Below are 112,558 nucleotides of genomic sequence, written 5' to 3' on the forward strand. Positions count from 1 at the left end.
CACCCGAGGCTTCCACACTCTTCTTTAGGCTGCGGTTGCAGCGTCCTGCTTCAGCGAGGCCATGTCGATGACGAAGCGATATTTCACGTCGCTCTTGAGCATCCGCTCATAGGCCTCGTTGATCTGCTGGATCGGAATCATCTCGATCTCGGCCGTGATCCCGTGCTCGGCGCAGAAATTGAGCATCTCCTGCGTTTCCGCAATTCCGCCGATCAGCGAGCCGGCAATCTGGCGGCGCTTCATGATGAGGTTGAAAACCGTCGTTGCAGGATGAGGCTCGGCCGGAGCACCGACAAGAATCATGGCGCCGTCACGGGCAAGCAGAACGAGATAGGCATCGAGATCATGCGGGGCCGCGACGGTATCGAGAATGAAGTCGAAGCTGTTCCGATGCGCCGCCATGGCGTCGGGATCCCGTGAGACTACGACTTCATGGGCTCCCAGCGCCAGTGCATCCTCCCGCTTCTTGGGGGAGGTGGTGAACAGGATGACATGAGCGCCCATGGCCCGTGCGAGCTTGACCGCCATATGGCCGAGGCCGCCCAGGCCCACGACGCCGACCTTCTGGCCGGCTTTCACCCTCCAGCGGCACAGGGGCGAGTAGGTCGTGATCCCGGCGCAGAGGAGGGGAGCGGCAGCGGCCGGATCGAGACCGTCGGGGATGCGCAGCACGTAGCCTTCATCGACCACGACGATGTCGGAATACCCGCCATAGGTGTTGGCGCCCGTGCCCTGCTCGGGACCATTGTAGGTTCCGGTGAAGCCGTTCTCGCAATATTGTTCGAGGCCCTCGCGGCAGCTCGTGCAGTGGCGGCATGAATCGACCATGCAGCCGACGCCGACGAGGTCGCCCGTCTTGAACTTCTCACGCCTACGCCGACGGCAGTGGCGCGGCCGACGATCTCATGGCCCGGGAGGCATGGATAGTTCGTGCCGCCCCACTCGGCGTGCACCGTGTGCAGATCGGAGTGACAGACGCCGCAGTAGAGAATTTCAATTTGAACGTCGCGTTCGCCTGGATCCCGGCGGTCGAACTGGAACGGCGCAAGAGGGGTCGTCGCATCCTGGGCGGCATAGCCGAAAGCTTTGATCACGGGGATCTCCATTGTCCAGAGCGGGAGTGGGCGGGGTGCAGGATTCTGCAGCCTGCCTTGTGGCTCGTCTTAGGGCGACAGGAGCCATCGAACAGGCGTCAACGCAGCCGCAGGACCTTCGTTCGCCGCTGCAGCCTAGTACTCCCACTCTGCGCCAATGCCGACCCCCGTGTTCCCGCCCGCGCCGACTTCGCCCTGCACGCGGATGCGCCGGGTCACGTCGATATCGACGGAGACGCCGCTCTCTTCCGCTCTCGTGCCCGCCTTGACCCCGGCGCTGATGCGGTCGTTGATGGCCCTGGTGATGCCGACCGTCGGCCCGCCTTCCGCTCCCAGCGAGATATCGAGCCCCTCGACGCCGAGGGAGCGGCGAAGGTTCTCGAAAACGCCATTGCCGCCGCGGCCGGAGAACTGTGCGGCAACCTGGGCGAGCCGCAGCGCCTGTGTCGCTGACAACCCGCCCGAGGCCTTCGCGAAGAGAATTCGTGACAGCACCTCGTCCTGCGGCAGGTCGGGATCGGAGGAGAAGGTGAATTGCGGCTCCCGAGCCGATCCCGTTACACCGATCCTGGCCGTCACGTCTCCGGCGCGGGTCTCGGCCAGGAAGTCGAGTTCGGGAGTCAGATCTCCGGTGAAGGTCAGCCGCCCGCGGGTAAAGTTCAGGCGGGTGCCGGCGACATCCAGGCGTCCGCGCCGCAGTTCGAAGGCGCCGATGGCCACGGGATCCTGCAAGGTGCCGGTCAGGCGCAGGTCGCCTCCCAGCTCCGCATCGATTCCGCGCCCGCGCACGTAGATCCGGTTGGGTGCGGAGACGACCAGGTCGAGCGTGGCGTTGAAGGGCGGCTCGCGGTCTGCATTCGCCCTCCTTCTCGCTTCCATGGCGAGGCGCTTGGCGGCCGTTGGCGTCGGCCGGACATGCTTTGTGCCCGGGATCGGGCGCAGGGTGACCGGCAGTCGCTCCGGAATGCTGATATCCATCGAAAGGATCCGGACCTGCCCCGTGATCGTCGGGTTTCGCGCCAGGGGACCGGACAGGCTGAGAGCGAGATCCGCCGTCGTCGTGACGGTTTCGTTGGCGACGAGCTCTGCCCTCTGTCCCGTGATGCGGGTGTCGCCGGGAAAGCCGGCCGCCGGATCGATTCTCACCCGGCCGCTGGCCGACAGGGTACCGCCGCTGCGGGTCGCGGCCGTCAGCCGTTCGATGGTCAGGTCGGTCCCGTTCGCAACGATGCGCCCCTGGATGTTCTCCAGGCGAATGCCCTGCAGCACGTCCCGGTAACTGCCGCCGGACAGGGCAATCGATCCGTTCATGCGCGGCTCGGCAATGGTCCCGCCGACCCGCAGGTCGACGGCCGCCGTGCCGGAGACCTGCCGGCCGGCGGCCGAGAGGAAGGTGTTGGCAATGCTTAGATCGAGACGTCCCTGCGCGTTCAGGTCGAGATTGCCGCTCGCATCCAGCGGAGCCCGTCCGGTCACGCGCAAGGTGCCGGCCCGACCCGCGCTGAGCATCGCCTCAACCGTGGTTGCGCCGTCGCCGGTGAGGCGCCCCTGCGCCGTGATATCGACGGGCGGTATGCCGGTGTCCCGCGTCTGCGGAGCGACGAGATTCGCGATACGGACCTGCCATTCGCCGGTCGGGTTGCTGGCGGTCCCGCCGAGCTCCGCGCTGCCGTTCAGGGTTCCCGCCAGGCCCGTGCCGGGCACGATGATGTCCGCAGCCGAGAGAGGGACATCCTGCGCGGAAATGCGGAGGTCGAGCGCCTCCCCGACGCGACCGTCGATCCGGATCCTGCCCCGGTCGACGGCGACGGTCAGCTGGTCGAATGCGATGCCGTCGCCGAAGGTCAGGGTCGCCGGCTGCGAGAGGGCGATCCGGCGGTTGCCGCGGCGGGCGGTGAAGGATGCCAGTTCGAACCGCAGAGGCGTCTCGGGAACGAGGCGCCCGCTCGCATCCAGCGTGAAGCCGCGGGCGCGTGCCGAAAGAGTGATTGCGCTGGCGGAAGGCGAGCCCTCGGCGTTCAGCCTGATCTCGGAGAAGGTCTCGCCCGCAATCGTTGCCCTATCGATGGCGACAGTCGCATTGATGACGGGCCGGGTATAGACATTCTCGATGGAGACCTGCGCGTTCAGGCGCTGGAGGGATGCGTCGGCAATCCTGATCTGCGCTCCTTCCGCTTCGATCCGGACATCCTGCCGCCCGTCTGTGGCGCTGAGGACGATGTCGGTGGTGAGATCCCCGGAGAGACGGGTAAGCACCAGGGGCGAGAGGTCGTCGAGGTTGCGCGCATTGAGGCTCACGCGACCGGTCGCGAGATTGTCGGGGCCGAGCGTAACGTTGCCCTGGAGGGACACCGAACCGATGGTCACGTCGAGCGGGTCGAGGAGCCATCCGCCTTCCGAGCGCTGCTCGAGGTGGATCGTGCCCTCGGCAGGCTTGCCGTCGACCTCGCCGGAGAGGGTCGTGCGGATGTTGGGTTGTCCCATCAGGTCGCTGATCGTGGCGTCGAGCGCCAGGCGCGGAATCGGCCGGCCGAGCGCTGTCGCATCCCGAATGACGGCGCGGGCATTTGCATTGAGGCGGTCAAGGGTTCCGGTGAGCTGCGCCTCGATTTCGCCCGATCCCGTCAAACGCTCATCCGCCTGCCGGAGGTTGGGAATGTCGACTTCCGCATTCACGTCGACCTGCTCGGCCGTGGCGTCGCCGTTGATCCGGGCGGTGGCGTGGGCGCCGGCAAGGCGCAGGTCCTGGAAGCCGAAACCGCCATTCGGCAGGAGCCTTGCAACGCCTGAGAGGGTCAGCCGTCCGCCAATGAGATTATCGAGCGCCTCGATCCCGGTGGCGAAGCGGGTGGCCGTGCCGTCCAGCGTCGCGATCGTGGGACCTGTCGAGAGGAGGCCCTGGAGACCGGCATTCAGGTCCAGGGATCCGCGCAACTGCAGGGCGGCGACATCGCCGAAGCGAGAAAGGTTCGGGGCCTGTACAGTCAGTCTGCCGGTCGCATCCGGCGATCCGAGCCGACCGGAATAGGTGGCGTCAATGGTCGGCATCGACAGTCTCGCCGTCTCGATATCGGCGGTGCCTTCCGGTGTCGCGCTGCCGCGGAGCGTCAGGGTAAGGCGGTCACCGACCGCTTGGGCGAGAGCGGGATCCGCCAGGGAGACGGCGCTCGCCTGCGCATCGACCACGAGCGCAATGCGTGTTGCCGGATCGGAGAGCAACCCGTTCGGGTCCGCCGAGAAGGTCGCCTCCAGTTGCTCGAAGCGCCCGGCTGGCAGGTTCACGTCTGCAGCCTGCAGATCTCCGGAAATCCGCGGGCCCATCAGCGGGCCCGTGACCCTCCCGTCGAAGACAAGCCTGCCGATTTCGGCTCCGCCCGCCACCGTCCTGCCGTCTGTCGTGGGAACGGCGCGAGCGGAGACGGTGAGGTCCACGTTCTGCTCGGGCGACAGGCTGCCCAACGCTTCGAGGCGCGCGGTCTGCGAGGCCAGCGTCAGCTGGGAAATATTCACGGCCCCATCCTCCCCGACGGTGGTCTGGGCATCGAGCTGGGTCGTTCCGGCGAAAACCGGTGCGATGATGTCAGGCAGGAGCCCTTCGATGCGGGCATCGAGGTCGAGGCCGAGACGGCGGACATTGCCCTCGCGCTGCAGGCTGGCCTGTCCTGTCGCGCCGATATTGTCGCCCGCATCAAAAGCAAGCTGCGCGTCAAAATCGTCCAGCGTTCCGCTGCCGGACAGCTCAAGTTCGACGGGCGGTAGTCCGGGAATATTCGCGGCGCGCGCCAGGATGCCGCCTGCAGGCTCGTCGACGGTGAGCATCAGGCTGAGATTCTCGGATGCGTAGTTCAGCCTCGCGCTGAGCGTTCCGGGCGCATCGAGGCGGCGGGCGTCGAAGTTGAGAACAAGCCCCTCGGAGGGATTGCCCAGAGAGGCTGCGCCTGAGGCCGTCAGCTCCGCCGGAACGCCGAGGATGGGCTCCCCGAGAAGGAGCCTTTCCAGATTGAAGTCTTCGACCTGCACCTTCACCGGCAACTCGGGCAGGACCGGGTCTTCCGCGCCGGGCACGGGCTCCTCCGCAGGCACAGGCTGGCGGAGGATCTCGAGATTGCCGATCTCGAGCCGGTCGATTTCCAGTCGCCGCGAGAGCAGCGCTGTCCGCCGCCAGACGATGCGCGCCCGGTCGAGTCGCAGCCAGACGCCATTCCTGTCCGCAATCGTGACATCCCGGATCGTGGCATCGGACGACAGGGCACCCTCCACGGTGCCGATGGAGACGCGGGTCGTCGGAGTCGAGAGCACACGGGAGATGAGGGAGGCGAGAATCCCCTTGTCCTCCTCGGCGCTGTGCGTTCCCGGCGTGAAGGCGAACAGCAGCGCCCCCGCGAGGACAAGGGCGACCGGGATCAGGAGGAAACGGATTCTCATCAGAAGGCCTGTCCGATGCTCACATAGAGCGAGATGGGTCTGTCGCCCGGGCGCGGGTTGAGCGGCGTGGCGAGGTCAAGGCGGATCGGGCCGATGGCGGTGTAGTAGCGCAGGCCCAGTCCGGTCGAGACGCGAACCGTCTTGTCGAAATCGGGATAGCTCGACTCGAAGGCCCCGCCTGCATCGATGAAGGGCACGATGCCGATGGTGTCCGTGATCTTGATGCGGGCTTCCAGAGAAGCTTCCAGAAGGCTGCGCCCGCCGACCACCTGGCCGAAGGGGCCGAGCGGGGCGAGGCTCCGATAGCGGAAGCCGCGGACCGAACCGCCGCCGCCGGCGAAGAAGCGGAAGTTGGAAGGGATCTCGTCGAGATCGGCGCCGATGATCGAGCCGAGGCCCACCCGGCCTGCTAGGATGTAGCGTGTATCCTCGTCCAGGGCGTAATAGGCTGAAGCATCGGCCCGGGCCACTACCATGCCCACCGTCGAGCCTAGGAAAGTCGGGTAGGGTGAGACCGAGGCGTTGATGCGCATGCCCTCTGTCGGATCGAGCGGCCGGTCGGTCGAATCGTAGGTGAGCGAGGCGGGCGTGCCGACCACGAGATAATCGATCTGCCCGAGCACATCGCTGGTCTGGCCCTTCTGGACCTGGACTCCCCCCTGCACGGAGAAGGAATGGCTGAAACGGTGCCGGAGGAAGGCCGTACCGTCGATGAGGCGGCTCGTGTAGCCGCCATAGCGGTCGCCGCCTGTCCTGTTCCTTTCGACGAGACCGTCGAGGAGAAGATCGTTGCGGCTGCCTCCGAGCGCCGGCTTCAGGAAACTCGTCCTGAACCGCCCACCGAGATCGGAGCGCTCGAAATCGTCGATCCCTTCGATGCGGGTGCCGTCATTGCGCGGCGCGAGGAAGACGTCCGCTTCCAGGCGCAGCCGCTCGGCCCCGCCGAAGAGGTTGCGGTGTTCCCAATAGCCGCGGACGGCGGGTCCGTCGGTGGTGGAGTATCGGGCCGAGAACCCGACGACCCGCGGCAGGCGCTCCGTTACCTCGATGAAGATCGGCAATCGGCCCTGCGCGTCGAGCGTCTCGGCCTCCCGGATGCGGACGGAACTCAGCGCCTGCAGGGTCGCAACGGATTTGCGGGTCTCGGCGAGGGCCTCCGGCGAATAGGGATCGCCCGGCTCGAGATAGATGAAGGAGCGCACCACGGCGGGATCGACGTTCTCGGTCCCTGTCACCGTGATCGGGCCGGTGGGGGCCACAGGGCCGGGATCGAGCGAATAGGACACATCCATGACCCGGATCGGATGATAGACGACCGGGTCGATGGAGACGGTCCTCGCCAGAGGACGCGACTGAGCGCGGAAGTAATCGATCATCCGCGCCTGTGCCGCCCGCAATTCTGCTGCCTGCGCCGGATCGCCGGGCTCGAGCTTCACCACCCGCGGCGGCAGTTCCTGGAGCGAGAAGGGCCTGCGGGTGCGGGCATCCTCGACCTGAATGGAGCGCAGCCGGAACAGCGTGCCGGGGTTGACCCGCACCTGGATCGGCACGAGCGCCCTTGCGCGATAGGCTTCCGCCGCGCGGATTGCGGCGGCCGGATCTCCGTCGACCGGCAGAACCGCGCCGCCGATGACGAAATCGAGAACTGCGTTATAATAGCCCAAGCCCCACAGGGCATCGACGAGGGGCGCGAAATCGGATTGGGCCCGGCGCACGAGGGACTCGGCGTCGGCAGGCGCATCGCTGCGCAATCTGTACAGGCTCGATGCATTCTCCAGCGCGTCCTCGATATCGTCGTCCTCGCCGACAATCGCGAAATCAAGCTGATAAGGCAGCGCCGCGGGAGACGGCGGCGGCGGATTATCCCTGGAGCCGAACAGGCCGAAGAAGTCGAAGGATTGCGCATGACCGCTCCCCATCGCTGCCGGCGAAGCGAGCAGACAGGCGGAGAGAAGGACAAGGTTGCGCCATGGCCATGACTTCATTCGGTACTCCAGGCGGTGCAGACGAAGGCATCAATGCGGAAAATTTGTGATTGTGGCGACCGCCGTCGGCGTCAAGGGTTAATTCTACATCAAGGGTTAATTCTACATAGGGCGCTGTGTGGAGACGGCCCAATGACAGCATGAAGGGTGGCGTGCAATGCCGCAACGGACTTTTCGGATGATTTGGCACAACGCGGCGCGGAGTGCCAGCTCCGCATCACATCCGCGCCGCCCGCAGACATCTCCAGATATGAACCAGCCGGCCTGAAGCAGCGCACAAGAATTCAACGTTCCGTGACCAACATTAACTTGCGGTCGGGGCATTAATCCGCGAGGCTGATGGTGGAACGGTGGACTGGCTTCAGGCCGCACAGGCCTTGCAGAAGAAAAATGAGCCTCCCGCCGACCGGGTTCTCTCCACAGAAAGAGGGACATTCAGCAACGAGTCATTTGCCGCATCACAGTATCGCAAGGATGGGGGCAACCTTAGCGGTGCAGAATCGTTATCTCTGACAAGGGATCTGAATTCGGTGGCGCCATGCTTCATTCCGACGACCTGTTCTCGAGTTATCTGAAGTCCTATGAGACCCGTCGCGAGACGGAGATGTCCCTGGCGGAATACCTGGAAGGGTGCCGCGACAATCCCATGATGTTTGCGAGCGCTCCGGAGCGCATCCTGGCGGCGATCGGCGAGCCTGAGCTCGTGGATACGTCCAAGGACGCGCGCCTCGGACGCATCTTCATGAACCGCACGATCCGCGTCTATCCTGCCTTCTCCGAGTTCTACGGCATGGAAGAGACGATCGAGATGATCGTGAGCTTCTTCCGCCACGCCGCTCAGGGCCTGGAGGAACGCAAGCAGATTCTGTACCTCCTCGGCCCGGTCGGCGGCGGCAAATCCTCGCTCGCCGAGCGGCTGAAAGCCCTGATGGAGGTTCATCCCGTCTATGTGCTCAAGGCCGGCGACGAGATCAGCCCGGTCTTCGAGAGCCCCCTCGGCCTCTTCGATCCGGAGCAGATGGGGCCGATGCTGGAGGAGCGCTACGGCATTCCCCGGCGGCGATTAACCAACCTGCTGAGCCCCTGGGCGATCAAGCGGCTCGATGAGTTTCGCGGCGACATTTCCAAGTTCCGGGTCATCAAGATCAACCCGTCGCGCCTGCGCCAGATCGCAATCGCGAAGACGGAGCCCGGCGACGAGAACAACCAGGATATTTCATCCCTCGTCGGCAAGGTCGATATCCGCAAGCTGGAGACGCTCTCCCAGGCCGATCCGGATGCCTACAGCTATTCGGGCGGGCTCAACCGGGCGAACCAGGGCATTCTCGAATTCGTCGAGATGTTCAAGGCGCCGATCAAGATGCTGCATCCGCTGCTGACGGCAACGCAGGAGGGGAATTATGTCGGGACCGAGAATATCGGCTCCATTCCCTTCTCCGGCATCATTCTGGCGCACTCGAACGAGGCCGAGTGGCAGAGCTTCCGCTCGAACAAGAACAACGAGGCCTTCATCGACCGCATCTACGTGATCAAGGTGCCCTACTGCCTGCGGGCGACGGAGGAGCAGAGGATCTACGATAAGCTGATCCGCAGCTCCGAACTCGCCGGCGCACCCTGTGCGCCCGCTACGCTGGAAATGCTGGCCCGGTTCTCGGTTCTCTCGCGCCTTCGCGCCCACGAAAATTCGAATTTCTATTCGAAGATGCGTGTCTATGACGGCGAGAGCCTGCGCGAAGTCGACCCCCGCGCCAGGAGCATGCAGGAATACAAGGATGCGGCAGGCGTCGACGAGGGCATGGACGGGATCTCCACCCGCTTCGCCTTCAAGGTCCTAGCCGCCACCTTCAACCACGACACCATCGAGGTCGCGGCCGATCCGGTTCACCTCATGTACGTCCTCGAGCAGTCCCTGCGCCGCGAGCAGCTGCCCGTGGACGTGGAGAGGCGCTACATCGAGTTCATCAAGGCCGAGCTTGCACCGCGCTATGCCGACTTCATCGGTCATGAGATCCAGAAGGCCTATCTCGAATCCTACCACGATTACGGCCAGAATCTCTTCGACCGTTACGTCGCCTATGCGGATGCCTGGATCGAGGACCAGGACTTCAAGGATCCCGATACAGGCCAGCTTCTCAACCGGGAGCTCTTGAACCAGGAATTGACCAAGATCGAGAAGCCGGCGGGCATCGCGAACCCGAAGGACTTCCGCAACGAGGTGGTCAAATTCTCGCTCCGGGCACGGGCCGGCAACAATGGCCGCAATCCTTCCTGGACGAGCTACGAGAAAATCCGCGAAGTCATCGAGCGCCGGATGTTCTCCCAGGTGGAGGAACTCCTTCCGGTCATCAGCTTTGGTTCCAAGAAGGACAGCGACACCGAGAAGAAGCATGGCGAGTTCGTGGAGCGTATGATGGAACGGGGCTACACCGAGCGCCAGGTCCGGCGCCTGGTGGAGTGGTACATGCGCGTCAAACAGGCGGGCTGACAGAACACGGAGGCAGGGTAGGCGTTCAGATGCACATTATCGACAGACGCCTCAACCCAGGGGGCAAGAGCCTGGCCAATCGCCAGCGCTTCCTTCGCCGTGCCAAGGCGCAGATCCAGCGGGCCGTGCGTCACAGTGCGGGGGACCGGGGCATCAGCGATGTCGAAAGGGGAGGGGAAGTCTCCATCCCGATCGACGGCGTGCGCGAGCCCAGCTTCCGTCGCTCGGGCGAGGGAGGGATGCAGGATCACATCCTCCCGGGCAACAAGCGCTTCGTCGAGGGCGACGCTATCGAGAGACCGCCCGGCGGCGGCGGCGGACAGCCCTCCGCCGGCAATGACGGAGAGGGGGAGGACGATTTCCGTTTCGTCCTGACCCGAGAGGAATTCCTCGACCTCTTCCTCGACGATCTCGAACTGCCCGATCTTGCCAAGCGCCGGCTCGCCACCACGGAGGCCGCAGGCCTGAGGCGGGCCGGCTACTCCGTGGCAGGATCGCCGGTCAATCTCGCCCTGCTGCGTTCCATGCGGAACGCTATGTCCCGGCGCATCGCCCTGCGGCGGCCCCGGCCCGCGGAATTGCTACGCCTCCAGGAAGAGATCGCTCTCCTGGAAAAGGAGGACGAGACCTCGGAGCGCCTGACGGAGCTGCGGCTCGAACTGGAAAGGCTGCAGCAGCGGACCAAGCGCCTGCCCTATATCGATCCCATCGATTTGCGCTACCGCCGCTTCGAGCCTGTCACCCGGCCGGTCGCCCAGGCGGTGATGTTCTGCCTCATGGATGTCTCGGGCTCCATGACGGAGCACATGAAGGATCTGGCCAAGCGTTTCTTCATGCTGCTCTACATCTTCCTGACCCGGCGCTACAAGCATGTGGAGGTCGTCTTCATCCGCCACACCCATGAGGCAAAGGAGGTGGATGAGGAGACCTTCTTCCACAGCCCGGAGACTGGCGGCACGGTCGTCTCGTCGGCCTTGCGGGAGATGCAGAAGATCGTGGCCGAACGCTATCCGCCGGAAAGCTGGAACATCTACGCGGCCCAAGCTTCCGACGGTGACAACTCGCCGAACGACGGGAGCACGAGCGCCGCCCTGCTGAGGGAGAATATCCTGCCGGTCTGCCAGTACTATGCCTATCTCGAGGTCGGGAGCGACAACGACCGGCTGCAGACGGGTTTCCTCAATCACAAGACGGCCCTGTGGCAGACCTATGAGTCGCTGCATGATGAGGGCGCGAACATCGCCATGCGCAAGGTCAATCATCGCCGCGAAATCTACCCGGTCTTCCGCGAACTCTTCCGCAAGCGCGAAGCCGAAGCAGGGGCGCGCCCATGACCCTCGTCGAGAATGATACCCTTCTCTTCCGCGGAGCCGACTGGGATTTCAGCACGATCCAGCGCATCCACGATGCGGTCGAGGAGATCGCCAGGAAGGAACTCGGCCTGGACGTCTATCCCAACCAGATCGAGGTGATCACCGCCGAGCAGATGCTCGACGCCTATGCCTCGATCGGCATGCCGCTCTTCTACAAGCACTGGTCCTTCGGCAAGCGCTTCGCCACCCATGAGGCCGGCTACCGCCAGGGCTTGATGGGGCTCGCCTACGAGATCGTCATCAACTCGAACCCGTGCATCTCCTACATCATGGAGGAGAACACGGCCACGATGCAGACCCTCGTGATCGCGCACGCCGCCTTCGGCCACAATCACTTCTTCAAGAACAATTATCTCTTCAAGGAATGGACGGACGCGGACGGCATCCTGGACTATCTCGAATTCGCGAAGGGCTATATTGCCCGTTGTGAGGAGCGCTATGGGCACACCGCAGTCGAGCGTGTGCTCGACGCCGCCCATGCGCTGATGTCTCACGGCGTCCATCGCTATCCGCGCAAGAAGCGGCCGGACCTGCGCTCCGAGGAGCGGCGCGAGGAGGAGCGCCACCGCCATCAGGAGCAGACCTATAACGATCTGTGGCGCACTGTGCCCGGAAAGGAAGCCGGTGTGAAGACCGAGGCGAGCGACGACCTGCGCCGGGCGCTCCTGGAATTGCCGCAGGAGAATATCCTCTATTTTCTCGAAAAATCCGCCCCGCGGCTCCAGCCTTGGCAGCGGGAGATCCTGCGCATCGTCCGCCAGATCGCGCAGTATTTCTATCCGCAGCGGCAGACCAAAGTGATGAACGAGGGCTGCGCCACCTATTGCCATTACCGGATCATGAGCCGTCTGCACGAAACCGGGCAGATCAGCGACGGATCCTTCCTCGAATTCCTGCAGTCCCATACCAACGTAACCCGGCAGCCCGAATTCGACGATCAGCACTACGGCGGCATCAATCCTTATGCACTTGGCTTCGGCATGATGCAGGACATCGAGCGCATCTGCACGCAGCCGACCACCGAGGATCGCGAGTGGTTCCCGGATATCGCAGGCACGGGCAATGCCATGGCGGTGCTGCGCGAGGTATGGACCAATTATCGGGACGAGAGCTTCATCTCGCAGTTCCTCAGTCCCACTCTCATGCGGCAGTGGCGCATGTTCCACATCGTGGACGATCCGGACCAGCCCGAGCTCTGGGTCGAGGCCATCCACGACGAGCGCGGCTACCGCAGGCTTCGCCGCTCGCTCTCGCGTCAGTACGATGTGGGCTGGACCGATCCGAACATTCAGGTGATCGACGTGGACCTCGCAGGTGACAGGCGCCTCGTCCTGCACCATCACGTTCTCAACCGCACCCTGCTGCACAAGGACGATGCAAGGCGTGTCCTGCAGATGGTCGCTAATCTCTGGGGCTACGACGTCGTTCTGAAGGAGGTCGATCAGGCGACCGGAGCGATCTTCCAGGAGCATGTTGCTCATGCTCACGAAACTCTCTTCTGACGAGCCGCTTTGACGCAAAAAAGCCTGCGACTCATCAGATCATGGTTCATCCAGAGTTCGGTCCTGCAAAGGCTGGCTCCCAATCTGGAGGTTACCTATGGAACACAAGCCTGTAGAGAAGCTTCGTAGCGTCGCAGAAGTGCATGAGTTCAAGCAAGGTTTCCTGTCCCGCCGCGAGCGCCTCGAGCGCTGGGCCGAATTGTTGGAACGCCAGCCTAAAAGGCGTCTGAGGTCGCTCGGCGAGATCGAGTTCGTGCCGGAGGACAAGCAGCCGGAATTGCGGTCTGACGATTCCCCGCTCACGGTTGCTTTCGAGGATCCGGTCCTGAGGGCCGCAGGCCTTAAGAGCGATAAGCTCGGGGATGCCATGGAGTTCTTCGATCTCTCCGACCGGGCCGTGCATCGTCTCCTCTGCTCCTGCATGAATGGCTGGAGCATGGAGGCAGGCTCCACGGCGCGAAAGGTCCGCCGCCTGGCTAACCCCGACCACACCCGCCTGCTACTCCTCACGTCTGCCGGCCTGCTCACTGCGGCGCCTGCGGCGCTCTACCTGCTAGGCTAGTAGCTTCATCGACACGGGCCCTCCTTCCTGAAGCGGAGGGAGGGCTCGCCTCGCGTGCGTCTGTCGGCATCCCTCCGCCGGGTGCGCCGTACATCTGTGTCCCCGAGCCATACGGCCAAGCCTTGAACTCACCTGTCCCGTCTCTAATTGCACCGGCACCATGGTGGAGTGAGACCTGTGGACGATTTGAGTAAAAACGATTTCGCCTCTGCCGAAGCGACGCGCCGGGAGGCCGACGCGAAGAGCGAGCCTCGGGCCGCTGCAAGGACGATGCGGGCGGCGGTGGTCACAGGACCAGGGCAGATCGCGGTGAGTGAGGTGGCTCTGCCGGAGCCCGAGCCCGGACAGGTGCGGATCCGGCTCGAAGGCTGCGGGGTCTGTGCTTCTAATCTGACGCCCTGGGCCGGCCCTGAATGGATGCAGTACCCGACAGAGCCCGGCGGTCTCGGTCACGAGGGCTGGGGCATCATCGACGCGCTTGGCGCGAATGTCGAAGGGCTCGCCATTGGCGAGCGGGTCGCGGCGCTCTCCTACAAGTCCTATGCGGAATACGATGTCGCCGACGCCGACAAGGTCGTACGCCTGCCGGACGCATTGGCGGGGCACCCCTTTCCCGGCGAGCCGCTGGGCTGCGCCATGAACATCTTCCGACGCAGCGAGATCGAGGCTGGACAGGCCGTCGCCATCGTCGGCATCGGCTTTCTCGGTGCAATCCTGACACGGCTCGCATCCGATGCGGGCGCACGGGTGATCGCCATCTCGCGGCGGCCTTTCTCGCTCGACCTCGCAAGGCGCATGGGCGCTGCCGAGACCATCCCCATGGACGATCACTATGCCATCATCGAGCGCGTGAAGGAGCTGACCGACGGTTCATTCTGCGATCGGGTGATCGAAGCGGTCGGCAAGCAATGGCCTCTGGACCTCTCCGCAGAGCTCACCCGGGAGCGGGGCAAGCTGATCGTCGCCGGTTATCACCAGGACGGGCCGCGACAGGTCAATATGTGGCTCTGGAACTGGCGCGGACTGGACGTCATCAATGCGCATGAGCGCGACTCGAAGATTTATGTCGACGGCATCCGCGAGGCTATCGATGCCGTCGCATCCGGCCGTCTCGATCCCGGCCCTCTCTATTCGCATGTATACCCGCTCGACCGGCTCGACGAGGCGCTCGACGCCACCCGCGACAAGCCGGACGGCTTCGTGAAGGCACTGGTGACATTCTCATGACCCAACAGGCTCTGCTTCAGCCGACGCCGGAGACGTCGCTTGCCCGCCTGCGCCTGGGCTTTCTCGGTGTCGGATGGATCGGCCGCCATCGCATGCAGGCCATCCTCGGCACCGGCGCCATCGATGTCGCGGCCATCGCCGATGCTTCGCCTGAAATGGCTGCGGAGGCAAAGCAACTCGCGCCGGATGCGGAACTCGTCTCCACCCTCGACGACATTCTCGGTCTCGGCGTCGATGGCGTAGTGATCGCAACGCCCAGCGCCATGCATGCGGAGCAATCGATCCAGGCGCTGGAACGCGGCGCCGCCGTGTTCTGCCAGAAGCCGCTGGGGCGGACGACAGCGGAAGTGCAGGCGGTGGTGGATGCAGCGCGCGCCGCGGACCGTCTGCTTGGGGTCGATCTCTCCTACCGCTTCACGGAAGGCATGCGCCGGATCCGTGAGATCATTGCTTCCGGCGAGCTCGGGAGCATCTACGCGGTCGATCTTGTCTTCCATAATGCCTATGGGCCGGACAAGCCGTGGTTCTACGATCCTGCGCTCTCGGGCGGCGGCTGCGTCATGGATCTCGGTGTCCATCTCGTGGACTTGGCTCTCTGGACCCTTGGCCACCCGGGCATCGCGAAGGTCTCCGGCACGCTCTTCGCAGGCGGCGAACCGCTGAAGGACAGCGCCGCTCAGGTCGAGGATTACGCCGTCGCGACCGTGGGCCTGGAGACGGGAGCTGTCGTGCAGCTCGCCTGCTCCTGGCGGCTGCAGGCCGGATGCGATGCAATGATCTCCGCGGCCTTCTACGGCACTCAAGGCGGTGCGGCCCTGCGCAATGTGAACGGGTCTTTCTATGACTTCACTGCCGACCGCTACCGCGGCACTGCGCGGGAGACCCTCGCTTCGCCGCCCGACGAATGGGGTGGACGCGCGGCTGCGGACTGGGCGATGCGGCTTGCCGCAGGAGAGCGCTTCGATCCCGCAGCCGAGCGGCTGGTGGATGTGGCCCGAGTTTTGGACCGGATCTACGGCCGCTGAAGGGGTGAAAGGCATGAGAAAGGCGGCGGGGCTACAATGGCTCCGCCGCCTTTCTCATGAACTGCGGGCCGCTCAGGCGAGGGCTTCGAGCAGCTTTCCCTGCTGGGTGGTCGCGCCGAGGCTGGCATAGCGGCGGATCATGCTGGCGCAGAACTCCGCGAACTCCTCCTTGACCTGAGGAGCGCTGGTGTGATGCGGCGCGATCCCGCGATGTTCCGGCGTGAAGCAGAAGGTCACCGTCACGTCGAAATCGGCCAGCGCCTCCATCTGCCGGTCGAACCAGTCGAGGGCGTTCGGACGGAAGCTGTCGGCCCAGGAGAGGCCCGTTCGCAAGTGCTTGACGCCGAGACGCTTCATCCAGGCGACCGCCTCGTCCAGGCGGTGATCCTCGAAGTGGAACCACTGGCACAGGCCCATCTGCGAGGCATGCTTCGCATATTCCTCAAGCGCAGGCTTCGGCGAGCCATCCTCGCGCAGCAGACCCATGTAGAAATGGCGGTAATAGGATGATCCTTCCGCCTCCCGGTGACGGGTCGTGGCGCCCCAGGCGCGGGGTAGGTCGTAGAGCGAATACCAGTGGATGCGCGGCACTTCGCCGATCAGAAGTTCAGCCGTGCGGTTCAGGCCCCAGACCTGGACTTCCTCCGCCCCGAAGGTCGAGATGCCGACCTCCGTCACCCAGATCGGCTTGTCCGTGACCGCGCGGATCTCGTTGATCTTCGCGGGCCATTCGTGGATCTGCCACAGGTTCCAGTCGAGGGGAAAGCCATGGACCGCCACCACGTCCACATGATCGAGCACGCCTTGTCCGGCGAGGTTCTGGATATAGCCGGGGTCGATGGGCGAGATGCCGCCGAGCACGCGGGTGAGGCTGGGATTCTCGGCCTTGATCGCCTGGCCTGCGGCAATCGCCATCTCGGAAAAGAGCCTCCATTCCGGATCGATCTCCGGATCCCAGTGGGACTTGTTGTTGGGCTCGTTCCAGATCATTGCGGCTTCAATCATGCAGTTCTCCCTTGAGCCGGATAGACGGCCTCCGCTCCAGGCGGAGCCTCGATACGACGGCAGATGTAAACCTCGGTTTCGGGGTGCTGGAGGATCTCGAACCCGGCGCTGCGGAGCATGGCCTCCACGCAGGCGGAGTTCGGCGCCCACCAGTTCGTCGGATCGTCGGCGTAGCGATGCTCGATGAAGTGCATCTTCGGATAGCGCGGATCGTCAAAGTGCTCCGTCTCCCAGAAGGTATAATCCTTCTCGACCGGCATCGTCTCGGTCGCGCCGCGCTGCATGGACTGGAAGATGAGGAGATCCTTCGCGACGTGCTCATGGATGAGGTCGAGCGCGAGGAGGGGGTGACGCAGGTGATAGAGAACCCCCATGAAGATGACCACGTCGAACCGTTCGCCCAGCGCACCGAGGTCGTAGACCGACAGCTTGCGGAACTCGATGTCATGGCCTGTCGTCTGCGCCGCGAAACGGGCTTGGGCGAGATAGGTGTCGTCGAAATCGACGCCGAGCACGCGGCTCGCGCCGCGCTTCTTCATCTCGATGGAATAGAACCCGGCATTGCAGCCGATATCCAGCACCGTCTTGCCCGTCAGGTCCTGCGGGATCGCATCCGCGAACCGCTGCCACTTGACTGCAGGATAGTTACCGAGGAAGTGGTCGGGAGCCGTCCAGACGCCATTGAGCTCGATATTGTGAAACCACGTGCCGAGCGCTTCGGCTCGCTTTCGGATCTCCTCCGCGGATGTGGGGTCCATGGCATTCATGGCGAAAGCTACTCCCTGCTCAGATCGTGAAGACCGCGCGGCATCCGGCCGGCCGGCCAGCCCAGGGCGACGCGGGCGCCCGTGAGGTTTTCATGCTGGGCGGCCTCGCTCAGAAGCCCGATGGCGGAGCGATAGCCGTGCAAGGTTCCGACATCGACATACGACTCGCCAGCCTTGACGCCAACGGCTTCGCCGCCCTGTTCCAGATAGGCGTTCACGAGAGTGCCGAAGTACTCGTCCTCGCCGTTTCGGGCCTGCCAGAGCCGGTGCAAATCTTCGAGCACGCGACCCGGCATCTTGAAGGCGCCCCAGATCCAGTTGGACGATGCATCCTGCCGCTTCACCTGGATCTCGCGCACATGCATCGTTTCGTCGAGCACCACCGCATCGAAATATTGCGGGTACTCGACCGGGAAGAGGAGGAAGGAGAGAACACCTTCGGGCAGTTCCGCCAAGGCTTTCTCCGGGAACCATACGGTGTCGGGGAGCCCGACGATCACGCTCTCATCCGGCGGGATCAGGGGGGCGGCCCTGAAGATCGCATCGCACAACCCGCTCGCCTGCGGCTGAACCACATAGGCAATAGAGGCATCGCCATAGCTTGCGCCGTAATACTCCATGATGTCGGACTTGCCGGGGGAGATCACGAAGCAGATCTTGTCGGCTCCGCCATGGATCATCCGCTCGACGAGGTACTCGCTGACCGCGCAAGGTCGCTCGACGCCGTTGTCGAGGCGGCTGCCGACCGGCAGAAGCTCCTTCGAGAAGGCAAGAGGCTGGATGCGGCTTCCGATTCCGGCCGCGGGCACGATACCCCACATGGTCAGGCCTCCATCATGGCTGCGGAACTGCCGTCCGGAGATGCAGGGGAGCTAGCGCTCTCGAGCAGCATCTCAAGCTCCTTCGCCCTGCACGCGGATGTGTGCTCTGCGAGCGTTCTCTCCCGGCTCGCTTTCGCGATGCGCTGCAGTTCGGCCCTGGTGAGATCGAGAGCATCCACCGCCTCCTCCGTCGTCCGGGCAATGAGGATCTCCTCTCCAGGCTCGAAGAAGCTGTCCAATCCCTCCCAGTCGTCGGATAGAAGGGGCACGCCGCAAGCCGAGGCCTCGAAGAGCCGCCCCGACGGGCACCAGCCCATTTCAGCCATGGCCTGCCGGGTAATGTTGAGCGTGAGGCGCGACGACGAGAAGAATGCCGGATGCTCGGAAGGGGGCAGGTGCTTGACGAAGTAGATGTTGGGCTGCCAGGGAAAATCCTGCGGATACTGAGCTCCGCCGATCAGGAAGCGGAGGGAAGGCCGCAAGGTCGCAGGCTCGATGAAGAGACGCTCCAGCGCCGCCTGCCGGTCCTCCGCATAGGTTCCGAGGTAGGACAGGTCGGAGGCATAGTGCTCCTGGGCCTGAACCGGACGATGCACATCCGGATCCACATGCCCGTAGAGCGGCGCGACCCGCTGCGCGCCGAGATCCGTCTGCAGACGGTCCAATGCACCGCCGCCGGTGTAGCTCAGGACGAGGTCGAAGTCCTTGAGGCCCCGTGGCCCGATATAGGGCACGGCCTCTTTGGCCTGGAGGCGGGAGAGGGTGACGGGAGTGTCCAGATCGTAGAAAATCCGCAGCCCGCGCGCTTCATCGAGCAGCAGCTCCGTCGCTGCAAGTCCATCCGGGCAATAGGATGTCACCATGGCGGCATTCGCATCGGCGATTTCAGCTTTTGCTCTGGACTGCACGGAGGTCCACTCGTCATAGAGCACGAGATCTCCTCCAGGAAGCTCGAAGAGATCGCGGTTCATGGCGTAGTAGGGCACATCCTTCTCGAAGAAGACCACCCTATGCCCCTGCCGGGCGAGGGCACGGCACAATCCCCGCCAGAGCGTTGCATGGCCGTTGCCCCAGGACGACGAGATGGTGAGGCCGAACACGACGATCTTCATGCGGCGACCACCTCGTTCATGCGGAGAACCTTGGAGCCCCACTCGCCGACGGCAAGGGTGCTGATGGAGGCAGGCTCGACCTCGATGCGCGAACAAGCGTCGATGGGGAGTCCCAAATGATAGAGCAGGGCAGCCTTGATTACGTCCCCATGGCTGACGAGGACGATCCTCCTTCCCGGATGGAGGGCGCGAAGTTCCTCTATCGCTCCGACGATTCGTATCTGCGCCTCCAGCATCGTCTCGCCTCCGGGAGGCCGGCTGACGCTGCGCGCGTTGTTCCACGATCTCCAGCGGGGGTCGTCTGCAAGGGCTTCGAAGTTTTTGCCGGTCCAGGAGCCGAATTCGATCTCCATGATGGCTTCGCAGGCTTCAGGGGTTAGCCCGACGCGCTCGGCAATTGGCTCAGCCGTCTCGCGGGCGCGCTCGAGCGGGCTGGTTCGGATGCAGGCGACGTCCTCGCGGGCAAGCCTCTCGGCCAGGCGCTGCGCCTGAGACCGCCCGAGGGCGCCCAGCGTCACTCCTGGCATCCTGCCGCACAATACCGTCCCCACCCGGTCATGGGCCGCATGACGCACGAGAAGGAACGTGGTTGTCATGCGCGTGCCTCCCCGGTCTTATTCATCGTCGCCGTTGACGAAACGGATGGTCCTCTCGCGAGCCTCGTTGTCGGTGAACTGCTGCGGCGGCGACTTCATGAAATAGCTGGACGGGCCTGTAAGCGCGCCGCCGATCTTGCGGTCCATGGCCAGCTTCGCGCATCGGACGGCATCGATGACGATACCGGCGGAGTTGGGCGAGTCCCACACTTCCAGCTTCAGCTCCACATTGAGCGGAACGCCGCCGAAGGCTGTGCCTTCCATGCGGATATAGGCCCATTTGCGGTCTGTGAGCCACGGCACATGATCGCTCGGGCCCACATGGATGTCGCTGGCGGGGAGGGGGATGTCGAGCTGGCTCGATACGGCCTGAGTCTTGGAGATCTTCTTCGATTCCAAGCGCTCCCGCTCCAGCATGTTCTGAAAATCGGTATTGCCGCCGAAATTGAGCTGATAGGTGCGGTCGAGCCGCACGCCGCGCTCGCGGAAGAGGTTCGCGAGCATGCGGTGGACGATGGTGGCGCCGACCTGGCTCTTGATGTCGTCGCCGACGATGGGCAGCCCCCGCTCCTCGAAGCGCTTGCGCCATTCGGGGTTGGAGGCGATGAACACGGGGATGCAGTTCACGAAGGCGCAGCCTGCCTGGAGCGCCCGCTCCGCATACCATTCGGTCGCCTTCTGAGAGCCCACGGGCAGGTAGGAGACGAGAACGTCCGTCCGCGACTGCTTCAGGATTTCGGTGACCTCTGCCTCGTCTACCTGGGATTCCTCGATCTCGTCCCGCAGATACTTGCCGAGGCCGTCAAGGGTCTTGCCGCGATGGACGATGATGCCGCTCTCAGGCACGGAGGCGAAACGCTGCGTGTTGTTGGGGCTGGCGAAAATGGCCTCGGAGACGTCCCGGCCGACCTTCGAAGCGTTCACATCGAAAGCGGAAGAAATCTCGACGTCGCCGATGTGGTAGCCGCCGAGTTCGACATTCATCAGCCCGGGAATGGGCTCATTGCCTTTCGCGTCCTTATAATAGGAGAGACCCTGTACGAAGGACGAGGCGCAATTGCCGACGCCCACGATTCCGACGCGGACCTTTCTCGAACTCATAACGGATCTCCTTGTGCGGCCGCATGGAGCCTCGCCACTCAAGGGCTAATCCGGAAGGCGAACTAGCACCTTCCGGCCCGGCAACAATTCTCCAAGCTTGGCCGTCAACGTCCGAATGGCTCCGGTTGTTCCGCTCCTGACCCCTCCCTTTGAGACTCTTGTCTTCCGGGACCGGCGCCCAACCTACCCGAGATGCAGGAACAAAGAAGAAGCTGCCGCGTTGGCATGGCGTAAGGCCAAGCTTGGAGGGGCAGCCTTCATGGTGCCCGCCATCTCACTTGGTCTGTCCTGGCACTTTCCTCGGCATTGAGCCGCAAAACTGATCCGGAGGCAACACGTGGCGGATACGATCCTCATCACCGGCGGCGCGGGCTTCATTGGCCGCTATGTTGCGCGCGCCTGTCTGGAACGCGGGCATCGTGTTCGCGTGCTCGACAGCCTGATCGAGCAGGTTCATGGGGAGAAGACGCAGGCCGATGGACTGGATCCCGAAGTCGAGGTCGTCGTTGGTGACGTGCGCGACGAGACCGCGATCCTGCGGGCCCTGAAAGGGGTCACCAAGGTTGTCCACCTTGCGGCCGAGGTCGGCGTCGGCCAGAGCATGTATGCCGTCGACCGTTATATCTCCGTAAACGATTACGGCACGGCTGTCCTCTTCCAGCAGCTCATCGACAACCCGGTGAAACGCGTCGTCGTGGCTTCCTCCATGAGCATCTACGGAGAGGGCCTTTATCGTGATGCGGAGGGGCGGATCATGGAGGACGTGATTCGCACGCCGCGCACGAAGGAGAGCGACCCTTGGGATCCGCTGGATTCGAAGGGCCGTCCGCTTGTTCCCGTGCCAACGCCCGAATGGAAAAAGCCTGCGTTGGCGTCCGTCTATGCCCTGTCGAAGTATGTCCAGGAACGGCTCACCCTGACCCTCTGTCCGGCTTACGGCATGGAGGGCGTGGCGCTCCGGCTTTGGAACGCGTACGGGCCGGGGCAGGCCCTGTCCAATCCCTATACCGGCGTTCTCGCCATCTTCGCCTCGCGGCTCCACAACGGCCAGCCGCCGATGATCTTCGAGGATGGTCAGCAGCGGCGCGACTTCGTGCATGTGGAGGACGTGGCGCAGGCTTTCGTTCTGGCGCTGGAGCATGAGAAAGCGGCGGGCGGCATCTACAATGTCGGCAGCGGCCAGGACCGAACGGTTTCCGAAGTGGCGGAGCTCCTGGCCCAGGCCATGAACAAATCCATTGCGCCGGAGATCGCCGGCAAGGCGCGCATCGGCGACATTCGCCACTGCATCGCCGACATCACCAGGATCCAGCAGGAATTGGGCTACAAGGCGAAGAAGGACTTCTCGGAAGGTCTTGCGGAGCTCGCCGAGTGGGTCGCCCAGCAGGAGGCGAAGGACCTCGTGCAGGAAGCCCGCAAGGAACTCGAAGCAAGAGGCCTTGTGGCATGACAGAGTCGCGTCCCCAGAGTAGCGCACCCGCCGTTCTCCGCCGCAAGCCCATCCTCATCACCGGTGGAGCCGGCTTCATCGGCTCCAATCTCGCCGACCGTTTTGCGAGCGAGGGCCACGATGTTTTGGTCTACGACGCGCTGGCGCGCCCGGGCGTCGACCGGAATCTCGAGTGGCTGAAAAAGCGGCATCCGGGCAAGGTCTCGGCGGTCATCGGCGATATCCGCGACGAGACGGCGGTTGCGGATGCAGCCGGCGAGGCGCAGGCCGTTTTCCACATGGCCGCGCAGGTTGCGGTCACGACGAGTCTCGCCGATCCGCGCGAAGATTTCGAGATCAACATTCGCGGCACCCTGAATCTCCTCGATGCGCTGCGCCGGCGTAGCGAGCCTATACCCTTGATCTTCGCCTCCACGAACAAGGTCTATGGCGACCTCGCGGATGTGGAGCTCGATAAAACGAACGATGCCTATGTCCCGCGGGACCCGGCGATCCGCGATAAAGGCATTGGAGAGGCACGCCCGCTCGACTTCCACACGCCCTATGGCTGCTCGAAGGGCGCTGCCGACCAGTACGTCCTCGATTATGCCCGCTCGTTTGACATCCCGACCTGCGTGATGCGGATGAGCTGCATCTATGGCCAGCGGCAGATGGGAACAGAAGACCAGGGCTGGGTCGCTCATTTCCTGATCCGTGCGCTCGAAGGCGAGCCGATCACGATCTACGGAGACGGCTGTCAGGTTCGCGATATTCTCGATATTTCCGATGCTGTTTCAGCCTATGCCTCTGCCTGGAAGCATATCGGCTCCGCGAAGGGGCGCGCCTTCAATCTCGGTGGCGGGCCTTCGAACGCGATTAGCCTGAAGCAGCTCATCGTTCACATCGAAGATGTGATCGGACGCCCAGTGGAGGCGATCTATTCCGACTGGCGTGCCGGAGATCAGCGCTATTACGTCTCCGATACCCGGCTCGCGGCCGGTGAACTCGGGCTCAAGCCCCCCATACCTTGGCGCAAAGGCATCGCGAATCTTGCGCGCTGGCTGCAGGAGGAGCGAGTGTCCCTGCCAGCGATGCCTGACATCCGTCTGCAGGCCGTAGGGGCGCTGTCATGAGCGCCGCGGACCTATGCATCGAAGTCTCGGAGGCCGCATGTCGGCATCCGTAACCGGAAATCGAAAACTCCGCGTGCTCATGACTGCCGATGCAGTGGGCGGCGTTTGGCAGTATGCGCTTGATCTGGCGGAGGGACTGCGCCTCCAGGGCGTGGAGACGATCCTCGCCGTGCTCGGGCCCACTCCGTCCGAGGACCAGCGGGAGACCGCACAGAAGGCCGGTATCGAGCTGCTTTTGACCAGCCTGCCGCTAGACTGGACGGCCGATGCTCCGCATGAGGTCGAGGAAGCCGGTCGCGTCATTGCGCGCATCGCTCGTGATCCCGCACCGGACATTGTTCATCTCAATAATCCGGCCCTTGCGGCAAGCGCCGCATTCGAGGTTCCCGTCGTTGCCGTCTGCCACTCCTGTGTCGCTACTTGGTGGCAGGCAGTTCGCGGCGGTCCTCTGCCGGATGAATTCGTCTGGCGCACGGATCTCCTGCGGCGGGGGTATGAGAGGGCCGACAGGCTGCTTGCTCCGACCGCCGCCTTCGCGCGCCTGACCGCTCAAAGCTATGATTTGAAGGAGATACCGGTCGTCGTTCGGAATGGCCGTCGTATTTCGCAGATCGAGCGACGGGCTTCGAGCCAACCGTTCGCCTTCACCGCCGGCCGCCTGTGGGACGAGGGCAAGAACCTGGCCTGTCTCGACCGCGCAGCCTCGCGCATCGCAATTCCTGTGCTCGCCGCCGGGCCTCTCCAGGGCCCCAATCGTGTGTCCGCTGCGGCCCATCATGTCAGGGCGCTCGGCCGTTTGAGCGATGCGGAGGTTGCCCGGTATCTTGCCGAAGGGCCGGTTTTCGTCTCGACCGCCCGCTATGAGCCCTTCGGTCTCGCCGTCCTCGAAGCGGCCCAGGCCGGCTGCGCTCTCATCTTGTCCGACATTCCCACTTTGCGGGAGCTGTGGGAGGACGCCGCCGTCTTCGTGCAGCCTGATGATGACCAGGCACTGGCTGGTGAGATCCAGCGCCTTGCGCAGGAGTCCGAGGCGCGGCGCGCTCTGGGAGAGGCCGCGGCCTTGCGGGCCCGCACATACAGCGTGGAGGCCATGAGCGCCGGGGTGCTCTCCGCCTATCGCGCTCTGCTTCCATCGAGAACGGACAGATCCCCGTTGGAGGGGGCGGCTGCATGAAGTTCGTCTATTTCACCCATTCCCTTGCCTCCTGCTGGAACCACGGCAACGCCCATTTCCTTCGCGGCGTGCTGCGCGACCTCATCCGTCGCGGCCATGAGGTTGTCGCCTATGAGCCGGCGGGCTCCTGGAGCCTGGGGAACCTTCTGGGCGATCACGGCAAGGCAGGGCTCAAAGCCTATCAAAGCCTCTATCCGGAGCTCAGCTCCCGTTTCTTCGATCCGCAGATCAATCTCGACGAAGCCCTGGGCGACTCCGATGTGGTCATCGTGCACGAATGGAACGAACCATGGCTCGTTGCCGCCATCGGCAAGATGCGCAGGAGGGGCGCGAATTTCACGCTCCTCTTCCACGACACCCATCACCGTGCGGTCAGCGATCCCAATGCCATCCGCCAGTTCGACCTCGACGGCTATGACGGCGTTCTTGCCTTCGGCGAGACCCTGGCCGAGGTCTATCGCCGCTGGGGCTGGAGCAGCCGTGTCCATGTCTGGCACGAGGCTGCCGATACGAGGCTCTTCCATCCGCCTGCCGAGGAGATAGAGCGTAAAGGACTCGTCTGGATCGGCAACTGGGGCGACGGCGAGCGCAATGCGGAACTCGAAAGCTTCCTCTTCCGCCCTGCACGGACGGTCGGACTGCCGCTGGAAATCTATGGCGTCCGGTATCCGGATCATGCGCTCGACATGCTCTCCCGCTATGGGGTGACCTATCGTGGCTGGCTCCCTAACGCCCGCGCGCCGGAAGTCTTTGCGCGGCATCTTGCAACCGTGCACGTGCCGCGCCGGTTCTATGTGGACATGCTGCCAGGCATCCCGACGATCCGCGTCTTCGAGGCCTTGGCTTGCGGCATTCCCCTCGTCTCGGCACCCTGGCACGACTCGGAGGGCTTGTTCAGCCCCGGAACCGACTATCTGGTCGCCAAGGACGAGAGTGAGATGGAGCGTCATCTCACGGCTATCCGCCAGGATCCGGATCTGCGACGTTCACTCGTCGAGAGCGGCCTTGCCGCCATCCGCAGCCGCCATTCCTGCGCCCACCGGGTCGATCAGCTCCTCGCCATTCTCGATACGTATCGCGCTGACGCGCCACTGGAGATATCTGCATGAAGATCGCGTTCTACGGTTCCAGTCTTCTGTCGTCCTACTGGAACGGCGCCGCCACCTATTACCGGGGCATGCTCAGCGATCTCGCGCGCCGCGGCTATGACATCACCTTCTATGAGCCCGATGCCTTCGACCGCCAGCAGCATCGGGACATCGAGCCGCCGGAATGGGCGGAAGTGAAGGTCTACCCGGCGACGGAGGCCGCCATGCGCAGCGTGGTCGCCGAGGCTGCGAAGGCCGACGTGGTGGTGAAAGCCTCGGGTGTCGGCGTCTTCGACAAGGAATTGCTGGAAGGCGTGGTCGCCTCTTCCCGTCCCGACGCGATCCGCATCTTCTGGGATGTGGATGCGCCTGCGACCCTCGCCGAACTGCGCGAGAGCCCGGATCATCCCCTTCACCGCACGATGCCGGCCCTCGATCTCGTGCTGACCTATGGCGGCGGCCCGCCGGTCATCGAGGCCTATGAGAGATTCGGCGCACGCCGCTGCATCCCAATCTACAATGCCCTCGATCCTTCGACCCATCACCCGGTGCCGGCTGACGAGCGCTTCAGGGCGGACCTGTCCTTCCTGGGCAACCGTCTGCCGGATCGCGAAGCCCGCGTGGAGCAGTTCTTCCTGGAGCCTGCCGCACGCCTGCCAGACCGGAGCTTCCTCATCGGCGGAAACGGCTGGGAGACCAAGGGCATGCCGTCGAACGTGCGCCATATCGGCCACGTCTATACGCGCGATCACAACGCCTTCAATACCAGCCCGCTCGCCGTACTCAACATTGCCCGCGATTCCATGGCCACCACCGGATTCTCGCCGGCGACGCGTGTGTTCGAGGCTGCGGGTGCAGGCGCATGCCTCATCACCGACGCCTGGATCGGCCTCGAACTCTTCCTCAGGGAAGGCGAGGAGGTTCTGGTCGCGCGTGACGGCAAGGACGTCGCGGACCATGTGGAGGCGTTGACGCCCGAGCGCGCCAAAGCCATCGGCGATGCAGCGCGGGCGCGGATCATGGCCGAGCACACCTACGAAAGGCGCGGCGCGGAAGTCGATGCGATCCTGCGGAAGGAAGCGTCCCTGAAGCGCGAAAGGAGCGTCGCGTGAGTTCCATGCGCGTCGTCGTCCTCGGTCTCAGCCTGTCCTCATCCTGGGGCAATGGCCATGCAACCACCTTCCGGGCTCTGCTGAAGGCGTTTGCTGCGCGCGGGCATGAGATCGTCTTCCTTGAGCGTGACGTGCCCTGGTACGCCGCTCATCGGGACATGACCGACCCGGAGTTCTGCCGCCTCGAATTCTATTCGAGTGTGGAGGATCTGAAACGGTACCGGGACACGATTGCCTGCGCGGATGCCGTGATCCTAGGGTCCTATGTGCCTGACGGCGTCGCCGTGGGCCGCTGGGTTCAGCGCAACGCCAGGGGTGTAGTCGCATTCTACGACATCGACACACCGGTGACGCTCGCAAAGCTCGAGAGAGGCGACTACGAGTATCTCTCCCCCGGCCTCATTCCCGATTACGATATCTACTTCTCATTTACCGGCGGCCCCACCCTTGAGCTTCTGATGGAGCGCTACGGCTCGCCCTCGGCACGGGCCCTCTATTGCTCCGTCGATCCAGAGGCCTATCCCGTGCTCGATGGTGAGAAGCGGTGGGACCTCAGCTATCTCGGCACCTACTCTCCCGATCGGCAGCCGGTATTGGAGCGACTCCTGATCGAGTCTGCAAGGCGCGCGCCGCATCTCCGCTTCGTCGTGGCGGGCCCTCAATATCCAGCCGGCATCGAGTGGCCTGCCAATGTGGAGCGCATCGATCACGTGCCGCCGAGCGCTCACCCGACCTTCTATGCGGAGAGTCGCTTTACGCTCAACGTGACGCGCGCCGACATGGTTCAGGCCGGCTTCAGCCCCAGCGTACGTCTCTTCGAGGCCGGAGCCTGCGGAACGCCGATCATCTCTGACATCTGGAGCGGGATCGAGACCATCCTGACCCCTGACTGCGAGATCATTCTCGCCCAGGATGCTGACGATGTGCTCGCGGTGATCGATCAGTGGCCGGAGGATCGCCGCAAGGCTCTGGGACAGGCGGGCAGAAAGCGAATTCTGGGCGAGCACACTGCCGCTCACCGCGCAATGACCCTGGAGCGCGATCTCACTGAGGCCCAGGGCCGGCAGCGCAGGGACCGTGCGCATGCCATGGCGAGTGCATGAGACTATGAATAGATTCTAAGCCGACGTTGAACCAATGCCAAGCTTAGACGTTGGACGAGAGAAAGTTGTAACCAGTAGCCGCTGTCGGTGATCCGCTAAGGAGATCGTCTTCATGAAGAATGGCAAGAGCAAGCATGTCCTTGTTGCAGGCGGCGCCGGATTTCTCGGGTCCCATTTGTGTGATGCTCTTCTCAGCGAAGGCGCTCACGTCATCGCCGTCGACAATCTCCTGACAGGGCGCAGGCAGAACCTCCGTCATCTGGAACGAGAGCCTCGGTTCGATCTGATCGACGCCGACATCATCAAGCCTCTGCCGGCGCGCTTGCGCTCGAAGCGTCTGAAGATCGACGAGGTCTACAATCTCGCCTGCGCGGCTTCTCCGCCGCATTATCAGGCCGATCCCGAGCATACGATGCTCACCAGCGTCGTCGGAACGCACAACCTGCTCACCCTCACCGAGGCGACGGGTGCACGCTTCTTCCTGGCTTCGACCAGTGAAATCTATGGCGATCCGGAAGTTCATCCACAAACCGAGAGCTACTGGGGCAATGTTAATCCGACCGGTCCGCGCGCCTGCTACGATGAAGGCAAGAGAGCGGCGGAAACGCTGACTTTCGACTTCGAGCGCTCGGGGCGCGCCGACGTGCGCATCGCGCGCATATTCAACACCTACGGGCCGCGCATGCGCGCGGACGATGGCCGCGTCGTCTCCAATGTGATCTGCCAGGCCTTGGCAGGAGACGACATCACCATCTACGGCGACGGCAGCCAGACCCGCTCCTTCTGCTACGTGTCGGATCTGATCGACGGCTTCCAGCGTCTCATGGCCTACGAGGGTCCCTTCCCAGGAGCCGTCAACCTTGGCAATCCGGTGGAGCTCACCGTGGGAGACCTCGCCAGCCGGGTTCTCGCCATGACAGGGTCCTCTTCCCGTGTCGTCCGGCGTCCTCTGCCGGTCGACGATCCCCGCCGGAGGCGTCCCGACATCACCCGGGCCAAGCAGCTGCTTGGCTGGAATCCGCGCACGCCGCTCGATGCCGGCCTCAAGGCCACGATCGCTTGGTTCTCGGACGAGCGGGCCAACGACACCAAGGCGGCTCGGGCTTTGACCCTCGAGAACGTCCTGTCTGCAGGACCAGTCTGATCTGCAGATCACGGTCCGGGACGGTATCCGTTCCGCCTTGAGCAGCAGACGCTGAACGAGCCTGCAAACGGCCTTCCGGATCCGTTCGGAGGGCTTGCTGTTGTCTCCGGCGAACAGACCGGAGGCTCCTTGATGCCGAACCCGCCGAACAATCCGACTTCGCAGGTTGAGAGCGACGAGCGCTGGAGCGTCCTGGAGGATCTGGACGATTGGCTGCGCACGCCGATGCTGCTGCTCAGCTTCCTCTGGCTCCTGCTGGTGGTCGTCGAGCTGGCCTGGGGATCGTCCCAGGCGCTCGAGACCTTCGGCTTTGCCATCTGGATTGCTTTCCTCGTCGAATTCGCCGTGCGCTTTGCGCTCGCGCCCGAGAAGTTTCACTTCCTGCGGCAGAACTGGCTAACAGTCATCGCCCTGGCTGTTCCGGCCTTCAGGCTCTTTCGGGCGTTTCGCGTTCTGCGGGTGGCCCGCGCGGCCAGAGGCTTGCGCCTTGTGCGGATCGTCGGAACCGCAAACCGGGGCATGAATGCCCTTCGCGCAAGCCTCCGACGGCGCGGGCTCGGCTATGTTATCGGTCTCACCTGCCTCGTCGCATTTCTCGGAGCCGGCGGCATGCTGGCCTTCGAGCCTGCGTCACAGGTCGAAGGCGGCTTTGAGAGCTATCTGGATGCCCTGTGGTGGACCGGAATGGTGCTGGCCACCATGGGATCCGAATTCTGGCCCAGGACAGTGGAGGGGCGTATCCTCTGCTTTCTCCTCGCACTCTACGGCTTTGCGGTCTTCGGCTACATTACGGCGAGCTTTGCCTCCTTCTTCGTCGGCCGCGATGCGGCCTCAGAGCAGGGCGAGGTGGTCGGCACTGGCGACATTGCCGCCTTGCGTCGGGAGATTGCCGCCTTGCGCCAGGAGATCCGGGGCGAGCAACAGGTGCGCTCCGAAGAGGCAAGGCAGAGCGACAGCTGAACAATACCTGTCGCCGAATGAAGTCCTGAGCCGCAGCCTTCCGGCAATGAACTGGAAAGGCGTCTTTCCGTTACCCCAGGACCGGCTGGAGCGGGAAGAATGCAGGGATACGGGATCAGAGGATGAATAACGCTGTCGAGCCGACCCTGCGCAGGATCGAAGGCTACATCGAAGGCTTCTTCTGGATCCTGCCCAATCTGGGCATAGCTCTCATCGTGTTCCTGCTGTTCCTCATCGGGGCCTGGGCTGCGAAGCGGACCGTCGCCAGTGTTTTTCGTCGGCGGGGCCGCGACGATCTAGGGCACCTGCTCGGGGGGTTCGCCAAGTGGCTCATGGTCGTCTTCGGTCTGCTTGTGGTCGCCACCATCGTGTTCCCGTCCGTGCAGCCTGCCGACATACTAGCCACTCTCGGAATCGGCTCGGTCGCGATCGGCTTTGCCTTCAAGGACATCCTGCAGAACTGGCTTTCGGGTCTCCTGATCCTTTACCGGCAGCCGTTCCGCGTGAGCGATCAGATCAAGTCGGGCGAGTTCGAGGGCACCGTCGAGCGGATCGATGCCCGCGCGACCCTGATGCGGACCTATGACGGCCAGCTGGTGGTGATACCGAATTCGGATATTTACACCCGGGCAGTCGTGGTCAGGACGGCCTTTCCGAAACGCCGTTCCGAGTACGATGTCGGAATCGGGTACGGGGACGACCTTGAACGCGCCTGCAAGGTCATTCTCGGTGCGCTTCAGGATCTGCCCGGCATTGAACCGGACCCGGCGCCGGAGGCGATTCCCTGGGCTCTTGAGGGCTCCACGGTCAACATCAAGGTGCGATGGTGGACGCAGCCTCGCCGGATCGACATCGTGGAGGCGCAGGGCCGGGTGATCAGCGCGATCAAGAAGGCGCTGACCGAAAACGGTATCGACATGCCGTTCCCCACTCATGTCGTGCTGTTCCACGACCAGACTGAAGAGACCGATGGCGACCGCAAGCGGCAGCGCGAGGGCTGGCCCGTTGGCGAGGACCCGCCAAAGGCCCGCCACCTGAACGAGGTGAGGATCGAGCGAACCGGGGTTTCCGGGAAAGAAACATCGAGAGGAGAGACGGCTGTTCAGGGCAAGGGCCCATTCTGGCGTCGTTCCGCAGGCATGGAGTCGGAATAGATGGATATGTTCTTCAGTTCATGGGCCGATCTCGGTCGGGTGCTGGTGGTCGGGGCGCTCGCCTATATCTGCCTTGTCATCATTCTGCGGGTCTCCGGCAAGCGCACGCTCACGAAGTTCAATGCGTTCGACTTCGTGGTGACGGTCGCCCTCGGCTCGACTCTGGCAACCATCATCCTGAACAAGTCCGTCTCGCTGGCCGAGGGAGTTCTCGGACTTGCGCTTCTCGTTCTGCTGCAGCTCGTCATCACCTGGGCGTCGGTCCGCTCCGACAGGTTCCAAAGTCTCGTCAAGGCTCAGCCCGCATTGCTCGTCTACAAGGGCAGGATCCTGGAGGGAGCCATGCGCGCGGAGCGAGTCACGCGCGAGGAGATCCTTGCCGTCTTGCGCGAGAGCGGAGTCAATGATGTTGCCGAGGTCGAGGCGGTCGTCCTGGAGACGGATGGAACGCTCAGCGTTATAAAGAAGCTTCCGAATGACGGTGCCAAGACGACACTTGCCAATGTGCCAGGCATGGATAAGGCGTCAGCTTACCGCTCGTAATTGCTGCCGAACAACGCCGTCAGGTCTTTGCAACGCCGACAGTATCAGCCATGCGGGCGCCACGCTGGCCCAAAGGCTCGACGTGACCTTCTGTCGTATCCTTCGATGTCTGGTGCTCCAGCTCGGCATTGATCTCCGCTCCCAGCAGCACGACGATGCTGGAGATCCAGATCCACGTCATGAAGCCGATTACTGCACCGAGGGAGCCGTAGGTCTCGTTATAGCTCCCGAAATTCGATACGTACCAGGAGAAGAGCATGGAAACGGCAAGCCATAGCACGGCGACGACTAAACCCCCTGGCGTGATCCACTTCCACTCGGGCTTATCGCGGCTGGGGCCGAAGCGGTAGATGAGTGCAAGGCCGAGCACGATAACCAGGAGCAGGGCCGGCCACCTTGCAATCCGCAGGATCCACTCGGTCTGGCTGCCCAGACCGAGGAAGTTCAGGATGACCGGCATAACAACAATCCCGCCGACCGCGATCAGGATGAAGGCAATCGCGCCGAGCGTGAAGGTGAGGGACTGGAGATTGAGCTTTACGAAGCTGCGTTTCTCCTCCTCGTCATAGACGATATTAAGGGCATCGAAGATGGCCTTCATGCCTGCATTGGCGCTCCAGAGCGAGATGAGGAGGCCGAAGATGAACCCGAAGCTCAGTGCGCCGCCTCCCTGAGAGGCGATGCGGGATACCTGTTCCTGGATGATCTGAACGCCGCCGCCGGGCAGGACGCCCGACATGGCGTCCACGTGATTTTGGATCGTCGCCGGGTCTGCGAAGAGGCCGTAGATAGACACGAGAGCAGCGACTGCGGGGAAGATGGCGAGCAGTGCGTAGTAGGTGACGCCGGCTGCGACCGACATGATCCGGTCGTTGCCGAACTCCTCGTAAACCCGCCATAAAATGTCTTTCCAACCGCGCGCCGGCACCTCAGTCGGCGTATCGGCGTGACGACCACGCCCCTTCTCGCCCATGGCCTCCGGTGGAGCATGCTGCTTCTCGGAGAAGCCCCTGTCGACCTTGCGGTGAGAATCGGTCCGAGGCTGGGCTGCATCCCCGCGGGAGCCCTGAGTCGGCCGGGCAGCGCGATGCTCGCCCCCCGTTATGAGTCTGATGAGGGTCCAGCCCAGGACAACCGCCCACATCGTCGCCATCGCGGAGGAGGATTGACTCTCGCCGGATTGCCGGACGGCCGGATTGTCTGCCATGGTTCGACTGGACCTCTTACACTTTGCCCCGGCCTGACTAGCCGGAATTCAATCGTAAACCTCGCAGGGAACAGGGCGGTTCCATGGGGCTCCAGCCGGAAGGCCAAGCTCGGGAGCGCCAATCCTGGCGCCTTGGCGTTCCATCAACACAAACGGGGCTGTGCTGTCTTCTAAGCTTCACAATATGTCTGGATAAGGCGCTTCCAGGGAAGAAGCGGACGAGCCGGACCGGCTTGTTGTCACCGATAGGTGAAACCGCGTTGCCTGTTCTGGTCCTGCCGTCGATCTTCCTCTCTTTAGAATAGCAATCCATTCGAACTTTCGTGTGCAGGATTCGCCAATGAAGCTCGTGACCTGGAACATCCAATGGGGCCTTGGCTGCGACGGCCGTGTCGACCTCGCGCGGATTGTGGAGACGGCGCAGTCCCTCTCCGATGCGGACGTGTTCTGCTTCCAGGAGATCTCCCGGGGATTTCCGGACCAGGATGGCGGCGAGGATCAACCGGCGATCCTGGCGGACCTTCTGCCCGGATACATGCCGATCTTCCGGCCTGCCACGGAGATGACCGATGCGGAGGGTAACCTTCAGATCTTCGGCAACATGATCCTGTCGCGCCTGCCGGTGCTGCAGATCACCAGCCACATGCTGCCCTGGCCCGCCACCGAATGCCGCAGCATGCAGCGCCAGGCTCTGGAGGCAGTGGTCAGGACCTCATTCGGACCCGTACGGGTGGTCACGACCCATCTCGAGTTTCACTCCGTCGAGCAGCGGTCCGCACAAATCGAACGGCTGCGCAGGATTCACGAGGAGAGCACGAGGCGGTCCAAACTCTCCTTCACCGAGGACTCGGCTGGCCCCTACCGGACGAGATCGAGGCCTCTCGGGACAATCCTGTGCGGAGATTTCAACCTGGAGCCGCACGACGACCTGTATGCAGAGATCATCAAGCCGATCGCTCCGGGTATCCCCGGCTTTGCCGATGCGTGGACGGCATACCATGGCAACATCCCGCACGCCCCGACGGCAGGCATTGCAGATGCCGAGCGATGGCCACAGGGTCCGCATTGCCGAGACTACATCTTCGTCACCGACAATCTTGCTGGCCGCATCGCGGGCGTGCAGGTCGATGTCGAAACAACGGCATCCGATCACCAGCCGATCGCCCTCGAGCTGAGCGACGGCCTCTGAGCGCAGGGAGAAAAATCTGCAGCAAGGATGCTAGTCCTGATCGCATCGAAGAGGCATGCGATCAAAAAGAAAGCGCCTCGAAAGGCGCTTAAGGGCGGCCCGTAGGGGCAAAATGGACCGTAGCAAAAAGGTAACAGCTTCGTGGAAATTTCCAAGTCCCTTCGCGTTGCGCCGTATTGTCATCCGGATCGGGATTGATTGCACCGGACCAAATCAGATAGCGCTAGGCTTCCCGTGGGGGCACTACGGGCCAAGGGCTACGATCATGGACCGCAACAAGAGTCCGGGCGTGGCCCTTTATCATTTGGCTATGCCGTCGTGATACATCCTATCCCTGTCCATCATGGGGATGTTGGTGGCGCAGCGTTGCTCATGTAGTCCGGCTCATCCGGTCTAACCAGATAGAGAGTCACTGTCCCCGATCTCACAAGCACGTCGGCGGAAACTCGTGACGGAAGAAAGTTCTCGAGAGCGACGTGCGAGATCGCGTAGGTCTCCGGGCCAAGGTGCGAAAGCTGCAAACGACTGCTCAGGTCTTCAAGGTCCCGCGCCATGACCAGATCCGGGAGCGCAAAACTCTCGGTTCTTATCTTGACCGCAAGATTGGTGAAGACCTGCGGTGAGTTGATATCCTTTCCGGACAGTTCAGCCAGATAAAGATGAAAATAGTGGACGTTCAGATGAGCCGTCGCGGGTGAGGTCGGCTCAAGGTGAAGCAGGTGCTTCAGGTAGGATTGAGTGCGGACGATCGCTCCTTCCTGTTCTTTGTCCAGCGGGGGCACGAAGATCACGGATGCGCCTGAAGGAATTGCTGCTGCAATCGTGCGGTAGGATGCCTGGATTTCGGCAAGGGGCGACCAAACCTGAACCAGGACGACGGTCTTGATCCCAATGACCAGGGACAAGCATCGGATCAACGGTACCGGGGAGCATGTGGCACCAGGCTTTGCATCACGGATCAAGACAAGCACGAAACCCGCGATGGCAGGAACAAGCCGCCGGTCGACGAGATGCACGCTCTGGAGCTGATCCGGCAGAACGAGGTAGAGGAGACAGCATGCCAGAAGTCCGGCGCGGGCCGGGCGGCTGGCGATCAGTCCTCTCTGCCGGACCAGCCAGATAAGGCAGCAGAGAACAACGATCGAGAGCAAGTACTCGGGCAAGACAGGCGTTGTCTTGGCCGTGGAGAAGAGCCCGGTGAACTTCCTCCAGAAGTTCCACTCTGTAGCCCCGGCCTGCCCGGGATCCATGATGCCGACGAGGGCAATGACCACGACCGCGGATGGGAGATGCTGCCGGATAAGCCGCGCCAGAACCGTAATGCGTTCACTGCCACTGGCACTCCGCAGGGATTCCAGGGCCATCCCGGCGCAGAACGCGATGTAGAGCAGGACCGGGAAGATACTAGACAGGCAGAGGACAGTAAGCAGAAGGGCCTGCGTCGTAGGAAAAAGGCGCGACGGATGACTCTCCTGTCTCATGAGCGACGCCATGCCGAAATGCATCAGAGCGAGCCCGAAGAGATAATTGATGAGCCCCCAGTAGAGCGGCTCCGAATACAAGATCAGAAGAATGAAGATATAGATGGGGGCATCTGTCTTCTGTCCCAACGACCGGCGCCAGTACACAGTCGAAGCAAAATAGAGAACCACTGTGCCGCACAGGAATGTCAGCAGCGCAGCGCTTGGCGAAATGATTGTCGTCAGAAGCCCGGTGGCGACATCCATCGCCATGTTTGGGTAAAGCGCCTCTCTGAGCTGAAAGAATTGGGGCTCCCAGCCCTGATGAAATATTCTACTCACAAGCGAGATTCGGAAGAGATGATTGGGGATGTCGACAAAAAAGACGCCGCTCGTCGCGATGATCGGAACGAGAGCCGTCAGTAGGGTCACTGCGCCTATGAGCCTCGTCTTGCCGAACAGTTCGGCCAGTCGCTTCTGCCCGGCCAAGGTTGTGGCGGAAGATGACATTCCGTCTAGTTCCTTCGATCCAATTGGATAGGAGTTCGAGTACGCCCGTCGGTTGTAACCTTAAATGAATACGTGCAGTCGGGATCGTGCTTTCAGGAGGTAGTCCCCTCCACCTCTTGGATTAGCAGGAGAGATGAACCGGCACGGTCGGCCACCTCCATGGGACGTTTCGGGCCGATGCTTGATTCCATAGCTCTGGACAGACCACCGCTCGCATCCATTTGGAGGTAATACGGGATGCGCCTTGTCGTGTCGGCCAGGTGCTGAGAAGCTGAGAAAGCCTTCTCGTATCCGGATTTCGATTTCCCAACCTGATCGAATGAATGGTGCGCAAGATGCTGCGAAACCAAGTCAAAGTTGAACGGGGTAGGGAGCGATATTCATGATGAGGCGTTCGGGCACACGGATCTAGCCGTGCCGAAGGAGAGTAGCGAGGCATCGGAGCTGCTTCTGCTGCACGTAATCGCCTTCTCACGAGAATTGAACATCCAATCGAAAAAGATGCTGAATGGTTCGGAACCTCCAAAGAATTTCTGCTGCTGATTTCAAACGCTCCGGCTGCGCAGCTGTCCTGGCGAGTATCCTCCTTTCAGTAACGGCTGCTACGGGCTGAGCGATGACGTTGCGCAGGCAGGCCGCTGGGTTAACCGTCATGCATGCTGCCGATGTGCTGCAGCCGCTTCTGATCCTTCCCTATGCAGGGCAAATCCTGGGCCCGATTGCATTCGGCCAATACGCCTACGCGCTCGCCATCACCCAGATCGGAAGCATGATTGTGGATTACGGCTTCCATTTCACGGCGCGACGTGCTGCGGCGGCCGCCCGCCACGATCCCATTGCCATTCGCAAGATCATGGCGGAGGTCACGGCGGCGAAACTCATCCTGTTCCTCGGGGTTTCGCTTGTCGGGCTGGCTGCAACCAGTATCAGCCTCGCGATAAGCCTGCCGATATTCTACTGTCTGCTATTGGCGACGCTCGGTGGGGTCGTCTCTCCTGTCTGGCTATTGGTTGCTTTGGAGCGGCCTTGGCGAGCGGCTTGGGCCGTCGTCTTCGCGAGGATCCTTGCGCTCGTTGCCTTTCTCCTGCTCGTCCGCTCCCCGTCCCAGGCCTATGTCGGAGCCGCGATCCAGGTCTCGATTCCACTGGTCACAGCGCTCATCTGCCTTCCCGCCATCCTTGCAATTGGAGTGGACGGCTTCAGGGCATTGAGGCTCCGAGCCATCATCCTGCAGCTCCAAAAGGGATGGCATAGTTTCGCTTCGCTCGCCGCAATGACGGCCACCGTTCTCCTGCCCATCCCTCTTGTCCAGCATTTTGGCGGCTTCGCCGCAGCAGGTCACTATTCCGCCGCGGAAAAGCTTGTAGGCGTTGCACGCCCGGCCTTCCGGATCATGGCGGATCTCTTCATGCCCCGCGTGGCCTATCTGGCGGCTCATGACCCCGACAAGGGCATCGCACTGATCGGACGATCTCTCTGGACGCTTGTCGCAGGCCTGTTCCTCAGCCTCTTCCTGTACGTGGTCGGGCCTTACATCGTGATTCTACTCTTCGGGCCCGAATTTGCCGGTGCAATCAGAATTCTTCAGATTCTGTGCGTCGTTCCGTTCATCGTCAACATCAAGATCTGTATGGCGGATCTCTACATGTTCAATTACGGCTTCGAGAGGGCCTGGACGGCGCTGATCGTCGCCGGACTGCCGGCATTCCTTACTATCTCCTATCTGCTTTCACGCTGGATGGACGCGCAGGATGCCGTTGCTACAGGATTTGTCACAAGCGAGATCCTGATCGCAGCGGTCTCCGCCGGGTTCTTCATCGTCGCAGTCACGAAGAGGCGCCGGAGTGCATCCCTTGCGAAGACAGCCGACGCCTGAAGGAGCAAGCCGCTCATGCCATGTTCCGGCTTCACGACCCACCGGATACGTATCTCATTCGCAAGTAGACCATGCCAGCAGGGGGACTGATAAAGATGTATGCTCTGACCAATGAGAGCCTTCCTGAGCAGATCTTGTTTAATACGGAGCGACCCGTCGTTCTCGTCAGCGCCGCAGATGGCCGGTTTGTCATGCCTATGACAGTGGCCCTTCACTCGGCTCTGTGCAATCTCGATCCTGGTGACCCGGTCATCGTCTATATCCTCGCCGATGGCATTTGCGACCAGGACCGTGCGCATAGCCTTGCCGTCCTCCAGCGGGCCCACCCGCGGGTTGCAGTCAGGTGGCTGGCGCCCGACATCCCCGATGCCCGAACCTTCCCGGAGAAACTCTGGCATAGTCGGGCAACATATCTCCGACTGCTGGTTCCGAGCGTTTTACCGGATCGGATCGGGCGCGCTCTCTACCTCGATGCCGATACCGTCGTCTGCCGGGATCTTGCACCCCTATGGTCCGTCGATATGAGAGGGCATTCGGTCATGGCCGTCGAGGGTTGGGGACACGCGACGCTGGGCGTCGCCATTCCCCAATTGATGCACCTCGTGGGGGCTCCTGCGGACAAGCCGTACTTCAATTCCGGAGTGATGCTGATGGATCTGCACCGCTGGCGGGAACAGCGGATCGTCGAGCGGACGCTCGATTTCCTTCAGGCGCACAAGGACCTGATCGTCTGGGCCGATCAGGACCCTCTGAACGCAGTTCTGGCTGGCGAATGGGGGCAGCTCGATCTAAGCTACAATGTCCAGATCGCGACCCTGCACCATCCGAAAGGCGTGAACGAGCGGGACCGCGAGAGGTATCTTCAAGCGGCAAGCGATCCCGCCATTCTGCACTACACCTGGAAGCGCAAGCCTTGGCACTGGCGCTACAGCGGCCCGAAGAACGACGCCTTTCTCCGGGCGGCGATCAAGAGCGGATGGTTCGCTCCGCTGGAAGGGCAGACATGGCAGGCAAGCCGTGCCCTGAGCCACTTGGCCTATCGCAGAGCGGTATCCGTGAAGCAGTTGGCCCGTGCCTGACGGGAGCGGAAGCGACAAGAGGGACCGCGCCGGAGGATCCATCGTCAGTCTCTCATGCGCGAGTATCCTTCAAGAAAGGCCGCTGTTCATCCTGAATGCCCAAATGTGAGGGAACCACAGCTCGTGTGACGTCTTGCCAAAGGACAGTCACCTGATGGAGCAGCCAATGTCCGGCACATCGAAGCCCGAGATCCCTTCCCGCGAGGAGCCCGATACCAAATTCCCATTACCGGAACTTCCCGATCTCGATCCCGTCCCGGAGGATGGAAGCCCGGCTGATCATAAAGGTCCATCGCCGGACGACTTCCCCTACGTTCCGCCACCAGGGACACAATAGAGAACTAAGACGATGAGCTGATCTTCTGGGCTATTGCGTTCCAAGCTGTGCCAAGAACAGGTTGCGACGCCACTTTGCACAGCATGGCTAACCGGGTGCGGGGCCCGCTCGGGCTCTGCTCCCGACGGCGGAGCCTCCGGGCTTCATTCCCGCTAGAAATTGACCCGGTCGCCGCCCTTCAGGGACAGCATCTCGCGCGCATCGTCAGGAGTGGCAATTTCCAAGCCCAATCCCTCAATGATCTGGCGCGCCATTCTCACCTGCTGCGCATTGGATTCCGCAAGCCTGCTCGGCCCGATCCAGAGCGAATCTTCCAATCCGACACGGACGTTGCCGCCCATGGCCGCCGCCTGGGCTGCGACAGTGAGCTGGTTTTTGCCTGCGCCGAGCACCGACCATTGATAGTCGCTTCCGAACAGCCGGTCGGCCGTGCGCTTCATGTGCGCAACATCCTCCGGATGTGGACCGATGCCGCCGAGCAGGCCGAAAACGCTCTGGACGAAGAGGGGGGGCTTGATAAGGCCGCGCTCGACGAAATGGGCGAGGGTGTAGAGATGGCCTATGTCGTAGCACTCGATTTCGAAGCGTGTGCCGTTCTCAGCACAGGTCGTCAGGATGTACTCGATATCGGCGAAGGTATTGCGGAAGATCCTGTCGCGCGAGCCCTCAAGATAGGGCTGCTCCCAATCATGCTTGAACTCCTTGAACCGATTGAGCATCGGATAGAGTCCGAAGTTCATCGAGCCCATGTTGAGGGAGGCTACCTCCGGCTTGTAGTGAGCCGCAGGCCGAACACGCTCCTCCACGAGCATGGTCGGCGCGCCACCCGTAGTGATGTTGATGACGCAGTTGCTGCGCTGCTTCACGACCTGCAGGAAGGGAGCGAAAGCCTCTGGCGACTGATCCGGCCTGCCGTTGCTCGGATCGCGCGCGTGGAGGTGCACGATTGCGGCGCCCGCTTCCGCCGCGCCGATTGCAGCTTGTGCGATCTCGTCCGGCGTGATGGGCAGATGAGGGGACATGGAGGGCGTATGAATCGCACCCGTGACGGCGCATGTAATGATGACTTTGCGTGCCATATGTTTTTCCTTTTTGAGGGGATCACATGTTTAGTTGCGATCGCTTGTGAGCCTTCAAAGCGGCCAGACGCTTGTCCCGCCATGCGGTACGCCTCGCGAGCGCATCGGGTCCTGGCGCTTTACCCCAGGCTTCGAGGATGCGCGCCACGTTCTCGCTGCCCCAGACCTGGGGTTTGGCGGGATCCTCGGAGAGGCGACGGTAGAAGCCCGTATAGCGCTTGCAGTAATCGGCGATGCCGCCCGGCGCGTTGAGTTCGATGGTCTCGAAAGGACCGAGGAAGGACCAGCGCAGGCCGAGCCCGTCCTTCAAGGTCTTATCGAGGTCCTGCGGACTCACCACGCCTTCGCCGACAAGCCTGAACGCCTCCGCCAGCAATGCACCCTGCAAGCGATTGAGAACGAAACCTTCAACCTCGTGATTAACGATGATAGGGACCTGCTCCACGCTCTGATAAATCTCGCGGGCGCGGGTGATCGCCTCTTGAGACGTCCAGGGAGCGCCACAGAGCTCGACGATGGGGACGAGGTGAGGAGGGTTGACCGGATGCGCCACGAGGCAGCGGCCCCGACCTGCCAGTCCTTCGGTGAACTGGGATGCGACGATGGCGGAGGTCGATGACGCCAGGAGGGCGTCCGCCGGCGCAATCCGGTCGAGCTCGGCGAAAATAGCCTGCTTGATCTCAACGTTTTCGGGGCCGTTCTCCTGCACAAGGGCCACGCCCTGAACAGCATCCTCGAGCGATGGCACTGCAACGATGCGCCCTGCCGCATCTGTGGGATCGGTGACAAGGTTATGCGTGGCGAGTTCATCGAGACCTTCGCGGATCAGGCGGGGCATGTTCTCAAGCGCCTCGGCATGAGGATCCGTGATGCGCACATCCCAACCGGCCCGCGCAAAGACCATCGCCCAAGATCGGCCGATCAGCCCCGCGCCAACGATAGCTACACTTGGCATTCCAGTCTCTCCATTGGCAGTTAAAGCCACAGAACCTTGCGCCGGAGATCGAGATCATCCCGCAGAGCGTTCGACGGGCCGGTATGGATGACCCGCCCCCGCTCAAGCGCCACCGTTCGGTCGGACAGGGCGAGGGCAAGGTCGAGGTGGTGATCGACGATGATGATGGAGACTTCGCGCCGGAGCTTGTCGAAGCTTTCGAAGAGCTGCTCGACGATGGCAGGGGCAAGGCCTTCGAACGGCTCATCGAGGAGGAGCACCCTCACGTCGCCCGAGAGCGCCCGTGCTACGGCTACCATCTGCTGCTCGCCGCCAGAAAGGAAATCCGCCGGCGTGTCGAGCCTCTCGCGGATTCGGGGAAAGTACTCGAAAATCCGGTCCAGGTCCCACCGGACCCCGTGGCCGGTCTCGCGCTTGAGCCGCCCGAGCTCCAGGTTCTGGGCCACGGTCATACCGGCAAACAGCCCGCGTCCCTGCGGCACGTAGCCGATGCCAAGCCGGGCAATGGTTGCGGCCGGCTGGCCGGCAATTTCCCGTCCGTCGAGGCTGATTGAACCCGAAGAGGGCGGGGCGATGCCGATAAGCGTCTTGAGCAGGGTGGACTTGCCCGCGCCGTTTCGGCCGAGAAGCGCGATGATCTCATGGCGGTGGACGTTGAGGGAGACATCCGCCAGGACGTGGCTCTTGCCATAGAACGTATTGACCTTCTCGACCGTTAGCACAGTTCCGGCCTCGGCCGCGCTCTCCCGGCTTTTCGCAGCCACATTGGCCGTGCCCGAGCCAATGTAGATCTCCTGTACCTGCTGGCTAGTGCGGGCCTCCTCGACGGTGCCGTCGACCAGCACCTGGCCGGCATTCATCACGGTCACGGCATCGGCGATCTGGAACACGCGGTCGATATCGTGCTCGACGAGCAGCATCGGCACGTCCGAGGAAATGCGCTTGATGATATCGCCGATGCGCTGGCGCTCGGCTGCCGCCAAGCCCGCGAGCGGCTCATCGAGCAGCAGGACCCTGGGCTTCGTGGCAAGGGCCAGCCCCATGTCGAGAAGGCGCTGGCCGCCATACGAGAGCGCACCGGCCTCGGCCTTCTCGATTCCGGCGATGCCAAGATAGCGGATGAGCGCCGATGTCTCGGATTCGATCCCTTTGATCGAGCGCGCGGGGGGCCACGGGTTGAAGCGCTGCGGATGGCGTGCCTGCACGGCGAGGCGCACATTCTCCTCGACGCTCAGAGTCGGGAACAGGTTTGTGATCTGGAACGAGCGCCCGATGCCAGCCCGTGTGATCGCTTCTGGAGACAGGCCGGCGATGGAGCGGCCCCAGAGCAGCACGTCGCCTTCATCAGGCGTGTAGAAGCCGGATATCACATTGAAGGCCGTCGTCTTGCCGGCGCCGTTGGGGCCGATCAGGGCATGCAGACTGCGGTCGCGCACCGCGATGTTCACGCCCTCGATGGCCTTGAGCGCGCCGAAGCCTTTGGAAATGGCTCGCGCCTCCAGCACGATGCCGTCGACGTGATCGGCGGGCTTGAGGAACGAGGGGAGGGGCTCGTCCGTGAGCGTGCGCCCGGCCATGGCGGCTTCTTCCGCTATTTGGCGGCGGAATGGTGCCGTAACCCGCTGCGCGATGCCGACCAGTCCTGTCGGCGAGAGGATGATGAACCCCACGAAGAGGATGCCGAAATAGAGCAGCCAGTGCGGGGTCCAAATCGACAAGAACTCCCGGAACAGAATGTAGAAAAGAGCGCCGAGGGCGGGCCCGAGAAAGCTGCGCATGCCCCCGATCACGACCATGGCGATCAGCTCGCCCGAGAACGCCACCGACAGCGGCTCAGCCGAGGCGAACCGGTGATTGAAGACCGACAGCATGCCGGCAAGCCCGACGACGGTGGCGGAGACCACAAACCCGAGAAGCTTATAGCGGTTCGTCGGATAGCCGAGAAAGCGGGCGCGCTGCTCGTTCTCGCGGATCGCCACCAGGACGCTTCCGGCCGGCGAGCCGTGAAAGCGCAGCAGAAAGAAGCACACGGCGAATGCAGTTGCGGCAACGAACCAGTAGTAGGTCCAATCGTCCCTCAGATCGAAGCCGAACAGGTTTGCGCGCACCACGCCACCCAGGCCGCTCTCGCCTCCGGTCAATGCCGTCCAGCGATAGGCAATCGCAAAGATCATTGCAGCCAACGCCAGGGTCAGCAGCGAAAAGTAGACGCCCCGCCGCCGCAGGATGAGCGCTCCCACGGGTGCAGACACCGCTACGATGAAGGCGATGGTAAAGAGGGCTGGAAGAAGCACGCTGTCCGGGAACCAGTGGATCTGGCTCAGTGCCGCCGCATAGGCACCGAGCCCGAACCAGACGCCGTGGCCGAAGGATACCAATCCCGTGTAGCCGACCAGAACGTTGAGGCCGAGGCAGGCGACGGCGAACACCACCACGTCGATTGCAGAGCGGAGCGGCATCCCGATGGGGTCGAGGACAACGGGCAGCAGAACGAGAGCAACAGCTGCGATGAGGAGAGGCCAGTAATCCTTGCGCATCGACCTACTCGAATTTCTGGATGCGTTCGCCCAGCAACCCGCGGGGCCGCAGGAGCAGCACGAGAGCCATCAGCAGGTACATCGAGGCTTCTCCTGCTGGGGGAAAGAAGTAGATGGTGAGACCTCGGACAACGCCGACGAGGGCTGCCGCCGCAATCACGCCCCAGAAGGATCCCAGCCCGCCGATCACGACGACGACGAAGGCTGCCGTGAGGATCTCCGCACCCATGGCCGGATGCACGCCCGAGATCGGCGCCAGCAGGACGCCGGCAAGGCCCGCCAGTCCGATGCCGATGGCGGCAATGGCTGTCATGTAGGGCTGAAGCGAGATGCCCAGGGCACCCACCATGTCCGGGTTCTGCACTCCCGCCCGGACCACCCGCCCGAACGCCGTGCGGTAGACCAGGAACCAGGTTGCGGTCACGGCCGCGAGGGCCACGCCGAAGATGATGAGCCGGTAGCGGGGATAGATGAAGTCGCCGACGAAAACCTGCCCTCGGAGGGCCGGAGGGATCGAGAAGGGCAGGGGAGCGGCCCCGAAGATCATCCGCAGGCTCTGCTCAATGATCATGGCGAGGCCAAATGTAAGCAAAAGGCTGAGGATGGGGTCGGAGCGATAAAAGCGCCGGAAGAACAGGCGCTCGACGGTCACGCCCAGCAGCGCCACGAGGATCGGCGAGGCCACGAAGGCTCCCGCGAATCCGATCCTGGGAGCCAGTGTCACGGCGAGATAGGCGCCGACGGCGTAGAAGGCGCCGTGGGCGAGATTCACGATCCCGCCCAGGGAGAAGATCAAGGAGAGCCCCAGGGCGATCAGGAGGTAATAGGCACCCACCAGAAGGCCGTTCAGCACCTGCTCGAGGATGAAGACGAACGCCAAGCGAAAACCCCTTTTCCCACCCCAAAAGCCCCCTGCCGCGAGGGGGCTCAAGCGAAAACGGAATACCGTGCTCGCCAGGCTGGGCGGTTTGCAGCCACCCAGCCTGACCAAGCGTGAATCGTCTCAGGCCTGGATCTTGCAGGTGCCGTCCTTTGGCGGGGCCAGGACCTCGAGGTCGTCGTTCGCGCCGGGGACCGCGCCCAACGGCTCATAGATATCCCACTGGTTCGCCATCTTTTCGGGCTCCTTAGCCCGCACGGCGTACATCTCCTGAACCATCTGGTTGTCGTAGGGCCGGAAGTAGCCTTCCCGGTTTTTCAGGATGTCGAACTTCGCGCCCTTTCGCAGATGCTCGGCCAGCTTCTGCGGGTCGGGGGATTTCAGCTCGTCGAACGACTGAGCGACGATCTTCAGGGAGTTGTAGTCGCCCCAGCTCTGGTTCTCTGGCGGCTTGCCGTACTTCTTGGTGAAGGCCTCGACGTATTTCCGCGACGAGGGAGTATCGACCATGTGGTGCCAGATCAGCGGCCAGATGCCGGAGAAGTTGCCCTGACCGGCACCCCAGGCGACGGCCGTATCGAATCCGAAGCCGGTGATCGGAAACTGAAGGCCGTATTCCGCATATTGCTTGATGAAGTTCGTGATCTGGTTGCCGGCGAGGTTGGAGGCGACGACATCGGGCTGGGCCTGGCGGATCTTGAGCAGGTATGGGCTAAAGTCGGTGGCGTCCGTGGGGACGAGCTCCTCGCCGATGAACTCTCCGCCGTTATCGGACACGAACTTCTTGGCCACCTTAAACAGGTCATGGCCGAAGGCGTAGTCGGCGGTTAGGGAGTACCACTTCTTCCCCTGGATCATGTTCTCGTCCTTCAGGTAGGTGCCGACGGACCTGACCATCATCGAGTTCGCGGCCTCGATGTGGAACATGAACGGGTTGCAGCTTTCGCCGCGCAGCGCATCGGAATTGGCGCCTGTATTGATGAACACCGTCTTGGTTCGGTTGGCGACCTGGCCGATGGCAAGCGCCGAGGCGGACGAGATCTCGCCGATGATCATGGCGACTTTGTCGCGCTCGATCAGGCGCTCGGCCTTGGCCGATGCCGTCTGCGGGTTGACCGAATCCTCCATCACGAGCTCGACCTTGCGGCCTAGCACGCCGCCGGCGGCGTTGATCTCCTCGGCGGCAAGCTGCACGCCCATCTGGGCGAATTCTCCGAGCGGTCCCAGGAACCCCGTGATCGGCGTGAGGTGTCCGATCCGGATTACGTCGGATTGTGCCTTGACGATCGCCGGCATCCCGAGGCCTGCGAGCGCGGTGGCGCCGGCCGCTCCCTTAAGGAGCGTACGACGGGTCAAGTCATCTGAATGTGCCATGGCCGTTTCCTTCCTCCTGATTTTCGGTGCCGCGGTTCTTGCCGCGATCTGTGATCACAGTTAGGCTGTCTGAAAATGAGCAACTTGTCGAGCCCCCGAAACACCGAGGCCCCTTCAGCGATCGCCCAAATCGGCCGGCTGGAGCGCATCACCCTGGGCGAGCGGGTCCATGCAGAATTGCGTGAGCTTCTGATGAGCGGTGAGCTCGCTCCCGGACAGAAGATGTCCCTGCGCAGCGTGGCCGAGACACTTGGCGTGTCGATCATGCCTGTCCGGGAGGCGGTCGCGCGGCTCATCTCTGACCAATCTCTTGAGGTGCTGCCGAACCGCGCTGTTCGCGTTCCGCTGATGACCCGTTCGCGGTTCCGGGAACTGACCACCGTCAGGCTCGCAATCGAGGGCTTCGCCGTGGAGGAGGCGGCGAGCAATCACGCAAAATCCGACCTGGCGGCGATGGGACGCTTCGAGCAGCAGTTCCTGGCCGAGGCACGCAGCCCCGATCCGCATGCGGATCGGGCCGTGCGCGCGAACAAGGAGCTACACTTCGCCGTCTATCGCGCCTCCGGCCTGCCGTCGCTGGTGGGGATCATCGAAGGCCTCTGGCTGAAGATCGGCCCGGTTCTGAACTTCGACCTCAAGGCTTCTCCCGAGCGAATGCGGACGGGCGGCGCGACGGAGCATCACGGCCGTCTCGTGGCTGCAGTCAGGGCCGGAGACCGGACAGCTGCGCGCCAGGCGCTCGTCGACGACATCCAGGGCGCAGCTGACTTCATCGAGAGCACCGGACGTTTGCTGGATTAGGCGGACGACGAGGCCTTCAGAGAACGCTCCGCCAGGAGCGGGCGAAAAAATGGGAACAGGCCTCGCATGCACAGGGGCCGGCTGGAGGGACGGAGACGAGAATGGATCTCAATATCGAGGGACTGCGGGTGCTGATAACCGCGGGCGCAGCCGGAATCGGGCTTGAAATCGCTCGTACTTTCCAGCGGGAGGGCGCACGCGTGCATATCTGTGACGTCGATCTCTCCGCCCTTGATGCGGCGACCTCAACCGATCCCGAGCTGACGTCGTCCTACGGCGATGTTGCGGATCGGGGCGATGTCGCCCGGGTGTTCGAGGAAGCTCTGACCATCCTTGGCGGGCTTGATGCTCTCATCAACAACGCCGGTATCGCAGGGCCGACCGCACGGGTGGAGGAGATCAACCCCGAGGATTGGGATCGGACGCTTGAGGTGTGCATTACAGGCCAGTTCAACTGCACGCGCTTGGCCGTCCCCCACCTGAGAAAGAGCGAGAATGCCTCGATCGTGAATCTCTCGTCCGCGGCGGGCCGCTTCGGCTTTCCCCTGCGTACCCCCTATGCAGCGGCCAAATGGGCCGTGATCGGCTTCACGAAATCCCTCTCGAGGGAGCTCGGTGAGGACGGAATCCGGGTGAATGCGGTCCTGCCCGGGGTGGTCGCAGGCGACCGGCAGCGCCGCGTGCTCGAAGCGAAGGCTCAACAGCTTGGCGTATCCTTCGACGAGATGCAGCGCCGGGCGCTCGCGAACACCTCCTTGAGGGAATACGTGACGGCCCAGCAACTCGCCGATCAGATCGTCTTCCTGTGCTCGCCCCTGGGGCGCACGATCTCGGGTCAGGCTATCGCAGTCGACGGCGATCTGCAGGTTCTTTTCTGACGGGCATCTTTAGGCCTGTCCGCATCAGTGACTGGTTTATGGTTGAGGCTACGATAAATCCTCGCGTCTTCCTTCTTGACCAAGTCTTGCCTTTCTGGGCAGAGCGCGCGTTCGATCCTCGGCTCGGCGGCTATGTCACTGAGCTGACGTCGGAGGGGCACCCCGTTCCTGAGGACAGGCGCTCCTGCCTGGTCCAGGCCCGCATGCTCTACACCTTCAGCCATGCGTATTACCTTGCGCGCGAGGACTGGGCCCTCGACGCTGCCCGGCAGGCATTGGATTTCATGATGACGAGGCTGAAGCGCCCCGACGGGGCCTTCGCGGCGTCTGTCAGTCTGGATGGGCACTGGGCAAGGGCCGATCTCGTCGACTTCTATGATCAGGCTTTCGTGCTCTTCGGCCTCGCCTGGTGGGGCCGCGCAAGCGGTGATCCGGAGGCTCTGACTGTGGCGAGAGAAACCCTTGCCACGCTCGACCGCACCTTGAAGGACCCGGTCCACGGCGGGTGGAGGGAGGCCAACAGGGAGCAGGGCCCCCGTCGGCAAAACCCGCACATGCATCTTCTTGAAGCAATGCTCGCCTGGTTCGAAACGACAGGAGACGAGGCCTGGATCGACCCGGCGCGGGAGATCATACGGCTGTTTCACGAACGATTCTTCGACAAGCCGACGGGCACATTGCGGGAGTTCCTCGAGGCCGATCTGTCGCCGGCTTCCGGGCAGGCCGGACTGATCCGTGAGCCGGGACATCATTTCGAGTGGGTCTGGCTACTTATACACTACAACCGGCTAACCGGCGACAAGGAGGTGCTCGCGCCGGCCGAGCGGCTATACGAGACCGCCCGCCGGTACGGGGTCGATCATGCAGGCCTTGTGGTCGAAGCCATGGACCCTCACGGCGTAGTGCTCGAGCCCGCACGGCTCCTATGGCCTCAGACCGAGGCGGTGAAGGCTGCCCTGGCACGGGCGGAGTTTCTTGAGGCCGACCTCGCCGAGGCGAACACCTTCCTCACCGCAATGCTGGCCACGCATTTTCCGGCGTCCGGGCCGCTCTGGATCAATCATGTCTCGGCTCAAGGGGAGCCTCTTTCGCGGCACGTGCCGACGCGTCTCTTGTATCATCTGACGCTTTGCATTGCCGAACACGCGCGGCTTTGCACGCCGGCGGAGCAGGATGTTGTCATGACGATCTGACAAGAGGACGGAGCAGGGAAACGGGCTGCCCAAGCTTCAGAGGCAGGGTACGACAGACAGGACAGGGAGGAAGAGCATGGCGAATATCGGCTTCATCGGCATAGGTCTCATGGGGCATGGCATGGCCAAGAACCTCATGGAGAAGGGCCACAGGCTCACGATTCTGGCCAACCGCAGCCGCGAACGCGTGGATGACCTCATTGCTCGCGGAGCCACAGAGGCGAAGAGCCCGCGCGAGGTGGCGGCCGCTTCCGATCTCGTGCTCACCTGCGTTCCCACGTCGGAGGATGTGGAAGGCCTCGTCTATGGCGACAGCGGCATGCTCGCCGGTGCGCGGGACGGGTTCATTCACATCGATACTTCTACGGCCAACCCTGTCTCGACGCTCAGAATCGCCGCGGACTACCACGCTGCGGGCCTGCGCTTCGTCGATGCGCCGCTGGCGCGTACGCCGAAGGAAGCGCAAGAAGGGCGGCTCAACGTTATGGTCGGCGCCAGCCAGGAACTGTTCGATGAGATCCTGCCCATTCTCAAGTGCTTCGCCGAGAACGTGTTTCGGGTCGGGGAGCTGAGTGCGGGGCACAAGATCAAGCTCATCAACAACTTCATGGCGATGAGCCATGCGAGCGTTGTCGCAGAGGCGGTGGCGACCGCCCGCGCGGCCGGCGTAGAACCGAAGGCCCTGTACGACCTGGTGTCCGCAGGCGGGGCGAACAGCGCGATGTTCCAGATGATCATGCCCTACGTGCTTGAGGGCGATGCGAGCCGGCTGCAATTTGCCATCACCAATGCCCGAAAGGACCTCAGCTACTTCATCGCCATGGCGAATGCTGCCAAGACGGTGGGGCTCGTGGGTCCTGCCGTTCTGCAGACCCTGACTCTGGCCAATGCGCTGGGACACGGCAGTAAGCTGGTGCCTCATCTCACAGACGTTCTCTCGCAGCTGAATGGCCGCCCGCAGGGCTGAGTGCAGCTCGCCTAAAATGGAGGTGCGCACGAGAAGCAACGGCAACTGAGCTGGGGGGCTCAGAATCCTTCATAAACCTTCGGGCGAGCGCCGCCCGAGGGAAGTGATGAATTGTTGCGTAAAATTATGATTGATACTGTGATGTAAATACGAAGTACTCAAGGCAGATAACTCTGCGAAATATCAAAGTTCACGCCGCGGCAGTATTGAAAAATATTCCATTGCCTTGCAGGATATCGCCATGAGCCCCGCCAGAGGGCCATGAGGGAGGAAATGAATATGAGAAGGATACTTACCGCGGGATTTCTCGGCGCAGGATTGGCTCTCAGCATTTCGGGCGCGTACGGGCAGCAGGCCATCGAGCTCCATGGCGCATCCCAGTTCAACGACGATCATGCCTTTACGAAGTCGCTGGCCAAGTTCGGAGAGCTTCTCAAGGCTTGTTACGGAAAACCGCTCAACATCGTGCTCCACAAGAACAGCGAACTGGGATTGGAGAAGCAGTATTTCGAATACATGTCGCAGGGGCGGGCGGTGGATTTCGCCGTTGTGTCTCCCGCACACATGTCGACCTTCTCGAAGGCGGCTCCTTTCATCGACGCACCATTCCTCTTCCGCGACCTGGATCACTGGAACGCGGTGCTGGACCAGGATCTCCTGAAACCTATTGCGGACGAGATCGGCAAACGCGCCGACGTGATGCTGGTAGGATATGCCGGGGGGGGCATCCGCAATATCTTTGCGACGAAGCCGCTTGGGAACATGGAGGATCTGAAGAACCTGAAAGTCCGCGTCCAGGGCGCACCGATCTGGAGTCGCACGTTCCAGGCCGCGGGCATGGCGCCGACCGTCATCGCCTATAACGAGATCTATAACGGCATTCAGAATGGCGTCATCGAAGCAGGCGAGAACGAAGCCGCCGGTGTCGAGCAGATGCGCTTCTTCGAAGTCGCGCCGCAACTCGCGATGACGCAGCATGCGATCACGATCCGTCCCATCGTGTTCTCAGGTAAGACCTTCCGCAATATGCCCGCCGAACTGCAGGCCTGCGTGGCGAAGGCGGGCAAGGAAGCTGGCGCACACGGACGTCAGATCGAGTCGAGCGAAGACACCGCAAAACTCGAAGCGCTGGAAAGCGCGGGCAAGCTGAAACGTGTGCCGTTCGCTGACCGCGAAGCCATGAAAGCCGCAGTCGATCCGGTGCTTGCTGCCTATGCCAAGGAGATCGGTGCGGAGGAGATCCTGGCCAAGATCAACGCCATCAAGTGAGGCTGCAGATCTCATTGGGCTGCTGGTCGGACTCGTCCAGCAGCCCCCACGTATCGAGGGAGATTGAGTCCGAGAGGCAGCCATGACTGACGCGACTTATGATGATCAGCCCGGGGGCGGATGGCGCAAAGTGTCCGCACTCTATCATAGGTTTCTTTGCATTATTCTCGCCGTCTCAATCCTGATCCTGATCTTCCCGGTCACTTTGCAGGTTTTCGCGCGTTTTCTACCCTTCCTGCCACACTGGATCTGGACTGAGGAAATGGCTCGCCTGCTCTTCGTCTGGACGATCATGATCGGCGCCACCGTCGGTGTGCGCGAGAGCAAACACTTCGAGGTCGACATGTGGCCATTGCTGTCGGCGAAACCCAATGCGGTGCTGCGCCTGATCGCCCGAACAGGAATCGGCATCATCGCCTTCGTGTTTCTCTGGATGGGTGTCGAGTTCACCGAATTCGCCTGGTACAGAATATCCGAACTGGCCGAACTGCCGCTCTGGATCATCCATATCGCGTGGCCGATCGCCGGGTTCAGCTGGCTCCTGTTCCTGGGGGAGCAGGCCTATGATGATCTCCGCATCCTCTCGGGGAAATCTGCATGACCGGCTCCATCCTTTCCTCGGGGCAGGCCGCCACGATCCTGTTCGGTCTCTTCTTCCTCTGCCTGTTCCTGCGCGTGCCGGTCGCATTCTCCCTTGCACTCGCCTGCTTGCCGATCCTTCTGATCGAGCCACGCCTGTCGGCGATGACGCTCCTCCAGGAGACCTTCAACGCCTATAATTCGTTCATTCTGCTCGCAGTCCCGTTCTTCCTCCTGACCGCGAATCTCATGAACGGGGGCGGCATCACGAAACAGTTGCTGCGCCTCTCACGGGCGATGGTCGGACACTTCCCCGGCGGGCTTGCCCAGATCAATGTGGTCCTGTCCTTCTTCTTTGCTGGCATCTCCGGATCCTCCACTGCGGATGCGGCCAGTCAGTCGAAGATCTTCATCGACGCCCAGCGCCAGGAGGGATACGACGACAGCTTCTCCGTTGCGATCACAGCCGTCTCCTCGGTGCTGGCTGTCATCATTCCACCGTCGATTCTGATGATCATCTGGGGCGGTGTTCTCACCACCTCCATCGGCGCGCTCTTCCTTGCAGGCGTTGTTCCTGGCGCGCTGATCGCCTTCGCGCAGATGGCGACCGTGCACGCCTATGCGAAGATCCGCGGCTACCCGACCTACCCGCGCGCCACCTGGCTGGAGTTTGGGCGCGGCCTGGTGGTCTCGATCCCTGCACTGATGACGCCGCTCATCATCATCGGCGGCAAGGTCTTCGGCTGGTTCACGGCCACGGAAGCCGCGTGCATCGCTGTCCTTTATGCGACATTCCTGAGCGTTCTCTATTACCGGCAGATGACCTTTCGTGGTTTCTACGAAGCCCTTCTCGATACGGGGCGCTTCGCCTCGATTGCACTCTTTTGCGTTGGAACGGCCAGCGCCTTCGGCTGGCTTCTCGCCTACTACAAGATCCCGCAGGCGATCCTCGCGAATGTCGCGGCCTGGGACCTGGGCCAGATCGGGATGGGTCTCCTGGTTGCAGCGACCTTTCTTATCGTCGGATGCTTCCTCGATGCGATCCCGGCCATCATCATCGTGGGAACGATCCTGCAGCCGCTTACCCAGTCGGTCGGCATGGATCCGGTGCAGTTTGCTATGATCGGCATCGTCTCGCTTGCTTTCGGCCTCATCACGCCACCCTATGGGCTCTGTCTGCTCATCGCCTGCTCGATCGCTGAGAAGCGTCTCTACGATGTCCTGAAGGATGTCCTCATCATGCTGGTGCCGATGCTCCTGGTGCTCATTCTGATCATCCTGTGGCCGGACCTTGTTCTCTTCCTTCCAAGCCTCATCTCGCCAGAGTTCCTGCAATGACATCACCAGAGACTTATCCCACCATTCCAGACCTCGCCGGAAAGGCCATCCTCATCACCGGTGCGAGTACCGGCATCGGAGCCGCAGCGGCCATCGCATTCGGGCGTAGCAAGGCGCACGTGGCGATCCACTACAACGCCAGTGAGGCCCCGGCGCGGCAGGTCGTCGAAGAGGTGCAGGCCGCTGGCGGGGAGGCGTTTCTGATCCAGGCCGATGTGACCGAGCCCGAGGCGGCGGCACGGGTTGTGGCGAGTACCGTCGATCGCTTCGGCCGGCTGGATGTTCTCGTCAACAATGCCGGCGGCCTGGTCAAGCGGACCCCGATCCAGGATTATACGGACGAGTATGTCGATGCGGTGCTCGCGCTGAACGTCGAGCAGGTCGTGCGCTTCGTGCGAGAGGGCGCCTCCCATATGCGGGCGCAGCGCAGCGGCTCCATCATCAATGTCTCGTCGATTGCGGCCCGTCATGGCGGCGGACCGGGCTCGGTCATCTATGCGGCGGCCAAAGGGTTCATCTCGGTGGCGACGCGGGGCTGGGCCAAGGAACTCGTCAAGGACGGTATTCGCGTCAATGCGGTTTCTCCCGGCGTCATCATGACCCCCTTCCACGAGCGCTATTCGACCCCGGAGCAGTTGACTGCCATGCAGGCCACGATTCCCATGGATCGCCTCGGCTCTGCGGAGGATTGCGTCGGCGCCTTTCTTTATCTCGCCTCGAACCGTCTCAGCGGATACGTCACCGGCCAAATCATGGAGGTGAATGGCGGACAGTACATGCCGTAGATGCGCCCGCGAAGCCGGGTGGAGGAGACGGAACTGACAGATGATCGAATTTCTCTATCGCACGGTTCTCATCGGAGTTGGCGCAACCGCTTTACTCGACCTCTGGGCGCTCCTCCTGCAGCGGTTTTTTAGGATTCCAGCGCCGAATTGGAAGCTGGTGGGACGCTGGTTCTGTCACATCACCGAAGGCAGGGTATTTCACGACGACATCACGCTCGCGCGCCCCTTTCCTCATGAACATGCCGTCGGCTGGCTCGGCCATTACGCGGTTGGCATTGTCTATGCGGGTCTGCTCCTGATCTTCGCTCGCCCAGACTGGCCTGCCGCGCCGAGCCTCGTGCCGGCATTAGCCGTGGGCCTCATGACCGTGGGAGCCGGCTGGTTTCTGCTGCAGCCCGGCATGGGGGCCGGCATCGCAGCATCCAAGCGCCCCAACGCCCAACAGGTCAGGGTCCTCAATATCGCAGGTCATGTGGTCTTCGGACTTGGGCTCTACGGGAGCGCCCTGCTCATCCGCTAGGGCGGCAAGTTCAGGATCGGGTCAACAATGGGCAGCAGGAGGTGGAAAACAAGGCAGACTGGTCGATAATCTTTTTGTGACGCAACGTAGATCAAGGACCGGCTCCACCAGAACAAGGAGCAGGCATATTGGGAGGAAAGAATGCTACGCCGTAATTTCCTGAAGACATTCGCTGTTGCTGCCGTTTCGCTCGCTGCCGCTGCCGGGTCGGCATGGGCAGCCTATCCTGAGCGGCCGATCACCATCATTGTGCCCTGGGCCGCTGGCGGCGGGACGGATGCGACGGCCCGTATCATCGGGTCGCTGCTCGAGAAGGAGCTCGGCCAACCGGTCAACGTCGTCAACCGGACCGGCGGCAGCGGCGTCGTCGGCCACGAGGCGATCGCGGCAGCCGCCCCGGACGGCTACACCTTGGGGCTGGCAACGGTCGAAATCGGAATGCTGCATTGGCAGGGGCTCACCGAGCGTAGCTACAATGATTACACCCCGATTGCGCTGATGAACCTCGATCCCGCCGGCGTGCAGGTTCGGGCTGATGCGCCCTACAAGTCCGTGAAGGATCTGGTCGAGGACATCAAGAAGAACCCGGGCAAGTTCAAAGCCTCGGGCACGGGGCAGGGCGGCATCTGGCATCTCGGTATTGCTGGCATGCTCGACAGTCTCAACATCGATCCGAGCACCGTCCGCTGGATTCCGAGCCAGGGCGCTGCGCCGGGGCTGCAGGATCTCGTTGCGGGCGGCGTCGAGATCGTCCCCAGCTCCCTACCGGAGGCGCGCTCGCTCATCGATGCCGGACGCGTCAAGAGCCTTGCCGTCATGAATCCCGAGCGTAACCCGGCTTTCCCGAATGTTCCGACGCTGGAGGAGGAGACCGGCAGCAAATGGGCCATCGGCGCCTGGCGCGGAATCGTCGGACCGAAGGGCATGCCTGAGGACGTCACGAAACGGCTCACCGAGGCGCTGGACAAGATCTACAAGAGCAAAGAGTACAACGAATTCATGGGCCAGCGGGGCTTTGGCGTAAAATTCGCGGCCGGCGACGACTTCCTGCAATTCTGGAAGAAGAGCGACGAGGATCTCGGAGCCGTGATGAAAAAGGTCGGGCTTGCCAAGTAGGGGCTGTCCCGATGCGCGTCAATGATGCGGTGATCGGCATCCTGCTCCTCGCCTTCGCGATTGCGACATTCGCTTATGCGAGGACGCTTCCGGCCATTCCGGGACAGGAATACGGCGCAGCCGTCTTCCCCATGCTCATCGCCGTCGGCCTTGGCGGGTGCGGCGTCCTGCTGGTCGCTTCGGGGCTGCGGCACTGGCAGGGCGCGGTGATCTGGAGCGACTGGGCGCGCACGCATCATGCCTGGACGAAGCTGGCCGTCGTTTTCGGTCTGGTCATGGCCTACATCCTGACCGCAGCGACGATCGGCTTCGTCCCGGTTTCCATCCTTATCCTCCTCGTCTTTCTGAGGACGATGGGAGTGCGCTGGTGGGTCGCCGCAGCGGCTGCGATCGCCACAACGATGCTGATCCAGCAGACCTTCGTCGGCCTGCTGCGGGTTCCCCTGCCACTCGGGCTCCTTGGGCCCTGACCCGGTGATGTCATGAGTGCGATCACGACCGCTTTCGGCCTCGTGTTCCAGCCGTCTGTGCTGGTGACCATCCTGCTCGCGGCCATATTCGGGCTCGTCGTCGGTGCTATCCCCGGCCTGACCGCGACGATGGCGATTGCGCTGCTCGTTCCGGTGACCTTCTTCATGGATCCCGTCCCGGCGGTGGGGGCCATGGTGACCTGTTCCGCCATGGCAATTTTTGCCGGAGACATTCCGGGCACGTTGCTGCGCATTCCGGGGACCCCCGCCTCGGCGGCCTATACAGACGAGGCCTACACGATGACCCGCAACGGGGAAGGAGAGATCGCGCTCGGCGCAAACCTGCTCTTCTCGGTTATCGGCGGATTGTTCGGGACAATCGTGCTGATCCTGTCCGCTCCGGTTCTCGCCGAGGTCGCCCTGCAGTTCAGCTCGTTCGAGTACTTCTGGCTGGCCCTGCTCGGTCTCACCTGCGCAGTGTTCATCGGAACGGCGTCGCCGGTCAAAGGCTTCGTCAGCCTGTTCATCGGCCTCTTCGCCTCGACCATCGGCCTGAACAATCCCGCCGGCGTGCCCCGTTTCACCTTCGGAAACGCCGAGCTCACCGGAGGTGTGAACTTCATCGCCGCAATGATCGGACTGTTCGCCGTGTCCGAGATCTTCCGGTTCGTGATCTCGCGCAGAGTGCAAGCCACGCCGCAGGCCGTGGTGGGAAACCTCTTCCGCGGCTGGGGCCGGATGATCGTGCGGTACTGGCGCCAGCAAGTGCGCGGAAACGTGCTGGGCACGATCATCGGCGCCCTGCCCGGCGCGGGCGCTGATATCGCAGCCTGGGTGAGCTATGCCGTCAGCAAGAAGCTGTCCCGCACACCCGAGAAGTTCGGGAAAGGACACGTGGAAGGCATCGTCGAGAGTACGTCGGCGAACAACGCAGCCCTGGCTGGCGCGTGGGTGCCGGCTCTTGTCTTCGGCATTCCGGGCGACAGCATCACCGCCGTCGTCATCGGCGTACTCTACCTGAAGAACATGAACCCGGGGCCGACCATCTTTCTGGAGAATCCGCAATACATCTATGCGGTGTTCATCATCTTCATTCTCGCCAATCTGGTGATGCTGCCCCTGGGCTGGGCCGCCATCAAAGGGGCCCGGACCATCCTGCGCATTCCACGCGAGATTCTGATGCCGTGCATCCTCATGTTCTGCATCGTGGGCGCCTTCGCCATCAACAACTCCACCTTCGGCGTGGCCGTGATGCTGGTTTTTGGCGTACTCGGCTTTCTGATGGAGGAGAACGACATTCCGGTTGCTCCCTGCATTCTCGGCATTGTGCTCGGCCCCATGGTTGAGGAGAACTTCGTAACCTCCATGATCAAGTCGGATGGGAGCTTTCTGGCGTTCTTTGAGCGCCCGATCGCAGGCGCACTCGGGGTGGTGACGCTGCTCGTCTGGTCCGTACCGGTGCTGGTGGGAGCGCTGCGCTCCCGGCAGACCGCTATCCCCCGGGAGGGCTGACCTCTCCGACGGATGGGGACAATAGGCTCCATTTCAGCGAATGAACTGATCGATATAGTCGGCGCCGAGGCCGTTCTGCGCGTAATGCGCCCGACACTTCTCGATGCGTGTGAAGACATCGTCGAATCCGATCGCACTGCCATCCGGATCGACATAGATCATGGCCCCGTTCACTTGGAACAGGGTGATCATCTCCTCGACATGCGGATCGACAACCAGCGTATGCGTCTCGCCGGGAGCCTCATAGGCATAGGAGCCCTCGGTCGCAACCCAGTCATGCTCCAGATACCGCCATTCTCCCCGCAGCACGAATGCATGCACCGGTTGGGGATGGCGATGGCGCGATAGCACGCCGGATTTTCGCACGCGCAGAAGGTTCATCCAATATCCGCGCGAGGCCGCAAGAAGCAGAGGGCGGAACCATACATTCTCCTCCACCGGAACCCAGATCCGCTCATCCGTCGGAATGGCGTTCGGAATCACGAGCTCAGGCGGCGAGTCCTTCGGCTGTGGATGCTTGTAGGGCACCCACTTGTCGTTCACGGGCGTAACAGGGGAGGTGGATTCTGGACCGGGCATGCGCTCTGCTCCTGTGCGCTCTGTTGCATCTACATCGTCAAGTACCCGCCATCGATGGCGAGGATGGCACCCGTCACGAATCGGGCCGCGGGCGAGGCCAGGAAAACGACGCCGCCGGCCACTTCTTCCGGCGTGCCCCAGCGCGCCATGGGTGTCCGGGAGAGAATGGGGCGGCTGCGTTCGAGGTCATCCTGCAGGGCCTTCGTGAGCGGCGTTGCGATCCAGCCCGGTGCAACGGCATTGACGCGGATGCCATCTGACGCCCATGCGGCGGCGAGGCTCTTGGTCAGCTGGCCAATGCCGCCCTTCGAGGCGCTATAGGCCGGAATTCGGGGGCCCCCGAAGAAGGTGAGCATGGATGCAATATTGATGACGGAGCCCTCGGTCTCACGCAACATCGCTTGGGCGGCGGAGCAGACCCTCATGGCTCCGGTCAAATTGACGTCGATGACGTCGGCGAAGACCTCCGGGTCGTGCTCCATGTCGCGGCGGATCACGCCCGCGGCGTTGACGAGAATGTCCAGGCGGTCGAGCTGCGTGAGCGAGTGGTTGATCGCCGAGCCGTCACGCACGTCGAGAGCCGCAAACGAGATTCCTGCATTGCTTTCGTTATCCGCTGCCCGCATCCGCTCGGCCTCGCTCGCTCCCGTCGCCGTGACGTTCGCTCCCAGGTCTCGGAAAGCCCTGGCGCAGGCAAGTCCGATTCCACTCGTGCCGCCCGTGATCAGAACGGATTGGCGGTCGAACAAGGAAGAGGCGAAAGCATCTGTGACTCGCATGCCGCTACTATACCCTGGATGTTGATCGGAGGCCTGGCGGGATTCGAAACATGGACGTGTACGGGTGAGGCCAAGTCCACTCTACCACGGGATCTCGATCCCTGCCGAGGGCGTCAGGTGGCTCACGGAGAGAATTGCCGGATTGAGAGGGTGTTACGCCGAGCCACACAGGTGCAGCCCGGCGCCACTCTCTGGCCGTCCAGGGATAAAATTCGATCAAGCCTACATGACGATCTGGGCTCGAGCCAAAGTGGATTGATCAGAATTGCCGTTCTGCGCGATGCTGGACTTGAAGCACAGAGTGGATGCGACAGAGATCGTACCCGCAGGACGCCCCAAACAGAACGGCACGGAGGAGCTGGAATGTCTTTGATCTCCTATCTGACGACCATCCGATTCGCGGCTGGCGCTCTATCGGACGTCGGCGACGATATGCGGGAGCTCGGCATCAGGGCTCCGCTCATCGTTGCGGATGCAGGCATCGTGCGAGCCGGACTGGTCGACTGCCTGACGGAGGTTCTCCCCGCAGGTCAGCGTGTTCCGGTCTTCACCGATACGCCCACGAACCCCACTCAGAGCGCCGTGGCGGCAGCGCTGGATTTCTACCGGTCCCATGCCTGCGACGGCCTGATCGCCATTGGGGGAGGCTCCCCGATCGATCTGGCGAAGGGCGTGGCTCTCCTGTCCACCCACGAGGGACCGTTGGAGCAGTATGCGGCGATCCTCGGTGGGATTCTCAGGATCACCGCGGCCGTGGCGCCGCTCATTGCCATTCCAACGACCGCCGGGACCGGCAGTGAGGTCGGCCGGGCGGCCCTGATCACCTTGGAGGATGGCCGCAAGCTCGGGTTCATCTCCCCTCATCTCATTCCCAAGCGCGCCGTCTGCGATCCGGATCTCACGCTCGGGCTGCCCCCGGCACTGACGGCCGCAACGGGTATGGACGCGATCACCCACTGCATCGAGACCTTCCTCAGCCCACGCTTCAATCCGCCGGCAGAGGCCATCGCGCTCGATGGTCTGGTTCGCGCCATCAGTCACATCGAGCGGGCGGTGGCCCAGGGATCCGATCGCGCGGCCCGGCACGAGATGATGATGGCTGCGCTCGAGGGAGGCCTGACCTTTCAGAAAGGCCTCGGCGCCGTTCACGCGCTCTCGCATCCTCTCGGAGGTCTGAAGGAGGTGTCGCTGCACCACGGCACCCTCAACGCGGTGCTGTTGCCTTACGTTCTCGAGTTCAACCGCACTCATGCCGAGGCAAAGTACGCCACGATCCGCCAACGACTGGGATTGAACGACGGCGATGATCTGGCGGATTATTTCCGCAGACTCAATGCGGGGCTCGGCATGCCGGCGACGCTGTCCGACATGAAGGTGCCGCGAGACAGCTTCGCCGCAATCGCAAGAAGCGCGACCGAAGATCACTCCTCCGCGACCAATCCCCGTCCTGCCAGCGAGGCGGACTACCGGGCGATCCTCGAGGCCGCCTATGCCGGTATCCCGCTCCAGTCGGGCGCCTGATGCATCCACTGCATCTCATATTCGCCCGATGCGGGCCGCGCCCTCGACGGTAACCATGTTCAGTGGAATGGCGATCCAGACCCCGTGATACGGCTCAATGCCCTCGCCGCGCAGGAACGGGAGCAGGAGGCGGTCTGGCGCGGCGGCAGGTCGGAGTGCGCGCGGGCCGCTCCTTCCTCCAAGGTCACTTGCAGGTAGTGGCCTCGCGAATCCGGACCTGTCCCAGGGTCACCCGGATCGGGGCACGGGACAAGCCCGGGTCGAGGGCCTTGGGGATTCGGATCTGGAAGACGAGGCCCGCCGGGGCGCGCGTGAGGTGGTCCGGCATGTGTACAATCCCGTGTACATGCGGGCCGGCGGCATTGAAAAAGCTTGGATTTTCTGCGGGTCAGACAATGGCGGAGGGAGCGGGATTCGAACCCGCGATACGGTTTCCCGTATACACACTTTCCAGGCGTGCGCCTTCAACCACTCGGCCACCCCTCCGCAGCGGCCGTCTTCGGGCCGTGCAACCCTGTTTCTTCGTCTGGTGCGAAGCAGACAAGGGTTCTCCGCCTCTCGCGGCGGAGGGGGTCCGTGTATCGCCAAAAGGGGCAGAAAAGCAAGAACGAACTTTTGAGAATTTCGCAATTCACGGCCTTTGCCGTTGCGTCAAATCGCTCTAGATGTCCCAGCTCTGTTTTGGATAGGGGTGTCCCTTGAGGTTTCTGGCGCGGATTGTGGGTCTCTTGCTCGTGGCGGCGGGGTTCATCGGCCTGGTGATCGATGGCACGCGCTCCATCGTTAACAATGCGGTGGCGTTCTCCTCCGTGGGCGGTGTCCTCGATACCCTTGTCCCGGGAGGCGTGCCGGGCCTGGAGGCGCGCGCCGCCCAGCAGGTCTATTCCTGGCTCTGGAACCCGGCTTCCGCCTATCTGCTCCAGCTCCCCGCCTCCCTGACCGGACTTCTCGTCGGGCTGCTCCTGCTCTGGGTGGGGCAGAAATCCATGGAGCCCATCGGCTATCTGGCAGACCGCTGAGGCCTTCGGAGACGGCAGGAAGGCCGGCGCCCTCCTTTCGACGCGAGAAACGAGCCCTCACGGCCCCGTGAGGTCGCGGCCCCTCCCGCCAAGGGCGGCGCACGCCTACATTGAGGGGGATCACGCGAGGGTCCCCATGTTCACTTTCCGCAAGAAGACCGAAATGCCGACCGCGGACCAGGCTCTCCCCGGACGGCCGAACCCGCTTCCGACCGCCGAGACCCATTTCATCAACGGACGTCCGCTCCAGGGGCCCTATCCCGAGGGTCTGGAGAAGGCCGTGTTCGGGCTCGGCTGCTTCTGGGGGGCGGAGCGCAAGTTCTGGCAGCTCGGCGATGGGGTCTGGATCACGGCGGCGGGCTATGCGGCCGGCATCACGCCCAATCCCACCTATGAGGAGGTCTGCTCCGGCCTGACGGGGCACAACGAGGTCGTGCTCGTGGTCTACGATCCGAAGAAGATTTCGTACGAAGGCCTGCTCAGGACCTTCTGGGAGAACCACGATCCCACCCAGGGCATGCGCCAGGGCAACGATGTCGGCACGCAGTACCGCTCCGGGATCTATGTCTTCAACGAGGAGCAGCGCAGGGCCGCCGAGGCATCGAAGAAGGCCTATGGCGAGGCTCTTGCGGGCCGCGGCTACGGACCCGTTACCACCGAGGTACTCGATGCGGGCCCGTTCTATTTCGCCGAGGACTACCACCAGCAGTACCTGGCCAAGAATCCGAACGGCTATTGCGGCTTGGGAGGCACGGGCGTGTCCTGCCCCATCGGGACCGGCGTCGCTGCTTAAATCAAGGTCCGAGCGGGTTGCTCTCGAGAGCAACCCGCTCGTCTTTCCTCCAGCTGCCCTGTCGGACCGCAAAACCGGATCCGCTTTCCGTGAGCTCCCTCAAGGAGCCATGAGCACCCGGCTGCACTCGTTCGGCAACTGGGCCATCGTCAGCGGTGGGCGTGGCTTGCCCGGCTTCGGGTGGAGCATCTGCGGCGTAAACCACTGCGCCAGTTCAGCGCCGCATCCGTCCCCGCCCGGGGGTGGGGCCTGATCCGCACAACCGGCATCGCCCGCCGGGCAGGCAAGGCGGATATGGAAGTGATAGTTGTGGCCGAACATCGGGCGCACCTTGGTCAGCCATCCCCGGTCCTCCCCCGCTTCCCGGCACAGCGCCTTCTTGATTGCCGGGTTCACGAAGATGCGCGCCACGTCCTTCTCCTTCGCCGCAGCGCGGATAAGGGCTGTGTGCTGGGGCGTCCAGATCTTAGGGTCCACATCGCGCCAGTCGCTGCGCACCACGTTCGTGGCCGACATCTCCTCGCGCTCCGCCCGGGACAGGCGCCGGTCCGGCATCGGCGTCAGCCACACATCCGCATCGAGCCCGATCTGGTGGGAGGCATGGCCCGTGAGCATGGGACCGCCGCGCGGCTGCGAGATGTCGCCCACGAGAAGCCCGGGCCAGCCGTTGATCTCGGGCACGCGCGCGGAGAGCCGCTGGAGCAGGGCGATCAGGCGCGGATGCCCCCAGTTGCGGTTGCGGGACAGGCGCATCACCTGCCAGGTCTCTCCGTCCACCGGGATCGCCTCCGCGCCGGCGACGCAGCCGCGGGCATAGCTGCCGATGGCGCGCGCCTGGAGAGAAGCAGGTTTGTCGCGCCGCCCGAACAATTCCTTGGCGGCGAGCTTCGGGTCGTTCGGATTGGCGAGAGGCGGCAGCGGCTTCGGTTTCAGCGTGCCCTTGTCCTGGGCGAGGGCGGAGCTGCCGGCGAGGAGGGCAAGAACCATGGTGAGAGAGCGAATCGCATTCATGGAAGAAGGCTAGCGCGAGGGCGACGGCCCTGAAACCGGCTTTCGAAGGGCCATCTTGTCGCTTGCCGGAAAAGAGCGGGGCCGGACAGACCGGCCCCGCCTGCCGTCAGTGCCGCGGCTGAGGCCGTCCCTCGTAGCCGCTCCGCTGACTTACATGGCCCGGTCCGAAGCTGCGCTTGTCATGACCGTTGCCGGTGCGGCGCGTGACGGGCTGCGGCTGATAGGGCGGGATCGGCCGCCGGTACGAACGATCCTGACGGCGATGCTGGTTCCGTCCGCGCGGGGCGATCATGAGCGCGGCGAAGGCAGCGCCGAGGCCGGCGATGAGGGCCGCCGTGAAGAAGGGATGGATCTGCGCCTCGAGGAGGAAGCTCGTCTTGCGCGGCTCGCCCTGAAGGGACGAATACATGTCGCCGTCCCGACGGGAGCGGTAGAGATTGTCCCGCATTTCCGGCCGCTCGCGCTCGCTGGTGGTCTGCGCGGAATAGCCCGTCCACTCCATGGCCTTGTCGACCATGCGCGGGGCGACCTTGCCCATGGCGCCGATGACCCAGCCGCCGAAGCCGATGGTCAGTTCCCGCCGCTTGTGCCCGGCTGCGAAGACGATGGCCTTGGCGACGAGATGGGGATCATAGGTCGGTGGCGGAACCGCCGGCTCCTTGTCGAGATAGTTGCGGGCGTGCTCCACATAGGGCGTATCGATGGAGGAGGGCTTGATCAGCGTCACCGAGACCGGTGCGCCCTGATTCTCCAGCTCCATCCGCAGGCCGTCCGTGAAGGCCTTCACGGCATGCTTGGAAGCCGAGTACGGGGCCTGCAGCATCATGGTCCGTTCGGAGAGGACGCTGCCCACATTGATGATCGTCCCGCCGCGGTGGCGCAGGTGATCGGCCGCGATCAGCGAGCCGTTGACGACGCCCCAGTAGTTCACGTCGAAGAGCTGCCGCTGGTCCTCGATCGGGACCTTGTCCAGGGCTCCGTACATGGCGACGGCGGCATCGTTCACCCAGGTATCGAAGCCGCCGAAGGTCTCGATTGCCGTCCGCGCGATCCGCTCTAGGTCCTCGCGCTTGCTCACGTCGGCCGGGACGGCGATGGCGCGGGTGCCGTTGCGGCTCAGGTCGTCGGCGACCTTGCGCAGGTCCTCCTCGCTGCGCGAGGCCAGCACGAGGCCCTTGACCCCACGCTCGGCGAAAAGGTGCGCAGTCGCAAGGCCGATGCCGCTGGATGCGCCGGTGATGACGACGACCTGCTCTTCGACCGGCTTCTGGCGAACGGGCATGGGACTCTCCTTCATAGTCTCGGGGACATCGTGAAACGTGGATCAACGTGAGGGATTCGGCAGGGTTCCTAAGGCTGCGCTTGGCGCAAGGAAGGATGCGGCCCAGAGTTCCTTGGAAAGACTGGAAAGCCGGGTCCAGGAACCGGGTTTTTGAGCCGAGCGTTGCCTTGACGTCGGCACCGATGAATTGGAGCGAGCTAATGCAGACCACGGCACAGAGCGGCGAAGTCCGCGAGACCCAGAACCTGATCGCCAGCGACAAGGTGGAGGGAACCCCCGTCCGCCGTTCGGACGGCGAGAAGATCGGCACGATCGAGCGCGTGATGATCGAAAAGAGATCCGGCAGGGTCGCCTATGCGGTCATGAGCTTCGGCGGCTTCATGGGACTCGGCGAAGAGTACTACACGCTTCCCTGGGGCGTCCTGAAGTACAATACGGAGCTCGATGCCTACGAGCTGAACCTGACGGAGGATCAGTTGCGCGGAGCTCCGCGGCGCACCGCGGAGGGACACGATGCCTCCTATGACCGCGAGTGGGAGGAGCATGTCCACCGCTACTACAACGCCACTCCCTATTGGGGCGAGAGCGACCCCATGAGCACGGGCCGCTAAAGGCGCTGCTGACCCATCAAACAAAAATCGCCCGGCGGAAGCCGGGCGATTTTTTTGCCCATGCACCGGATAGGGAAGACCCTATCCCGGCGCATGGGGCAGGTCTTTATCAGCGCTTCTTCGAGGGGCTCTTGCGAGCGCTCGAGGAGGAACGCTTGGCCACCGTGCCCGACTTCTTAGTCGAGGACGTGCGGCTCGACGCAGCGGCGGCGCGCTTGGCGGGCTTCGCCGCGCTGCGGGCCTTCGAGGCCGTGCTGCGGGACGAAGACTTCACTGCGCTGCGGCTGGCGCTGCGCGCCGCCGTCTTCTTGGCGGCGGGACGAGCTGAAGCCTTCTTTGCTGCAGGACGAGCCGAGGTCTTCTTCGCAGCGGTCTTCCTGGCAGGAGCCTTCTTGGCCGCCGTCTTCTTGGCCGAGGACTTCACTGCAGACTTGGCCGCCGTCTTCCTGGCGGGAGCCTTCTTCGCAGCGGTCTTCTTCGCCGAGGACTTCACTGCAGACTTGGCTGCCGTCTTCTTGGCAGGAGCCTTCTTCGCGGCCGTCTTGGTGCCGGCCTTCTTGGCAGGGGCCTTCGAAGATTTCGTCGCCGACTTGGCGGCCGACTTGGCGGCTACCTTCTTCGTCGCGGTCTTCTTAGCTCCGGACCTAGCAGAGGACTTGGTGCCCTTTGCTGCGCTGGAGGAGCTGCGGCGAGCGCTGCTCTTCTTAGCGGTCTTCTTCTTGGTGCTGGTCGCACCGGTGTCACCCGTGAACAACATGGTCAGCGGGTTGGACTTGTCGTCTGTCGGCATTGCCGCCTCCTTCAAGGGCCTTCGCGTGCAACCGTCACGCTTCGAAGGCAACGTCGTTATACCAAGCGGGTTCCGATTAACGGAAAGTGTAGAAAGTAGAATTCGCACTTTTTCTGTGGATACTTCCCGCCGATCACCTGCCTGCACTTGCCGTATCAGGGGGCGAAAGCAGGCGAGGAATGAAGCGCGCCGACTCTAAGCTTGCGACTCCTCAGTATCACTTGAGGGGGCCAAAGCATCTTCAAAGATGAACCGGAAAGTGCAATGTTTTCAAAATGTTACAGCATCATCAAAGTACACGAGAGTAGATGATGATCTCTGCTGAAGCGTTGGCGCGACGTCGACGGATGTGGTCTTGCGGGATCGTTTCGAGGCGGTCTTCGAGGCCATTGAAATCAGCCTTCGGGTGCCCACAAAAAAGTTGCCCGGGATGCGAAAATTTTTCGCTGCGCCGACTCGAATGCGGGTCTTCGGGCAGGATTGATTCAAGAATCACTGCACGCGAGAGCATGAGGTTGCGGTACTGACGCGAGGCCACGTGTGCCTCGCATCGCAATGCCGAGGTGGGTTGCGGCCTGTGTCATGACGCGCATCGCGTCGAAGGAGTCTTCACGCCGCCGAGGAGGCGGGGTAATCGGAAGAGACCTACTCACGTCGTCCGGTTCGCCTTGCCCCATCGCAGCATCCTCGCCGTCGTTCTCTGGATGAGCGGCGCTCTCGTTTCCTTCTCCGCGACGGCCGTCGCGGTGCGGGCGCTCGCGCCGACCTTCTCGGTCTTCGAGATGCTGGCCGTGCGCAACGCGGCGGGCATCGCGATCCTCCTCGCCTTCGCACTCTTCAAGCCGGAGCTTAGACCGGGATTGAAGCCGCGGCGCTTCAAGCTGCATCTGCTGCGCAACGTCCTGCACTTTGCAGGCACGGACGGATGGGCCTTCGGCCTCACGCTCCTGCCGCTCGCGACTGTCTTCGCGCTTGAATTCACCACGCCGGTCTGGGTGGCGCTGCTGGCGATTCCGCTTCTGAACGAGCGCATGAACAGGGGGCGGCTCGTCGCCGTCGTGCTGGGGTTCGCCGGCGTTCTGGTCATCCTCCGTCCAGGCCTCGAAACCCTGCAGCCGGCCAGTCTCCTCATGCTGGGAGTGGCCTTCACCTTTGCCGTCGTGGCCATCCTGACGAAGCGCCTGACCCGGACCGAGAGCACCTTCTCGATCCTCTTCTTCATGAACCTGCTCCAGCTTCCCATGAACCTCCTGTTCGTGGAGGGAGCCTTCTGGCTCAAGGCCGGTCCGTCTCATGTGCTGCCCCTCATCGGCATCAGCCTCGGCGGCCTGCTCGCGCATTACTGCCTCACCAATGCCTATCGTTGCGGGGATGCGATCATGGTCGTGCCGCTCGACTTCCTGCGCATTCCCCTGATCGCCTTCGTGGGCTGGCAGCTTTATGGCGAGCCGCTCGACCTCTATGTTTTCTTGGGTAGCCTCTGCATCATCATCGGCATTCTCTACAGCCTGCATCGCGAGGCGAAAACGGCATGACATGGTCACCGCAACAGGACGCCGCCCTCAAAGCCGTCGCGGACTGGCTCCGCCGCGGCGACCGCCCGGTCTTCCGTCTCTTCGGCTATGCGGGCACCGGCAAGACGACGCTCGCCAAGCATATTGCGGAAGGCGTGGACGGGGATGTGGCCTTCGGCGCCTATACGGGCAAGGCCGCTCTGGTGCTGCGCACGAAGGGCTGCACGGATGCCTCGACCATTCACTCGATGATCTATCGCTCGCGGGAGTCGGATGAGAACGGCCCGCAATTCGTGCTTAACCGTCAGAGCCCCGCCGCAAAGGCGGACCTTATCGTCATCGACGAGTGCTCCATGGTGGACGAGGAGCTGGGGCGCGATCTCCTCTCTTTCGGTCAGCCCGTGCTCGTCCTCGGGGATCCCGCGCAGTTGCCTCCCGTGAAGGGCGGAGGCTTCTTCACGGAAGGCGAGCCCGACGTGATGCTCACCGAGGTGCACCGGCAGGCCAGGGACAATCCCATCGTCCACATATCGATGAAGGTGCGGGAGGGCGGACGCCTGGAGCCGGGGATCTATGGCGAGAGCCGCGTCATCCGTCGCCGCGAGATCGACGCCGCCATGGTCATGAAGGCCGATCAGGTGCTGGTGGGCCTCAACAAGACCCGCCGTCTCTACAATGCGCGCCTGCGCGAGTTGAACGGCTATCGCGATCCGATGCCGGCTGCGGGCGAGAAGCTCGTGTGCCTGCGCAACGACAAGACCAAGGGGCTTCTCAATGGAGGCACCTGGACCATCCATGCCCTGCGCGGAATCCGCAACGACTTCCTCCGCATGGACGTCATTGCCGACGACGATGCCCGCCGCCGGTCCGTGGAGGTCGCGGTGCACAAGGCCTTCTTCGAGGGAACGGAGGAGGAGGTGCCTTTCGCGCTCCGCAAGGAGTCGGACGAGTTCACCTACGGCTATGCGCTCACCGTGCACAAGTCCCAGGGCTCCCAGTGGGACGACCTCGTGCTCTTCGATGAATCCTATGCCTTCCGCGAGCACCGCAGCCGCTGGCTCTACACGGGCCTGACCCGCGCGGCGGAAACGGTGACTGTCGTCGTCTGAGGAGCGCTCTGTCCCGAAGGGCGGCGGGGCGTTTCGGAACCCAGGACTGTCCCTTTCGGAACCCAGGACTGCCCTGAGAACCTGTGCCTGCAGCGAAGCTTGCTTTTGAAAGGCGGAACGATGCTGGAATGGGCTCTGGTCTTCCTCGTCATCTCCCTCGTCGCCGGTGCGCTGGGCTTTACCGGGATCGCATCGGGCGCCAAGACGATCGCCAAGATCCTGTTCGGCATCTTCCTGGTGCTTTTCATCATCCTCATCCTGCTGGCCTGGGGCGCGGGTGAACTGATCTTCTGAGGACTCGCCTCACCCATGGGATGCCGGGGCGGCGGAAACCTGCAGCCTCGGTCCGCTCCGCGGGCGATTCATGCGCTGAGCGCATGAAGTCCCTGCTTTCGCAGCCCTGTCTCCTTTCGCTCAGCCCGCTATGACGAGCGACACGAACATGTGCGTTTCCGGCGCTGTTTTGAAACTTCCTGTCTCCTGCGCGCCCCGCACCATTCAATTGCGAAAGGACCATCGATGAAGCGTCGCGTATTTCTCACGGCGGCCACGGCTGGCATGGCTGCCGGAGCCGTCGCCAAACCGGCTATCGCCCAATCCGCGCCGGAGATCCGCTGGCGCATGACCTCCGCCTTTCCGAAATCCCTCGACACGCTCTTCGGCGGCGGCGAGCTGCTGGCCAAGCATGTGGCGGAGGCGACCGACGGGAAGTTCATCATCCAGCCCTTCGCGCCGGGCGAGATCGTGGGTGCGCCGCAGGCGGCCGACGCGATCGGCAGCGGCACCGTGGAGATGGGCCACACCTGCTCCTATTACTATGTCGGCAAGGACCCGACCTTCGCCATCGGCACCAATCTGCCTTTCGGCCTCAACTCCCGGCAGACCAATGCCTGGCTCTATCACGGCAACGGCAACGACCTGCTGAACGCGTTCTACGCCAAGCACAACCTCTTCGCCCTGCCTGCCGGCAACACAGGCGCGCAGATGGGCGGCTGGTTCCGCAAGGAGATCAAGACCGTGCAGGACCTGCAGGGTCTCAAGATGCGCATCGCGGGGCTTGCCGGCCAAATCATGTCGAAGCTCGGCGTGGTGCCGCAGCAGATCGCCGGCGGCGATCTCTATCCGTCGCTCGAGCGCGGCACCATCGACGCCGCGGAATGGGTGGCCCCCTATGACGACCAGAAGCTTGGTCTCAACAAGGTGGCCCCGTACTACTATTATCCGGGCTTCTGGGAGGGCGGTCCCGCCATCCACTTCTTCATCAACCTGCAGAAGTGGAACGAGCTGCCGAAGGCCTATCAGGCGGCCATTCAGGCGGCTGCAGGCTATGCCAACGTCGACACGCAGGCGAAGTACGATGCCCGCAATCCGGCGGCTCTGAGGAGCCTGCTCGGCGCCGGCGCGCAGCTGCGGCCCTTCTCTCCGGAGATCATGGACGCGGCCTACAAGGCGGCGAACGAGATCTACGACGATCTCTCGGCGAAGAACCCGGACTTCAAGAAGATCTACGACAGCTACAAGGCTTTCCGGAACGAGGAATATCTCTGGTTCCAGGTGGCCGAATACGCCTACGATTCCTTCATGATCCGCGCCCGCGCCCGCGGGTGACGCGCCAAGAGGGTTTGTCGTGGAGGGCGGGCGTCGTGCGCCCGCCCTTCGCACTATTGGGATTGCCGGCTGAACTCGGCCATCGAGACGTCGCGCCCGGCCAGCTTCGCGGCGTAGTAGCCGATGGTGCGCGAATAGACCTGCGACCTGTTCCATTCCCGCAGAACTTCGAAATTCGGCGAGCCCGGAGACCAGTCCGCGCCCGGCACCCAGCCGTGGCCTCTCAGATAATTGGCCGTTGAGGCCAGCACGTCCGCCGGAGAGCGCAGGATATTGGCGCGCCCGTCCCCATCGTAGTCGATGGCATACCGGAAGTAGGACGACGGCATGAACTGGGTCTGTCCCATCTCGCCCGCCCAGGCCCCGCGCATTTCGGAGGGCGACAGGTCTCCGCGATCCACGATGCGCAGCGCATCGAACAGGTGCGCCTTGAAGAATTCCGAGCGGCGGCAATCGTAGGCCAGGGTTGCAACCGAACGGATGACCGGCAGGTTGCCCTTGACCGCGCCGAAGTCGGTCTCGAGTCCCCAGATGGCGACGAGGACGGGGCCCGGCACGCCGAAGTCGCGCTCGATGCGGGCAAGGGTCGCCGCATGACGCTTGAGCATGTTCGCACCGCCCTTGAGTCGCGAGGCGGAGACCCTTTGACCGGCGAATTTCTCGAAGCTCTGCTTGAAGACGCCCTGACCGCGATCCTTGCGGATCACGCTCTGATCGAATGTGACGCCGGACAATCCTCGCCTGACCGCCTCCGGCGAGATGCCCTGCGCAACGGCTTCACGCTCGATGTCGCCGAGCCATTTCTCGAAGCCGGCCGGATCGCGGCAGGTTGCCGCCGAAGCCTGGCTCGCCGCGAGGAGGGCCAGGGCGACGAGAGACGCGCGCGTGGAGATAGGCATCGTTGCTCTCCTGAATGGGTCAAGTGTGAAGGCGAGTTAGGGCCACGCTCCGGCAACTCAAGGCCGCGTCATGCTTTCACCTAGGCAACCAGCAAAGCGCGAGAGCGTTGCCATGAGGACGGCGCTCCGCGCCCGGAGGAGGATGTGACCATGGCGGTCGCGAGATCCATGAAGGCGCAGGCGTCTCAGGTTCTGATCCTGGCGGCGCTTGCGTCGTTTCCGTCCACGCAGGCCGCGACCGCGCTTCCGACGCAGGGCGTGCCGGGTGAGCCGTTCCGGTCGCGCTTCGATCCCATCGCCCGCGAGACCCGGCTGACGGGGCGCATTGCGCTGGATCTCTGCTTCTCGCTGACCCTGCCACGGGAATGGCACCTTGAGCGGAGGGCGGAAAAAGCCAGGCTCACATCCGCAGCCGCAGACGTTGCCGCCGACCTTGAGGTCGGCCTGCGCTCCGCCCACGAAATCCAGCACATGCCGGAGCCGGATCTCGCCCGCCGCGATGCCGCGTTCCTGCAGCAAGGCTACGAGCATCTCCTGGGGCGCCCTGCGCAATCGGTTTCTCTCTCCGCGTCGGATGCGGGCGCGATGCGCTGGTCTGCCACTTGGGTCGACGCCAACCTGCCTGCGGATTCGCATGCCCTGACCGTCGAAACTTTCATCGTGCCCCTGTCGCGGGAGTGGCTGCTCGAACTCTCCCTCACCGATGTGGAGATGCCGGAGGTCCGCGACGCCCTGATGCGCAGGGTCCTCGCGGATCTGAAGGTGGAGCGCGGCGTGGCCTGCGATGCCGGCGCTCCGCTCGCCGGGCGGCATCTCTCGAGCCGGTGACGCAAGGAACAAGCGGCCCTGCTTCCGGTTCAGGGAAAGGCACTCCCAGGACTGATGAAAGGCAAGCTCATGGAACTCGACGGCAAGGTGGCGCTCGTGACGGGCGCAGGATCCGGCATCGGCAAGGCGACCGCCCTGCTCTTCGCAAAGCAGGGCGCGCGCGTGGGCGTGCTGAGCCGTACTGAGGACGAGATCCGCAAGACCGCCGAGGAGATCGAGCGCTCGGGCGGCAAGGCAATTCCCCTCGTGGCCGATGTGTCGCGTGAGGATCAGATGAAGAAGGCGGTCGAGGATCTGGTGCAGGCCTATGGCCGGCTCGATATCGTCTTCGCCAATGCGGGCATCAACGGCGTCTGGGCTCCCATCGACGAGCTGAAGCCGGAGGAGTGGGATCGGACGGTCAACATCAACCTGCGCGGCACGTATCTGACGATCCACTATGCCGTGCCGCACCTGAAGAAGGCGGGCGGCGGCTCCATCATCATCACCGCCTCCATCAACGGCTCGCGCACCTTCACGAGCGCGGGCGCGACGGCCTATTCCGCTACGAAGGCCGCTCAGGTGGCCATGGCGCAGATGCTGGCCGTCGAACTCGCCAAGCATCAGATCCGGGTGAATGTGGTCTGTCCGGGGCGGATCGGAACGCAGATCATGGAGAACACCTCCCAGCGCAACACGGAAGAGGCTGAGTTCCCCGCCGAGTTTCCGAGCGGCGAGATCCCGCTCACCGGCCATGAGGCGGGGGAGAGCGAGGATGTGGCGGAGCTCGTTCTCTTCCTCGCCTCGAAACGCGCCAAGCATATCACGGGCTCGCCCGTCTGGGTCGACGGCGGCCAGTCGCTCATCGTCTGAACGGTCTGTCAGCGCGCCTCCGCATGGGCGGGGGCGAGCTGCGTTCCCACGGGGACGACGGGCTCAGGAGTGAAGTGCTCCTTCTCGATATCCTGCGGCGTCGGACGCTGCAGGCTGCGATAGGCACCCCAGAGCGCCATGAGGATCTGGGCGACGATGACGGTGTAAGGCAGCCCGATCCGTCCAAAGGTGCTCATGGCGATGCCGGCGATCACCGGCCCCGCCGCAGCGCCGACCCCCTGCAGGATGAGCAGGCCGCCTGCGGCGGACACGAATTCGCCGGGTCGCGCCATGTCGTTCACATGCGCGATGACGACGCTGTAGGTGGGAATGACGCTGCCGCCGAAGATGGCCACGCAGATGAAGAGCAGCCAGACGGACACCGTATCCGGAACGAAATTGACGAGCGCCAGCAGGATGACGGCCGCCGTGGCCGATGCGCCGATGACCACGTATCGACGGTCCAGACGGTCCGAGAGCCAGCCGAGGGGCCATGTCATGGCAAAGCCGCCGAGGGTGCCGCAGGCCATGAGGATCGCGATCCCGGTCGTGCTCAGCCCCCGCTGCTGCGCCCAGACGGGGCCGAGGGCGAAGAACGAACTCGTGGTGATGCCGCACAGAACCGCAGCGACGACCCCGAAGGCAGACTGCGCATAAAGACGCCGCAGGCTGATCCTCACCTCGCCGACCGCATGGGCCGGCGCGCTCGCTCGCGACAGGGCGGTCGGGACGAGGGCGAGCGAGATGAGGATCGCAACGAAGCAGAACAGCTTGAAGCCTTCGGGATCGCCTGTCGGCAGAAGCAATTGCCCGCCGATCCCGGCGATAAGGCCGGTCATGCCATAGAGGCTGAGAACCTGTCCGCGGGTCTGCGGCGTTACGGAGGCGTTGAGCCAGCTCTCGACCACGATGAAAAGACCGGCGAAGCAGAAGCCGGTCAGCGCTCGGGCTGCGATCCAGGCGGCCGGGTCGACGATGATGATGTGAAAGAGCGCGACGGACGCGGCGACGGCGGCCAGTGCGGAAAAGGTGCGGGTGTGTCCCACCTGCTGGATGATGCGTCCGACCCAGAGGGAGCCGAGCACGATCCCGATCCAGAAGGCGGCGCCCACCGCCCCGATCTCGGTCGGCGTAAAGTATTCGAGGCTGCCCCGCACGCTGAGAAGCGTGCCTTGAAGGGTGTTGCCGATCTGCATGAGGGCGTAGCCGAGAAGCAGCGCAAAGAGAGTGGGCAGCGTGGCTCGCAGGGATGTAGGCATAGGCTTTCCTGAGGCGAGGTTTATCGTTCGGGCGGTTTCGTTCTTGTTGTGCCTGCACCAGGACAGGCGTCGTGCGGACCCGCGGCTCGATCATGGAGGGCGAGCCGTTCCGGGGTTGAACTCTGGGATTGGATTCAGGTTCCGGTCTCAGGACCTCGGTTCGGCGGCCGGTTAAATGCAAGACACCGCTTCCATCTCCTCGCCGCTCCAGCTTGCCGATTCAGGAGGCTTGCCTTTCGCCTAATTATTCCATAAATCTGGAAATATGGAATCAGAAGAGATCATCCTGGCCCTTGCGGCCCTGGCTCAGTCGACCCGTCTCGAGGTCTTCCGCCTGCTCGTCGGGCGAGAGCCGGAGGGCATGCCGGCCGGAGAGATCGCGCGCGAACTGGCGGTTCCCGCCAATACGATGTCGGCGCATCTGTCGGTGCTCGCCCGGGCAGGGCTAATCCGCTCGGAGCGCCGGAGCCGGTCGATCATCTATCGCGCGGACCTGGACCGATTCCGGGCCGTGGCGACCTTCCTCCTCAAGGATTGCTGCGGCGGCAGGCCGGAGGTCTGCGCGCCGCTCATCGCCGACCTCACCCCCTGCTGTTCACCGAAGGAGCCGGCCCGTGGCTGAGCGTGTCTACAACGTCCTGTTTCTCTGTACGGGCAACACGGCCCGTTCCATCCTGGCCGAGGGCATCCTGCGCAACGATGGGGCAGGGCGCTTCCGCGCCTTCTCGGCGGGAAGCCAGCCGAAAGGAACGGTCAATCCCTTCGCCCTGAAGGTGCTCGAATCCTTCGGCTATCCCACCGACGGCTTCCGCTCCAAGAGCTGGGACGAGTTCGCCGGCCCGGACGGGCCGAAAATGGACTTCATCTTCACCGTCTGCGACAGCGCTGCGGGTGAAGCCTGTCCGGTCTGGCCGGGACATCCCGCGACCGCCCATTGGGGCATCGAGGATCCCGCCGCTGTCGAGGGGCCGGATGTCGCGAAGGAGCGAGCCTTCGTGCAGGCCGCCAAGTACCTGAAGAACCGGATTTCCGCCTTCCTGGCGCTGCCGGTGGTGAGCCTCGACGAGGTCGCTCTCACCCACCGCCTGAGGGAGATCGGCCGGCTGGAGGGCGCGACCTCCGATGCCGCGCTTTCCGTCGAACGCCGCTCCGCCTGAGGGATCGCTCATGGACGTCATCATCTACCACAACCCGGATTGCGGCACGTCGCGCAATACGCTCGGGCTGATCCGGAATGCCGGCATCGAGCCGCACGTCGTCGAGTACCTGAAGACGCCGCCGACGCGGCTCCTGCTGCGCCAGCTCATCGAGCGCATGGGCATGAGCGTGCGTGACGTGATCCGCGAGAAGGGCACGCCCTATCATGAGCTCGGGCTCGACAACCCGGATCTGACCGACGACGAGCTTCTCGACGCCATGATGGCGCATCCGATCCTCATCAACCGTCCCATCGTCGTGAGCCCCAAGGGTGTGCGCCTGTGCCGTCCGTCCGAAGCGGTTCTCGATCTTCTGCCGCCGCAACGCGGCGAGTTCCACAAGGAGGACGGCGAGATCGTCGTCGATTCCTCCGGACGCCGCGCGGCCACTGCCTGAAGGATCTCCCCATGTCTGTCTTCGAGCGCTACCTGACCCTTTGGGTTGCCCTTTGCATCGTCGCAGGCATCGCCCTCGGCCATGCCTCCCCTGGTCTGTTCCAGGCCATCGGCGCCCTGGAAGTCGCCAAGGTCAACCTGCCGGTCGCGGCCCTGATCTGGCTGATGATCATCCCGATGCTGATCAAGATCGACTTCGCCTCGCTGGGGCGGGTGCGCGAGCACTGGCGCGGCATCGGCGTCACGCTGTTCATCAACTGGGCGGTCAAGCCGTTCTCGATGGCGGCGCTCGGCTGGCTCTTCATCGGATATCTCTTCCGGCCCTACCTGCCTGCCGACCAGATCAATTCGTATATCGCCGGCCTGATCATCCTGGCGGCGGCGCCCTGCACGGCCATGGTGTTCGTGTGGAGCCATCTGACCAAGGGCGAGCCCCACTTCACGCTCTCGCAGGTTGCTCTCAACGACGTGATCATGGTGGTGGCCTTCGCGCCCATCGTCGGCCTGCTGCTCGGTCTCTCGGCCATCACGGTGCCCTGGGACACGCTCCTGCTTTCGGTCGTCCTCTACATCGTCATTCCGGTAATCCTGGCGCAGTTCCTGCGGGGGCGCCTGCTGGCGCAGGGCGGGCAGGCTGCCCTCACGGGCCTGCTGCGCGTCTTGCAGCCGCTGTCGCTCGTGTCCCTGCTGGCCACGTTGGTGCTGCTGTTCGGCTTTCAGGGAGAGCAGATCCTGGACCAGCCGCTGGTCATCGGCCTCCTGGCCGTGCCGATCCTGATCCAGGTCTATTTCAACTCCGGCCTTGCCTATCTGCTCAACCGGATCGCGGGTGAGAAGCACTGCGTGGCAGGCCCCTCGGCCCTCATCGGCGCGAGCAACTTCTTCGAGCTCGCCGTCGCCGCAGCCATCAGCCTGTTCGGCTTCAATTCGGGTGCGGCCTTGGCGACCGTGGTCGGCGTGCTGATCGAGGTGCCGGTGATGCTGTCGGTGGTCTGGATCGTGAACCGCAGCCAGGGCTGGTACGAGCGCGGCAGGGTCGGCCGCGCCGAGGAAGTGGCGGTGAGGAAGGCCTGACGGCCTTCCTTACGTATCCATCTTCAGCGCGGCGATGAAGGCTTCCTGCGGGATGTCGACCTTGCCGTACTGGCGCATCCGCTTCTTGCCTTCCTTCTGCTTGTCGAGCAGCTTGCGCTTTCGCGAGGCGTCGCCGCCGTAGCACTTGGCGGTCACGTCCTTGCGCAGCGCGCGGATGGTTTCGCGGGCGATGATCTTGCCGCCGATGGCCGCCTGGACCGGGATCTGGAACATGTGCGGCGGGATCAGCTCCTTCAGCTTCTCGCACATGGCGCGACCGCGGCCTTCCGCGCGGGTGCGGTGCACCAGCATGGAGAGCGCATCCACCGGCTCGCCGTTCACCAGCACCGACATTTTCACGAGGTCGCCCTCGCGGTAGTCGGAAATGTGATAGTCGAAGGAGGCGTAGCCCTTCGAGACCGACTTCAGACGGTCGTAGAAATCGAACACCACTTCATTGAGCGGCAGGTCGTAGACCACCATGGCGCGCTTGCCGACATAGTTGAGGTCGATCTGCACGCCGCGGCGATCTTGGCAGAGCTTGAGAACGGCGCCGAGATACTCGTCGGGCGCGAGGATGGTGGCGCGGATCCACGGCTCCTCGATGGCGTCGATCTTCATCACGTCCGGCATGTCGGCCGGGTTGTGAAGCTCCTTCATCGTGCCGTCGGTCATGCGCAGATGATAGACCACGGAGGGAGCCGTGGAGATGAGGTCGAGGTTGAACTCGCGCTCCAGGCGCTCCTGGATGATCTCGAGATGCAGCAGGCCGAGGAAGCCGCAGCGGAAGCCGAAGCCGAGCGCTGCGGACGTCTCCATCTCGTAGGAGAAGCTGGCGTCGTTCAGGCGCAGCTTGCCCATGGCGGCGCGCAGGTTCTCGAAGTCGGCCGCATCCACGGGAAAGAGGCCGCAGAACACCACCGGCTGCACGGGCTTGAAGCCCGGAAGCGCCGCGGCGGTCGGCTTGCGTTCATCCGTGATGGTGTCGCCGACGCGGGTATCGGCCACTTCCTTGATCGAGGCGGTGAAGAAGCCGACCTCGCCCGGGCCAAGCTGGGCCATCTCGGTCATCTTCGGATTGAACACGCCGACGCGGTCGAGGCCATAAGAGGCGCCGGTGCCCATCATCTTGATGGTCTGGCCCTTCTTCATGGTGCCGTCGACGATCCGGACGAGCACAACCACACCGAGATAGGCGTCATACCAGGAATCGACCAGGAGAGCCTTCAGCGGTGCATCCGGATCGCCCTTCGGGGGCGGCAGCTTCTGGACGATGGCCTCAAGAACGCCTTCGATGTTGAGGCCCGTCTTGGCCGAGATCGGCACGGCCTCCGAGGCGTCGATGCCGATCACCTCCTCAATCTGCTCCTTGATCCGGTCCGGATCGGCGGCGGGAAGGTCGATCTTGTTGAGGACGGAGACGATCTCGTGGTTGGCGTCGATGGCCTGGTAGACGTTGGCGAGCGTCTGGGCCTCCACGCCCTGGGAGGCGTCGACCACCAGGAGCGAACCCTCGCAGGCGGCGAGCGAACGCGAGACCTCGTAGGCGAAGTCCACGTGGCCGGGGGTGTCCATGAGGTTCAGGATGTAGGTCTTGCCGTCCTGGGCCTTGTATTCCAGGCGCACGGTCTGCGCCTTGATGGTGATGCCCCGCTCGCGCTCGATATCCATGCTGTCGAGCACCTGCTCCGTCATCTCGCGCGCCGAGAGGGCGCCCGTGGTCTGGATCAGGCGGTCGGCGAGTGTCGACTTGCCGTGGTCGATATGGGCCACGATGGAGAAGTTGCGGATATTGTCGAAGGTGCGTGCGGTCATCAAAAAAACTCGGGCGGGCGTGAAACCCTGTTGGCCGGGCAATAGCAGCCCGGCCCCTTTATGCCAAGAGAAGGCGGTGTCGCTGCCCGGCCCAGGGGGTCAGTGGCCGACGGCCAGCTTCGCCCCCTCCTTGTTGTGGGTGCCGAGCCGCTCCACCAGGGTGGCGCTGGCCTCGTTGAGGCCGACGATCTCCACCGGGATATCGTGATGGCGGAACTTCAGCACAACCCGGTCCAGGGCGTTGATGCCGGTGATGTCCCAGAAATGGGAATCCCGGACGTCGACGACCACCTTCTTCAGGTCTTCCTCGCGGAAGTCGAAGGCGCTGTGGAAAGCCTCCGCGGTGGCGAAGAAGATCTCGCCGCTGACCCGGTAGGTCCGGACCTCGCCCTCCCTCACGGAGTCGACGCTGAAGAACTTGGCCACCTTCCGGGCGAAGAAGATGCCGCTGAGCACCACGCCCGTCAGCACGCCCTTCGCCAGGTCGTGGGTGAAGACCACGACCAGGACCGTGGTGATCATGACGAAGCTGGAGCTCTTCGGGTGCAGGCGCATGGCCAGGATCGAACCCCATTGGAAGGTGTTGATCGAGACCATGATCATCACGGCCACCAGCGCCGCCATGGGGATCTGGCGCACCCAGTCGTCCAGCACCAGGATCAGGAAGAGCAGGAACACGCCGGACCAGAGCGTCGAGAGCCGTCCCCGTCCGCCGGAGGAGACGTTGATGACCGACTGGCCGATCATGGCGCAGCCCGCCATGCCGCCGAACAGGCCGGCCACGATGTTGGCGAGGCCCTGGCCGCCGCATTCCCGGTTCTTGGAGCTGTCCGTGTCCGTCATCTCGTCGACGATGGCCGCCGTCATGAGGGATTCGAGCAGGCCCACCATCGTCAGGGTGAGCGAGTAGGGCAGGATGATCTGAAGCATCTCCAGGGTCAGCGGCACGTCGGGCAGGACGAAGGCCGGCAGCTCGCTGGGCAACTGGCCCATATCGCCGACGGTGCGCAGGTCGAAGCCGAAATAGATCGCGACGGCGGTGAGCAGGACGATGGTGACGAGCGCCGAGGGCACGGCTTTGGTCACCAGCGGCAGGAGGTAGATGATCGCAAGCCCTACCGCGACCATGCCGTACATGAGCGGCCCCTGACCCACGAATTCCGGCAGCTGCGCCATGAAGATGAGGATCGCGAGTGCGTTGACGAAGCCCGTCACCACGGAGCGGGAGACGAAGCGCATGAGGTCGCCGAGGCGGAGCAGGCCCGCCACAATCTGCAGCACGCCCGTCAGAAGCGTGGCGGCAAGCAGGTACTGGAGCCCGTGCTCCTTCACGAGCGTGACCATGACGAGCGCCATGGCGCCTGTGGCAGCCGAGATCATGGCCGGGCGGCCGCCCGCGATGGCGGTCACGACCGCGATGCAGAAGGAGGCGTAGAGGCCGACCTTCGGGTCGACGCCGGCGATGATGGAGAAGGCGATGGCTTCAGGGATGAGGGCGAGCGCCACCACCGTGCCGGCGAGGAGATCGCCGCGCACATTGGGAAACCACTCGGCCTTGAGGCGAGAGAGATAGGTCATGTCGATAAGTCTCGTCAGCCCCGTCCAGCAGGGCAGTTCAATAGGGCCCTGAAGTGGGTGAGCCTGCGCGCAGCAGGCGACCGTACGGGCAGGTCGGATGCGATCGGGAGGAGATTCTGGGCGCGAGACCGCGCTACGGCGGAGTCATCCGCGAGGGCTGCTGGGGAGCTTTTACAGAAATCATGCGCCCCTCATAGCAGGGTTCTGCTGCAATGCAACAGAATGATGTGCGCGTCCGGGAATCGGATGCCCCGAGCACTGCCTGCCCCGGCGATACTACTCTTAGGGATATTCACCCTCTCCGCCGTTTCCTGACCCAGGGCATAGGATCTTTGGCGCAGGGCCGCGCTTTCACCACATTCTTGGGCATCGTGTCCGGAGCGGGTCGACCCTCGGCCGTCACATTCCCAAAAATGCACGAGGAGCCATCGATGTCTCGGACACGCACGCCAACGATATCCGAACCCAACCGCCTGCCTCTCCTGATCCTGGCCGTCGCCACCATCGGAGGCTGGGGCCTGTTCGCCTATGCGATGCTCACCGCCTCCGATGCGGAAGCTCAGCTGCGCGGCAAGATCGCCTCCCTCGAGGAATATCGGGTACAGTACCTGTCGGAGCGGCGGAAGACGGAGGAAACGGAGGCCGAGCTGACCAAGCTGCGCAGCGAACTCGCGAGTGCGAAGCAGGATCTTGGCCGGGTGACGGAGGACAACGGGAGACTTCTCGAAGAGCTTGCCGGCACCCAGGCCGAGCTCGGCGAGGCCCGGCGGATTCAGGTGGTGCAGGCCGGGCTGGAGCGGATGCCGCTGATCAATGTGACGCCGCGGCCCACGAAGGTGGACGTGAAGGCGGCGCAGGAGGCGCTGACCGAACTCGGCTATGGGCCGCTCAAGGCCGATGGCGTTCTCGGGAAGCAGACGCGGGAGGCGATCGAGAAGTACCAGCGCGCCACCGGCCTCACGGCGACGGGCGAGCTCTACGCCGAGACGCTGCAGACGCTTCTGCGCGCGGGCGAGGCGGTGGCCTCGCAGTAATCGCGGCAAGACGCGCCGGATCCTACCGGGGAACGGCCGAGACGGCTTCCATGCCCGGGTGCGTTTCGCCTTGGGGAGAGCGGCTTGCTCTCCACGCGCTGGGCGAGGCGCCCGTCACGCGGCGGAATTCACGGTTGAAGTTCGACTTGGTCTGAAATCCCGCCTTGAACATGATCGCCGTGACAGGCTCCTCGGTCTCCGCCAGCAGGCGGCAGGCCTCGGCGATCCGGTGATCGTTGATGTACTGCGACACGTTCTTGCCCGTGACCCGGTTGATGGCCGTGGAGATCCGGCGGCCCGGGATCAGGGTCTTGCGGGCGAGGCGCTCCAGGTTGAGGTCGAGATCCTCGAACAGGCGCTTCGCATTCATGACGGCGTCGAGCTTCGCGACGATGGCCACGTCTTCGTCGTCCGGGGTCGCCGATGGGGTGTCCAGCGGCGGTGAGACCGGCTCAGGAGCCGGCTGACTGCGCCCTGCGACGGCCGCGGCGCTGCCGAGGATCAGCAAGGCGAGCAGGTTGGCGATCCCGACCACCAGGGCGGCGTAAGAGTCCTTCCCCAATGCGATGCTGAGCGTGACTGCGACCTCGAGGATCGCGGACAGGATGAGGGCCGCGGCCGTTGCCCAGAGCGCTCCATAGGTCGAGACGACGCCTTCGAAAGAGACGCGGCTCAGCGCATCCGGCCCCCTCCAGGCCAGCCGCGCGAGCGCCGCTCCATAGCCGAGAAAGATGGCAATCAGCGCAAGGTCGATCCAGTCCGGCCAAAGGAGGATCAGGGCAAGCACGATCGCCGCCGGAGTTCCGTGAGCCCATGCCGGAAGGCGTCTGGAATTCTCCTGGGGTGCGAGTTCGCGAAAGCATAGCCAGGCGATCGCCGCAAGGATCGCGGCCAGAATGGATTGCAGGGGCAGGATGAGGGTGAGGCCGTAGCTCCAGCGAAGCCCGACGAGGACCGATTGAAGGGCATAGATCCCGAGCAGCACCATGAACAGACTGCCTCCGGTTCCCTCATTGCGGCGCTCGATCATCTGGACCAGCAGGATCAGCAGGAGCAGGGCGACGACGAAGGGCAGGGGCAGGGACAGCATGGGGCGTTGGCAACCTTTCGCTGCTTTCTATGGCCTAAAACGCGATCTCGGACGACCTCGATCATGATCGAGGTCGCGGCAAACGCCAAACCGGACAGGTTGATGTGATCCGCCACGGGGCGGTCACTTTGAAGGTCAAGCCATGAAACCCGTCACATCCTTTCTCGCTGTCGCCGTTCTCTTCACCTCGCACGCCGCCCTCGCGGCGGATGCGGTCGGCATTCGCAAGCTCTTGGCTCCCGCGCCGGAGCGCGGGTCCGATCTGAGCGTTCTCGTGTGGTATCCAGCGGCGGAGGGCGGAGAGCCCACGCTCATTGGCGACAATCTCCTGTTCAAGGGAACCGCAGCGAGGGCCGATGCGCCGTTCGCGGAAGGGCACTTTCCGCTCGTCATGATCTCGCACGGTTCGGGCGGCAACGCCGCCAATCTGGGCTGGCTCGCATCGCATCTGGCGGCGGAAGGCTACGTGGTCGCGGCCCCCAACCATCCCGGCAGCACCAGCGGCGATGCTGCCCAGGCCGCGACCATCAAGATCTGGAACCGCCCGGCCGACATCTCGGCAGTGCTGGCGGCCCTTGCGGCCGATCCGGCGCTGAGCTCCCGGATCGACCAGGACAGGATCGGCGTCGTCGGCTTCTCGCTCGGCGGCCACACCGCCCTTGCGCTTGCCGGCGCACGGATCGATGCGGACACCTACGCCCGATATTGCGAGAGCGGTGCGGCCGGGCCGGAATGCGCCTGGTTCGTCCGCGGCGGCGTGAACCTGCGGGCGCTGGACGCGGCCCGGTTCAACCGTTCCAATCGCGATCCCCGGATCAAGGCTGCGGTTGTGGTCGATCCTGCCTTTGCGCAGGCCTACGACCGGAAGAGCCTGTCCGCGATGTGGGTCCCCACGCACATCATCAATCTCGGACGGCCGGGATGGATCATCCCGGCTGTGGAAGGATCCAAGCTCGCCCGGGCCATACCCGGAGCCGGCTTCGAGGTCGTACCCGACGCAACCCATTTCAGCTTTCTCGGCGAGTGCAAGCCTGGGGCGGATGCGATCCTAAAGGATGAAGGGGACGAGGATCCCTTGTGCGACGACGGGGGGACCCGGCCGCGTTCAAAGCTGCATGCGCAGATGGCGGAGATGATTGCCGCCGTCTTCCGAAAGCATTTCTAGCCCCCGCGCTCCAGGATGCGCGAGATTACCCTGGCGGTGTAATCGACCATCGGCACGATGCGGGCATAGTTGAGCCGCGTCGGGCCGATGACGCCGAGAACGCCGACGATCTTCTGGCCGCCGTCCCGGAAGGGGGCCGCGATCATCGATGAGCCGGAGAGCGAGAAGAGCTTGTTCTCCGAGCCGATGAAGATGCGCACGCCTTCGCCGCCTTCGGCGCGGCTCAACAGGTCGATCACGTCGGTCTGGGTCTCGAGATCGGCGAAGAGCAGGCGGATGCGCTCCAGGTCCTCCGCCGCCTTCAGATCGTCCAGCAGGTTCGCCTGGCCGCGCACGATGAGCTGGCGCGCGCCGGCAGGTCCCACGGTGGTGGCAAGCCCCGCTTCCACGAGTTTCGCCGTGAGCGTGTCGAGCTCGCGCTCCATGTCGCCCCGGCGGACCTCGATCTCGCTCCTGATGTCGCCGAGCGTCTTGCCCTGGATGCGGGCGTTCAGAAAGTTCCCGGCCTCCACCAGCGCGCCTGCCGGAAGCCCGGGAGGCAGATCGAGGAGGCGGTTTTCCACCGACCCGTCCTCGGAGACCAGCACCACGAGGGCGCGGGCGGGATCGAGCCGCACGAATTCGATATGCTTCAGGCGCGCATTCGACTTGGAGGTCACCACGACGCCCGCGCCGCGCGATACACCCGAGAGCAGCGCCGAGGCCTCGGCCAGGGCGGTTTCCATGGTATGGCCCGAGGCCGCCGCCTTCATCTGCGCCTCGATGCGCGCCCGTTCCTCGGCCGTCACGTCGCCGATCTCCATCATGGCGTCGACGAAGAAGCGAAGGCCTATTTCCGTCGGCAGGCGGCCGGCGCTGGTATGCGGCGCAAAAATCAGCCCCGCGGCCTCAAGGTCAGCCATGACGTTGCGGATCGATGCGGGGGAGAGCGTCATCGGCAGGATGCGCGAGAGATTGCGCGAGCCCACCGGCTCGCCCGTCACGAGATAGCTCTCGACGATCTGCCGGAAAATCTCCCGCGAGCGGTCGTTCAGCTCCGCAATGGCGCGGGGCTCGGACAGATTGGAAAAGGGACCGGTCACATGCATGCGGCGGTTTCGCGTCCTCACAATTCAACCACGCGGGTGGGCATTATGTGCGGATGTCGGACCCGTTAGGCAAGGCTTTAGCTTGCCTTGGGTGCGTCGCAGCTTCTAAGAGGGACGTCATATTATCCAAGGAGATTCTGAACATGCGCCCGTCCAACCGCGCCCTCGATGAGCTTCGCCCCGTCACCCTGGAGCGTGGCGTCGCGCGCTACGCGGAGGGCTCCTGCCTCGTGTCCTTCGGCAATACCAAGGTCCTTTGCACTGCCTCCCTGGAGGAGAAGGGGCCGCCGTGGCTGCGCGGCACCGGCAAAGGCTGGGTGACGGCGGAATATTCCATGCTGCCGCGCGCCACGCACGAGCGCACCAAGCGCGAGGTCAATTCCGGCAAGCCCTCCGGCCGCACGCAGGAGATCCAGCGGCTCATCGGCCGGTCGCTCCGCGCCGTCGTGAATCTTCCGGCCATCGGCGAGCGCCAGATCGTGGTCGATTGCGACGTGATCCAGGCCGATGGCGGCACCCGCACCGCCTCCATCACCGGCGCCTGGGTGGCGCTGCACGAATGCTTCGCCTGGATGCAGAGCCGCTCGATCATTTCGATCAATCCCCTGCGCGAGCCCGTCGCCGCGATTTCCTGCGGCATCTATCAGGGCAAGCCCGTGCTCGACCTCGATTATGCGGAGGATTCCGCCGCCGAGACGGATGCGAACTTCGTCATCACCGGCTCCGGCGGCATCGTCGAGGTCCAGGGCACGGCGGAGGGCAAGCCTTTCTCCGAGGACGAGTTCCTGATTCTCCTGCGCCTCGCCAAGGCAGGCGTGGCGCAACTGGTGGACCTGCAGAAGAAGGTCGTGGCATGAGCGCGCACCGCCCCCTGACCGGCAGGATCGTCATCGCCACCCACAATGCGGGCAAGCTGCGCGAGATGCAGGAATTGCTCGCGCCTTTCGGGATCGAGGCCGTGTCTGCAGGGGAGCTCGGGTTGCCTGTGCCGGACGAGACCGGGCACATGTTCGCGGAGAACGCCGCCATCAAGGCCCAGGCGGCGGCCAAGGCCACGGGCCTGCCGGCGCTCTCGGACGATTCGGGGCTCTGCGTCGACGCGCTCGACGGCGCACCAGGGCTGTTCACCGCGGACTGGGCCGGCCCGAAGAAGGATTTCCATGCCGCCATGGAGCGGGTGGAGCGCGAGCTGCAGAAGCGGGAGGCCACGGATCGCCGGGCCCACTTTGTTTCGGCGCTCGTCATCGCCTGGCCGGACGGGCACGAGGAGCTGTTCGAGGGCCGCGTCTTCGGTCGGGTGGTCTGGCCGCCGCGCGGCGAGAAGGGCTTCGGCTACGACCCGATGTTCCAGCCGGACGGCTACGCCGAGACGTTCGGCGAGCTGACCTCCGAACAAAAGCACGGCATCGACTGGTCGAAGGCCGACGGCAAGGCCTCGTCCCACCGGGCGCGGGCCTTCGTGAAGCTGGCCGCCGGCTGCCTGCGCCGGACCTGAAGGCGCGAAGCGCCCCGGAGGGCGCTTCGCTTACGGCTCGGTGATTTAGGCGTTCGTCGGGCCGTTGCCGCGGCGCTTGGCCATGAAGGCATCGAACTCCTCGCGGTCCTTGGCCCGCTTCAGCTCCTCGACGAAGTCACGGAAGGCGCGGGCCTCCTCGTCGAGCTTGCGGCGCTCTTCCTCGAGGCGCTCCAGCTCGCTGCGACGGTAATCGTCGAAGGCCGCATTGCCCGAGCTGGCGAAGCCGAAGCCGCCGGCTGGGCCGCGGGATGCAAAGAGGTCATCCTTGGCGCGGCCGAGGGTGTCGCGGAAGAAGGTCTTGGCCTCGTCGTATTTCGGATATCCACACATTTTCCACACCAGATAGGCCAGCGCGAGCGGCCAGACGAAGATGAAGCCCAGGATGATGCCGGCGATCTCCAGACCGCGTCCGGGCTTGCGCCCGCAGCGGCGGTGAGCGCCCTGATTCCAGGGGCCCGCATTCCAGGCGGCGGAGGCAGTATCAGACATCGTAGGGGTCCTATGTTAATGCTAACAACATTAACATGCGGATCGATTTCGGCGCTTTCAAGGGAATGACCGTCGAAATCGCGCCGGTACTTACGATTTGCCCTTCAGGGCTCCGTGGACGAGGGCCAGCACGCCAGCGCGCAGGAGCTCGTACTTGTCCGGCAGGCCGGGTCCCTTCGGCAGCTGACCGGCCGCGTCGAGGGTGGTGATGCCATGGGACAAGGCCCAGACCTCGATGGCGATGAAGCGCGTATCGACCCCCTGGAAGCCGTCGGGGAAGGTTTTCGACAGGGCCTCGACGAGAAGCTCGAAGGCGTTGCCGGAGCTCGCCTGGTTCTCCGGAGCCTTCGGGCCCTTGGCCCAGGGCGGCCCGCAGGATTCGGTATCGCTGGGGCGGGCCGAGAACATGGCGGCGTAGAAACCCGGCTCCTGCTCGGCAAAGGCGAGATAGGCCTCGCCCATGCGGGTGAAGCGTTCGAGCGGCGTCCCTTCGCCCTGCAGGGCCCGGCCGAGCCGCTCCGCGAGCTGGCTGAAGCCTCGGAAGGCCACCTCGGCGACCAGGGCCTCACGACCCCGGAAATGGCGGTAGAGGGCCGCCGGCGTCACGCCCACGAGCTTGGCCGCATCGGCAAGGGTGAATCCGCCGAGCCCTCGCTCGGCGATGAAGCGCTGCGCCGCCTGGATCAGCGCCTCCTTCAGATTCCCATGATGATAGCCCTGCCTGTCGGACGGGCCGCCCCAATGCCGCATGACGGTTCCTGAACTCCACTGAGCCTTCACCCTAGGCTGCCCGGGCTGGGGAGGCTAGGTCGAGGCGACCGAATGGTGAACAACCGGGTCAAAAAGAGGTTCAGAAAAGTTTTCGAGAGACAGGCAGGCGCAGGTCGCAGCGACAAAGCCACCCGTGACGCCGGGCCCTGGAACTGCCATATACCGCGCATGATCGATCATCCCACGCGCGATGTGGGCTTTGGCGTCTACGTCCATTGGCCCTTCTGCGCCTCAAAGTGCCCGTACTGCGATTTCAACAGCCATGTCCGCCATCAGCCGGTGGACCAGGAGCGGTTTCTGGCGGCCTTCCGCCGGGAGATCGCCCACACGGCCGCGCGCATCCCGGGGCGGACGGTCACGAGCATCTTCTTCGGCGGCGGCACGCCCTCGCTCATGAAGCCTCAGACCGTGGGCGCGATCCTCGACGCCATCGGCGGCGCGTGGAGCATCGACCCCAAGGCGGAGGTGACGCTGGAGGCGAACCCGACGAGCGTGGAGGCCGAGCGCTTCCGCGGCTATCGCCAAGCCGGCATCAACCGGGTCTCGCTCGGCGTCCAGGCGCTCAGCGATCCCGATTTGAAGCGTCTCGGTCGCATGCACTCCGTCGAGGAAGCCCTGTCGGCGGTGAAGATCGCGGCCTCCATCTTCGAGCGCACTTCCTTCGACCTCATCTATGCCCGGCCCGACCAGACGCCCCGAATGTGGGGTGCGGAGCTGGAGCAGGCGATCAGCCATGCCGTGGAGCACCTCTCGCTCTACCAGCTCACCATCGAGCCCGGCACCTGGTTCGAGCGCCTCTACAACGCCGGCAAGCTCACGACGCCCGACGAGGAAACCGGCCGCGCGCTCTACGACATCACGCAGGAGGTGTGCGAGAAGCATGGCCTTCCGGCCTATGAAATCTCGAACCACGCCAGGCCCGGCGCGGAATCCCGGCACAACCTGCTTTACTGGCGCTACGGCGAATATGCCGGCATCGGTCCCGGCGCGCATGGACGCCTCGTCACCGGCAATGCGCGGCTTGCGACATCGACGGAGAAACATCCCGAGACGTGGCTTGAGCATGTGGAGCGCGAAGGCCACGGCGTCCTCGAGGAGGAGGTGCTCACCTCCGAGGCCGAGGGCGACGAGTTCCTGCTCATGGGCCTGCGCCTGAAGGAAGGCGTGGACGCCCGCCGTTACGAAGCCTTTACGGGCAAGGCGCTCAACGAAAGACGCCTGCGCAATCTGGTAGAGGAGGGGCTCGTCCGGACGGACGGCTCACGCCTCGCCGTGACCCCGAAGGGTTTTCCGGTGCTCAATGCGGTGATCGCGGAGCTGGCGGCCTAAAACACGCCACTGTCATTCCGGGGCGGCGCAGCCGAGCCCGGAATCCATGGCCACCGGGTCGCACCGATCGATGCGACAGCGGTCGCTTCTTTGCTTTACTATCGTGGCCATGGATCCCCGCCTTCGCGGAGATGACAAGGGAGGGCTTCAGCGCCCCACCTTGCTCTCGATCACGTCCCACACATTCACCGCGAGATCGGGCCCGCCGAGGCGCTTGATGGCGCGGATGCCGGTGGGGGCGGTGACATTGATCTCGGTGAGATTGCCGTCGATCACGTCGATGCCGACGAGAATGAGGCCCATGCGCTTGAGATCAGGGCCGATGGTCTCGCAGATCTCGCGCTCGCGCGGCGTGAGGTCCGTGGGCTTCGCCGCCCCGCCGCGCACCATGTTGGAGCGGATGTCGTTTGCCGCCGGAACGCGGTTGATCGCGCCTGCCGCTTCGCCGTCGATGAGGATGATGCGCTTGTCGCCTTCCGTGATCTTCGGCAGGAAGCGCTGAATCACCCAGGGCTCGCGGAACAGGTTCGAGAACAGGTCGTAGAGCGAGCCGAAATTCGGGTCCTCGCGGCCGACCTTGAACACGCTCGCGCCGCCATGGCCGTAGAGCGGCTTCATGACCACGTCGCCATGCTCGCGCCGGAACTCCTCGATCTCCGCCTTGTCGCGGGAGATCAGCGTCGGCGGCATGAGGTGCGGAAACTGCGTGACGAAGATCTTTTCCGGCGCATTGCGCACATGCGTCGGATCGTTGACCACCACGGTCTTGGGGTGAATGCGCTCCAGGAAATGGGTGGCGGTGATATAGGCGAGATCGAAGGGCGGGTCCTGGCGCATGAGCACCGCATCGACGGTCGAAAGATCCACGCGCTCGGGCGCACCCAGCGTGAAGTGGTCGCCCTCCACATCGCGCACCTCGACGGGCTCGGCCAGCGCGATCACCGCGCCGTCGCGCAGTGACAGACGGTCCGGGGTGTAGTGCAGCACCCGGTGACCCCGCCGCTGGGCCTCCAGCAGCAGGGCAAAGCCCGTATCGCCTGCGATCTTGAGGCTGCGGATGTGGTCCATCTGGAAGGCCACGGTCAGGGTCATGCGTCAGTCTCCGTAAGAAGCGCGGTTATTGGCCCGAAAACGGGCGCTGGCAACTGTTCTCTTGAGCCCTGTGAACGAAAAGGGGCGAAGGGGGTTATCAAACCGCCGCGCTTGCCGGTCCCGCCCCTTGCAGAGACGCCAGAGCTCCTCCACCTGAAAGCCATGCCACGCCGCGCCATCCTCATCGTCAATGCCAAGAGCCGCAGCGGGGCGTCCCAATGCGACATGGCGATCGAGCGCCTGAAGGCGCACGGGATCGAGCCCGTCCATCTGGAATGCAACCGGAGGGAGGATCTCTCGCCGCTCATCGTGAAGCATGCGCAGGACGTGGACTGCGCCATCGTCGGCGGCGGCGACGGAACGCTCAATGCGGCGGCCTTCGGCGTCATCGAGGCAGGGCTGCCGCTGGGGATTCTGCCGCTCGGAACGGCGAACGACCTCGCCCGCACGCTCGGCATCCCGCTGGGGCTCGACGAGGCCGCCAGGGTCATAGCGGGGGGGCATACCCGCAACATCGATCTCGGCATCGTCAATGGCGAGCCCTTCTTCAACGTGGCGAGCATCGGGCTCTCGGCCGAGCTGGCGCAGCAACTCACGCGCGACATCAAGCGCCGCTACGGCCGTCTCGGCTACGCGATGGTCGCCCTCAAGGTTCTCGCCCAGGCCAAACCCTTCCGGGCGACGATCGTCAGCGACGAGGGATCCGTGCGCGTCAGGACGCTCCAGATCGCAGTGGGCAACGGGCGCTTCTATGGCGGCGGAAACGCCGTGGAGAAGGATGCCGCCATCGACGACCAGCATCTCGATCTCTACAGCCTGGAATTCAGGCGCGCCTGGAAGCTCGCCTTCCTGGCGCGCTCGTTCCGGATCGGCGAGCACGGCGCCTGGCGCGAGGTGCGGGCGATCCGCGCCAGGGAATTCGACATCCGCACTCGCAAGCCAAGGTCGATCAACGCGGATGGGGAAATCGTCACCAAGACGCCCGCGCATTTCTCCATCAAACCCTGCGCCGTCACGGTGTTTGCGCCCTGAGGTCATGAACCTCAACGGCGCCCCTCCCGAACCGCGCTTTCGATGCCGCTGCGGTCGAGGCCGATATCGTGCAGGATCGCATCGTCGAGGGCGCGAACTTCCCGCAGGGCGCTGCGGATGCGGATTTCCCGCAGAAGGGCGGCGAAGATGCTGCCGATATGGACGTGCTTGGCTGTCTTCTCAGCGGTCCAGTGAATGGTGCTCGAAAGGGTCGACATGGCGCTCTCCTCTGCTTCGATGAGGAGATGATGCGCCTCCCTCTTGCATAATGGAAACGAATGTTCATTATGCTGTCAATAACGATGTGTTATGGAGCTTCCCATGCCCCACAATCTCGATATCGGCCTCCTGCGGGCCTTCGTGGCCGTGGTGGATGCGGGCGGCATGACCGCCGCCACGGGCCTGCTCAACCTGACCCAGGCGGCGGTGAGCCAGCAGATCAAGCGGCTGGAGGAGACCTTCGGCGAGGCGCTCATCACCCGCGACCGGCGCGGAATCGGGCTGACGGCGGCGGGCGAGCGCCTGTTCGGGCGAGCGAAGCGGCTTCTGGCCCTCAACGACGAAATCTGGACCGAGATGACGACCCCGGAATACGAGGGCGAGGTGCGCCTCGGCATCCCGAGCGACATCATCACGACCTACCTGCCCTCGTTTCTCAAAAGCTTCGCGCGCCATTATCCGCGTGTGCAGATCGCCCTCAACAGCGGCTCGAGCGCCGTTTTGCGCGCCAAGCTCGATGCGGGCAAGGTCGACGTGGTGCTCGCGACCGAGATGACCTGCGGCCCCGAGGGCGAGAATCTCGTCATGGACCGGCTCGTCTGGGTCGGCGCGCGCGGCGGCGATGCGGCGCGGCAGCGGCCTCTGCCGGTCTCCATCGGCTGTTCGGACTGCGCCTTCCGCGCACCGATCCGGGAAACGTTGATGAAGGCCGGCATCGAGTGGCGCTCGGTCTCGGAGGTCACGAATACGACGGCGCAGGTGGCGACGGTTGCGGCCGACATCGCCGTCATGGCCTGGATGGCCTCCACGGTGCCGGACGGCCTGGAGGTGATCGGTCCCGAGGCAGGCCTGCCGCCGCTGCCGCCCTTCATGGTCAATCTCTACCTGCCGAAGAACGGCGGCGACCACGTCGTGCAGGAACTGGCGCGTCACATCCGCGAGGCGGTCAGGGATCCGCGAAGGCTGGCGGCCTGACGCCCTCCGTTCTAGTCGAGGAAGAAGCACGCAAGACCGCGGCCCTGCGCGACTGCTTCCTCGATGAAGCGGCGCAGCTCCGGATAATAGATCTTCAGGCAGCGGGAGATGCGTTCATGGAATTCCGCGTCGATCCAGGTTGCCTCCCGGAGAAGCTCTTCCGGCGTCTTCTCTGCGAGAAGCCGGGCGATTTCAGCCGTTGCCAGGGCCGAGACGAAGCCCATGAAGCAATCCCTGCCGTCCCATTCCTCGTAGCCGCCGGGGGGACCGAACTCGCCATTCGTCAGATACTGCAGGGCATCCGAACGATGGACGAAAACCCACTCGATCAGACACTGCTCCAGATCGAGTTCGTCGAACATGACCCCGTCCGTCACATCCTCCCAGGTCGGGTTGGGCGTGTGGGCAAGCCAGCGATCATCCATCGCGAAGAGCCGATAAGTCGCGGTCATCCCGAGCCCTCAGCCGATCTCCAGCTCGAAAGCAGCCGGACAATGCCGCGGCCATCGTCCAGGCGCGATGAACACGGCATCCGCCGCCATGTCTTGCCTGCTGCCCAGGGATTTCGGGCGAGCCATGTCCGCGCGGCGCGGGAAAAGCGCCGGCGCTTGGTAGCGGTGATCGCGATCAGTGCCTCTTCCATGCTGCGGCGCGCCTTCACCTCGACGAATGCAACGGTATTTCCGCGCCTGACGATCAGGTCAACCTCGCCGCCCGAGGCAGAATAACGGCGGGCGAGGGGGCGGTAGCCCTTGGCGAGCAGGAGCAGCAGTGCGATCCACTCGGCCCTGTGGCCGCGCAGGAAGGTCGCCTGCCTTCGCTCGAGGGCGGTTTTCATCAGTCCTTCTTCGCGAGAGTCAGCGCGCGGGCATAAACCTCGCGCTTGGGCAGGCCGAGTTCCGCCGTGACGAGGGCCGCCGCATCCTTGATCGAGTGGTTCTTAAGGGCCGCTTCCAGCTTGCCGTCCAGCGCCGCATCGGCCTCCGCCGCATGCATTTCCTTCGAGGCCTCGCCGATCAGCACCACGATCTCGCCCTTGGGGGGACCTTCCGCCGCGAATTGCGCCGCGAGTTCCGGCAGGGTGCCGCGCCGGATCGTCTCGAACATCTTTGTCAGCTCCCGCGCCACCACGGCCTGCCGCTCGCCGAGAACGGCGGCTGCGTCGGCCAGCATGTCGGGCAGGCGGTGGGGTCCCTCGAACAGCATCAGGGTGCCGGGGATCTGGCTGAGTTCGGCGAGCCTCGTGCGCCGCGCCGCGCTCTTGGGCGGCAGGAAGCCCTCGAAGAAGAAGCGGTCGGTGGGCAGGCCCGAGGCGACGAGGGCCGTCAGGATCGCGGAGGGCCCCGGAATCGGCGTCACCGGAAGTCCTTCCTCGATGGCGGCCTGCACCAGCTTGAAGCCAGGATCGGAGACCAGCGGCGTGCCTGCATCTGAGACGAGGGCGAGGGCCTGGCCCTCGCGGATGCGGTGGACCATGCGCTCGCGCACGGCCTCGTTGGAATGCTCGTGATAGGCGATCAGCGGCGTGGTGATGCCGTAATGGGCGAGGAGCGTCTTCGTCACCCGCGTATCCTCGGCGAGGATCGCGTCCGCGGCGGCCAGCACGCCGAGCGCCCGGAAGGAAACATCCTTCAGGTTGCCGATGGGCGTCGCCACCACGTAGAGGCCCGGTGACAGGGGCTCCGCCTCGGCGGCGAGGCCGAAGGCGGTGAAGGTGGCCGCGCGGGCGGAAGGCTCGCGCCGCCTGGTCCGGTTGTCGATTCTCTGTGTCATCGCCTGTCACTGTCGCATGAAGGGGCAGCCTCGCAAAAGCGGGGCTTTGAGGATGAAAGCCTACCCTTGGAAACAATGTTTACCTTTTCCCGCCATTCTCCCCGGACTGTCGAATGCTGGTTTCCGGAGGGGGGACGATGGCGGGCTTTCCGTTCGCGGCCATCAAAGGCCTGAAAACGCACATCGCAGGAGCTGCCGGTCTGGCAAGTCTGCTTTTCCTGGCCGGCTGTGTCGGGTCGGGGAGCATGATGCCTCCGGGCCGGGTCGGCCGGGCTCCGGAGCCTGCTCCCGTCGAGCCTGCCTACGCGGCCAATGTTCCTCCGCCAGCCGATGCCATGGGCCAGATCCCTGGCATGGGGGGCATGACCATCGGGAACGGCCCCGTCAAGGTCGCCCTGATCCTGCCCTTCTCCAGTCCCGGCCAGGGGGCAGTCGCGGCGCAGAGTATGCGGAACGCGGCCGAGCTTGCGCTCAGCGAATACCAGACCTCGGACGTCACCATCCTCGTCAAGGACGACCGCGGCACGCCCGAAGGCGCTCGCGAGGCCGCGAATCAGGCCCTCGCCGAGGGGGCCGAACTCATCGTCGGCCCGCTCTTTGCAGGCTCCGTCCAGGCGGCCGGGCAGGTCGCGCAGCCCATGGGCCGGACCGTCATCGGCTTCTCGACCGATGCGAGCGTCGCCAGCCCGGGCGTCTATCTCCTGAGCTTCCTCGTCCAGGCGGAGGTCGACCGGATCGTCTCCTATGCCGCCTCGCAGGGACGCCGCTCCATCGCCGCCCTCATCCCCGAGACGACCTATGGCCAGGTGGCCGAGGCGCGGCTCAGCCAGGCGGCCGCGCGCTACGGCATCCGCATCGTGGCGGTCGAGCGCTATCCGACCGGACAGCCGCAGCGGGCCGTGCAGCGTCTTGCGGGCGTGATCGGCGGCCCGGCTCCGCAGGCCGACGCGCTCTTCATTCCCGACAACGGCGACGGCCTGCTCTATGTCGCCCAGGCCCTGCCGGCCATCGGGTTCAATCCGCAGCGGGTGAAGCTCCTGGGCACCGGCGTCTGGGACGAGCCGCGGGTCTTCGCCCATCCGGCGCTCCAGGGCGGCTGGTTCGCCGCCCCTGACAGCCGCGGCTTCAACGCCTTCGCGGCCCGCTACCGCGCGCGCTTCAACACGGATCCGATCCGGCTTGCGACGCTCTCCTACGATGCGGTGACGCTTGCGGCGGCCCTGAGCCGGATGCAGCAGGGTCCGCAGCGCTTCGCCGGCGCCATCCTGACGAACCCCGCCGGTTTCGCCGGGGCCGACGGCGTCTTCCGCTTCAATCCCGACGGCACCAACGAGCGCGCGCTCGCCGTGATGGAGATCCGCAGCGGTGCCGCCGTGACCATCAGCGAAGCGCCGCGAACCCTTGTGGCGACGAACTAGAGGCAAGGCGTCAGGAGCGCGTCAGCGATGCGCTCAGGGCCGGCTTGTTGTTGAGGGTCTGGAACACCACGCAATAGCGCTCCGTGAGCTTGAGAAGCTGGTCGACCTTCTCCTGCGGCGCATCGGTCTCGACCTCGAAGGTGAGGCGGATGTCCCTGAAGCCGACCGGCGCGGTCTTGTCGACTCCGAGCGTGCCGCGGAAGTCGAGGTCGCCCTCCGCCTTCACCGCGCCACGGCGCAGGTCGATCTCGAGCGCGGTCGCCACCGCTTTGAGCGTCACGCCCGCGCAGGCGACGAGCGCCTCCAGCAGCATGTCGCCGGAGCAGAGCTCCGCGCCGGAGCCGCCGCTGGCCGGATGCAGGCCCGCCACCGCCAGCGCCCGGCCGGTCTCGACCTTGCAGGCGATGTGCTGGTCGTCGAGCGTGCCCTGAGCCTTCAGCGTGATGACGGCCTTGTCGGGATCGTTGCGGTACTGCTCCTTGATCGGAGCCTGGAGAGCGCGCAGCGCAGTCGCATCCATGATCGTGTCCTCTGATCTACCACCACAGCGCGGCGGCCTGACGGTCGCGCTCGCGCTGCGGCTTCTGTTGGGTCGTGTTGAGGGAATGATCGAGAGCCGTCAACACGCGGCGCACGGAAGTTTCGAACGGAAGTCCCGTTTTGTCACGCGGACGCGACAGGGTCAGCGGCAATTCGTCGAAGATGCGCCCGGGCTTGGGCTGCATGACCACGGCGCGGTCGGCAAGGGTCACGGCTTCCTGCACGTCGTGGGTGACGAGAACGACGGTGGGGCGCGTCTCCTCCCACAGGCCTAGAAGATGCTCGTGCAGGCTCGCGCGGGTGAAGGCGTCGATCGCCGAGAACGGCTCGTCGAGGAGCAGCACCTTCGGGTTGGTGACGAAGGCGCGGGCGATCGCCACGCGCTGCTGCTGCCCGCCGGAGAGATCGCGCGGCCAGCGCCGGGCATGCTCGGCGAGGCCGATCTTCTCCAGGGCATGCTCGACCCGCCCCTTGCGTTCCGCGGCGCTCACGCCGTCGAGGCCGAAGGCGATGTTATCGAAGACGGACAGCCAAGGCAGCAGGCGCGGCTCCTGAAACACGATGCCGACGGCAGGGTGCGGGCCGGTCAGCCTCTCGCCGTCGAGGCGGATCGCGCCGGCGCTCGCCCGATCGAGGCCTGCGATGAGGCGGAGCAACGTGGTCTTGCCGCAGCCGGAGCCGCCGATCAGCGCAACGATCTCGGCCTCGCGGACGGAGAGGTTGATATCGGAAAGCGCTCTCGTGCCGTCGGCGTAGATCTTGGAGAGGTGTTCGAGCTCAAGCATCACAAACTCTCCCGCACGGTGTCCTGCCAGCGCACGAGCGGCTTCGTGAGAAGGACGAGCAGGCTGTCGGCGATCTTGCCCAGCAGCGCGAAGGCGATGATGGCGGCGAGGATCTGGTCGGGCTTGCCCATCTGCTGCCCGTCCACGAGCAGATAGCCGAGGCCTTCCGACGCTCCCATGAATTCGGCGGCGACCACGAACATGAAGCCGAGGCCGAGACCGGAGCGAAGCGCGATCACGGCTTCGGGCAGCACGGCGGGAAGAAGGATGCGCTTTGCAAGCTGAAAGCGGGAGAGGCGGAACACCTGGCCGACTTCCACGAGCTTGCGGTCGACGGAGAGGATCGCGCCCGCAATGCCGAGATAGATCGGGAAGAACACGCCGACCGCGATCAGAGCGACCTTCGACTCTTCGAAGATGCCGAGCCAGAGGATGAAGAGCGGCACCCAGGCGATGGAGGGAATGGCGCGCAGGGCCTGGAGAGTCGGATCGAGGATGCGCCTGACGGTCTGGCTGGAGCCCGAGAGCGCACCGAAGACGATGCCTGCGACCGCGCCGAGAACGAAGCCGACGAGGATGCGCCAGAGGGTTGCCCAGACATGGGTCCACAGCTCGCCTGTCTCTGCAAGCGCCCAGAGGGTGCCGAGGATGCGGCTCGGCGGCGGAACGAGACGGCCCTCGGCGAGGCCGAACACGACGGCGGCCTCCCAGAGGAGCGCGATGACGATGGGGAGCAAAAAGCCGAGAAGGACGCGCCCGTCGAAGGCGCGGCGCTTCTCGGCAAGGGGAGGGGCCGCGAGAGCGGCGGCACCCTTTTGGGAGGACCAGGCTTGGCTAGAGGCTTGGCCTGACACGGCGCTCTCCCGCGATGACAGTGGTTAGCGCGACGCGGTGGCGAAGCGGCGGTCGACGAGCTCGTCGACGGCGGCCTTCACATCCTTGTCGGCGGGGATCACGCCCGCCTGCTGGAGGGCGAGGCCCGCGGCGACGATGGTGTCGACCTGCGGCTGTCCGATGCTCGAATGGGTCAGCTCCGTGCGTTCGAGCTGGCGCTCGATCACGTTCTCCGGGAGCTTGGTATAGGCGGCGAGCGTCTTCTTCAGCTCGGCCGGGTTGGCGAGCGCATGTTGGCGCGCCTCCTCATAGGCCTTCAGCACCTTCGAGACGAGCTCGGGATTTTCCTTGGCGAAAGCTTCGCGGACGTTGAGGATGCCCCAGGTGTTCGCAGCGGCGTTGCGGTGGAAGAGAGCCGCGCCGCTCTCGAGTTCGGCGGCCGCCATCAGCGGATCGAGGCCGGCCCAGGCGTCCACGTCCCCGCGCTCCAGCGCCGTGCGCCCGTCCGGATGCTGCAGCAGGACGAGCTTCACGTCCTTCTCGGTGAGCTTGGCGTCCTGCAGGGCGCGCACGAGGAAGATGTGCGGGTCGGTGCCGCGGGTCACGGCCACGCGCTTGCCCTTCAGGTCCTCGACTTTGGAGATGCCCGTGTCCTTGCGGGTGACGAGCGCCGTCCATTCGGGGCGCGAATAGACGTAGATCGATTTGATCGGATTGCCGTTGATCTTGCCGATCAGCGAGGCCGCGCCCGCTGTCGAGCCGAAATCGATGGAGCCGGCGTTCAGGAATTCGAGGGCCTTGTTGGAGCCCAGCGACTGCACCCAGCGCACGGAGATGCCGTCCTTGGCCAGCTCCTTCTCCAGGAAGCCCTTGTCCTTCAGGACGAGGCTGACCGGGTTGTATGTGGCGAAGTCGAGGCGGAGCTCCTTCACCTGGGCCGAGGCGGTGGCCACAAAGGAGGTGAGGCCGGTGGCGAGGGAAGCGGCGAGGAGAAGACGACGGGTCAGGCTCATATCTGCGGTCCCATGTTTGGCGCATGGGAGCTTCGACCGTGAGGCCTCCGACACCCGGCGCTTTAGCTGCACTTGTTTCGCGCCCGCAAGCTGCTTGCTCAAATCGGCGCGTGTCCTTTTTATAGAACCGAGCGTATCTTCTGTCAAACGATGTCTTTTATAAAGAACAAACTATCCGTTGCGACGAAGGTTCACCAGTCCGACCATGGGCGAAGACGGCCCGAAATGGTAAGCAGGCTCCCTCCTCAAACCCGGGTATTCCATGCCGACCCTGACACCAGAGAGCATCCTGAGCGGCCTTGGCGACCAGCCTCTTCACGATGCCGCGGTCCTGCGCGCCAGACTGGTGGCGGAGCTCAAGCTCTTCCTCGAGGAGGGCAGGGCCGACGCCGAGGCGCTGCTGCTCGACAAGCAGAACGGCCTGACCTGCGCCCGCTATCTCTCCGCCCGGATGGACGAACTGGTGCGCATCGTCCACGATGCGGTCGTCCGGCATCTCTATCCCGCCGCCAATCCCTCCTCGGGGGAACGTCTCGCCATCGTGGCGACGGGCGGCTACGGGCGCGGAACGCTGGCCCCCGGCTCCGACGTCGATCTTCTCTTCCTCCTTCCCTACAAGCAGACCGCCTGGAGCGAGAGCCTCGTCGAGGCGATGCTTTACGTGCTGTGGGACCTGAAGCTGAAGGTCGGGCACGCGACCCGCTCGGTGGACGATTGCATCCGCGAGGCGTTTGCCGACATGACGATCCGCACCTCGCTTCTGGAGGCGCGGTTCCTCTTCGGCGACCGCGATCTCTACGACGCGCTCACGGACCGCTTCGACAGGGAGATCGTCGCGACCTCCGCCGCCGATTTCGTCGATGCGAAACTCAAGGAGCGCGACGCCCGCGTCGCGAAGGCCGGCGCGTCGCGCTACCTCGTCGAGCCGAACGTGAAGGACGGCAAGGGCGGCCTGCGCGATCTCAACACGCTCTTCTGGATTGCAAAATACGTCTACCGGGTGCGCGAGCCGGAAGAGCTGGTGAAGGCGGGCCTCTTCACGGCCGACGAGTTCAAGCTCTTTGCCCGCTGCGAGGAGTTCTTGTGGCGCGTGCGCTGCCACATGCATTTCACGACGGGCCGCGCCGAGGAGCGCCTGACCTTCGACATGCAGCGCGCCATCGCCGAGCGCATCGGATTCTCGGGCCGCGGCGGTCTCTCGGCGGTCGAGCGTTTCATGAAGGCCTACTTCCGCATCGCCAAGGATGTGGGCGACCTCACCGCCATCGTCTGCGCCGAGCTCGAAGCCCGGCAGGCGAAGCGCAGGCCCGTGCTCGACCGGATGCTCGGGCGCTTCCGCCGCCGGCGCGGCGGAAAGCTTGAGGCCGAAGACTTCATCATCGACAACGACCGCATCAACGTGCGCGACGAGCATGCTTTCGAACGCGACCCGGTGAATCTGATCCGCCTCTTCTGGCTGGCGGACCGGCACAACCTGCCGATCCATCCCGATGCGACGCGGCTCGCCACGCGTTCGCTCTCGCTGATCGGGCCGAGCCTGCGCAACGATCCGGAGGCGAACAGGATCTTCCTCGACATCATCACCTCGAAGAATGCGCCGGAGGTGGTGTTGCGGCGCATGAACGAAGCGGGCGTGCTCGGTCGCTTCATTCCGGATTTCGGCCGCATCGTCGCGATGATGCAGTTCAACCTCTATCATCACTACACGGTGGACGAGCACCTCATCCGCTCCATCGGCGTGCTCACCGAGATCGAGGCGGGGCAGCTCGGCAACGAGCATCCGCTGGCGAACCAGATCGTCCATACCATCCGCAACCGGCGCGCACTCTACGTGGCGGTCTTCCTGCACGACATCGCCAAGGGGCGGCCGGAGGACCACTCCGAGGCTGGAGCGGCCATCGCCCGCAAGCTTGGTCGCCGCTTCGGGCTGGATGAGGCCGAGACCAACACGGTCGCGTGGCTCACCGAGCATCACCTGCTCATGTCGAACACGGCGCAGAGCCGCGATCTCTCCGACCCCGCCACCATCAAGAGCTTCGCCGAGGTCGTGCAGACCATGGAGCGCCTGAAGCTCCTGATCGTGCTCACCATCGCCGACATCAAGGCGGTGGGGCCCGGCACCTGGACAGGCTGGAAGGGGCAGCTCCTGCGCACGCTCTATTACGAGACCGAGGTGCTCCTCGGCGGCGGCGCGGTGGACCTCGCCCGCTCGGAGCGCGTGCGCCTCGCGCAGGAGCAGCTCAGGGCCGAGCTGCCGGACTGGTCCGATGCCGAGTTCGAGGCTTACGCCGCCCGCCACGCTCCCGCCTATTGGCTGAAGACCGACGAGGCCCGGCGCGTGAAGCAGGCCCGCTTCGTGCGCGGCGCCGACCGGGCAGGGCACACGGTCGCCACCGCCTATGAGACGGACCAGTTCCGCGGCGTGACCGAACTCACCATCCTCTCGCCCGACCACCCGCGCCTGCTGGCCATCATCACGGGCGCCTGCGCCGCGGCGGGCGGCAACATCGTCGATGCGCAGATCTTCACCACCTCGGACGGCATGGTGCTCGACACCATCGTTCTCTCCCGCGCCTTCGACCGGGACGAGGACGAGTTGCGCCGGGCGGAGCGGGTTGCCAAGGCCATCGAGCGCGCGCTCAAAGGGGAGGTGAAGATCGCCGATCTCGTGGACGGCAAGCGTCCGCCGAAGGAACGCGCGCGGACCTTCCATGTGCCGCCGGAGGTCACCATCGACAATTCCCTGTCGAACCGCCAGACCGTCATCGAGGTCTCCGGCCTCGACCGGCCGGGCCTGCTCTACGACCTCACGACGGCTCTGGGGAAGCTCAACCTCAACATCGCCTCGGCCCATATCGTCACCTTCGGCGAGAAGGCCGTGGACGTGTTCTACGTGACCGACCTGACGGGCACCAAGGTGACCCATGCGGGCCGCCAGGCCACGATCCGGCGGGCCCTGCTCGAAATGTTCAAGGCCGAGGAGGCCGAGGCCCAGCAGCGGCGCAGCGCTTGATTTGTGGGCCTCGGACCCTGATATGTGGCTCGAACCCTTCACCATCTTCTCAGCTGATCGATCATGACGCCGAACGACACGGAAAACCAGAACATGCCCCCGCAGAACGAGTCCGCCCCGGAGACCGCCAACGAGGCTGTCAACGAGGCCTCTTCCCAGCCTGAGGCCGATCCGGTGGCCGTTCTCGAAGCCGAAAAGGCCGATCTGAAGGACAAGCTCCTGCGGCTCATGGCCGATATGGAGAACCTGCGCCGTCGCACCGAGCGCGAGGTGGCGGACGCCCGCACCTATGCCGTGGCGAACTTCGCTCGCGACATGCTGAACGTGGCCGACAACGTCCGCCGCGCCATCGAGAGCGTGCCGGAGGAGGCCAGCAGGACGGCCGAGGGCGCCTTCAAGGGCCTGATCGAAGGCATCGATCTCACCGAGCGCGACCTGCTCAAGACCCTTGAGCGCCATGGGGTGAAGAAGCTCGACCCCGAGGGCCAGAAGTTCGATCCGAACCTGCACCAGGCCATGTTCGAGGTTCCGAACCCGGAGGTTCCGAACGGCACGGTCGTCCAGGTGGTCCAGTCCGGCTACGTCATCGGCGAGCGCGTCCTGCGTCCGGCCCTTGTGGGCGTCGCCAAGGGCGGCCCGAAGGCTCCCGCCAACGGAAACGGCTCGGAATCGGCGGACAACCCGTCGGCGGCCTCGTAAGGGATCGGGTTAACCGGATTCGTCGTGAACCGTACCCGCTCGGCCTGAAATGCTGTAAGCGAACACCTCGGAAGCCCTCATCCTGAGGAGGCTGAAGGCCGTCCAAGGACGAGGGCGTCTTCCGCTTACACCGGATCCTCATTCGAGAGGCAGACGTCGTCTGCTCCCCGGGAGGAGGTCCGGGCCGAGGCAAGGTGTTCTCAGTGGATTCCCTTTCTCTCATCCCCTTCGAGACCGTCGGCGTCGCCGTTTTCGCGCTCACCGGCGCGCTGATGGCGGCCCGCAAGGGCATGGATCCGTTCGGCTTCGCCCTGCTCGCCACCCTCACGGGCGTCGGCGGCGGCACGGTGCGGGATCTGCTCATCGGCGTCCGCCCGGTCTTCTGGGTGGGCGATCCGAGCGACGTCCTCGTCTGCCTCGTGGTCGCCGAACTCGTCTTCGCCCTCGGCCCCAAGCGGGTCGCCGCCATGGAGGGGGGACGGCGGGGCCGGCTTCTCCTCTGGGCCGATGCCCTGGGGCTCGCGCTCTTCGCCATCTCCGGCACGGCCAAGGCCCTGGCCGCAGGCGTGCCGGCCCTCTCGGCCATCGCGCTCGGCACCATCACCGCCACCTTCGGCGGCATCATCCGGGACATCTTCGCCGGAACGACCCCTCTCGTGCTGCGCCAGGAGATCTATGTCACGGCGGCGGCGCTCGGCGCAGGCGTCACCGTGGCGCTCCAGGGGCTGGGCCTCGATCCCTTCGTCAGCGGCGCAGCGGGCTTTACCGCAGCCTTCGGCCTAAGGGCGCTCGCGATCCTGCGCGGCTGGTCGCTGCCGACCTTCCCGCCGCGCGAGTAAAGGATCAGCGGGTCGTCTCGACGCTGTCGATGAGGGTGCGAAAGCGCGGCAGGATCTTGTCCCGCTCGTCGGCCCGAACCAACCCCACCATGCGCATGTAGCGGTCGGGCTCGAAGCGGATCGTCTGCATCACCACCACCGGCTGGCCCGATTCCGTCTCCGTCGCCCGGGCGACGATCTCGTGCCAGTCCTGGCCCTTGAGGCGGAAGGAATCCGAGCGCTCCAGCCTGATGTCCTTGAGGACCTGGTTGGAGTTCAGGGCCAGCTGCGCGAACCGCTCCCTCTGCTCTCCGGGCGGCGGCGGAGGCGTCAGGGCGGCCGCCATGATGATCATGGGCTGCTCCACCCCCTTGATCGTGTCCTTCGGCCCCTCGGTGAAAAGGACGGAATTGCCGGAGAGCACCCGCACGGGCCGGAAGCCCGCCATGTCGCCGATCCGGAAGGGGAGGGCGGAGATCTGCTCCTCCAGCGGCACCGGCCCGCGCAGGGCCACGCTTTCCAGCGCGCTCCTGATCTCCTTCTCGCTGTAGCCCTCGTCGCCGCCGCGCACCTGGGCGATGAGAAGCGCCGTCATGTCGTTCCCCCTGACCGCCAGCACCCATTTGCGGCCGGGAACGGGCCCGGCCATGTTGCCTGCGACCAGCACGCCCGTCCGGGAGCCGAGTTCGATCTCCTCGCGGGAGGTGACCGTGAGCCCCTGGCGCTGCAGGACCTCCTTCGTCAGCCCGGAAACGACCTGCGGATAGGCCTCCGCCGGCATCTCGACGAAGGTGATGGCCGCCGCCTTCTCGTCGTTCTCGAACCCGCTGAACCGCTTCGAGGGCGCCATGTCCTGCGGCGGAACGATGCCGATCCGCGAGGCAGGTGGGAAGACCGGCTCGGCTGCAAGGGCGGCTTGAAGCGACAGGATGCAACCTACGGCAAAGGCGGCAAGACCTCTCATCAGGGTTCTCCGAAACATCTGAGCTTTAGCTAAAGCGGCTTTTCCACCTTGCGCAAGGTGAGATTGAGCCGGCCTGCCTGCGGCAGCAGGTCCGAGCTTCCCGGCATGACCCGGTCGACCCCGTGGTGGATCAGGCGGGCCGGGCCGCCGAAGACGATGGCGTCGCCCGAGCGCAGGCGAACCGAGCGGGTGGGGTCCTTCCGCTCGACCCCGCCATAGCGGAAGAGGGCGGTGTCGCCCAGGGAGAGAGAGACGACGGGAGCGTCGAACGCGTCTTCGTCCTTGTCCTGGTGCAGCCCCATCCGGGCCGTCGGCTCGTAGAAATTGATCAGGCAGGCGTCGGGCGGGTGCGGATAGCCGCTCAACGCCTCCCAGGCGCGCAGCACCTGCTCCGGCATGGGCGGCCAGGGCCCGCCGGTCTCCGGGTGCGTGGGCTGATAGCGGTAGCCCTGGACGTCGGACACCCAGCCGAGCCGCCCGCAATTGGTCATGCGCACGGAAAACGGCTTTCCCGTGCGCGGCATCCGCGGCGTGAAGAGCGGCGCGGCCTTCGTGATCTCGCGCAGTGCCTGGAGCAGTCGCTCCTGCGCCGGGCGGTCGAGGTAATCGGGGTAATAGGTGAGGCCGGGGGCGAGGGTGAGGAGGGACATGTACCCTATCCCAGGGCCTTCCAGAGCAGGCTCGTCGCGCAGGGCCGTCCGTCCGGCATCAGGGCATAGTTCGGGATTTCGCCTGCCTTCGTATAGCCAAGCTTCCAGTAGAGCCGTTCGGCCTCGGAGCCGGTGGCCGTCTCGAGGGTCAGGAGGGCGAGGCTGCGCTTTCCCGCCTCGTCCTGCAGGGAAGCCATGAGCCTGGTTCCCAGGCTCTTGCCCCGGGCATCGCGGTGCACGAGGAGCTTTCTCACGTCGCCGCGGTGGCGCTGGTTGCACGGACCGTCGAAGCCGAGCTGAACGGTGCCGCAGAGCCTGCCGTCCACATAGGCGCCGAAGAGCAGGGTATTGCCCGCAGCAACGCTGTCGATCACGCCGCCCCACCAGCGATGCGCCTCCTCGACGGGGAAGGGCCAGCGAAAGCCCAGGGGGGCTCCGCCCGCCACGCAATCCGCGAGCGTTTCGGCGAGCCTTGCCCGGTCGCGCTCGGCATCCCGTGCGTCGAGGAGGCGGATGTCGCTCATGCGGTCAGGATCTTTTTGTCGGCTACGGTCGTATCCGCGTTCAGGCGGTAGACGAGCGGGATGCCGGTGGCGAGCTCTAGGCTCGGAATGGTTTCCGAGGTCAGGCCGTCGAGCACCATCACGAGGGCGCGCAGCGAATTTCCGTGGGCGGCCACCAGCACGCGCTCGCCGCGCATCACGTGGGGCAGGATGTGGCGGATGTAGTAGGGCAGCACGCGGGCGACCGTGTCCTTCAGGCTCTCGCCGCCGGGCGGGGGCACGCCGTAGGAGCGGCGCCAGAGATGGACCTGCTCCTCGCCCCAGCGGGCGCGGGCGTCATCCTTGTTGAGGCCGGCGAGATCGCCGTAGTCGCGCTCGTTGAGCGCCTGGTCCGCGATGGTCTTCAGCTCCGACTGGCCGATCTCTTCCAGGATCAGCTTGCAGGTGCGCTGCGCCCGCGAGAGGTCGGAGGTGAAGGCGACGTCGAATTGCACGCCCATCTCCTTCAGGCGGCGGCCTGCAAGGCGCGCCTCCTCGATGCCGAGTTCGGTGAGCCCCGGATCCTTCCAGCCGGTGAACAGGTTCTTGAGGTTCCATTCGCTCTGGCCGTGGCGGGCGAGCACGAGAAGGCGGTCCATACTGAGAGTTCTCCGCTGTGATCCCCTCCCCCTTGCGGGGAGGGGTAGGGGTGGGGGTAGCGCGACGAGGTGAGAGATCAGATAGACAAGATGCTGTGTTGGTCTAGTCGCCTGAACGTTTCAGTATACAGCTTTGACTTTACGACCCCACCCTCGATCCCTCCCCACAAGGGGGAGGGAAGAAGCGCTAGAGCATATCGAGGCCGAGGACATCGGCCATGGTGTAGTAGCCGGGCTTCTTGTCGAAGGCCCAGAGCGCGGCCTTCACTGCGCCGCGGGCGAAGAGGCCCCGGTCCTCGGCGCGATGCCCCAGCTCCAGGCGCTCGCCCGCGCCCGCGAAGATCACGGAGTGCTCGCCGATGACGGTGCCGCCGCGCAAGGTCGCAAAACCGATATCGCCGGGATTCCTCGCCCCCGTATGGCCGTCGCGGCTGCGCACGGAGCGGTCCTTGAGGGAGATCTTGCGTCCCTCGGCCGCCGCTTCGCCCAGAAGCAGAGCGGTGCCGGAAGGGGCGTCCACCTTCATGCGGTGGTGCATTTCGAGGATTTCGATGTCGAAGTCCTCACCCAGCATCGCCGCCGCCTTTCGCACGAGGCCTGCGAGCAGGTTGACGCCGAGCGACATGTTGCCGGACTGCACGATGCGCGCATGGCGCGCGGCGGCTTCAAGCTTCGTGAAGTCGTCCGCCTGCAGGCCGGTCGTGCCGATCACATGGACGATGCGGGCCTGAGCGGCCAAGGCCGCGAAGGCCGTGGTGGCGGCGGGAGCCGTGAAATCGAGAACGCCGTCGGCGCTCGCGAAGACAGGGAGGGGATCGTCCGTCACCTGCACGTCGAGCAGGCCCGTTCCGGCGATTAGCCCCGCATCCTGGCCGAGGAAGGGCGAGCCCTCGCGCTCGATGGCGCCCACGAGCCGGCATCCCTCTGCCTCGGCCACGGCCTTGATGAGCATGCGCCCCATGCGCCCGGCCGCACCCACCACGACAAGTCGCATCTCGCTCATGCCCGGTCTCCCTGTTGCTGGCGTTGCATATAACGGCCTGAAGGTTTGCTGAGAAGCGCCCTGCCAACAGCCCTATTTCATCTCCGTCCGGAGCGAAGCGGAGGGGAAGCGGATCCACTGTCAGCAATGCCGTGGATCCGCTTCCCGGTCCCATGGACCGCCGGGGATGACACCGGAGTTAACCCGGCTGCGGGCCCTCGTAGCCCTGGATGATGATGATGTCGGCCACCGCGTGGCCGTCGCGCTCGGCTTTCGCCGCCTGGTATTCGGGCGAGTCCCAGCAGGCGACGGCGGCTTCGTAGGACGGAAACTCGATCACCACGTTGCGCGCGCGGGCCTCGCCCTCGGCGATGCGATACTCGCCGCCGCGCACCAGGAACTTCGCGCCGAACTTGGCGAAGGGAACGGCGTTCGCCTTCACGTAGTTCTGGTAGGCATCCGGGTTCGACACATCGACCCGTCCGATCCAATATCCCTTCGCCATCATTCCGCTCCTTCGACAAGCACGAATTCCGCGACACAGGCGCCGTCGCGCTTGGCCTTGGCCGCCTGATACTCGGGTGAATGATAATACCGGCGGGCCTGCTCCACCGAGTCGAATTCGATCACCACGTTGCGGGGCCGCGCCTCGCCTTCGAGCGCCTCATGCGCTCCGCCGCGCACGAGTGGGCGGCCGCCATATTTCCTGATCGCCTCCGTCGCGCCCTTGGCGTATTCGGCATAGGCTTCCGGGTTCGTGACGGTCACGCGGGCGATGACATAGCCTTTGGGCATGAAGGGCTCCTCCGATGGTGATGCCGCAGCGAACGCCAGCGGTGCCGCCCCGTCAAGCTGCGAGAGGGGCTTTCCTGAGGAGAGATTACCGCGTCAGCCTGGGAAGCTCGGCCAGCAGGCTGTCCCTGGCGCGGAAGCTCGCAACCGTCTTCTCCTTCCGCTCGTCGCGGATCAGCCGCGCGAACAGGATCGTGCGTTCGCCTTTCCGCGCCCAGCCTACGAACCAGCCGAACTGCCTGGAGCGGTCGAGCACGCCGTTCCGCTTCGCCTGGAAGCCCGTCCCGGTCTTGCCAAAGGCCGTCCAGCCGTCGGCCAGGGGGAAGCTCGGCATGATCGCGAGCGTCATGTCCCGGGCTTGCCTTGCGACCGGCAGTTCCCCCTTGAGGAGCCTGCTTAAGAAACCGATCTGCTCGACGGGCGAGATCTGAAGCGAGGAGGCGCTCAGCCAGGCGCGGGTCAGACCGTTAGCCTTGCCCTTGTCGCCGCTGACATCGCGACTGCCGTAGTCGAAGGCGCTGACGTAATGCCGGAAGCGCTCCTCGCCCAGCTCGCGGGTCAGGACATGCGAGTACCAGACAACCGAGTCCCGCAGCCAGGAGCGGGGTGTCTTGGTCCCTTTCCAGGTCTCGATCCAGGCCTTGTACTCAGGCTTGTAGGGCCAGGCAGGCTCGTCCGCGTCCTTGAGTATGCCCGCGTCGAAGCCCATCAGGCTCAAAGGCACCTTGAACGTGGAGGCGGGGCTGCTGCGGCGCTCGCAATCGCCTTCCTGTTTCAGCACGCGGCCGGTCTCGAGCTCCGCGACAAGCGTGCAGGTATCGGCGCGCGCCGCGCCGGCGGAGAGGAGCAGGCAGCCGACGAGAAGCGTGAGACGTCCCAACATCGGCTGCTTCTTCAGGCGCCTGCGATCTCGCGGACGATCGCCTCCGCGGCCGCTCTCGGGTCGGCTGCCTTCACGATGGGGCGGGCCACCACGAGATGATCCGCGCCGAGGCGAATGCCCTCCGCGGGCGTCACGATGCGCTTCTGGTCTCCCGCCTCTGCGCCCGCCGGACGGATTCCGGGGGTGACGATCAGGCGATCCGGTCCGACGATGCCGCGCACGCGCTCCGCCTCCGTCGCCGCGCAGACGATGCCGTCGACGCCGATCTCGCGGGCCTGGGCCGCGCGGCGGGCGACAAGCTCGGCGGCGGAGACAGGAGCATAGCCCGCCTCGATGAGGTCGTTGTCGTCATAGGATGTCAGGACAGTGACGGCGAGGATCTTGAGCGAGGAACCGGCCTTGCCCGCCACCGCGGCGCGCATGGTCTGGGGATAGGCGTGGACCGTCAGCAGCGTTGCGCCGAGGCGCGCCACCGAGCGCACGCCTTCCTCGACCGTGTTGCCGATGTCGTGGAGCTTGAGATCGAGAAAAACCTTCTTGCCCTCGGCGATCAGCGCGCGGGCGAGTTCAAAGCCGCCCGCATAGGCGAGCTGATAGCCGATCTTGTAGAAGGTGCCGGCCTCGCCGATCCGGTCGACGACGGCGCGGGCCTCCGCAACGGAGGGGAGGTCTAGGCCGATGATGAGCTTGTCGCGAATGTCCCTGGACGGAAGAGAATCCTGATTCAGGGGCATGGCGCTCATGGAGTGTCGACCTTGTTGTAGACCCACACGCGGGCCGGGGGCAGATTGCGCCAGATCCGACCGGAGGCGCGTGATTTGTACTGGGGCGAGCGCGCCGGGATCGGCGGCACCACCGCGTAGGTGAACTGGATGAACGGCGCGCTCGGATGCATCAGCGTCTGCGCAGTCTCCAGGAGGTCGAGGCGCTGGTCCATGGGCTTGGTGAAGAGGGGCAGGCTCGAAACAGTCGCCGCCGCCAGCTCCTTCAGGATGTCGGAGAGGGTCTCCTGCAGGTCGTAGGCATCGCCCTGGATGATCGTCGCCTTCGGGAAGCGGCGCTTCAGCAGCTGGCAGAAATCGGGGCTGTACTCGATGAGGACGAGCCGGTCCTGCGCCACGCCGCGCCGGATCAGGGCGTCCGTCACCGGGCCGGTGCCGGGTCCGAGCTCGATGACGGGTCCGGGAATGCGCGGATCGACATAGGACGCCATGGTCCGCGCCAGGGCCTTGCCCGAAGGCGTGACGGCCCCGACCACGAGAGGCCTCTCGAGCCAGGAACGGAGGAAGCGCGCCTCGTCCTGAAAGCGATCCTTGCCGACGGGTAATTTCCGGGCCGTGGGCCGTTGAAACGACTGAAGCACTGAGGGGACCCCTTAAGCGGGCGGATCACATGGTGTGTTTAGAACAAAGAGAACGACCGTCAAGTTAAGAGGATCCACCTAGACCATCGAGGAATTCGCGGAATCGCGAGAAAAATCCTGAGCTTTCCGGGTGGTTTTCCTTGGAGCATTCACGGTCGAACTCCATGAGAAGCTCCCTCTGGCGTTTGGTGAGCTTCTGCGGAGTTTCCACAACAACCTGAATGTAGAGGTCGCCCATGTCCCGCGAACGCAGCACCGGCATGCCCTTGCCGCGCAGGCGGAACTGCTTGCCGGTCTGGGTCCCCTCGGGAACCTTGACCAAGGCGTCCGTGCCGCCGAGCGTGGGCACGGCGAACTCGCCGCCGAGCGCAGCGCTCACCATGGAGATCGGCACGCGGCAGAAGAGATCCGCGCCGTCCCGCTGGAAGAAGGGGTGGGGCTTGAGCGAGAGGAAGATGTAGAGATCGCCCGGCGGGCCGCCGCGCACGCCCGCCTCGCCTTCCCCCGCGAGGCGGATGCGGGTGCCTTCCTCGACGCCTGCGGGAATGTTGACCGAGAGCGTGCGCTCGCGCGTCACGCGTCCGGCGCCGCCGCAGGAGGCGCAAGGATCGTCGATGATCTCGCCGCGCCCGTGACAGTTCGGGCAGGTGCGCTCGATGGAGAAGAAGCCCTGCGTCGCCCGCACGCGGCCCGCGCCCGCGCAGGTGGGGCAGGTCTTGGGCTTGGAGCCCGGCTTCGCGCCGGTTCCCGAACAGGCCTCACAGGTCACGGAGCTCGGAATGCGGATCTCCGCATTCTTGCCGTGGAAGGCCTCGTCGAGGGTGATCTCGAGATTGTAGCGCAGGTCGGCGCCGCGCTCGCGGCCGCCGGGACCCCGTCCCCGTCCGCGCGTCTCGCCGAAGAAGTTCTCGAAGATGTCCGACATGAAGTCGGAGAAGTCGTTGCCGAAGCCCTGCCCGCCTGCGCCGCCGTTGGCGAAGGCCGCATGGCCGTAGCGGTCGTAGGCCGCGCGCTTCTGACCGTCGGAGAGAGTCTGGTAGGCTTCGTTGATTTCCTTGAACTTGACCTCGGCTTCCGCATCGCCGGGATTGCGGTCCGGGTGGTACTGCATCGCGAGCTTGCGGAAGGCGGATTTCATCTCCGCTTCGGTCGCGGTCTTCGCGACGCCGAGGACCTCGTAGTAATCGCGCTTGGACATGTTACGCGCCCCCTGGAGCCGATACGGGCTCCATCATGCCGCCGATCCGGCGCGTCTGCATCGGATGTTCGTGGGCGCGCACGGCTTTCGTGCCCTGCGCCGGAACATCCCGGATATCGGTCGGTCTGTCGATCATTTCTGAATCAGGCCTGTTCATGAAAACGGCACCCGGCAATGACATACCGGGTGCCGAATTTCCTAGGAAGACTTCATCGCTCAGGCGCGCTTCTTCTTGTCGCCTTCGTCGACCTCCTGGAAGTCGGCGTCGATGACGTCGTCCTTCTTCTCTTCCTCGGCGGCAGCCTGCTCGCCGCCTTCGCCTTCGCCGGCGTTCTGCTGGGCCTGGTACATGGCCTCGCCCAGCTTCATGGACGCCTGCATCAGGTCCGTGGTGCGGGCCTTGATGACCTCGGCGTCGTCGCCGGCCAGAGCCTGCTTGAGCGCGTCGATGGCGGTCTCGATGCCCTGACGGTCACCCTCGGAGAGCTTGTCGCCGTATTCCTTGACGGACTTCTCGGTGGCATGGACCAGGCTCTCGCCCTGGTTCTTGGCCTCGACCGTCTCGCGGCGCTTCTTGTCCTCCTCGGCGTGAGCCTCGGCGTCCTTCACCATCTTCTCGATGTCGGCGTCGGACAGGCCGCCCGAAGCCTGGATGCGGATCTGCTGTTCCTTGTTGGTGGCCTTGTCCTTCGCCGTGACGTTCACGATGCCGTTCGCGTCGATGTCGAAGGTCACCTCGATCTGCGGCACGCCGCGGGGAGCCGGCGGAATGCCCATCAGGTCGAACTGGCCGAGCAGCTTGTTGTCCGCCGCCATTTCACGCTCGCCCTGGAAGACGCGGATCGTCACCGCGTTCTGGTTGTCTTCCGCGGTCGAGAACACCTGGCTCTTCTTCGTCGGGATCGTCGTGTTGCGGTCGATCAGACGGGTGAAGACGCCGCCGAGCGTCTCGATGCCCAGCGAGAGCGGGGTCACGTCGAGGAGCAGGACGTCCTTCACGTCGCCCTGGAGCACGCCCGCCTGAACGGCCGCGCCGATGGCGACGACCTCATCCGGGTTGACGCCCTTGTGGGGCTCCTTGCCGAAGAAGTTCTTCACCACTTCCTGGATCTTCGGCATGCGGGTCATGCCGCCGACCAGGACCACCTCGTCGATCTCGCCCGCCGAGATGCCGGCGTCCTTGAGGGCCTTGCGGCAGGGCTCGATGGTCTTCTGCACCAGGTCGTCCACGAGCTGCTCGAACTTGGCGCGCGAGAGCTTCATGGCGAGGTGCTTCGGACCCGAGGCATCGGCCGTGATGTAGGGCAGGTTGATCTCGGTCTGGGAGGCCGAGGACAGCTCGATCTTCGCCTTCTCGGCCGCTTCCTTCAGGCGCTGGAGGGCGAGCTTGTCCTTGGTCAGGTCGATGCCCTGCTCCTTCTTGAACTCCGCCGCCAGGTACTCGACCAGGCGCATGTCGAAGTCCTCGCCGCCGAGGAAGGTGTCGCCGTTCGTCGACTTCACCTCGAACACGCCGTCGCCGATCTCGAGGATCGACACGTCGAAGGT

107 protein-coding genes, 1 tRNA gene and 2 pseudogenes (1 of these 110 running past the window's edge) are annotated in these 112,558 nt (G+C 64.2%); 57 read left to right on the forward strand and 53 right to left on the reverse strand.

The genetic code is table 11. The features are described from left to right. Window positions 1-24 precede the first annotated feature (24 nt). The 3 genes and pseudogenes from LG661_RS01915 to LG661_RS01925 all read right to left on the reverse strand — a co-directional run bounded on the left by LG661_RS01915 (window position 25) and on the right by LG661_RS01925 (window position 7,504). A pseudogene (locus LG661_RS01915) lies at window positions 25-1,094 on the reverse strand (NAD(P)-dependent alcohol dehydrogenase). 135 nt (window positions 1,095-1,229) lie between these two features. Further along, window positions 1,230-5,519 (reverse strand): translocation/assembly module TamB domain-containing protein, encoded by a 4,290-nt coding sequence (locus LG661_RS01920; protein ID WP_230530174.1) that lies wholly within the window; start codon window positions 5,517-5,519, stop codon window positions 1,230-1,232. Beyond that, entirely contained in the window at window positions 5,519-7,504 is a 1,986-nt protein-coding gene (locus LG661_RS01925; RefSeq protein ID WP_230530175.1) for an autotransporter assembly complex protein TamA, read from the reverse strand. Before LG661_RS01925 ends, LG661_RS01920 begins: the two co-directional genes overlap by 1 nt. Window positions 7,505-8,042: 538 nt before the next feature. Between LG661_RS01925 and LG661_RS01930 the strand changes: the two genes are divergently transcribed. The 6 genes from LG661_RS01930 to LG661_RS01955 all read left to right on the forward strand — a co-directional run bounded on the left by LG661_RS01930 (window position 8,043) and on the right by LG661_RS01955 (window position 15,678). Next, entirely contained in the window at window positions 8,043-9,989 is a 1,947-nt protein-coding gene (locus tag LG661_RS01930; protein ID WP_230530176.1) for a PrkA family serine protein kinase, read from the forward strand. Between the two features lie 29 nt (window positions 9,990-10,018). Then, window positions 10,019-11,323 carry a YeaH/YhbH family protein gene (locus tag LG661_RS01935; protein WP_230530177.1) on the forward strand — a complete coding sequence of 435 codons (1,305 nt, stop codon included), beginning with the start codon at window positions 10,019-10,021 and terminating at the stop codon, window positions 11,321-11,323. Continuing rightward, window positions 11,320-12,864 (forward strand): SpoVR family protein, encoded by a 1,545-nt coding sequence (locus LG661_RS01940; protein ID WP_230530178.1) that lies wholly within the window; start codon window positions 11,320-11,322, stop codon window positions 12,862-12,864. Before LG661_RS01935 ends, LG661_RS01940 begins: the two co-directional genes overlap by 4 nt. A 97-nt stretch (window positions 12,865-12,961) precedes the next feature. After that, window positions 12,962-13,426, forward strand: coding sequence for a hypothetical protein (locus tag LG661_RS01945; protein WP_230530179.1), 465 nt, complete (start codon window positions 12,962-12,964; stop codon window positions 13,424-13,426). Between the two features lie 270 nt (window positions 13,427-13,696). Continuing rightward, window positions 13,697-14,653 (forward strand): MDR/zinc-dependent alcohol dehydrogenase-like family protein, encoded by a 957-nt coding sequence (locus LG661_RS01950; RefSeq protein WP_230530328.1) that lies wholly within the window; start codon window positions 13,697-13,699, stop codon window positions 14,651-14,653. After that, entirely contained in the window at window positions 14,650-15,678 is a 1,029-nt protein-coding gene (locus LG661_RS01955) for a Gfo/Idh/MocA family protein (protein WP_230530180.1), read from the forward strand. The genes LG661_RS01950 and LG661_RS01955 overlap by 4 nt, the downstream gene beginning before the upstream one ends. A 72-nt stretch (window positions 15,679-15,750) precedes the next feature. Here the strand turns inward: LG661_RS01955 and LG661_RS01960 are convergent, their stop codons facing one another. Genes LG661_RS01960 through LG661_RS01985 form a run of 6 tightly spaced genes read right to left on the reverse strand, consistent with a single transcriptional unit; the run spans window position 15,751 to window position 21,080 of the window. Beyond that, complete coding sequence (locus LG661_RS01960) at window positions 15,751-16,683, reverse strand: glycosyl hydrolase (RefSeq protein ID WP_230530181.1); 933 nt, start codon at window positions 16,681-16,683, stop codon at window positions 15,751-15,753. Then, a complete protein-coding gene (locus tag LG661_RS01965; RefSeq protein ID WP_230530182.1) occupies window positions 16,680-17,450 on the reverse strand; it encodes a TIGR04290 family methyltransferase in 771 nt (256 codons plus the stop codon). Before LG661_RS01965 ends, LG661_RS01960 begins: the two co-directional genes overlap by 4 nt. 8 nt (window positions 17,451-17,458) lie before the next feature. Next, window positions 17,459-18,271 carry a nucleotidyltransferase family protein gene (locus LG661_RS01970; protein ID WP_230530183.1) on the reverse strand — a complete coding sequence of 271 codons (813 nt, stop codon included), beginning with the start codon at window positions 18,269-18,271 and terminating at the stop codon, window positions 17,459-17,461. Between the two features lie 2 nt (window positions 18,272-18,273). Continuing rightward, window positions 18,274-19,383, reverse strand: a complete 1,110-nt coding sequence (locus LG661_RS01975) for a CgeB family protein (protein WP_230530184.1) — start codon at window positions 19,381-19,383, stop codon at window positions 18,274-18,276. Further along, on the reverse strand, window positions 19,380-19,979 hold the full coding sequence (locus tag LG661_RS01980; RefSeq protein WP_230530185.1) for a histidine phosphatase family protein: 600 nt from the start codon (window positions 19,977-19,979) through the stop codon (window positions 19,380-19,382). The genes LG661_RS01975 and LG661_RS01980 overlap by 4 nt, the downstream gene beginning before the upstream one ends. Before the next feature lie 18 nt (window positions 19,980-19,997). Further along, window positions 19,998-21,080: an inositol-3-phosphate synthase gene (locus tag LG661_RS01985; protein WP_230530186.1), complete on the reverse strand. Its 1,083-nt coding sequence runs from the start codon at window positions 21,078-21,080 to the stop codon at window positions 19,998-20,000. Between the two features lie 337 nt (window positions 21,081-21,417). Between LG661_RS01985 and LG661_RS01990 the strand changes: the two genes are divergently transcribed. The 10 genes from LG661_RS01990 (at window position 21,418) to LG661_RS02035 (ending at window position 31,920) form a co-directional block, all read left to right on the forward strand. Next, window positions 21,418-22,530: an NAD-dependent epimerase/dehydratase family protein gene (locus tag LG661_RS01990; RefSeq protein ID WP_230530187.1), complete on the forward strand. Its 1,113-nt coding sequence runs from the start codon at window positions 21,418-21,420 to the stop codon at window positions 22,528-22,530. Then, a complete protein-coding gene (locus LG661_RS01995; protein ID WP_230530188.1) occupies window positions 22,527-23,642 on the forward strand; it encodes an SDR family NAD(P)-dependent oxidoreductase in 1,116 nt (371 codons plus the stop codon). Before LG661_RS01990 ends, LG661_RS01995 begins: the two co-directional genes overlap by 4 nt. 37 nt (window positions 23,643-23,679) lie before the next feature. Continuing rightward, a complete protein-coding gene (locus LG661_RS02000) occupies window positions 23,680-24,816 on the forward strand; it encodes a glycosyltransferase family 4 protein (protein ID WP_230530189.1) in 1,137 nt (378 codons plus the stop codon). Next, window positions 24,813-25,925 carry a CgeB family protein gene (locus LG661_RS02005; RefSeq protein ID WP_230530190.1) on the forward strand — a complete coding sequence of 371 codons (1,113 nt, stop codon included), beginning with the start codon at window positions 24,813-24,815 and terminating at the stop codon, window positions 25,923-25,925. Before LG661_RS02000 ends, LG661_RS02005 begins: the two co-directional genes overlap by 4 nt. Then, window positions 25,922-27,016, forward strand: coding sequence for a CgeB family protein (locus LG661_RS02010; RefSeq protein WP_230530191.1), 1,095 nt, complete (start codon window positions 25,922-25,924; stop codon window positions 27,014-27,016). The genes LG661_RS02005 and LG661_RS02010 overlap by 4 nt, the downstream gene beginning before the upstream one ends. 5 nt (window positions 27,017-27,021) lie before the next feature. Then, a complete protein-coding gene (locus LG661_RS02015) occupies window positions 27,022-28,119 on the forward strand; it encodes a CgeB family protein (RefSeq protein ID WP_230530329.1) in 1,098 nt (365 codons plus the stop codon). Between the two features lie 112 nt (window positions 28,120-28,231). Next, window positions 28,232-29,263: a UDP-glucuronic acid decarboxylase family protein gene (locus tag LG661_RS02020; RefSeq protein WP_230530192.1), complete on the forward strand. Its 1,032-nt coding sequence runs from the start codon at window positions 28,232-28,234 to the stop codon at window positions 29,261-29,263. A 132-nt stretch (window positions 29,264-29,395) separates the two neighbouring features. Then, a complete protein-coding gene (locus LG661_RS02025) occupies window positions 29,396-30,223 on the forward strand; it encodes an ion transporter (RefSeq protein ID WP_230530193.1) in 828 nt (275 codons plus the stop codon). A gap of 122 nt (window positions 30,224-30,345) precedes the next feature. Next, window positions 30,346-31,377 carry a mechanosensitive ion channel family protein gene (locus LG661_RS02030; protein WP_230530194.1) on the forward strand — a complete coding sequence of 344 codons (1,032 nt, stop codon included), beginning with the start codon at window positions 30,346-30,348 and terminating at the stop codon, window positions 31,375-31,377. 6 nt (window positions 31,378-31,383) lie between these two features. Further along, window positions 31,384-31,920, forward strand: a complete 537-nt coding sequence (locus LG661_RS02035) for a DUF421 domain-containing protein (protein WP_230530330.1) — start codon at window positions 31,384-31,386, stop codon at window positions 31,918-31,920. Window positions 31,921-31,939: 19 nt separating this feature from the next. Here the strand turns inward: LG661_RS02035 and LG661_RS02040 are convergent, their stop codons facing one another. After that, a complete protein-coding gene (locus LG661_RS02040) occupies window positions 31,940-33,127 on the reverse strand; it encodes a YihY/virulence factor BrkB family protein (protein WP_230530195.1) in 1,188 nt (395 codons plus the stop codon). A gap of 340 nt (window positions 33,128-33,467) precedes the next feature. Between LG661_RS02040 and LG661_RS02045 the strand changes: the two genes are divergently transcribed. After that, entirely contained in the window at window positions 33,468-34,316 is an 849-nt protein-coding gene (locus LG661_RS02045) for an endonuclease/exonuclease/phosphatase family protein (RefSeq protein WP_230530196.1), read from the forward strand. Between the two features lie 341 nt (window positions 34,317-34,657). Here LG661_RS02045 and LG661_RS02050 read toward each other — a convergent pair whose 3' ends face one another. After that, window positions 34,658-36,286, reverse strand: a complete 1,629-nt coding sequence (locus LG661_RS02050; RefSeq protein ID WP_230530197.1) for a hypothetical protein — start codon at window positions 36,284-36,286, stop codon at window positions 34,658-34,660. A gap of 616 nt (window positions 36,287-36,902) precedes the next feature. Between LG661_RS02050 and LG661_RS02055 the strand changes: the two genes are divergently transcribed. Both LG661_RS02055 and LG661_RS02060 read left to right on the forward strand, forming a co-directional pair. Beyond that, complete coding sequence (locus LG661_RS02055; protein ID WP_268995422.1) at window positions 36,903-38,162, forward strand: oligosaccharide flippase family protein; 1,260 nt, start codon at window positions 36,903-36,905, stop codon at window positions 38,160-38,162. 95 nt (window positions 38,163-38,257) lie between these two features. Next, window positions 38,258-39,241, forward strand: a complete 984-nt coding sequence (locus LG661_RS02060; protein ID WP_268995423.1) for a glycosyltransferase family 8 protein — start codon at window positions 38,258-38,260, stop codon at window positions 39,239-39,241. Between the two features lie 489 nt (window positions 39,242-39,730). Here the strand turns inward: LG661_RS02060 and LG661_RS02065 are convergent, their stop codons facing one another. From LG661_RS02065 to LG661_RS02085, 5 genes are all read right to left on the reverse strand, one after another. After that, on the reverse strand, window positions 39,731-40,657 hold the full coding sequence (locus tag LG661_RS02065; RefSeq protein WP_230530200.1) for a BKACE family enzyme: 927 nt from the start codon (window positions 40,655-40,657) through the stop codon (window positions 39,731-39,733). Between the two features lie 22 nt (window positions 40,658-40,679). Further along, entirely contained in the window at window positions 40,680-41,612 is a 933-nt protein-coding gene (locus LG661_RS02070) for a 3-hydroxyacyl-CoA dehydrogenase (RefSeq protein ID WP_230530201.1), read from the reverse strand. A gap of 20 nt (window positions 41,613-41,632) precedes the next feature. Next, window positions 41,633-44,149: a branched-chain amino acid ABC transporter ATP-binding protein/permease gene (locus LG661_RS02075; RefSeq protein WP_230530202.1), complete on the reverse strand. Its 2,517-nt coding sequence runs from the start codon at window positions 44,147-44,149 to the stop codon at window positions 41,633-41,635. A 4-nt stretch (window positions 44,150-44,153) separates the two neighbouring features. Next, the gene (locus tag LG661_RS02080; protein WP_230530203.1) at window positions 44,154-45,029 is read right to left on the reverse strand and encodes a branched-chain amino acid ABC transporter permease; all 876 of its coding nucleotides are present in this window, start codon (window positions 45,027-45,029) and stop codon (window positions 44,154-44,156) included. Window positions 45,030-45,152: 123 nt separating this feature from the next. Next, window positions 45,153-46,403: an ABC transporter substrate-binding protein gene (locus LG661_RS02085; protein WP_230530204.1), complete on the reverse strand. Its 1,251-nt coding sequence runs from the start codon at window positions 46,401-46,403 to the stop codon at window positions 45,153-45,155. Window positions 46,404-46,487: 84 nt separating this feature from the next. Between LG661_RS02085 and LG661_RS02090 the strand changes: the two genes are divergently transcribed. The 12 genes from LG661_RS02090 (at window position 46,488) to LG661_RS02145 (ending at window position 57,831) form a co-directional block, all read left to right on the forward strand. Then, window positions 46,488-47,204, forward strand: a complete 717-nt coding sequence (locus LG661_RS02090) for a GntR family transcriptional regulator (protein ID WP_230530205.1) — start codon at window positions 46,488-46,490, stop codon at window positions 47,202-47,204. 101 nt (window positions 47,205-47,305) lie between these two features. Further along, on the forward strand, window positions 47,306-48,082 hold the full coding sequence (locus tag LG661_RS02095) for an SDR family oxidoreductase (protein ID WP_230530206.1): 777 nt from the start codon (window positions 47,306-47,308) through the stop codon (window positions 48,080-48,082). Window positions 48,083-48,168: 86 nt separating this feature from the next. Further along, window positions 48,169-49,275: an AGE family epimerase/isomerase gene (locus tag LG661_RS02100; protein WP_230530207.1), complete on the forward strand. Its 1,107-nt coding sequence runs from the start codon at window positions 48,169-48,171 to the stop codon at window positions 49,273-49,275. A gap of 76 nt (window positions 49,276-49,351) precedes the next feature. Continuing rightward, entirely contained in the window at window positions 49,352-50,242 is an 891-nt protein-coding gene (locus LG661_RS02105; RefSeq protein WP_230530208.1) for an NAD(P)-dependent oxidoreductase, read from the forward strand. 279 nt (window positions 50,243-50,521) lie between these two features. Beyond that, complete coding sequence (locus LG661_RS02110) at window positions 50,522-51,511, forward strand: TRAP transporter substrate-binding protein (RefSeq protein ID WP_230530209.1); 990 nt, start codon at window positions 50,522-50,524, stop codon at window positions 51,509-51,511. An 82-nt stretch (window positions 51,512-51,593) separates the two neighbouring features. Continuing rightward, window positions 51,594-52,112: a TRAP transporter small permease gene (locus LG661_RS02115; RefSeq protein WP_230530210.1), complete on the forward strand. Its 519-nt coding sequence runs from the start codon at window positions 51,594-51,596 to the stop codon at window positions 52,110-52,112. Then, the gene (locus tag LG661_RS02120) at window positions 52,109-53,428 is read left to right on the forward strand and encodes a TRAP transporter large permease (RefSeq protein ID WP_230530211.1); all 1,320 of its coding nucleotides are present in this window, start codon (window positions 52,109-52,111) and stop codon (window positions 53,426-53,428) included. The genes LG661_RS02115 and LG661_RS02120 overlap by 4 nt, the downstream gene beginning before the upstream one ends. After that, window positions 53,425-54,213: an SDR family NAD(P)-dependent oxidoreductase gene (locus LG661_RS02125; RefSeq protein ID WP_230530212.1), complete on the forward strand. Its 789-nt coding sequence runs from the start codon at window positions 53,425-53,427 to the stop codon at window positions 54,211-54,213. Before LG661_RS02120 ends, LG661_RS02125 begins: the two co-directional genes overlap by 4 nt. Before the next feature lie 40 nt (window positions 54,214-54,253). After that, complete coding sequence (locus LG661_RS02130; RefSeq protein WP_230530213.1) at window positions 54,254-54,733, forward strand: DUF2938 domain-containing protein; 480 nt, start codon at window positions 54,254-54,256, stop codon at window positions 54,731-54,733. A gap of 141 nt (window positions 54,734-54,874) precedes the next feature. Further along, a complete protein-coding gene (locus tag LG661_RS02135; RefSeq protein WP_230530214.1) occupies window positions 54,875-55,849 on the forward strand; it encodes a tripartite tricarboxylate transporter substrate binding protein in 975 nt (324 codons plus the stop codon). An 11-nt stretch (window positions 55,850-55,860) separates the two neighbouring features. Next, on the forward strand, window positions 55,861-56,319 hold the full coding sequence (locus tag LG661_RS02140) for a tripartite tricarboxylate transporter TctB family protein (RefSeq protein WP_230530215.1): 459 nt from the start codon (window positions 55,861-55,863) through the stop codon (window positions 56,317-56,319). Between the two features lie 12 nt (window positions 56,320-56,331). Then, entirely contained in the window at window positions 56,332-57,831 is a 1,500-nt protein-coding gene (locus tag LG661_RS02145; protein WP_230530216.1) for a tripartite tricarboxylate transporter permease, read from the forward strand. A gap of 33 nt (window positions 57,832-57,864) precedes the next feature. Here LG661_RS02145 and LG661_RS02150 read toward each other — a convergent pair whose 3' ends face one another. Together LG661_RS02150 and LG661_RS02155 are read right to left on the reverse strand one after the other, a co-directional pair. Further along, window positions 57,865-58,410, reverse strand: coding sequence for a 2,4'-dihydroxyacetophenone dioxygenase family protein (locus LG661_RS02150; protein ID WP_230530217.1), 546 nt, complete (start codon window positions 58,408-58,410; stop codon window positions 57,865-57,867). Window positions 58,411-58,439: 29 nt separating this feature from the next. Continuing rightward, window positions 58,440-59,189, reverse strand: coding sequence for an SDR family NAD(P)-dependent oxidoreductase (locus LG661_RS02155; RefSeq protein WP_230530218.1), 750 nt, complete (start codon window positions 59,187-59,189; stop codon window positions 58,440-58,442). A 363-nt stretch (window positions 59,190-59,552) separates the two neighbouring features. Between LG661_RS02155 and LG661_RS02160 the strand changes: the two genes are divergently transcribed. Then, entirely contained in the window at window positions 59,553-60,710 is a 1,158-nt protein-coding gene (locus LG661_RS02160; RefSeq protein ID WP_230530219.1) for an iron-containing alcohol dehydrogenase, read from the forward strand. A gap of 184 nt (window positions 60,711-60,894) precedes the next feature. Here the strand turns inward: LG661_RS02160 and LG661_RS02165 are convergent, their stop codons facing one another. Then, window positions 60,895-61,038: a hypothetical protein gene (locus LG661_RS02165; RefSeq protein WP_230530220.1), complete on the reverse strand. Its 144-nt coding sequence runs from the start codon at window positions 61,036-61,038 to the stop codon at window positions 60,895-60,897. Window positions 61,039-61,106: 68 nt separating this feature from the next. Then, window positions 61,107-61,196 (reverse strand) — tRNA-Ser (locus LG661_RS02170). A gap of 233 nt (window positions 61,197-61,429) precedes the next feature. Here LG661_RS02170 and LG661_RS02175 point away from each other — a divergent pair. Continuing rightward, complete coding sequence (locus LG661_RS02175; protein WP_230530221.1) at window positions 61,430-61,729, forward strand: PetM family of cytochrome b6f complex subunit 7; 300 nt, start codon at window positions 61,430-61,432, stop codon at window positions 61,727-61,729. 136 nt (window positions 61,730-61,865) lie between these two features. Further along, window positions 61,866-62,522, forward strand: coding sequence for a peptide-methionine (S)-S-oxide reductase MsrA (gene msrA / locus LG661_RS02180; protein WP_230530222.1), 657 nt, complete (start codon window positions 61,866-61,868; stop codon window positions 62,520-62,522). Window positions 62,523-62,621: 99 nt separating this feature from the next. Here the strand turns inward: msrA and mepA are convergent, their stop codons facing one another. Then, entirely contained in the window at window positions 62,622-63,533 is a 912-nt protein-coding gene (gene mepA / locus LG661_RS02185) for a penicillin-insensitive murein endopeptidase (protein ID WP_230530223.1), read from the reverse strand. A 106-nt stretch (window positions 63,534-63,639) separates the two neighbouring features. Then, window positions 63,640-64,815 (reverse strand): SDR family oxidoreductase, encoded by a 1,176-nt coding sequence (locus LG661_RS02190; RefSeq protein WP_230530224.1) that lies wholly within the window; start codon window positions 64,813-64,815, stop codon window positions 63,640-63,642. Between the two features lie 200 nt (window positions 64,816-65,015). Between LG661_RS02190 and LG661_RS02195 the strand changes: the two genes are divergently transcribed. After that, complete coding sequence (locus LG661_RS02195; protein ID WP_230530225.1) at window positions 65,016-65,426, forward strand: PRC-barrel domain-containing protein; 411 nt, start codon at window positions 65,016-65,018, stop codon at window positions 65,424-65,426. Then, window positions 65,390-66,415, forward strand: a complete 1,026-nt coding sequence (locus LG661_RS02200; RefSeq protein WP_230530226.1) for a hypothetical protein — start codon at window positions 65,390-65,392, stop codon at window positions 66,413-66,415. Before LG661_RS02195 ends, LG661_RS02200 begins: the two co-directional genes overlap by 37 nt. 90 nt (window positions 66,416-66,505) lie before the next feature. Here LG661_RS02200 and LG661_RS02205 read toward each other — a convergent pair whose 3' ends face one another. Further along, window positions 66,506-66,754: a hypothetical protein gene (locus tag LG661_RS02205; protein ID WP_230530227.1), complete on the reverse strand. Its 249-nt coding sequence runs from the start codon at window positions 66,752-66,754 to the stop codon at window positions 66,506-66,508. A 130-nt stretch (window positions 66,755-66,884) separates the two neighbouring features. Here LG661_RS02205 and LG661_RS02210 point away from each other — a divergent pair, with 130 nt between their 5' ends. From LG661_RS02210 to LG661_RS02225, 4 genes are all read left to right on the forward strand, one after another. Continuing rightward, window positions 66,885-67,751 (forward strand): DMT family transporter, encoded by an 867-nt coding sequence (locus LG661_RS02210; RefSeq protein ID WP_230530228.1) that lies wholly within the window; start codon window positions 66,885-66,887, stop codon window positions 67,749-67,751. After that, on the forward strand, window positions 67,748-68,839 hold the full coding sequence (locus LG661_RS02215; protein ID WP_230530229.1) for an ATP-dependent DNA helicase: 1,092 nt from the start codon (window positions 67,748-67,750) through the stop codon (window positions 68,837-68,839). The genes LG661_RS02210 and LG661_RS02215 overlap by 4 nt, the downstream gene beginning before the upstream one ends. 120 nt (window positions 68,840-68,959) lie before the next feature. Beyond that, window positions 68,960-69,133, forward strand: coding sequence for a DUF1328 domain-containing protein (locus LG661_RS02220; RefSeq protein WP_230530230.1), 174 nt, complete (start codon window positions 68,960-68,962; stop codon window positions 69,131-69,133). Between the two features lie 225 nt (window positions 69,134-69,358). Then, the gene (locus LG661_RS02225) at window positions 69,359-70,447 is read left to right on the forward strand and encodes a TRAP transporter substrate-binding protein (RefSeq protein WP_230530231.1); all 1,089 of its coding nucleotides are present in this window, start codon (window positions 69,359-69,361) and stop codon (window positions 70,445-70,447) included. Window positions 70,448-70,500: 53 nt separating this feature from the next. On the opposite strand, the gene LG661_RS02230 is transcribed toward LG661_RS02225, so the two are convergent. Continuing rightward, the gene (locus LG661_RS02230; RefSeq protein ID WP_230530232.1) at window positions 70,501-71,346 is read right to left on the reverse strand and encodes a lytic murein transglycosylase; all 846 of its coding nucleotides are present in this window, start codon (window positions 71,344-71,346) and stop codon (window positions 70,501-70,503) included. Window positions 71,347-71,496: 150 nt separating this feature from the next. On the opposite strand from LG661_RS02230, the gene LG661_RS02235 reads away from it, so the two are divergent. Then, window positions 71,497-72,174: a hypothetical protein gene (locus tag LG661_RS02235; protein ID WP_230530233.1), complete on the forward strand. Its 678-nt coding sequence runs from the start codon at window positions 71,497-71,499 to the stop codon at window positions 72,172-72,174. A gap of 69 nt (window positions 72,175-72,243) precedes the next feature. Continuing rightward, the gene (locus LG661_RS02240; RefSeq protein ID WP_230530331.1) at window positions 72,244-73,026 is read left to right on the forward strand and encodes an SDR family oxidoreductase; all 783 of its coding nucleotides are present in this window, start codon (window positions 72,244-72,246) and stop codon (window positions 73,024-73,026) included. 8 nt (window positions 73,027-73,034) lie between these two features. Here the strand turns inward: LG661_RS02240 and LG661_RS02245 are convergent, their stop codons facing one another. Beyond that, complete coding sequence (locus LG661_RS02245) at window positions 73,035-74,285, reverse strand: MFS transporter (protein ID WP_230530234.1); 1,251 nt, start codon at window positions 74,283-74,285, stop codon at window positions 73,035-73,037. Between the two features lie 265 nt (window positions 74,286-74,550). Between LG661_RS02245 and LG661_RS02250 the strand changes: the two genes are divergently transcribed. Genes LG661_RS02250 through arsB form a run of 4 tightly spaced genes read left to right on the forward strand, consistent with a single transcriptional unit; the run spans window position 74,551 to window position 76,951 of the window. Further along, the gene (locus tag LG661_RS02250) at window positions 74,551-74,907 is read left to right on the forward strand and encodes an ArsR/SmtB family transcription factor (protein ID WP_230530235.1); all 357 of its coding nucleotides are present in this window, start codon (window positions 74,551-74,553) and stop codon (window positions 74,905-74,907) included. Further along, window positions 74,900-75,442: an arsenate reductase ArsC gene (locus LG661_RS02255; RefSeq protein WP_230530236.1), complete on the forward strand. Its 543-nt coding sequence runs from the start codon at window positions 74,900-74,902 to the stop codon at window positions 75,440-75,442. The genes LG661_RS02250 and LG661_RS02255 overlap by 8 nt, the downstream gene beginning before the upstream one ends. Before the next feature lie 10 nt (window positions 75,443-75,452). Further along, window positions 75,453-75,878 carry an arsenate reductase (glutaredoxin) gene (gene arsC, locus LG661_RS02260; RefSeq protein WP_230530237.1) on the forward strand — a complete coding sequence of 142 codons (426 nt, stop codon included), beginning with the start codon at window positions 75,453-75,455 and terminating at the stop codon, window positions 75,876-75,878. 11 nt (window positions 75,879-75,889) lie between these two features. Next, on the forward strand, window positions 75,890-76,951 hold the full coding sequence (gene arsB, locus LG661_RS02265; RefSeq protein WP_230530238.1) for an ACR3 family arsenite efflux transporter: 1,062 nt from the start codon (window positions 75,890-75,892) through the stop codon (window positions 76,949-76,951). Between the two features lie 9 nt (window positions 76,952-76,960). On the opposite strand, the gene lepA is transcribed toward arsB, so the two are convergent. Both lepA and LG661_RS02275 read right to left on the reverse strand, forming a co-directional pair. After that, window positions 76,961-78,766 carry a translation elongation factor 4 gene (gene lepA, locus LG661_RS02270; RefSeq protein ID WP_230530239.1) on the reverse strand — a complete coding sequence of 602 codons (1,806 nt, stop codon included), beginning with the start codon at window positions 78,764-78,766 and terminating at the stop codon, window positions 76,961-76,963. A gap of 99 nt (window positions 78,767-78,865) precedes the next feature. Next, a complete protein-coding gene (locus LG661_RS02275; protein WP_230530240.1) occupies window positions 78,866-80,344 on the reverse strand; it encodes a SulP family inorganic anion transporter in 1,479 nt (492 codons plus the stop codon). Window positions 80,345-80,775: 431 nt separating this feature from the next. On the opposite strand from LG661_RS02275, the gene LG661_RS02280 reads away from it, so the two are divergent. Beyond that, the gene (locus LG661_RS02280; RefSeq protein WP_230530241.1) at window positions 80,776-81,378 is read left to right on the forward strand and encodes a peptidoglycan-binding domain-containing protein; all 603 of its coding nucleotides are present in this window, start codon (window positions 80,776-80,778) and stop codon (window positions 81,376-81,378) included. Between the two features lie 22 nt (window positions 81,379-81,400). On the opposite strand, the gene LG661_RS02285 is transcribed toward LG661_RS02280, so the two are convergent. Further along, window positions 81,401-82,468, reverse strand: coding sequence for a helix-turn-helix domain-containing protein (locus LG661_RS02285; protein WP_230530242.1), 1,068 nt, complete (start codon window positions 82,466-82,468; stop codon window positions 81,401-81,403). A 142-nt stretch (window positions 82,469-82,610) separates the two neighbouring features. On the opposite strand from LG661_RS02285, the gene LG661_RS02290 reads away from it, so the two are divergent. After that, window positions 82,611-83,633 (forward strand): alpha/beta hydrolase family protein, encoded by a 1,023-nt coding sequence (locus LG661_RS02290; RefSeq protein WP_230530243.1) that lies wholly within the window; start codon window positions 82,611-82,613, stop codon window positions 83,631-83,633. Here the strand turns inward: LG661_RS02290 and hrcA are convergent. Then, window positions 83,630-84,721, reverse strand: a complete 1,092-nt coding sequence (hrcA, locus tag LG661_RS02295; RefSeq protein WP_230530244.1) for a heat-inducible transcriptional repressor HrcA — start codon at window positions 84,719-84,721, stop codon at window positions 83,630-83,632. The two genes, LG661_RS02290 and hrcA, sit on opposite strands and share 4 nt — an antisense overlap. 143 nt (window positions 84,722-84,864) lie before the next feature. On the opposite strand from hrcA, the gene rph reads away from it, so the two are divergent. Continuing rightward, window positions 84,865-85,578: a ribonuclease PH gene (gene rph / locus LG661_RS02300; RefSeq protein WP_230530245.1), complete on the forward strand. Its 714-nt coding sequence runs from the start codon at window positions 84,865-84,867 to the stop codon at window positions 85,576-85,578. Then, window positions 85,575-86,216: an RdgB/HAM1 family non-canonical purine NTP pyrophosphatase gene (rdgB, locus tag LG661_RS02305; protein ID WP_230530246.1), complete on the forward strand. Its 642-nt coding sequence runs from the start codon at window positions 85,575-85,577 to the stop codon at window positions 86,214-86,216. Before rph ends, rdgB begins: the two co-directional genes overlap by 4 nt. 45 nt (window positions 86,217-86,261) lie before the next feature. On the opposite strand, the gene LG661_RS02310 is transcribed toward rdgB, so the two are convergent. Both LG661_RS02310 and LG661_RS02315 read right to left on the reverse strand, forming a co-directional pair. Continuing rightward, the gene (locus LG661_RS02310) at window positions 86,262-86,726 is read right to left on the reverse strand and encodes a DUF2852 domain-containing protein (protein ID WP_230530247.1); all 465 of its coding nucleotides are present in this window, start codon (window positions 86,724-86,726) and stop codon (window positions 86,262-86,264) included. A 90-nt stretch (window positions 86,727-86,816) separates the two neighbouring features. Further along, a complete protein-coding gene (locus tag LG661_RS02315) occupies window positions 86,817-87,476 on the reverse strand; it encodes a TetR/AcrR family transcriptional regulator (protein WP_230530248.1) in 660 nt (219 codons plus the stop codon). Window positions 87,477-87,665: 189 nt separating this feature from the next. Here LG661_RS02315 and hemW point away from each other — a divergent pair, with 189 nt between their 5' ends. Further along, window positions 87,666-88,826 (forward strand): radical SAM family heme chaperone HemW, encoded by a 1,161-nt coding sequence (gene hemW, locus LG661_RS02320; RefSeq protein WP_230530249.1) that lies wholly within the window; start codon window positions 87,666-87,668, stop codon window positions 88,824-88,826. 147 nt (window positions 88,827-88,973) lie between these two features. On the opposite strand, the gene gshB is transcribed toward hemW, so the two are convergent. Continuing rightward, window positions 88,974-89,918: a glutathione synthase gene (gene gshB / locus LG661_RS02325; protein ID WP_230530250.1), complete on the reverse strand. Its 945-nt coding sequence runs from the start codon at window positions 89,916-89,918 to the stop codon at window positions 88,974-88,976. A 162-nt stretch (window positions 89,919-90,080) separates the two neighbouring features. Here gshB and LG661_RS02330 point away from each other — a divergent pair, with 162 nt between their 5' ends. Continuing rightward, complete coding sequence (locus LG661_RS02330; protein WP_230530251.1) at window positions 90,081-90,950, forward strand: lipid kinase; 870 nt, start codon at window positions 90,081-90,083, stop codon at window positions 90,948-90,950. 11 nt (window positions 90,951-90,961) lie between these two features. On the opposite strand, the gene LG661_RS02335 is transcribed toward LG661_RS02330, so the two are convergent. Then, complete coding sequence (locus tag LG661_RS02335; RefSeq protein WP_230530252.1) at window positions 90,962-91,168, reverse strand: DUF1127 domain-containing protein; 207 nt, start codon at window positions 91,166-91,168, stop codon at window positions 90,962-90,964. Between the two features lie 103 nt (window positions 91,169-91,271). Here LG661_RS02335 and LG661_RS02340 point away from each other — a divergent pair, with 103 nt between their 5' ends. Next, window positions 91,272-92,144: a LysR family transcriptional regulator gene (locus tag LG661_RS02340; RefSeq protein ID WP_230530253.1), complete on the forward strand. Its 873-nt coding sequence runs from the start codon at window positions 91,272-91,274 to the stop codon at window positions 92,142-92,144. Between the two features lie 11 nt (window positions 92,145-92,155). On the opposite strand, the gene LG661_RS02345 is transcribed toward LG661_RS02340, so the two are convergent. The 3 genes and pseudogenes from LG661_RS02345 to rsmI all read right to left on the reverse strand — a co-directional run bounded on the left by LG661_RS02345 (window position 92,156) and on the right by rsmI (window position 93,917). After that, window positions 92,156-92,596, reverse strand: coding sequence for a hypothetical protein (locus LG661_RS02345; protein WP_230530254.1), 441 nt, complete (start codon window positions 92,594-92,596; stop codon window positions 92,156-92,158). 9 nt (window positions 92,597-92,605) lie between these two features. Continuing rightward, window positions 92,606-92,982 (reverse strand): annotated as a pseudogene (locus LG661_RS02350) (YraN family protein). Then, window positions 92,982-93,917, reverse strand: a complete 936-nt coding sequence (gene rsmI, locus LG661_RS02355; protein WP_230530255.1) for a 16S rRNA (cytidine(1402)-2'-O)-methyltransferase — start codon at window positions 93,915-93,917, stop codon at window positions 92,982-92,984. The pseudogene LG661_RS02350 and the gene rsmI overlap by 1 nt, the downstream one beginning before the upstream one ends. A 137-nt stretch (window positions 93,918-94,054) precedes the next feature. Here rsmI and LG661_RS02360 point away from each other — a divergent pair, with 137 nt between their 5' ends. Then, on the forward strand, window positions 94,055-95,335 hold the full coding sequence (locus LG661_RS02360) for a penicillin-binding protein activator (protein WP_230530256.1): 1,281 nt from the start codon (window positions 94,055-94,057) through the stop codon (window positions 95,333-95,335). 10 nt (window positions 95,336-95,345) lie between these two features. Here the strand turns inward: LG661_RS02360 and LG661_RS02365 are convergent, their stop codons facing one another. From LG661_RS02365 to LG661_RS02380, 4 genes are read right to left on the reverse strand one after another with little or no spacing between them, the layout of a single operon-like run. After that, window positions 95,346-95,855 carry an OsmC family protein gene (locus LG661_RS02365; RefSeq protein WP_230530257.1) on the reverse strand — a complete coding sequence of 170 codons (510 nt, stop codon included), beginning with the start codon at window positions 95,853-95,855 and terminating at the stop codon, window positions 95,346-95,348. Between the two features lie 16 nt (window positions 95,856-95,871). Continuing rightward, window positions 95,872-96,660 carry an ABC transporter ATP-binding protein gene (locus tag LG661_RS02370; protein WP_230530258.1) on the reverse strand — a complete coding sequence of 263 codons (789 nt, stop codon included), beginning with the start codon at window positions 96,658-96,660 and terminating at the stop codon, window positions 95,872-95,874. After that, complete coding sequence (locus LG661_RS02375) at window positions 96,660-97,514, reverse strand: ABC transporter permease (RefSeq protein ID WP_407666617.1); 855 nt, start codon at window positions 97,512-97,514, stop codon at window positions 96,660-96,662. The genes LG661_RS02370 and LG661_RS02375 overlap by 1 nt, the downstream gene beginning before the upstream one ends. Before the next feature lie 24 nt (window positions 97,515-97,538). Beyond that, a complete protein-coding gene (locus tag LG661_RS02380; RefSeq protein WP_230530259.1) occupies window positions 97,539-98,507 on the reverse strand; it encodes an aliphatic sulfonate ABC transporter substrate-binding protein in 969 nt (322 codons plus the stop codon). A gap of 262 nt (window positions 98,508-98,769) precedes the next feature. Between LG661_RS02380 and LG661_RS02385 the strand changes: the two genes are divergently transcribed. The 3 genes from LG661_RS02385 (at window position 98,770) to LG661_RS02395 (ending at window position 103,058) form a co-directional block, all read left to right on the forward strand. Next, entirely contained in the window at window positions 98,770-101,520 is a 2,751-nt protein-coding gene (locus LG661_RS02385; protein ID WP_230530260.1) for a [protein-PII] uridylyltransferase, read from the forward strand. A 63-nt stretch (window positions 101,521-101,583) separates the two neighbouring features. After that, window positions 101,584-102,219 carry a nucleotide exchange factor GrpE gene (gene grpE, locus LG661_RS02390; RefSeq protein ID WP_230530261.1) on the forward strand — a complete coding sequence of 212 codons (636 nt, stop codon included), beginning with the start codon at window positions 101,584-101,586 and terminating at the stop codon, window positions 102,217-102,219. A 203-nt stretch (window positions 102,220-102,422) separates the two neighbouring features. After that, the gene (locus tag LG661_RS02395) at window positions 102,423-103,058 is read left to right on the forward strand and encodes a trimeric intracellular cation channel family protein (protein WP_230530262.1); all 636 of its coding nucleotides are present in this window, start codon (window positions 102,423-102,425) and stop codon (window positions 103,056-103,058) included. A 4-nt stretch (window positions 103,059-103,062) separates the two neighbouring features. Here the strand turns inward: LG661_RS02395 and LG661_RS02400 are convergent, their stop codons facing one another. From LG661_RS02400 to dnaK, 13 genes are all read right to left on the reverse strand, one after another. After that, a complete protein-coding gene (locus tag LG661_RS02400) occupies window positions 103,063-104,001 on the reverse strand; it encodes a hypothetical protein (RefSeq protein WP_230530263.1) in 939 nt (312 codons plus the stop codon). Between the two features lie 29 nt (window positions 104,002-104,030). After that, on the reverse strand, window positions 104,031-104,651 hold the full coding sequence (locus tag LG661_RS02405; protein WP_230530264.1) for an alpha-ketoglutarate-dependent dioxygenase AlkB family protein: 621 nt from the start codon (window positions 104,649-104,651) through the stop codon (window positions 104,031-104,033). Between the two features lie 5 nt (window positions 104,652-104,656). Beyond that, window positions 104,657-105,175 carry a GNAT family N-acetyltransferase gene (locus tag LG661_RS02410; protein WP_230530265.1) on the reverse strand — a complete coding sequence of 173 codons (519 nt, stop codon included), beginning with the start codon at window positions 105,173-105,175 and terminating at the stop codon, window positions 104,657-104,659. Further along, complete coding sequence (locus tag LG661_RS02415) at window positions 105,172-105,792, reverse strand: 2,3-bisphosphoglycerate-dependent phosphoglycerate mutase (protein ID WP_230530266.1); 621 nt, start codon at window positions 105,790-105,792, stop codon at window positions 105,172-105,174. The genes LG661_RS02410 and LG661_RS02415 overlap by 4 nt, the downstream gene beginning before the upstream one ends. Window positions 105,793-105,979: 187 nt before the next feature. Beyond that, complete coding sequence (gene dapB / locus LG661_RS02420; protein WP_230530333.1) at window positions 105,980-106,786, reverse strand: 4-hydroxy-tetrahydrodipicolinate reductase; 807 nt, start codon at window positions 106,784-106,786, stop codon at window positions 105,980-105,982. 187 nt (window positions 106,787-106,973) lie between these two features. Then, entirely contained in the window at window positions 106,974-107,279 is a 306-nt protein-coding gene (locus LG661_RS02425; RefSeq protein WP_230530267.1) for a DUF1330 domain-containing protein, read from the reverse strand. After that, window positions 107,279-107,569 carry a DUF1330 domain-containing protein gene (locus tag LG661_RS02430; protein WP_230530268.1) on the reverse strand — a complete coding sequence of 97 codons (291 nt, stop codon included), beginning with the start codon at window positions 107,567-107,569 and terminating at the stop codon, window positions 107,279-107,281. The genes LG661_RS02425 and LG661_RS02430 overlap by 1 nt, the downstream gene beginning before the upstream one ends. Window positions 107,570-107,654: 85 nt before the next feature. Then, window positions 107,655-108,446 carry a class D beta-lactamase gene (gene blaOXA / locus LG661_RS02435; protein ID WP_407666622.1) on the reverse strand — a complete coding sequence of 264 codons (792 nt, stop codon included), beginning with the start codon at window positions 108,444-108,446 and terminating at the stop codon, window positions 107,655-107,657. A gap of 14 nt (window positions 108,447-108,460) precedes the next feature. After that, window positions 108,461-109,183 carry an orotidine-5'-phosphate decarboxylase gene (pyrF, locus tag LG661_RS02440; protein ID WP_230530270.1) on the reverse strand — a complete coding sequence of 241 codons (723 nt, stop codon included), beginning with the start codon at window positions 109,181-109,183 and terminating at the stop codon, window positions 108,461-108,463. A 5-nt stretch (window positions 109,184-109,188) separates the two neighbouring features. Further along, window positions 109,189-109,812 carry a class I SAM-dependent methyltransferase gene (locus LG661_RS02445; protein ID WP_230530271.1) on the reverse strand — a complete coding sequence of 208 codons (624 nt, stop codon included), beginning with the start codon at window positions 109,810-109,812 and terminating at the stop codon, window positions 109,189-109,191. Window positions 109,813-109,876: 64 nt separating this feature from the next. Then, the gene (dnaJ, locus tag LG661_RS02450) at window positions 109,877-111,010 is read right to left on the reverse strand and encodes a molecular chaperone DnaJ (RefSeq protein ID WP_230530272.1); all 1,134 of its coding nucleotides are present in this window, start codon (window positions 111,008-111,010) and stop codon (window positions 109,877-109,879) included. Window position 111,011: 1 nt separating this feature from the next. After that, window positions 111,012-111,146: a hypothetical protein gene (locus LG661_RS25010; protein ID WP_268995424.1), complete on the reverse strand. Its 135-nt coding sequence runs from the start codon at window positions 111,144-111,146 to the stop codon at window positions 111,012-111,014. A gap of 80 nt (window positions 111,147-111,226) precedes the next feature. Further along, window positions 111,227-112,558: the 3' portion of a molecular chaperone DnaK gene (dnaK, locus tag LG661_RS02455; protein WP_230530273.1), read on the reverse strand. Its footprint extends 591 nt past the window's final position; the window shows 1,332 of its 1,923 coding nt (coding positions 592-1,923); its start codon lies off the right edge, out of view; its stop codon occupies window positions 111,227-111,229.

It is taken from the genome of Microvirga roseola (assembly GCF_020866965.1).
Lineage (GTDB): Bacteria > Pseudomonadota > Alphaproteobacteria > Rhizobiales > Beijerinckiaceae > Microvirga > Microvirga roseola.

Coding starts and splice junctions, on each gene's coding strand:
- gshB (WP_230530250.1), bottom strand. CDS start 89,918: ATGACCCTGACCGTGGCCTTCCAGATGGACCACATCCGCAGCCTCAAG.
- LG661_RS02075 (WP_230530202.1), bottom strand. CDS start 44,149: ATGCGCAAGGATTACTGGCCTCTCCTCATCGCAGCTGTTGCTCTCGTT.
- LG661_RS02220 (WP_230530230.1), top strand. CDS start 68,960: ATGCTGGAATGGGCTCTGGTCTTCCTCGTCATCTCCCTCGTCGCCGGT.
- LG661_RS02285 (WP_230530242.1), bottom strand. CDS start 82,468: ATGCTGTCCCTGCCCCTGCCCTTCGTCGTCGCCCTGCTCCTGCTGATC.
- LG661_RS02040 (WP_230530195.1), bottom strand. CDS start 33,127: ATGGCAGACAATCCGGCCGTCCGGCAATCCGGCGAGAGTCAATCCTCC.
- LG661_RS02225 (WP_230530231.1), top strand. CDS start 69,359: ATGAAGCGTCGCGTATTTCTCACGGCGGCCACGGCTGGCATGGCTGCC.
- LG661_RS02120 (WP_230530211.1), top strand. CDS start 52,109: ATGACCGGCTCCATCCTTTCCTCGGGGCAGGCCGCCACGATCCTGTTC.
- dapB (WP_230530333.1), bottom strand. CDS start 106,786: ATGCGACTTGTCGTGGTGGGTGCGGCCGGGCGCATGGGGCGCATGCTC.
- LG661_RS25010 (WP_268995424.1), bottom strand. CDS start 111,146: ATGATCGACAGACCGACCGATATCCGGGATGTTCCGGCGCAGGGCACG.
- LG661_RS01980 (WP_230530185.1), bottom strand. CDS start 19,979: ATGACAACCACGTTCCTTCTCGTGCGTCATGCGGCCCATGACCGGGTG.
- LG661_RS01925 (WP_230530175.1), bottom strand. CDS start 7,504: ATGAAGTCATGGCCATGGCGCAACCTTGTCCTTCTCTCCGCCTGTCTG.
- rdgB (WP_230530246.1), top strand. CDS start 85,575: ATGAGCGCGCACCGCCCCCTGACCGGCAGGATCGTCATCGCCACCCAC.
- LG661_RS02150 (WP_230530217.1), bottom strand. CDS start 58,410: ATGCCCGGTCCAGAATCCACCTCCCCTGTTACGCCCGTGAACGACAAG.
- LG661_RS01955 (WP_230530180.1), top strand. CDS start 14,650: ATGACCCAACAGGCTCTGCTTCAGCCGACGCCGGAGACGTCGCTTGCC.
- LG661_RS02365 (WP_230530257.1), bottom strand. CDS start 95,855: ATGGATGCGACTGCGCTGCGCGCTCTCCAGGCTCCGATCAAGGAGCAG.
- LG661_RS02135 (WP_230530214.1), top strand. CDS start 54,875: ATGCTACGCCGTAATTTCCTGAAGACATTCGCTGTTGCTGCCGTTTCG.
- LG661_RS02430 (WP_230530268.1), bottom strand. CDS start 107,569: ATGCCCAAAGGCTATGTCATCGCCCGCGTGACCGTCACGAACCCGGAA.
- LG661_RS01995 (WP_230530188.1), top strand. CDS start 22,527: ATGACAGAGTCGCGTCCCCAGAGTAGCGCACCCGCCGTTCTCCGCCGC.
- LG661_RS02380 (WP_230530259.1), bottom strand. CDS start 98,507: ATGAGCCTGACCCGTCGTCTTCTCCTCGCCGCTTCCCTCGCCACCGGC.
- LG661_RS01965 (WP_230530182.1), bottom strand. CDS start 17,450: ATGAATGCCATGGACCCCACATCCGCGGAGGAGATCCGAAAGCGAGCC.
- pyrF (WP_230530270.1), bottom strand. CDS start 109,183: ATGCCCCTGAATCAGGATTCTCTTCCGTCCAGGGACATTCGCGACAAG.
- LG661_RS02060 (WP_268995423.1), top strand. CDS start 38,258: ATGTATGCTCTGACCAATGAGAGCCTTCCTGAGCAGATCTTGTTTAAT.
- LG661_RS02330 (WP_230530251.1), top strand. CDS start 90,081: ATGCCACGCCGCGCCATCCTCATCGTCAATGCCAAGAGCCGCAGCGGG.
- LG661_RS02240 (WP_230530331.1), top strand. CDS start 72,244: ATGGAACTCGACGGCAAGGTGGCGCTCGTGACGGGCGCAGGATCCGGC.
- LG661_RS02070 (WP_230530201.1), bottom strand. CDS start 41,612: ATGCCAAGTGTAGCTATCGTTGGCGCGGGGCTGATCGGCCGATCTTGG.
- LG661_RS02370 (WP_230530258.1), bottom strand. CDS start 96,660: ATGCTTGAGCTCGAACACCTCTCCAAGATCTACGCCGACGGCACGAGA.
- LG661_RS02130 (WP_230530213.1), top strand. CDS start 54,254: ATGATCGAATTTCTCTATCGCACGGTTCTCATCGGAGTTGGCGCAACC.
- LG661_RS02235 (WP_230530233.1), top strand. CDS start 71,497: ATGGCGGTCGCGAGATCCATGAAGGCGCAGGCGTCTCAGGTTCTGATC.
- LG661_RS02245 (WP_230530234.1), bottom strand. CDS start 74,285: ATGCCTACATCCCTGCGAGCCACGCTGCCCACTCTCTTTGCGCTGCTT.
- LG661_RS02065 (WP_230530200.1), bottom strand. CDS start 40,657: ATGGCACGCAAAGTCATCATTACATGCGCCGTCACGGGTGCGATTCAT.
- grpE (WP_230530261.1), top strand. CDS start 101,584: ATGACGCCGAACGACACGGAAAACCAGAACATGCCCCCGCAGAACGAG.
- LG661_RS02190 (WP_230530224.1), bottom strand. CDS start 64,815: ATGCCCGTTCGCCAGAAGCCGGTCGAAGAGCAGGTCGTCGTCATCACC.
- LG661_RS01930 (WP_230530176.1), top strand. CDS start 8,043: ATGCTTCATTCCGACGACCTGTTCTCGAGTTATCTGAAGTCCTATGAG.
- msrA (WP_230530222.1), top strand. CDS start 61,866: ATGTTCACTTTCCGCAAGAAGACCGAAATGCCGACCGCGGACCAGGCT.
- rph (WP_230530245.1), top strand. CDS start 84,865: ATGCGCCCGTCCAACCGCGCCCTCGATGAGCTTCGCCCCGTCACCCTG.
- LG661_RS02050 (WP_230530197.1), bottom strand. CDS start 36,286: ATGTCATCTTCCGCCACAACCTTGGCCGGGCAGAAGCGACTGGCCGAA.
- LG661_RS01950 (WP_230530328.1), top strand. CDS start 13,697: ATGCGGGCGGCGGTGGTCACAGGACCAGGGCAGATCGCGGTGAGTGAG.
- LG661_RS02000 (WP_230530189.1), top strand. CDS start 23,680: ATGTCGGCATCCGTAACCGGAAATCGAAAACTCCGCGTGCTCATGACT.
- mepA (WP_230530223.1), bottom strand. CDS start 63,533: ATGAATGCGATTCGCTCTCTCACCATGGTTCTTGCCCTCCTCGCCGGC.
- lepA (WP_230530239.1), bottom strand. CDS start 78,766: ATGACCGCACGCACCTTCGACAATATCCGCAACTTCTCCATCGTGGCC.
- LG661_RS02340 (WP_230530253.1), top strand. CDS start 91,272: ATGCCCCACAATCTCGATATCGGCCTCCTGCGGGCCTTCGTGGCCGTG.
- LG661_RS02315 (WP_230530248.1), bottom strand. CDS start 87,476: ATGCGGCATTGGGGCGGCCCGTCCGACAGGCAGGGCTATCATCATGGG.
- LG661_RS02165 (WP_230530220.1), bottom strand. CDS start 61,038: ATGCCGGACCACCTCACGCGCGCCCCGGCGGGCCTCGTCTTCCAGATC.
- LG661_RS02275 (WP_230530240.1), bottom strand. CDS start 80,344: ATGACCTATCTCTCTCGCCTCAAGGCCGAGTGGTTTCCCAATGTGCGC.
- LG661_RS02425 (WP_230530267.1), bottom strand. CDS start 107,279: ATGGCGAAGGGATATTGGATCGGACGGGTCGATGTGTCGAACCCGGAT.
- LG661_RS02140 (WP_230530215.1), top strand. CDS start 55,861: ATGCGCGTCAATGATGCGGTGATCGGCATCCTGCTCCTCGCCTTCGCG.
- LG661_RS02360 (WP_230530256.1), top strand. CDS start 94,055: ATGGCGGGCTTTCCGTTCGCGGCCATCAAAGGCCTGAAAACGCACATC.
- LG661_RS02215 (WP_230530229.1), top strand. CDS start 67,748: ATGACATGGTCACCGCAACAGGACGCCGCCCTCAAAGCCGTCGCGGAC.
- LG661_RS02410 (WP_230530265.1), bottom strand. CDS start 105,175: ATGAGCGACATCCGCCTCCTCGACGCACGGGATGCCGAGCGCGACCGG.
- LG661_RS02030 (WP_230530194.1), top strand. CDS start 30,346: ATGAATAACGCTGTCGAGCCGACCCTGCGCAGGATCGAAGGCTACATC.
- LG661_RS02250 (WP_230530235.1), top strand. CDS start 74,551: ATGGAATCAGAAGAGATCATCCTGGCCCTTGCGGCCCTGGCTCAGTCG.
- rsmI (WP_230530255.1), bottom strand. CDS start 93,917: ATGACACAGAGAATCGACAACCGGACCAGGCGGCGCGAGCCTTCCGCC.
- LG661_RS02195 (WP_230530225.1), top strand. CDS start 65,016: ATGCAGACCACGGCACAGAGCGGCGAAGTCCGCGAGACCCAGAACCTG.
- LG661_RS02310 (WP_230530247.1), bottom strand. CDS start 86,726: ATGTCTGATACTGCCTCCGCCGCCTGGAATGCGGGCCCCTGGAATCAG.
- LG661_RS02290 (WP_230530243.1), top strand. CDS start 82,611: ATGAAACCCGTCACATCCTTTCTCGCTGTCGCCGTTCTCTTCACCTCG.
- LG661_RS02045 (WP_230530196.1), top strand. CDS start 33,468: ATGAAGCTCGTGACCTGGAACATCCAATGGGGCCTTGGCTGCGACGGC.
- LG661_RS02005 (WP_230530190.1), top strand. CDS start 24,813: ATGAAGTTCGTCTATTTCACCCATTCCCTTGCCTCCTGCTGGAACCAC.
- LG661_RS02020 (WP_230530192.1), top strand. CDS start 28,232: ATGAAGAATGGCAAGAGCAAGCATGTCCTTGTTGCAGGCGGCGCCGGA.
- LG661_RS02105 (WP_230530208.1), top strand. CDS start 49,352: ATGGCGAATATCGGCTTCATCGGCATAGGTCTCATGGGGCATGGCATG.
- LG661_RS02415 (WP_230530266.1), bottom strand. CDS start 105,792: ATGGACCGCCTTCTCGTGCTCGCCCGCCACGGCCAGAGCGAATGGAAC.
- LG661_RS02280 (WP_230530241.1), top strand. CDS start 80,776: ATGTCTCGGACACGCACGCCAACGATATCCGAACCCAACCGCCTGCCT.
- LG661_RS02155 (WP_230530218.1), bottom strand. CDS start 59,189: ATGCGAGTCACAGATGCTTTCGCCTCTTCCTTGTTCGACCGCCAATCC.
- LG661_RS02035 (WP_230530330.1), top strand. CDS start 31,384: ATGTTCTTCAGTTCATGGGCCGATCTCGGTCGGGTGCTGGTGGTCGGG.
- LG661_RS02025 (WP_230530193.1), top strand. CDS start 29,396: ATGCCGAACCCGCCGAACAATCCGACTTCGCAGGTTGAGAGCGACGAG.
- LG661_RS02345 (WP_230530254.1), bottom strand. CDS start 92,596: ATGACCGCGACTTATCGGCTCTTCGCGATGGATGATCGCTGGCTTGCC.
- LG661_RS01935 (WP_230530177.1), top strand. CDS start 10,019: ATGCACATTATCGACAGACGCCTCAACCCAGGGGGCAAGAGCCTGGCC.
- LG661_RS02385 (WP_230530260.1), top strand. CDS start 98,770: ATGCCGACCCTGACACCAGAGAGCATCCTGAGCGGCCTTGGCGACCAG.
- LG661_RS02110 (WP_230530209.1), top strand. CDS start 50,522: ATGAGAAGGATACTTACCGCGGGATTTCTCGGCGCAGGATTGGCTCTC.
- LG661_RS01940 (WP_230530178.1), top strand. CDS start 11,320: ATGACCCTCGTCGAGAATGATACCCTTCTCTTCCGCGGAGCCGACTGG.
- LG661_RS02405 (WP_230530264.1), bottom strand. CDS start 104,651: ATGTCCCTCCTCACCCTCGCCCCCGGCCTCACCTATTACCCCGATTAC.
- dnaJ (WP_230530272.1), bottom strand. CDS start 111,010: ATGTCCAAGCGCGATTACTACGAGGTCCTCGGCGTCGCGAAGACCGCG.
- LG661_RS02095 (WP_230530206.1), top strand. CDS start 47,306: ATGGATCTCAATATCGAGGGACTGCGGGTGCTGATAACCGCGGGCGCA.
- LG661_RS02015 (WP_230530329.1), top strand. CDS start 27,022: ATGCGCGTCGTCGTCCTCGGTCTCAGCCTGTCCTCATCCTGGGGCAAT.
- LG661_RS02010 (WP_230530191.1), top strand. CDS start 25,922: ATGAAGATCGCGTTCTACGGTTCCAGTCTTCTGTCGTCCTACTGGAAC.
- LG661_RS02115 (WP_230530210.1), top strand. CDS start 51,594: ATGACTGACGCGACTTATGATGATCAGCCCGGGGGCGGATGGCGCAAA.
- LG661_RS02400 (WP_230530263.1), bottom strand. CDS start 104,001: ATGAGAGGTCTTGCCGCCTTTGCCGTAGGTTGCATCCTGTCGCTTCAA.
- LG661_RS02160 (WP_230530219.1), top strand. CDS start 59,553: ATGTCTTTGATCTCCTATCTGACGACCATCCGATTCGCGGCTGGCGCT.
- LG661_RS01975 (WP_230530184.1), bottom strand. CDS start 19,383: ATGAAGATCGTCGTGTTCGGCCTCACCATCTCGTCGTCCTGGGGCAAC.
- LG661_RS01920 (WP_230530174.1), bottom strand. CDS start 5,519: ATGAGAATCCGTTTCCTCCTGATCCCGGTCGCCCTTGTCCTCGCGGGG.
- arsC (WP_230530237.1), top strand. CDS start 75,453: ATGGACGTCATCATCTACCACAACCCGGATTGCGGCACGTCGCGCAAT.
- LG661_RS02335 (WP_230530252.1), bottom strand. CDS start 91,168: ATGTCGACCCTTTCGAGCACCATTCACTGGACCGCTGAGAAGACAGCC.
- LG661_RS02085 (WP_230530204.1), bottom strand. CDS start 46,403: ATGGCACATTCAGATGACTTGACCCGTCGTACGCTCCTTAAGGGAGCG.
- LG661_RS02145 (WP_230530216.1), top strand. CDS start 56,332: ATGAGTGCGATCACGACCGCTTTCGGCCTCGTGTTCCAGCCGTCTGTG.
- LG661_RS02055 (WP_268995422.1), top strand. CDS start 36,903: ATGACGTTGCGCAGGCAGGCCGCTGGGTTAACCGTCATGCATGCTGCC.
- hemW (WP_230530249.1), top strand. CDS start 87,666: ATGATCGATCATCCCACGCGCGATGTGGGCTTTGGCGTCTACGTCCAT.
- LG661_RS01985 (WP_230530186.1), bottom strand. CDS start 21,080: ATGAGTTCGAGAAAGGTCCGCGTCGGAATCGTGGGCGTCGGCAATTGC.
- LG661_RS02125 (WP_230530212.1), top strand. CDS start 53,425: ATGACATCACCAGAGACTTATCCCACCATTCCAGACCTCGCCGGAAAG.
- LG661_RS01960 (WP_230530181.1), bottom strand. CDS start 16,683: ATGATTGAAGCCGCAATGATCTGGAACGAGCCCAACAACAAGTCCCAC.
- arsB (WP_230530238.1), top strand. CDS start 75,890: ATGTCTGTCTTCGAGCGCTACCTGACCCTTTGGGTTGCCCTTTGCATC.
- hrcA (WP_230530244.1), bottom strand. CDS start 84,721: ATGCATGTGACCGGTCCCTTTTCCAATCTGTCCGAGCCCCGCGCCATT.
- LG661_RS01945 (WP_230530179.1), top strand. CDS start 12,962: ATGGAACACAAGCCTGTAGAGAAGCTTCGTAGCGTCGCAGAAGTGCAT.
- LG661_RS01970 (WP_230530183.1), bottom strand. CDS start 18,271: ATGTGGGGTATCGTGCCCGCGGCCGGAATCGGAAGCCGCATCCAGCCT.
- LG661_RS02230 (WP_230530232.1), bottom strand. CDS start 71,346: ATGCCTATCTCCACGCGCGCGTCTCTCGTCGCCCTGGCCCTCCTCGCG.